This window comes from Syntrophaceae bacterium (assembly GCA_013177795.1).
In the GTDB taxonomy this organism is placed as follows: domain Bacteria; phylum Desulfobacterota; class Syntrophia; order Syntrophales; family UBA2192; genus UBA2192.
This window is the reverse complement of the sequence record JABLXY010000003.1, coordinates 736,852-849,538: the sequence shown is the minus strand read 5'-3', so window position 1 is coordinate 849,538 and position 112,687 is coordinate 736,852. Positions and strand designations below refer to the sequence as shown.

107 protein-coding genes, 2 tRNA genes and 5 pseudogenes (2 of these 114 running past the window's edge) are annotated in these 112,687 nt (G+C 64.7%); 35 read left to right on the top strand and 79 right to left on the bottom strand.

What is annotated here, in order from left to right:
- The 20 genes and pseudogenes from HPY67_13945 to HPY67_13850 all read right to left on the bottom strand — a co-directional run.
- On the bottom strand, window positions 1–97 hold the 5' end (the start) of the coding sequence (locus tag HPY67_13945; GenBank protein ID NPV05822.1) for a hypothetical protein. Its footprint begins 1,403 nt before the window's first position; 97 of the gene's 1,500 nt are visible here — the first part of the coding sequence; its start codon is at window positions 95–97; its stop codon lies off the left edge, out of view.
- Window positions 94–483: a cation:proton antiporter subunit C gene (locus HPY67_13940; GenBank protein NPV05821.1), complete on the bottom strand. Its 390-nt coding sequence runs from the start codon at window positions 481–483 to the stop codon at window positions 94–96. The genes HPY67_13945 and HPY67_13940 overlap by 4 nt, the downstream gene beginning before the upstream one ends.
- 1 nt (window position 484) lies before the next feature.
- A pseudogene (locus HPY67_13935) lies at window positions 485–1,233 on the bottom strand (Na(+)/H(+) antiporter subunit B).
- Complete coding sequence (locus tag HPY67_13930) at window positions 1,230–1,475, bottom strand: DUF4040 domain-containing protein (GenBank protein ID NPV05820.1); 246 nt, start codon at window positions 1,473–1,475, stop codon at window positions 1,230–1,232. The pseudogene HPY67_13935 and the gene HPY67_13930 overlap by 4 nt, the downstream one beginning before the upstream one ends.
- Entirely contained in the window at window positions 1,472–1,795 is a 324-nt protein-coding gene (locus HPY67_13925) for a monovalent cation/H(+) antiporter subunit G (protein NPV05819.1), read from the bottom strand. Before HPY67_13925 ends, HPY67_13930 begins: the two co-directional genes overlap by 4 nt.
- Entirely contained in the window at window positions 1,795–2,103 is a 309-nt protein-coding gene (locus tag HPY67_13920) for a pH regulation protein F (protein NPV05818.1), read from the bottom strand. The genes HPY67_13925 and HPY67_13920 overlap by 1 nt, the downstream gene beginning before the upstream one ends.
- Window positions 2,103–2,582 carry a Na+/H+ antiporter subunit E gene (locus HPY67_13915; GenBank protein NPV05817.1) on the bottom strand — a complete coding sequence of 160 codons (480 nt, stop codon included), beginning with the start codon at window positions 2,580–2,582 and terminating at the stop codon, window positions 2,103–2,105. Before HPY67_13915 ends, HPY67_13920 begins: the two co-directional genes overlap by 1 nt.
- A 330-nt stretch (window positions 2,583–2,912) precedes the next feature.
- Window positions 2,913–3,320 carry a F0F1 ATP synthase subunit epsilon gene (locus HPY67_13910; GenBank protein ID NPV05816.1) on the bottom strand — a complete coding sequence of 136 codons (408 nt, stop codon included), beginning with the start codon at window positions 3,318–3,320 and terminating at the stop codon, window positions 2,913–2,915.
- A 20-nt stretch (window positions 3,321–3,340) separates the two neighbouring features.
- Entirely contained in the window at window positions 3,341–4,747 is a 1,407-nt protein-coding gene (atpD, locus tag HPY67_13905; protein ID NPV05815.1) for a F0F1 ATP synthase subunit beta, read from the bottom strand.
- Between the two features lie 73 nt (window positions 4,748–4,820).
- A complete protein-coding gene (gene atpG, locus HPY67_13900; GenBank protein NPV05814.1) occupies window positions 4,821–5,696 on the bottom strand; it encodes an ATP synthase F1 subunit gamma in 876 nt (291 codons plus the stop codon).
- 76 nt (window positions 5,697–5,772) lie between these two features.
- The gene (locus HPY67_13895) at window positions 5,773–7,290 is read right to left on the bottom strand and encodes a F0F1 ATP synthase subunit alpha (GenBank protein ID NPV05813.1); all 1,518 of its coding nucleotides are present in this window, start codon (window positions 7,288–7,290) and stop codon (window positions 5,773–5,775) included.
- Between the two features lie 4 nt (window positions 7,291–7,294).
- Window positions 7,295–7,840 carry an ATP synthase F1 subunit delta gene (gene atpH / locus HPY67_13890; GenBank protein NPV05812.1) on the bottom strand — a complete coding sequence of 182 codons (546 nt, stop codon included), beginning with the start codon at window positions 7,838–7,840 and terminating at the stop codon, window positions 7,295–7,297.
- Window positions 7,837–8,448: a F0F1 ATP synthase subunit B gene (gene atpF / locus HPY67_13885; GenBank protein ID NPV05811.1), complete on the bottom strand. Its 612-nt coding sequence runs from the start codon at window positions 8,446–8,448 to the stop codon at window positions 7,837–7,839. The genes atpH and atpF overlap by 4 nt, the downstream gene beginning before the upstream one ends.
- Window positions 8,445–8,873, bottom strand: a complete 429-nt coding sequence (locus HPY67_13880; protein NPV05810.1) for an ATP synthase F0 subunit B — start codon at window positions 8,871–8,873, stop codon at window positions 8,445–8,447. The genes atpF and HPY67_13880 overlap by 4 nt, the downstream gene beginning before the upstream one ends.
- A 334-nt stretch (window positions 8,874–9,207) precedes the next feature.
- On the bottom strand, window positions 9,208–9,549 hold the full coding sequence (locus HPY67_13875) for a polymer-forming cytoskeletal protein (protein ID NPV05809.1): 342 nt from the start codon (window positions 9,547–9,549) through the stop codon (window positions 9,208–9,210).
- 125 nt (window positions 9,550–9,674) lie between these two features.
- The gene (gene rodA, locus HPY67_13870; GenBank protein NPV05808.1) at window positions 9,675–10,772 is read right to left on the bottom strand and encodes a rod shape-determining protein RodA; all 1,098 of its coding nucleotides are present in this window, start codon (window positions 10,770–10,772) and stop codon (window positions 9,675–9,677) included.
- Entirely contained in the window at window positions 10,769–12,604 is a 1,836-nt protein-coding gene (gene mrdA, locus HPY67_13865; GenBank protein ID NPV05807.1) for a penicillin-binding protein 2, read from the bottom strand. The genes rodA and mrdA overlap by 4 nt, the downstream gene beginning before the upstream one ends.
- A complete protein-coding gene (gene mreD, locus HPY67_13860) occupies window positions 12,585–13,082 on the bottom strand; it encodes a rod shape-determining protein MreD (protein ID NPV05806.1) in 498 nt (165 codons plus the stop codon). Before mreD ends, mrdA begins: the two co-directional genes overlap by 20 nt.
- An 81-nt stretch (window positions 13,083–13,163) precedes the next feature.
- Window positions 13,164–13,976 (bottom strand): rod shape-determining protein MreC, encoded by an 813-nt coding sequence (gene mreC / locus HPY67_13855; protein ID NPV05805.1) that lies wholly within the window; start codon window positions 13,974–13,976, stop codon window positions 13,164–13,166.
- A gap of 88 nt (window positions 13,977–14,064) precedes the next feature.
- Window positions 14,065–15,087, bottom strand: a complete 1,023-nt coding sequence (locus tag HPY67_13850) for a rod shape-determining protein (protein NPV05804.1) — start codon at window positions 15,085–15,087, stop codon at window positions 14,065–14,067.
- Window positions 15,088–15,282: 195 nt separating this feature from the next.
- Here HPY67_13850 and HPY67_13845 point away from each other — a divergent pair, with 195 nt between their 5' ends.
- Window positions 15,283–16,887: a hypothetical protein gene (locus tag HPY67_13845; GenBank protein NPV05803.1), complete on the top strand. Its 1,605-nt coding sequence runs from the start codon at window positions 15,283–15,285 to the stop codon at window positions 16,885–16,887.
- Window positions 16,888–17,233: 346 nt separating this feature from the next.
- On the opposite strand, the gene HPY67_13840 is transcribed toward HPY67_13845, so the two are convergent.
- From HPY67_13840 to HPY67_13825, 4 genes are all read right to left on the bottom strand, one after another.
- Entirely contained in the window at window positions 17,234–18,121 is an 888-nt protein-coding gene (locus HPY67_13840; GenBank protein ID NPV05802.1) for a cysteine protease, read from the bottom strand.
- Between the two features lie 68 nt (window positions 18,122–18,189).
- Complete coding sequence (locus tag HPY67_13835; GenBank protein NPV05801.1) at window positions 18,190–19,098, bottom strand: hypothetical protein; 909 nt, start codon at window positions 19,096–19,098, stop codon at window positions 18,190–18,192.
- A gap of 169 nt (window positions 19,099–19,267) precedes the next feature.
- The gene (locus HPY67_13830; protein ID NPV05800.1) at window positions 19,268–19,801 is read right to left on the bottom strand and encodes a Slp/YeaY family lipoprotein; all 534 of its coding nucleotides are present in this window, start codon (window positions 19,799–19,801) and stop codon (window positions 19,268–19,270) included.
- Window positions 19,792–20,295, bottom strand: coding sequence for a hypothetical protein (locus HPY67_13825; GenBank protein ID NPV05799.1), 504 nt, complete (start codon window positions 20,293–20,295; stop codon window positions 19,792–19,794). The genes HPY67_13830 and HPY67_13825 overlap by 10 nt, the downstream gene beginning before the upstream one ends.
- Window positions 20,296–20,496: 201 nt before the next feature.
- Here HPY67_13825 and HPY67_13820 point away from each other — a divergent pair, with 201 nt between their 5' ends.
- The gene (locus tag HPY67_13820) at window positions 20,497–21,429 is read left to right on the top strand and encodes a L,D-transpeptidase family protein (protein NPV05798.1); all 933 of its coding nucleotides are present in this window, start codon (window positions 20,497–20,499) and stop codon (window positions 21,427–21,429) included.
- Window positions 21,404–21,814 carry a hypothetical protein gene (locus HPY67_13815; GenBank protein NPV05797.1) on the top strand — a complete coding sequence of 137 codons (411 nt, stop codon included), beginning with the start codon at window positions 21,404–21,406 and terminating at the stop codon, window positions 21,812–21,814. Before HPY67_13820 ends, HPY67_13815 begins: the two co-directional genes overlap by 26 nt.
- Window positions 21,815–22,015: 201 nt before the next feature.
- Here the strand turns inward: HPY67_13815 and HPY67_13810 are convergent, their stop codons facing one another.
- Entirely contained in the window at window positions 22,016–22,579 is a 564-nt protein-coding gene (locus HPY67_13810) for a L,D-transpeptidase family protein (GenBank protein NPV05796.1), read from the bottom strand.
- A gap of 185 nt (window positions 22,580–22,764) precedes the next feature.
- Between HPY67_13810 and HPY67_13805 the strand changes: the two genes are divergently transcribed.
- A complete protein-coding gene (locus HPY67_13805; protein ID NPV05795.1) occupies window positions 22,765–24,417 on the top strand; it encodes a putative manganese-dependent inorganic diphosphatase in 1,653 nt (550 codons plus the stop codon).
- A 494-nt stretch (window positions 24,418–24,911) separates the two neighbouring features.
- On the opposite strand, the gene HPY67_13800 is transcribed toward HPY67_13805, so the two are convergent.
- From HPY67_13800 to HPY67_13790, 3 genes are all read right to left on the bottom strand, one after another.
- Window positions 24,912–25,550 (bottom strand): response regulator transcription factor, encoded by a 639-nt coding sequence (locus HPY67_13800; GenBank protein ID NPV05794.1) that lies wholly within the window; start codon window positions 25,548–25,550, stop codon window positions 24,912–24,914.
- Window positions 25,519–27,783 carry a PAS domain S-box protein gene (locus tag HPY67_13795; GenBank protein ID NPV05793.1) on the bottom strand — a complete coding sequence of 755 codons (2,265 nt, stop codon included), beginning with the start codon at window positions 27,781–27,783 and terminating at the stop codon, window positions 25,519–25,521. Before HPY67_13795 ends, HPY67_13800 begins: the two co-directional genes overlap by 32 nt.
- A gap of 1,416 nt (window positions 27,784–29,199) precedes the next feature.
- Window positions 29,200–29,275 (bottom strand) — tRNA-Ala (locus HPY67_13790).
- A gap of 97 nt (window positions 29,276–29,372) precedes the next feature.
- Here HPY67_13790 and HPY67_13785 point away from each other — a divergent pair.
- From HPY67_13785 to HPY67_13765, 5 genes are all read left to right on the top strand, one after another.
- A tRNA-Leu gene (locus tag HPY67_13785) sits at window positions 29,373–29,460 on the top strand.
- Window positions 29,461–30,956: 1,496 nt separating this feature from the next.
- The gene (locus HPY67_13780; protein ID NPV05792.1) at window positions 30,957–31,112 is read left to right on the top strand and encodes a hypothetical protein; all 156 of its coding nucleotides are present in this window, start codon (window positions 30,957–30,959) and stop codon (window positions 31,110–31,112) included.
- Window positions 31,093–32,040, top strand: coding sequence for an AAA family ATPase (locus HPY67_13775; protein ID NPV05791.1), 948 nt, complete (start codon window positions 31,093–31,095; stop codon window positions 32,038–32,040). The genes HPY67_13780 and HPY67_13775 overlap by 20 nt, the downstream gene beginning before the upstream one ends.
- Before the next feature lie 167 nt (window positions 32,041–32,207).
- Entirely contained in the window at window positions 32,208–32,693 is a 486-nt protein-coding gene (locus HPY67_13770; protein NPV05790.1) for a hypothetical protein, read from the top strand.
- A gap of 98 nt (window positions 32,694–32,791) precedes the next feature.
- Entirely contained in the window at window positions 32,792–33,061 is a 270-nt protein-coding gene (locus tag HPY67_13765; protein NPV05789.1) for a hypothetical protein, read from the top strand.
- 234 nt (window positions 33,062–33,295) lie between these two features.
- Here the strand turns inward: HPY67_13765 and HPY67_13760 are convergent, their stop codons facing one another.
- Complete coding sequence (locus tag HPY67_13760; protein NPV05788.1) at window positions 33,296–33,571, bottom strand: hypothetical protein; 276 nt, start codon at window positions 33,569–33,571, stop codon at window positions 33,296–33,298.
- A gap of 384 nt (window positions 33,572–33,955) precedes the next feature.
- Here HPY67_13760 and HPY67_13755 point away from each other — a divergent pair, with 384 nt between their 5' ends.
- On the top strand, window positions 33,956–35,410 hold the full coding sequence (locus tag HPY67_13755; protein NPV05787.1) for an IS1182 family transposase: 1,455 nt from the start codon (window positions 33,956–33,958) through the stop codon (window positions 35,408–35,410).
- A gap of 256 nt (window positions 35,411–35,666) precedes the next feature.
- On the opposite strand, the gene HPY67_13750 is transcribed toward HPY67_13755, so the two are convergent.
- Together HPY67_13750 and HPY67_13745 are read right to left on the bottom strand one after the other, a co-directional pair.
- The gene (locus HPY67_13750) at window positions 35,667–37,121 is read right to left on the bottom strand and encodes a glutamate--tRNA ligase (GenBank protein NPV05786.1); all 1,455 of its coding nucleotides are present in this window, start codon (window positions 37,119–37,121) and stop codon (window positions 35,667–35,669) included.
- Window positions 37,122–37,306: 185 nt separating this feature from the next.
- Window positions 37,307–38,215: a sigma-70 family RNA polymerase sigma factor gene (locus HPY67_13745; GenBank protein NPV05785.1), complete on the bottom strand. Its 909-nt coding sequence runs from the start codon at window positions 38,213–38,215 to the stop codon at window positions 37,307–37,309.
- A 150-nt stretch (window positions 38,216–38,365) separates the two neighbouring features.
- Here HPY67_13745 and HPY67_13740 point away from each other — a divergent pair, with 150 nt between their 5' ends.
- From HPY67_13740 to HPY67_13720, 5 genes are all read left to right on the top strand, one after another.
- Window positions 38,366–39,658, top strand: a complete 1,293-nt coding sequence (locus HPY67_13740) for a PAS domain S-box protein (GenBank protein ID NPV05784.1) — start codon at window positions 38,366–38,368, stop codon at window positions 39,656–39,658.
- A 454-nt stretch (window positions 39,659–40,112) separates the two neighbouring features.
- Window positions 40,113–40,970 carry a 3-hydroxybutyryl-CoA dehydrogenase gene (locus HPY67_13735; GenBank protein ID NPV05783.1) on the top strand — a complete coding sequence of 286 codons (858 nt, stop codon included), beginning with the start codon at window positions 40,113–40,115 and terminating at the stop codon, window positions 40,968–40,970.
- A 100-nt stretch (window positions 40,971–41,070) separates the two neighbouring features.
- Window positions 41,071–42,321, top strand: coding sequence for a thiolase family protein (locus tag HPY67_13730; protein ID NPV05782.1), 1,251 nt, complete (start codon window positions 41,071–41,073; stop codon window positions 42,319–42,321).
- 114 nt (window positions 42,322–42,435) lie between these two features.
- Window positions 42,436–43,782 (top strand): butyryl-CoA:acetate CoA-transferase, encoded by a 1,347-nt coding sequence (locus HPY67_13725; GenBank protein NPV05781.1) that lies wholly within the window; start codon window positions 42,436–42,438, stop codon window positions 43,780–43,782.
- Window positions 43,783–43,861: 79 nt separating this feature from the next.
- Window positions 43,862–45,004, top strand: a complete 1,143-nt coding sequence (locus HPY67_13720) for an acyl-CoA dehydrogenase (GenBank protein NPV05780.1) — start codon at window positions 43,862–43,864, stop codon at window positions 45,002–45,004.
- Between the two features lie 76 nt (window positions 45,005–45,080).
- On the opposite strand, the gene HPY67_13715 is transcribed toward HPY67_13720, so the two are convergent.
- A complete protein-coding gene (locus tag HPY67_13715) occupies window positions 45,081–45,806 on the bottom strand; it encodes a DUF4197 domain-containing protein (protein ID NPV05779.1) in 726 nt (241 codons plus the stop codon).
- Window positions 45,807–45,938: 132 nt separating this feature from the next.
- Between HPY67_13715 and HPY67_13710 the strand changes: the two genes are divergently transcribed.
- From HPY67_13710 to gpmA, 7 genes are all read left to right on the top strand, one after another.
- Window positions 45,939–46,985 (top strand): dihydrodipicolinate synthase family protein, encoded by a 1,047-nt coding sequence (locus tag HPY67_13710; GenBank protein NPV05778.1) that lies wholly within the window; start codon window positions 45,939–45,941, stop codon window positions 46,983–46,985.
- Window positions 46,986–47,059: 74 nt separating this feature from the next.
- Complete coding sequence (locus HPY67_13705) at window positions 47,060–47,686, top strand: hypothetical protein (GenBank protein NPV05777.1); 627 nt, start codon at window positions 47,060–47,062, stop codon at window positions 47,684–47,686.
- Window positions 47,687–47,894: 208 nt separating this feature from the next.
- The gene (locus HPY67_13700) at window positions 47,895–48,440 is read left to right on the top strand and encodes a thioredoxin (protein ID NPV05776.1); all 546 of its coding nucleotides are present in this window, start codon (window positions 47,895–47,897) and stop codon (window positions 48,438–48,440) included.
- 34 nt (window positions 48,441–48,474) lie between these two features.
- Complete coding sequence (locus HPY67_13695; protein ID NPV05775.1) at window positions 48,475–49,068, top strand: lipocalin family protein; 594 nt, start codon at window positions 48,475–48,477, stop codon at window positions 49,066–49,068.
- 9 nt (window positions 49,069–49,077) lie between these two features.
- Entirely contained in the window at window positions 49,078–49,872 is a 795-nt protein-coding gene (queF, locus tag HPY67_13690) for an NADPH-dependent 7-cyano-7-deazaguanine reductase QueF (GenBank protein NPV05774.1), read from the top strand.
- Between the two features lie 40 nt (window positions 49,873–49,912).
- Complete coding sequence (gene pyk / locus HPY67_13685) at window positions 49,913–51,349, top strand: pyruvate kinase (GenBank protein ID NPV05773.1); 1,437 nt, start codon at window positions 49,913–49,915, stop codon at window positions 51,347–51,349.
- A gap of 81 nt (window positions 51,350–51,430) precedes the next feature.
- Window positions 51,431–52,177, top strand: a complete 747-nt coding sequence (gene gpmA / locus HPY67_13680; protein NPV05772.1) for a 2,3-diphosphoglycerate-dependent phosphoglycerate mutase — start codon at window positions 51,431–51,433, stop codon at window positions 52,175–52,177.
- An 8-nt stretch (window positions 52,178–52,185) separates the two neighbouring features.
- Here gpmA and HPY67_13675 read toward each other — a convergent pair whose 3' ends face one another.
- From HPY67_13675 to HPY67_13665, 3 genes are read right to left on the bottom strand one after another with little or no spacing between them, the layout of a single operon-like run.
- Complete coding sequence (locus HPY67_13675; GenBank protein NPV05771.1) at window positions 52,186–53,328, bottom strand: glycosyltransferase family 4 protein; 1,143 nt, start codon at window positions 53,326–53,328, stop codon at window positions 52,186–52,188.
- Window positions 53,325–54,176: a ChbG/HpnK family deacetylase gene (locus tag HPY67_13670; GenBank protein NPV05770.1), complete on the bottom strand. Its 852-nt coding sequence runs from the start codon at window positions 54,174–54,176 to the stop codon at window positions 53,325–53,327. The genes HPY67_13675 and HPY67_13670 overlap by 4 nt, the downstream gene beginning before the upstream one ends.
- Window positions 54,173–55,819 (bottom strand): methyltransferase, encoded by a 1,647-nt coding sequence (locus HPY67_13665; GenBank protein NPV05769.1) that lies wholly within the window; start codon window positions 55,817–55,819, stop codon window positions 54,173–54,175. The genes HPY67_13670 and HPY67_13665 overlap by 4 nt, the downstream gene beginning before the upstream one ends.
- 333 nt (window positions 55,820–56,152) lie before the next feature.
- Between HPY67_13665 and HPY67_13660 the strand changes: the two genes are divergently transcribed.
- Window positions 56,153–56,668: a cyclic nucleotide-binding domain-containing protein gene (locus HPY67_13660; protein ID NPV05768.1), complete on the top strand. Its 516-nt coding sequence runs from the start codon at window positions 56,153–56,155 to the stop codon at window positions 56,666–56,668.
- 215 nt (window positions 56,669–56,883) lie between these two features.
- On the top strand, window positions 56,884–57,588 hold the full coding sequence (locus HPY67_13655; GenBank protein NPV05767.1) for a TVP38/TMEM64 family protein: 705 nt from the start codon (window positions 56,884–56,886) through the stop codon (window positions 57,586–57,588).
- A gap of 172 nt (window positions 57,589–57,760) precedes the next feature.
- Here HPY67_13655 and HPY67_13650 read toward each other — a convergent pair whose 3' ends face one another.
- Window positions 57,761–58,423: a hypothetical protein gene (locus HPY67_13650; protein ID NPV05766.1), complete on the bottom strand. Its 663-nt coding sequence runs from the start codon at window positions 58,421–58,423 to the stop codon at window positions 57,761–57,763.
- A gap of 179 nt (window positions 58,424–58,602) precedes the next feature.
- Between HPY67_13650 and HPY67_13645 the strand changes: the two genes are divergently transcribed.
- Window positions 58,603–59,787, top strand: coding sequence for an MFS transporter (locus tag HPY67_13645; GenBank protein ID NPV05765.1), 1,185 nt, complete (start codon window positions 58,603–58,605; stop codon window positions 59,785–59,787).
- A 7-nt stretch (window positions 59,788–59,794) separates the two neighbouring features.
- Here HPY67_13645 and HPY67_13640 read toward each other — a convergent pair whose 3' ends face one another.
- From HPY67_13640 to HPY67_13630, 3 genes are all read right to left on the bottom strand, one after another.
- A complete protein-coding gene (locus HPY67_13640) occupies window positions 59,795–60,412 on the bottom strand; it encodes a CPBP family intramembrane metalloprotease (protein NPV05764.1) in 618 nt (205 codons plus the stop codon).
- A complete protein-coding gene (gene menA / locus HPY67_13635; protein ID NPV05763.1) occupies window positions 60,409–61,347 on the bottom strand; it encodes a 1,4-dihydroxy-2-naphthoate octaprenyltransferase in 939 nt (312 codons plus the stop codon). Before menA ends, HPY67_13640 begins: the two co-directional genes overlap by 4 nt.
- A 186-nt stretch (window positions 61,348–61,533) precedes the next feature.
- Window positions 61,534–62,028, bottom strand: coding sequence for a rubrerythrin family protein (locus tag HPY67_13630; protein ID NPV05762.1), 495 nt, complete (start codon window positions 62,026–62,028; stop codon window positions 61,534–61,536).
- A 311-nt stretch (window positions 62,029–62,339) separates the two neighbouring features.
- Between HPY67_13630 and HPY67_13625 the strand changes: the two genes are divergently transcribed.
- Window positions 62,340–63,302 carry a hypothetical protein gene (locus HPY67_13625; protein ID NPV05761.1) on the top strand — a complete coding sequence of 321 codons (963 nt, stop codon included), beginning with the start codon at window positions 62,340–62,342 and terminating at the stop codon, window positions 63,300–63,302.
- 180 nt (window positions 63,303–63,482) lie between these two features.
- Here HPY67_13625 and HPY67_13620 read toward each other — a convergent pair whose 3' ends face one another.
- The 13 genes from HPY67_13620 to HPY67_13560 all read right to left on the bottom strand — a co-directional run bounded on the left by HPY67_13620 (window position 63,483) and on the right by HPY67_13560 (window position 75,125).
- A complete protein-coding gene (locus HPY67_13620; protein NPV05760.1) occupies window positions 63,483–63,956 on the bottom strand; it encodes a chemotaxis protein CheX in 474 nt (157 codons plus the stop codon).
- 21 nt (window positions 63,957–63,977) lie between these two features.
- Window positions 63,978–64,370, bottom strand: coding sequence for a chemotaxis protein CheY (locus tag HPY67_13615; protein NPV05759.1), 393 nt, complete (start codon window positions 64,368–64,370; stop codon window positions 63,978–63,980).
- A 75-nt stretch (window positions 64,371–64,445) separates the two neighbouring features.
- Window positions 64,446–66,644: a chemotaxis protein CheA gene (locus HPY67_13610; protein NPV05758.1), complete on the bottom strand. Its 2,199-nt coding sequence runs from the start codon at window positions 66,642–66,644 to the stop codon at window positions 64,446–64,448.
- Window position 66,645: 1 nt separating this feature from the next.
- Window positions 66,646–67,677 (bottom strand): chemotaxis response regulator protein-glutamate methylesterase, encoded by a 1,032-nt coding sequence (locus HPY67_13605; protein NPV05757.1) that lies wholly within the window; start codon window positions 67,675–67,677, stop codon window positions 66,646–66,648.
- A 135-nt stretch (window positions 67,678–67,812) separates the two neighbouring features.
- Complete coding sequence (locus HPY67_13600) at window positions 67,813–68,235, bottom strand: hypothetical protein (GenBank protein NPV05756.1); 423 nt, start codon at window positions 68,233–68,235, stop codon at window positions 67,813–67,815.
- Window positions 68,204–68,635: a response regulator gene (locus HPY67_13595; GenBank protein ID NPV05755.1), complete on the bottom strand. Its 432-nt coding sequence runs from the start codon at window positions 68,633–68,635 to the stop codon at window positions 68,204–68,206. Before HPY67_13595 ends, HPY67_13600 begins: the two co-directional genes overlap by 32 nt.
- A 12-nt stretch (window positions 68,636–68,647) precedes the next feature.
- Window positions 68,648–69,520, bottom strand: a complete 873-nt coding sequence (locus HPY67_13590; GenBank protein NPV05754.1) for an HDOD domain-containing protein — start codon at window positions 69,518–69,520, stop codon at window positions 68,648–68,650.
- Window positions 69,517–69,999, bottom strand: coding sequence for a chemotaxis protein CheD (locus HPY67_13585; GenBank protein ID NPV05753.1), 483 nt, complete (start codon window positions 69,997–69,999; stop codon window positions 69,517–69,519). Before HPY67_13585 ends, HPY67_13590 begins: the two co-directional genes overlap by 4 nt.
- Window positions 70,000–70,005: 6 nt before the next feature.
- Entirely contained in the window at window positions 70,006–70,827 is an 822-nt protein-coding gene (locus HPY67_13580; protein NPV05752.1) for a protein-glutamate O-methyltransferase, read from the bottom strand.
- A 103-nt stretch (window positions 70,828–70,930) separates the two neighbouring features.
- Complete coding sequence (locus tag HPY67_13575) at window positions 70,931–72,826, bottom strand: hypothetical protein (GenBank protein NPV05751.1); 1,896 nt, start codon at window positions 72,824–72,826, stop codon at window positions 70,931–70,933.
- 30 nt (window positions 72,827–72,856) lie between these two features.
- The gene (locus tag HPY67_13570) at window positions 72,857–73,360 is read right to left on the bottom strand and encodes a purine-binding chemotaxis protein CheW (GenBank protein ID NPV05750.1); all 504 of its coding nucleotides are present in this window, start codon (window positions 73,358–73,360) and stop codon (window positions 72,857–72,859) included.
- Window positions 73,361–73,471: 111 nt separating this feature from the next.
- A complete protein-coding gene (locus tag HPY67_13565) occupies window positions 73,472–74,125 on the bottom strand; it encodes a response regulator (GenBank protein NPV05749.1) in 654 nt (217 codons plus the stop codon).
- Between the two features lie 286 nt (window positions 74,126–74,411).
- The gene (locus HPY67_13560) at window positions 74,412–75,125 is read right to left on the bottom strand and encodes a GGDEF domain-containing protein (protein ID NPV05748.1); all 714 of its coding nucleotides are present in this window, start codon (window positions 75,123–75,125) and stop codon (window positions 74,412–74,414) included.
- Between the two features lie 137 nt (window positions 75,126–75,262).
- On the opposite strand from HPY67_13560, the gene HPY67_13555 reads away from it, so the two are divergent.
- The 3 genes from HPY67_13555 to HPY67_13545 all read left to right on the top strand — a co-directional run bounded on the left by HPY67_13555 (window position 75,263) and on the right by HPY67_13545 (window position 81,001).
- Window positions 75,263–75,988 (top strand): tetratricopeptide repeat protein, encoded by a 726-nt coding sequence (locus HPY67_13555; GenBank protein NPV05747.1) that lies wholly within the window; start codon window positions 75,263–75,265, stop codon window positions 75,986–75,988.
- Between the two features lie 346 nt (window positions 75,989–76,334).
- On the top strand, window positions 76,335–79,871 hold the full coding sequence (locus HPY67_13550) for an FkbM family methyltransferase (GenBank protein NPV05746.1): 3,537 nt from the start codon (window positions 76,335–76,337) through the stop codon (window positions 79,869–79,871).
- A 77-nt stretch (window positions 79,872–79,948) separates the two neighbouring features.
- On the top strand, window positions 79,949–81,001 hold the full coding sequence (locus tag HPY67_13545; protein ID NPV05745.1) for a glycoside hydrolase family 99-like domain-containing protein: 1,053 nt from the start codon (window positions 79,949–79,951) through the stop codon (window positions 80,999–81,001).
- Here the strand turns inward: HPY67_13545 and HPY67_13540 are convergent.
- Window positions 80,985–81,305 carry a hypothetical protein gene (locus HPY67_13540; protein ID NPV05744.1) on the bottom strand — a complete coding sequence of 107 codons (321 nt, stop codon included), beginning with the start codon at window positions 81,303–81,305 and terminating at the stop codon, window positions 80,985–80,987. The two genes, HPY67_13545 and HPY67_13540, sit on opposite strands and share 17 nt — an antisense overlap.
- A 276-nt stretch (window positions 81,306–81,581) precedes the next feature.
- Between HPY67_13540 and HPY67_13535 the strand changes: the two genes are divergently transcribed.
- The 6 genes and pseudogenes from HPY67_13535 to HPY67_13510 all read left to right on the top strand — a co-directional run bounded on the left by HPY67_13535 (window position 81,582) and on the right by HPY67_13510 (window position 90,163).
- Window positions 81,582–85,082 (top strand): methyltransferase domain-containing protein, encoded by a 3,501-nt coding sequence (locus HPY67_13535; protein NPV05743.1) that lies wholly within the window; start codon window positions 81,582–81,584, stop codon window positions 85,080–85,082.
- Window positions 85,079–86,110 (top strand): annotated as a pseudogene (locus tag HPY67_13530) (glycoside hydrolase family 99-like domain-containing protein). The gene HPY67_13535 and the pseudogene HPY67_13530 overlap by 4 nt, the downstream one beginning before the upstream one ends.
- A gap of 627 nt (window positions 86,111–86,737) precedes the next feature.
- Window positions 86,738–87,121 (top strand): annotated as a pseudogene (locus tag HPY67_13525) (tetratricopeptide repeat protein).
- Window positions 87,122–87,535: 414 nt separating this feature from the next.
- Window positions 87,536–87,985: pseudogene (locus tag HPY67_13520) on the top strand (glycosyltransferase family 2 protein).
- 474 nt (window positions 87,986–88,459) lie between these two features.
- Window positions 88,460–89,134 (top strand): annotated as a pseudogene (locus HPY67_13515) (glycosyltransferase).
- A gap of 102 nt (window positions 89,135–89,236) precedes the next feature.
- Window positions 89,237–90,163 (top strand): hypothetical protein, encoded by a 927-nt coding sequence (locus HPY67_13510; GenBank protein NPV05742.1) that lies wholly within the window; start codon window positions 89,237–89,239, stop codon window positions 90,161–90,163.
- A 126-nt stretch (window positions 90,164–90,289) separates the two neighbouring features.
- On the opposite strand, the gene flaF is transcribed toward HPY67_13510, so the two are convergent.
- From flaF to flhB, 26 genes are all read right to left on the bottom strand, one after another.
- Window positions 90,290–90,679: a flagellar biosynthesis regulator FlaF gene (gene flaF / locus HPY67_13505; GenBank protein NPV05741.1), complete on the bottom strand. Its 390-nt coding sequence runs from the start codon at window positions 90,677–90,679 to the stop codon at window positions 90,290–90,292.
- Window positions 90,642–91,058, bottom strand: coding sequence for a flagellar protein FlbT (locus HPY67_13500; protein NPV05740.1), 417 nt, complete (start codon window positions 91,056–91,058; stop codon window positions 90,642–90,644). Before HPY67_13500 ends, flaF begins: the two co-directional genes overlap by 38 nt.
- Window positions 91,059–91,062: 4 nt before the next feature.
- Complete coding sequence (locus HPY67_13495; GenBank protein NPV05739.1) at window positions 91,063–91,935, bottom strand: hypothetical protein; 873 nt, start codon at window positions 91,933–91,935, stop codon at window positions 91,063–91,065.
- A gap of 133 nt (window positions 91,936–92,068) precedes the next feature.
- On the bottom strand, window positions 92,069–92,890 hold the full coding sequence (locus tag HPY67_13490) for a flagellin (protein ID NPV05738.1): 822 nt from the start codon (window positions 92,888–92,890) through the stop codon (window positions 92,069–92,071).
- A gap of 195 nt (window positions 92,891–93,085) precedes the next feature.
- Window positions 93,086–94,591: a hypothetical protein gene (locus tag HPY67_13485; protein ID NPV05737.1), complete on the bottom strand. Its 1,506-nt coding sequence runs from the start codon at window positions 94,589–94,591 to the stop codon at window positions 93,086–93,088.
- A gap of 27 nt (window positions 94,592–94,618) precedes the next feature.
- On the bottom strand, window positions 94,619–95,998 hold the full coding sequence (flgK, locus tag HPY67_13480; GenBank protein NPV05736.1) for a flagellar hook-associated protein FlgK: 1,380 nt from the start codon (window positions 95,996–95,998) through the stop codon (window positions 94,619–94,621).
- A 4-nt stretch (window positions 95,999–96,002) separates the two neighbouring features.
- Window positions 96,003–96,554 (bottom strand): flagellar protein FlgN, encoded by a 552-nt coding sequence (locus HPY67_13475; GenBank protein NPV05735.1) that lies wholly within the window; start codon window positions 96,552–96,554, stop codon window positions 96,003–96,005.
- 170 nt (window positions 96,555–96,724) lie between these two features.
- A complete protein-coding gene (gene flgM / locus HPY67_13470) occupies window positions 96,725–97,042 on the bottom strand; it encodes a flagellar biosynthesis anti-sigma factor FlgM (protein NPV05734.1) in 318 nt (105 codons plus the stop codon).
- Between the two features lie 45 nt (window positions 97,043–97,087).
- Entirely contained in the window at window positions 97,088–97,483 is a 396-nt protein-coding gene (locus HPY67_13465; GenBank protein ID NPV05733.1) for a hypothetical protein, read from the bottom strand.
- Between the two features lie 11 nt (window positions 97,484–97,494).
- Window positions 97,495–98,664, bottom strand: coding sequence for a flagellar basal body P-ring protein FlgI (locus HPY67_13460; protein ID NPV05732.1), 1,170 nt, complete (start codon window positions 98,662–98,664; stop codon window positions 97,495–97,497).
- A gap of 135 nt (window positions 98,665–98,799) precedes the next feature.
- The gene (locus tag HPY67_13455) at window positions 98,800–99,489 is read right to left on the bottom strand and encodes a flagellar basal body L-ring protein FlgH (protein NPV05731.1); all 690 of its coding nucleotides are present in this window, start codon (window positions 99,487–99,489) and stop codon (window positions 98,800–98,802) included.
- A gap of 19 nt (window positions 99,490–99,508) precedes the next feature.
- Window positions 99,509–100,234 (bottom strand): flagellar basal body P-ring formation protein FlgA, encoded by a 726-nt coding sequence (gene flgA, locus HPY67_13450; GenBank protein ID NPV05730.1) that lies wholly within the window; start codon window positions 100,232–100,234, stop codon window positions 99,509–99,511.
- Between the two features lie 6 nt (window positions 100,235–100,240).
- A complete protein-coding gene (flgG, locus tag HPY67_13445) occupies window positions 100,241–101,026 on the bottom strand; it encodes a flagellar basal-body rod protein FlgG (protein NPV05729.1) in 786 nt (261 codons plus the stop codon).
- 55 nt (window positions 101,027–101,081) lie between these two features.
- On the bottom strand, window positions 101,082–101,795 hold the full coding sequence (flgF, locus tag HPY67_13440; protein ID NPV05728.1) for a flagellar basal-body rod protein FlgF: 714 nt from the start codon (window positions 101,793–101,795) through the stop codon (window positions 101,082–101,084).
- A 299-nt stretch (window positions 101,796–102,094) separates the two neighbouring features.
- Window positions 102,095–102,391 (bottom strand): flagellar biosynthesis protein FlhB, encoded by a 297-nt coding sequence (locus tag HPY67_13435; GenBank protein NPV05727.1) that lies wholly within the window; start codon window positions 102,389–102,391, stop codon window positions 102,095–102,097.
- 66 nt (window positions 102,392–102,457) lie between these two features.
- Entirely contained in the window at window positions 102,458–103,597 is a 1,140-nt protein-coding gene (locus HPY67_13430) for a hypothetical protein (GenBank protein NPV05726.1), read from the bottom strand.
- Complete coding sequence (locus tag HPY67_13425) at window positions 103,597–104,085, bottom strand: hypothetical protein (protein ID NPV05725.1); 489 nt, start codon at window positions 104,083–104,085, stop codon at window positions 103,597–103,599. The genes HPY67_13430 and HPY67_13425 overlap by 1 nt, the downstream gene beginning before the upstream one ends.
- Window positions 104,086–104,130: 45 nt before the next feature.
- Window positions 104,131–104,451, bottom strand: a complete 321-nt coding sequence (locus HPY67_13420; protein NPV05724.1) for a hypothetical protein — start codon at window positions 104,449–104,451, stop codon at window positions 104,131–104,133.
- 136 nt (window positions 104,452–104,587) lie between these two features.
- On the bottom strand, window positions 104,588–105,421 hold the full coding sequence (locus HPY67_13415; protein NPV05723.1) for a HAMP domain-containing histidine kinase: 834 nt from the start codon (window positions 105,419–105,421) through the stop codon (window positions 104,588–104,590).
- A 37-nt stretch (window positions 105,422–105,458) separates the two neighbouring features.
- Complete coding sequence (locus tag HPY67_13410; GenBank protein NPV05722.1) at window positions 105,459–105,776, bottom strand: hypothetical protein; 318 nt, start codon at window positions 105,774–105,776, stop codon at window positions 105,459–105,461.
- A gap of 61 nt (window positions 105,777–105,837) precedes the next feature.
- A complete protein-coding gene (locus HPY67_13405; protein ID NPV05721.1) occupies window positions 105,838–106,479 on the bottom strand; it encodes a flagellar basal body-associated FliL family protein in 642 nt (213 codons plus the stop codon).
- A gap of 12 nt (window positions 106,480–106,491) precedes the next feature.
- The gene (locus HPY67_13400) at window positions 106,492–107,244 is read right to left on the bottom strand and encodes a FliA/WhiG family RNA polymerase sigma factor (protein NPV05720.1); all 753 of its coding nucleotides are present in this window, start codon (window positions 107,242–107,244) and stop codon (window positions 106,492–106,494) included.
- Window positions 107,211–108,152 carry a MinD/ParA family protein gene (locus HPY67_13395; GenBank protein ID NPV05719.1) on the bottom strand — a complete coding sequence of 314 codons (942 nt, stop codon included), beginning with the start codon at window positions 108,150–108,152 and terminating at the stop codon, window positions 107,211–107,213. Before HPY67_13395 ends, HPY67_13400 begins: the two co-directional genes overlap by 34 nt.
- A gap of 184 nt (window positions 108,153–108,336) precedes the next feature.
- Window positions 108,337–109,500, bottom strand: coding sequence for a flagellar biosynthesis protein FlhF (gene flhF, locus HPY67_13390; protein ID NPV05718.1), 1,164 nt, complete (start codon window positions 109,498–109,500; stop codon window positions 108,337–108,339).
- A 4-nt stretch (window positions 109,501–109,504) separates the two neighbouring features.
- The gene (flhA, locus tag HPY67_13385; protein ID NPV05717.1) at window positions 109,505–111,574 is read right to left on the bottom strand and encodes a flagellar biosynthesis protein FlhA; all 2,070 of its coding nucleotides are present in this window, start codon (window positions 111,572–111,574) and stop codon (window positions 109,505–109,507) included.
- 88 nt (window positions 111,575–111,662) lie between these two features.
- Window positions 111,663–112,687: the 3' portion of a flagellar biosynthesis protein FlhB gene (gene flhB, locus HPY67_13380; protein NPV05716.1), read on the bottom strand. 46 nt of this gene lie beyond the right edge of the window; only the last 1,025 of its 1,071 coding nucleotides appear in the window; its start codon lies beyond the right edge, outside the window — the gene reads right to left on this strand; it ends in the stop codon at window positions 111,663–111,665.

Sequence of the window (112,687 nt, the reverse complement as noted above, 5' to 3'; positions counted from 1 at the left end):
CCACGGCCCGCCTGGAGTACCTGCCCGCGACCATGAGCACGAAGGCCCCGAGCAGGGGGGCGGCGAGGGCATACATGTGCAGGTTTGTCGGTGTCACCGGTCCGCCTTCTCCAGGATTTCGTTTTCTTCGAGCGTGCCGTAGCGCCGGTGGATCCGCTGTATGAGCGCCAGCGCAACCCCCGTGACGCTCACGGAGACCACGATGGCCGTCAGCATCAGGACGTGGGGCACCGGGTTGTTGATCAGCGCCGCGTTGACGCCGTGCTCCAGGGCCGCCTGCTTGTCGAGGACCGGGATGAGGCCGCCCTTCTTCACGCCCGAGGAGATGAACATGAGGATGATGGCGGTCTGGAAGATGTTCATCCCCAGGAGCTTCTTGACGAGGTTGTTCTTCCCGATCATCGCGTAGAAGCCGATCATCATCAGCACGACGTAGATCCAGTAGTTGTACTTGGCGATGATCTCGTCCAGAATCGCTTCCATCTCAGAGACCCTTTTCCATGTCCCCTCCCGAGGAGAGGTCCCAGTACAGCGACGCCATGATGGCCGTGACCGCCAGCCCCACACCGAGCTCGACGATGAACACCCCCATGGAGCGCCACTCGACGGGCCCGAGCGCAAGCAGGGCGTCCATGGCGCTGTAGTCGAGGAAGAGCCCCCCGAGCAGGGCGCACAGCACGCCCGTGCCGGTGTAGATGAACACGCCGGAGGAGGCCATGACGGCGTTGGCCCGCAGGCTGAAGAACCGCAGGGAGGTCTTCAGATCGAAGGCAATGGCCATCAGGATGAACGACGCCCCCAGCACGACACCGCCCTGGAACCCTCCCCCTGGGCTGTAGTGCCCGTGCGCGATGACGTAGAGGCCGAAGAGTTGGATGAAGGGGATCATGGTCCGCACCGCCACCTCGATGATCAGGCTCGGTCCGATGGGGCGGTCCTGCGGCAGCGAGTAATCCGTTTTCATGCGTCGGGCCTCCTCAAGACGCTGACGACGACGATGCCGGCGCAGAAAATGACGATGGTCTCGAACATCGTGTCGTAGCCCCGGTAGTCGCCCAGGACCGAGGTCACGGCGTTGGGGATGCTCGTGTCCTTCACCGTGCCCTCGATGTACGTCGGCGAGACGTGGAGGGACGCCGGGGCGTTGGGGTCCCCCCAGGGCGGAAAGTCACGCGTGCCCCAGATCAGCAGGGCTCCGGCGAGCAGCGTGGAGACGAGGGCGATCCGTTTCAATCCTTGCTCCTCCTCGCGGTCCGCAGGATCGTGGCGATAAACAGCATCGTGCTGACGCCGGCGCCGACGGTGGCCTCCGTGAACGCCACGTCCACGGCCCCCATCTCGGCCCAGAGCAGACACATCAGGAAACTGTAGACGCCGAAGACGAGCGTGGCGGCCAGCAAATCCTTCAGGACGATGGTGGTGACCCCGCAGATCACCACCAGGGTCAGCAGCAGCAGGTCGGCCTGCCAGATCATGGCTTCTCCTCCTTCCTGCTCCAGGGCTTGACCCCCAGGGCGATGGCGGTCTGCATGATTGCATGCGTGGCGGTGGGGCTCGCGACGAAGATGAACACGGCGATGAACAGGATCTTCACGCTGACCAGGAGGTCCGCCGGGGCGAGGCTCTGCCCGTTGTACAGCGCAAAGCCCAGCACGATGAGCACCGCTCCCAGAGAGTCGGTTTTCCCCGCTGCGTGCATCCGGGTGTAGAAGTCGGGCAGGCGCAGGATGCCGATGACGCCGCAGGCCAGGACGAGAATCCCCGTTGCGATCAGGACCGTGGCGAGGATGTTGATCATGACCGGGCCTCCTCCTTCGCGTCCCCTCCGTCCTGCGGGCCCTCCGCGGGCCGGTGCTGGAAGTACTTCGCCGCCGCCAGGGTCCCGATGAAGTTCAGCAGGGCGTAGGCCAGAGCGATGTCCACGAACATGCTCACGTTTTCGAACAGGACACCGATGAACAGCAGCAGCACCGTCGCCTTGGTGCCGATCATGTTGCCGCCGATGATCCGGTCGAAGACCGACGGCCCGGCGATCATGCGGTACAGCGTCGGGAAGATCAGCAGGATGATGGCCACGGCCCCTGCAAGCATCACCGTCTGCATCACCGAGCCTCCAGGGCCTTGCGGATCCGCTCCTCCATCGCTCCGGGGCAGCCTTCCGCCACGGCCCGGTCCAGCGCATGCACCGTGAACTCGTCACCGCGGATGTCCACGGTGACCGTGCCCGGGGTCAAGGTGATGGATTGGCCGAGGGTCACCTTGGAAATCGGCCTCGTGAGGACCGTGCGGAAACGGATGATCTGCGGGTCGATGATATCCAGCATGCGGGGGTGGAGCACCACGCGGATGACGTGGAGGTTTGCCAGGACGATCTCCCAGAGCAGGCTCGGGACGTAGAGGACCCAGCCCGCAAAACCGCGAATCCAGGATTTCGCATCACCGCCCCAGAACAGCAGGCCGCTGCTGAAGTGCGCGACGAGCCCGCAGCAGAGGACCCCCAGGGTCAGGTGAAAGGGGTCGAACATCCCCGAAAGGACGACCCAGACGACGGCCATGATGAGAAACGTGGCAAGCTTAGCCATGGCAACACTCCTTGGCCCCCCTTCCGGGCGCCCTTCTCCGCCAGGGTCTCACGCGGCATCCGCCGCCGGGGGGAACCCGCCCGCCGTGCTCATCGAAGAGCTTGGATTCAATGGCGATTTCCCTTCGGCGGGGAGCGTCGGCAATGAATAAAAAAAGACCGGAATCATGATCTCCCGGCCCTTCATCACGTGCAGGCATTCGAGCAGGACGGACCCGACTCATCATCCTCTCCCCGCTCGGGCGGCTACGGTACTACAATAAGGTTGCGAAGTCAACAAAATTAGGGGCCGGGATAATTTCCCGGCCCCGATGTTTCACTGCTCCCGGCGCTACGACTGCCCGGCGATCTTGAGCCGCGCCTCCGCCCGCTCGAGGGCGGCCTTGGCCCGCTCGTACTCCGGGTCCTCCTTGGCGAACTTCGCCAGCTTCTGCTCGGCCGCCTCCTTGGCCCGCCGCGCCCGCTCCACGTCGATCTGGTCGGCGCGCTCGGCCGTCTCGACCAGCACCGTCACCTTGCTGCCCGTCACCTCGGCGTAGCCCGTGTTGACGGCGTAGCTGACGCGCTTGCCGTCCTTCAGGTAGCTCAGCTCCCCGAACTTGATGGCCGACAGCAGCGAGGCATGGCCCCTGAGGACGCCGAATTCGCCTTCGCTCCCGGGGCACGTCACCTCATCGACCGTCCCGCTGAATGCAAGCTTCTCCGGGGTCACGATCTCCAGCAAGAGCTCTTCCGCCATGTGCATCCCCTCCGGAACGGTTATTCGGCCAGCCTCCGGGCCTTTTCGACGGCTTCCTCGATGCCGCCCACCATGTAGAAGGCCTGCTCGGGCAGATCATCGTGCTTGCCTTCCAGGATTTCCTTGAACCCGCGCACCGTCTCCTTGACGGGGACGAACTTGCCCTCGGTGCCCGTGAACTGGGCGGCGACGAAGAAGGGCTGCGACAGGAAGCGCTGAATCTTCCGGGCGCGGCTCACCGTGAGCTTGTCCTCCTCGGAGAGCTCGTCCATGCCCAGGATGGCGATGATGTCCTGGAGGTCCTTGTAGCGCTGCAGGATCAGCTGGACGTTGCGGGCCACCTGGTAGTGCTCCTCGCCCAGGACGTTGGGGTCGAGGATGCGCGAGGTCGAGTCCAGCGGGTCCACGGCGGGGTAGATCCCCAGCTCGGCGATGGGCCGGGAGAGAACGACCGTCCCGTCGAGGTGGGCGAACGTCGTGGCCGGGGCCGGGTCCGTCAGGTCGTCGGCAGGCACGTAAACGCACTGCACGGCCGTGATGGAGCCCTTGTCCGTCGAGGTGATCCGCTCCTGCAGGGCGCCCAGGTCCGTGGCCAGCGTGGGCTGGTAACCGACAGCGGACGGCATGCGGCCCAGGAGGGCGGAGACCTCAGAGCCCGCCTGGGTGAACCGGAAGATGTTGTCGACGAAGAGCAGCACGTCCTGCCCTTCGACATCGCGGAAGTACTCGGCGGCGGCCAGGGCCGTGAGGGCCACGCGGGCCCGGGCTCCCGGGGGTTCCGTCATCTGGCCGTAGATCAGGGCGGCCTTGGAGATAACACCCGACTGCTTCATCTCGAGGTAGAGGTCGTTGCCCTCGCGGGTGCGCTCACCCACGCCGGCGAACACGGAGATGCCGCCGTGGTGCATGGCGATGTTGTGGATCATCTCCATCATGACGACGGTCTTGCCGACGCCGGCGCCGCCGAACATGCCCATCTTGCCGCCGCGGGGGAAGGGAACCAGCAGGTCGATGACCTTGACGCCCGTCTCGAGGACGTGGACCGACGTGTCCTGCTCGAGGAACGTGGGGGCCGGACGGTGCACGGGCATCCTCTTGTCGGTCACGATGGGGCCCAGGCCGTCCACGGGCCGCCCGACGACGTTGATGATGCGCCCGAGCCCCGCCTCGCCGACGGGGACCATGATCGGGGCGCCCGTGTCCTTCACCGGCATGCCCCGCACCAGGCCGTCTGTGATGTCCATGGCGATGCAGCGCACCACGTTGTCGCCCAGGTGCTGGGCCACCTCGATGACGAGGTTGTCCTCCGTGTCGTCAATGGCCTTGTTCGTGATGGTGAGGGCCGTGAGGATATTGGGAAGCTTTCCCTCCGGGAACTCCACGTCGACAACAGGCCCGATGACCTGTACCACGGTTCCGATATTCATAACTCTCTCCTGTGCATGGTGTTTTCTTCTCTGGGGTCACGGCCGCTCGGCCCTTCGGGGGGGGCGGCCCGGTTCATCGGCGTGCCTTGAGGGCCTCGGTGCCGCCCACGATGTCCATCAGCTCCATCGTGATGGCCTGCTGCCGGGCCTTGTTGAACTTCAGCGTCAGCGTACGGACCATCTCCTCGCAGTTGCTCGTGGCGTTGTCCATGGCCACCATCCGGGCGCCGTTCTCGCCGGCCGAGGTCTCCAGGAGGGCCCGGTAGATCAGGACGCGCAGGTACATGGGCAGCAGCTGGTCGAGCAGGACCTCGTCGGAGGGCTCGTAGATGTAGTCGATCCGCTTGTCGATCTCCACGTCCTCGCCCCCGATGGACGGCAGGGGCAGCAGCCGGACGATCTTGGGCTTCTGGACGCCCACGTTGAAGAACTCGCTGTAGATCAGGTACAGCTCGTCGTACTCCTCGGCGATGAAGGCCGGGATGGCATCCTCGCCGATGGCGATGGCGAGGCTCATGTCGAACCTCCGGAAGACGTCGGCGTGGGCGTTGACGATCTTCGCCTTCTTGCGGAAGTAGTCGCGGGCCTTGCGGCCGACGGGGATGAGCGACACCTCCTTGCCTTCCTTCTGCTTGGCCGCCATGAACTGCTCGGCGGTCTTGATCAGGTTCGAGTTGAAGCTCCCGCAGAGGCCCCGGTCGGAGGTCATGAGGATGACCCGGATCCTCCGGGGGTCCCTCACGGCCAGCAGGGCGTGGGCCCTCGTGTCCACGCGCAGGGCGAGGCTGCTGAGCACGTCCATGAACTTGATCGCGTAGGGCCGGAAGTTCTCCATCCGGAGCTGGGCGGACTTGAGCTTCGCGGCCGCAACCATGTTCATGGCCCGGGTGATCTGCTTGGTCTTGCCAACCGCGATGATCTGTCGCTTGATGTCTCTCAGTGCGGCCATTCTCTATCTCTCTCTTCCCGTGCGGTGCCTTTATCCGGCCTCGGCCGGGGCGCATGCGTCATGCCAACGGACCCGGTCAGGTCGTCACGAAGATCGCCTCGAACTCCGTCAGGGCATCCTTCATCTTCTTCTCGAGCTCGGGGCTGATGACCTTCTTGTCCTCGATCTCGCTCATGATCTCGGGGTACTTGCTCTTCACGTAGTTGAGGACCTCGGGCTCGTACTCCTTGATCCGCTCCACGGGCAGCTTGTCCAGGAAGCCCTTGGAGCCCGCGAAGAGCACCAGGATCTCCTCGGAGAGGGACATGGGCTTGTACTGGGGCTGCTTGAGCAGCTCCACGAGCCGCACGCCGCGCTCGAGCTGGGCCTGGGTCGCCTTGTCGAGGTCGCTTCCGAACTGGGCGAAGGCGGCCATCTCGCGGTACTGGGCGAGGTCGAGCTTCAGCGTGCCGGCCACCTGCTTCATGGCCTTGACCTGGGCGGCGCCGCCGACGCGGGAGACGGAGAGGCCGACATTGATCGCGGGCCGGATGCCCGAATAGAAGAGGTTGGGCTCCAGGTAGACCTGGCCGTCGGTGATGGAGATGACGTTCGTGGGGATGTAGGCCGACACGTCGCCGGCCTGCGTCTCGATGATCGGCAGGGCCGTGAGCGACCCGCCCTTGCCGTATTCCTCGCTCACGCGGGCGGCGCGCTCGAGGAGCCGGGAGTGGTTGTAGAAGATGTCGCCGGGGTAGGCCTCGCGTCCGGGCGGCCGCCTCAGCAGCAGCGAGATCTGCCGGTAGGCCACGGCCTGCTTGGAGAGGTCGTCGTAGATGATCAGGGCGCTCTGGCCACGGTCGCGCCAGTACTCGCCGATCGAGCAGCCGCTGTAGGCGGCGATGTACTGCAGGGTGGCGGGGTCGCTCGCGCAGGCCGCGACGACGACGGTGTAGTCCATGGCGCCGTTCCGCCGCAGGGCTTCCACGACCTGGGCCACGGTGGATTTCTTCTGGCCGATGGCGACGTAGATGCACTTGACGCCTTCCGTCTTCTGGCGGATGATGGCGTCGACGCCGATGGCGGTCTTGCCGATCTGGCGGTCGCCGATGATCAGCTCGCGCTGGCCCCTGCCGATGGGGGTCATGGCATCAATGGCCTTGAGGCCCGTGTACATGGGCTGATTGACGGGCTGGCGGGCGATGACGCCCGGGGCGACCATCTCGATGCGGCGGAATTCCTTCGTCTCGATGGGCCCCTTGCCGTCGAGCGGGCGGCCCGTGGCGTCGATGACGCGGCCGAGCAGGGCGTCGCCCACGGGCACTTCCGCGATGCGGCCCGTGCGCTTGACCATGTCGCCTTCCTTGATGTGCGTGTCGTCGCCGAGAATGGCCACGCCGACGTTGTCGCGCTCGAGGTTCAGGACCATGCCCAGGATGCCGCCGGGGAACTCGAGAAGCTCCATGGCCATGGCGTTCTGCACGCCGTAGATGCGGGCGATGCCGTCGCCGACGGACAGGACCGTTCCGGTTTCGCTGATATCCAGCTTCTTCTCATACTCCTTGATCTGCTTGGAGATGATCTGACTGATTTCCTCTGCCCTGATCGGTTCCATTCTCCTATCTCTCCTCTCCTAAGAGCTTCCTGATATTGCCCAGTTGTGCCTTGATGCTGCCGTCGTACAGGGTGTCCCCCACCCGGACGACGAGCCCCCCGATGAGCGAGGTGTCGTCCTCGACCGTCATTTCCACTTCCTTGCCCGTCATCTCGGCCACCCGCTGCTTGAGGGCCTGCTCGAGCTCGGCGGTGAGCGGGTAGGCGGTCCGGACGGAGACGCGAACCTTCTTCAGGGTCTTGTCCATGAGTTCCTTGTATGCGTTCTCCACTTCCCCGAGCATCCCGATGCGCTGCTTGTCCACGAGCAGCCGCAGAAAGTTGGCCGTCCGCTCGGATATCTGCACGCGGCCGAGGAGCTCCTCGATGACGGTCTTCTTGGCTTTCAGCTCAAAGATGGGGTTGGCGAGGAAGTCCCGCAGGTCCTTGTTCTGCGAGACCATGGCCGCGAAGGAGGCCAGCTCCTTCCCGTAGACCTCGATCTTCCCCTCCTCGACGGCGATGTCGAAGAAGGCCCGTGCGTAACGCTTTGCCAGATCGCTGCTGATCAATTTTTCTTCACCATCCTGTCGAGATATTCGCGGACCATGGCCTCATGGTCTTCCTTCGTGACCTTCTTCTTGAGAATGTCCTCGGCCATCTGGACGGCCAGCTCGGAGGCCTCGAGCCGCAGCTCGTTCTTCGCCTTCTTGAGCTCCTGATCCATGCGCGCCTTGGCGTCCTCCTTCATCTTGGCGGCGGCCCGCTCGGCCTCGGCGATGATCCGCTTCTTCTCCTCCTCGCCCTGGGCCCGGATCATGTCGGAGATGCCCTGGATCTCCTCCTCGGCCTTCTTGAGCTTCTCGTCGTATTCCCGGAACTTCTTCTCCGCGTCGGCCTTCACCACCTCGGCCTCCTCCAGCGAGGCCTTGATGCCCTCGCGCCGGTTCGCGAAGAAGGTCTTGATCTTCTTCCACATCAGCCAGTAGAGGATCCCCATCAGGATGAGGAAGTTGGCCATTCTCCAGCCGAAGTCGATGAGCTGGGCCCTGGTGTCGCCGTGGTCGTCCCCGCCGCCGGCCGCCCAGGCGACCGTGGCGGCCAGAACGACCCCGAGGACCGTCATCGCGCCGAGCCATCCGGACTTGCCATGAACATGCGTCTTCTCTGCCTGGTTCATTGGATGCTCCTTCCCAGGACCTTTTCGGCGATCTCGGAGGAGATGCGGACGGACTGGTTCCTCAAGATTTCTCTCGCCGATGCCAGCTCTTTCTCCAGTCTCGCCTGAAACTCGCCCATCATCGCGGCGATCTCGGCCTTTGCCTTGTCGGTGATCTCCTTGGCGACCTCGGCGCCCTCCCGGGCGAGATCCCCCTTCTGCCCCATCGCCTGCATCTTGGCGGCCCGGATCTTTTCCTCGTACTCGGCCACGCGCCGGTCGATCGTCTCCTGGACGTTCTTCACCTCTTCCTGGGCCTTGTCCAGGATTTCCTTCCTGCGTTCCATGATGCGCAGGAGCGGTTTGTAGAGCACTTGATTGAGAATCCAGATCAGAAGGAGGAACAGCACCAGCTGGATGAACAAGGTGTAATCGATATCGACCATCTACCTACCCCTCTCTCTCTCCCGGTCGAGCAGGCACAAAAAAACCGAGGGAACTCATCCATTCGCCCGGTTCGTAACGGAAAGCAGCCGTTTTGGTTCCTTGACAGCAACCCGGAGCCAATTTGCTGATAACTCATTGAAATAATTAGCTCTTTTCATGAACTGCCCCTCGGCTCCGTCCTGCTAAAACCGCGGTCTTCTAACCACAAACGCTCAAAATTGTCAAGCTTTTTTTCCCCTGGAATGCAGGGCGCTTCAGCGACCCGGAAAGCCCTCCGAGGGGTTCTCCGCACGGGGGCCGCGGGAAGGGGAAACGCACAAAAAAAACAACCCGTTACTCGGGCTTCGGGGTTGCGCCCCCCTTGGTCATCTGGCAGTTGCCCTCGAAGAGGCCGCCCTCGTGCACGATGAAGATGCCTGTCTTGACGTTGCCGGTGAGCCGGCCCGTCGAGTCGATCTCCATCCGTTCCCGGACCTCCACGGTGCCGCGGACGTCGCCGCCGATCATGAGGCTGTCCACCTGGATGTCGGCCTCGATGCGGCCGCCCTGGCCCACCACGAGGGTCCCCTTGCCGAAAATCTCGCCCTTGAACTTGCCGTCGAGCCTCACGGCACCGGTGAAGATCAGCTTCCCCTCGAACTCGGTCCCTTCCCCCAGAAAGGCTTTGATTTCCACGTCTTTTTTCCCCTTGGTCAGCATCATCAAGCTCCTGCGTTTTAAGTTTTACGTGTTACGTTTTAGGCTGGAAGTCCCCTCTTCTTCCGCGTAAAACCTAAAACTTGAAACTTAAAACGGGTCGATTACGACTGCAGCACATACCTGCGCATGCTCACGTTCATCAGCAGCCCCATGGCGGCCATCGTCTTCACCATCGAGGAGCCCCCGTAGCTGAAAAACGGCAGGGGGATCCCCACGACGGGGAGCATCCCCAGGACCATGGCCACGTTGATGAAGACGCCCCAGAAGATCAGCATCGTCACGCCGAAGGCGATGAGCGTCCCCAGGTAATCCCGGGAGTGCTGGGCGATCTTCAGCCCCCAGAGGATCAGGGCCAGGAACAGGACGAGCACGAGCAGGGCCCCCAGAAACCCCCACTCCTCGGCGAAGACGGAGAAGACGAAGTCCGTCTGCTGCTCGGGCAGGAACTTGAGCTGGCTCTGCGTCCCCTTCATGAACCCCTTGCCGAGAATGCCCCCCGAGCCGACGGCGATGATCGACTGGATGATGTGGTAGCCCGACCCCAGGGGGTCCCGCTGCGGGTCGATGAAGGTCAGGACCCTCTCCTTCTGGTACTCGGCCAGGAAGTTCCACCCGACGGGGATGATGAGGATCCCGAGCGCGGCCAGCCCCAGGAGCGTCCGCCACCGGATGCCGATGAAAAGAACCATGGACCCGAAGAGGATCATGAGCATCAGGGCCGTCCCCAGGTCAGGCTGCCTTAATACCAGAACGAAGGGCACCAGGACAATCAAAAAGGGGGGGAAGAGTTCCCGGATCCCGTAGCTGCCCTCGATCCGGTGGTCGTTGAAATACTTCGCCAGGGCGAGGATCAGGGTGATCTTGACCAGTTCCGAGGGCTGCATCGTGAAGCCCCCCAGGTTGATCCAGCGCTGGGAGCCCTTCGTCACCGCGCCGAAGGCGAACACGGCGACGAGCAGCACGACGGCCAGCGCGTGCAGCACGTAGGCGTACCGCGCGATCCAGCGGTAATCGAAGGCGAAGGCCAGCACCATGACCCCCATCCCGAGAAGCACCCAGCGGAGCTGCCTGACGTGGGGCTCGCTCGAGATGCCGTGGCCCGCGCTGTAGAGGTTCAGCAGGCCCATGCCCACGATGAGCGCGACGAACAGCGCGAGCGTCCAGTCGAAATTGAAGATGAGCCTTCGGTCGATCTTCATTGCCGCGCCTTCCCCGCAAAGTAGGCTTCCAGCACCTTCCGGGCCACCGGCGCCGCCGCGGAGCCCCCGTGACCCGAGTGCTCGGCCACGACGGCCACGACGATCTCCGGGTTGTCCCGCGGGGCGAAGCTGACGAACAGGGCGTGGTCCCGGAACTCGTAGGGGTAGGAGGACCCGTCGTCGCCCTCGGCCATGCCGATCACCTGGGAGGTCCCCGTCTTGCCGCACACGTCCCTGCCGGCGATGCGTGCCTGCCCACCCGTGCCGCCCGGCTCGTTGACGACGCCCCAGAGCGCCCTCTTGAGCAGCTGCAGGTTTTCCCGGCTCACGGGCAGCACGGCCTTCTTCTCCGGGCGGAACTCCTCGATGATCTCCCCGTCGTCGGTCTCGACGCGCTGGACGACCCTCGGGGTGAAGAACTCGCCGCCGTTGGCGATGGCGGCATAGGCGTTGGCCAGCTGCAGCGGCGTTGCCGTGTTGTAGCCCTGGCCGATGGCGATCGAGATCGTCTCGCCGGGCTGCCAAGGCACGCCGAAGCGGGCCAGCTTCCAGTCGCGCGTCGGGATGAGCCCCCGGCGCTCGCCCGCCATGGCGACGCCCGTGCGGGCCCCGAGGCCGAAGGCCTGGGCGTACTGGGCGAGCCGGTCCACGCCCAGCAGCCTGCCGACGTTGTAGAAATAGACGTCGCAGGATTCCACGATGGCACGGTGCAGGCTCACACGGCCGTGGCCGTGCTTGCGCCAGCAGCGGAAGGTGCGGGTGCCCATCTCGAACGTCCCGGGGCAGTTGAAGGACGTCTCGGGGGTGATGATCCCCTCCTCCAGGGCCGCCGCCGCCACGATGAGCTTGTACGTGGAGCCCGGGGGGTACTGGCCCGCGATGGCCCGGTTCTCCATGGGGTGCAGGGGGTTCGAGGAGATCTTTTCCCACACGTCGGCGCTCACGCCGCGATTGAAGAGGTTGGGGTCGAACCCCGGCCGGCTCACCAGCGCGAGGATGGAGCCGTCGCGGGGGTCGAGGGCCACGACGGCCCCCGCCTTGCCCTCCATGGCCGCCCAGGCCGCCTTCTGCACCTGGGCGTCGATCGTCAGGACGACCCGGTACCCCTGGACGGGCTCGACGCGCCCTAGGGTCTTGACCTTGCGGCCCACCACGTTGACCTCGACCTGCTCGCCGCCCGCCCTGCCGCGGATGTAGCGGTCCAGGGCCTTCTCGAGGCCGAACTTCCCGATGAAATCGCCGCTCTTGTACCCGGCGGACCTGTCCTTCTCGAGCTCGTCGCGGCTCACCTCGCCGATGTAGCCGATGACGTGGGCCATGCTCTCCCCGTAGTAGTACTCCCGGACGGGCATGACGTCGATGCCCACGCCGGGCAGCTCCAGGGAGTGGGTCTCGATGAGGGCGAGCTTTTCGCGGCTCACGTTGCGGTCGACCCGCAGCGGCGTGAAGGGCCTGCGGTTCTCGCGGATCGTCTCGTAATCCATGGGGAACGTGAGGCCCACCTTCGCGTACAGGGCCTCGAGCTTCTCCACGAGCCCTTTGAGGTCCTTGACGTCCTCGGGGAAGATGACCACGTCGTAGGAGGGCCGGTTCTCCACGAGCACGACGCCGCGGGCATCGACGATGATCCCCCGCATGGCCTTCACCTCGCGGATGCGGATCCGGTTGTTCTCCGAGCGCTTGAGCAGGTCTTCGCCCTTGATGATCTGGAGGTACCAGAGCCTCAGCACCAGGAGGCAGACGGCCGCCAGGATCACCCAGAAGATCACGGTGAACCGGTCGCGGTATTCGCCCGGGTCGTACCGGACGAGCCTATCGTGCTTCTCCGGCATAGGCGTGGACCCCCAGGCGGCTGAACAGCGTGAAGATCGCTGGGCTCAGGACCCCGGCGACCAGGGCCTGCGGCAAGGTCGTCCGCAGCAGGCTGTGGGAAACATCGGTGCCGTAGATGAACCAGTAGACGGCGACGATGAAGAGCCCCTCGAGCATGGCGCAGAGGAAGACGTAGGCCATGATGAAGAGCATCCGCTCCCCGTAGATCCGCGGCGACAGCAGGCGGGTGAGGACGAACAGGACGGCGTAGACGAAGGTGTAGAGCCCCAGGATCGTGCCCGACAGGCAGTCGAGGACGAAGCCCAGGAGGAAGACGAGCGCGCCGCCCCTTACCATGTCGAGGTGGAACCCGGCCCACACGACGAGGACGAGGGAGACCTCGATCCCGATCCGCCCGCCGAAGACCAGGTCCAGCAGCGTCCGCTGGAGGACGACGAGCAGAACGGCGAAGAAGGGGAGGATGAAATAGTAAGCCATGGGATGGAAGTTCGTTAGTTCGTTAGTTCCTTAGTCCCTTCGTTCGTCGGTTCATGAGCCAACCGAACCAACGAACCGCGTCTAGTCTTTCTCCGTCTGCAGCACCAGGACTTCCTCGATCTTCGAGAAATCCACCGACGGCACCACCTCGATCGTCTGGAAGAGGCCGGGGTCCTTCTTGTCGGCCCGCACCACCGTGCCGAGCATCAGCCCCTTCGGAAACATCCCCCCGAGCCCCGAGGTGACGACGGCTTCGCCCACCTTGACCTCCTCGGTGCGCTGCACGTATTTCAGGCGCGAGAGCCGGTGCCCCCCGCCCTGCAGGATCCCCTGGGCCCGGCTGCCCTGCACGAGGGCGTCGATGTTGCTGTTGTAGTCGGTCACGAGCAGGACCTTGGCGTAGTTCCAGGACGCCTCGATGACCCGGCCCACCACGCCGTCCGGCGCGATCACGGGAAGGCCGTCCTTCACGCCGTCTCGCGTCCCGCGGTTGATCAGGATCGTGCGGAAGGGCGACGAGCCCTCCTTGCCCACGACCCGCGCGGCAACCGTCGGGTAGACGGTGCTGTCCTCCAGGGCGAGCACCTTCCGGAGCCGGCTGCCCTCGAGCGACAGCTCGCGGTAGGTGTTCAGCTCGCTCTGCAGCTCCGCGATCCTGTTGCGCAGCTGCCGGTTCTCCTCCTCGAGCCCGACGAGGAAGAGGTAGCGCCGCCAGGCCCCGCCCACGGCATTCAGGCCCGCGTGGATCCCCTGCTCGACGGGGGCCGTCGCCTCCAGGACGAGTTTCTTCATGATCCCCGGGCTTCCCGGGCGCCTGAGGCTCTGGGACAGGATGACGAGGGAGGCGGCGATCAGGATGAAGGCAACGATGACGGCGAGATACTTCTTGAACAACAACGCTCCTCACCTGCAGTGTCGTTGAGGCGGCTTGCCGTTCCGTCCGGGCGGTCCCGCAGCGCCTGAGGCGATGCCGCAGGCCGGCTCAGAGCTGGATGGCGACCTCGCGGAGCAGTTCGAGCTCGTCCAGGGCGATGCCGGAGCCCCGGGCCACCGTGGACAGGGGGTCGTCGGCCACGCTGACGGGCAGGCCCGTCTCCTCCCGGAGCAGCACATCGAGATTCCGGAGCAGCGCGCCGCCGCCGGTCAGGACGATGCCCCGGTCCACGATGTCGCCTGCCAGCTCCGGCGGCATCTGCTCCAGAGCGTCGCGGATCGTGTCGACGATGATGCTGACGGGCTCCGCGATGGCCTCCCGGGCTTCCTCCGAGTTGATCTCGATGATCTTCGGGATCCCCGAGATGAGGTCCCGTCCCTTGACCTCGACGGTCTTGAGCTCCTCGTCCGGGTAGGCGCAGCCGATCGTCGTCTTGATCATCTCGGCCGTGCGCTCGCCGATGAGAAGGCTGTACTTGCGCTTCAGGTACTGCACGATGGCCTCGTCCATCTTGTCGCCGGCCACGCGCACCGACTTGGCGTAGACGATGCCGGAGAGGCTGATCACGGCCACCTCCGTCGTCCCGCCGCCGATGTCGACCACCATGGAGCTCACGGGCTCCTTGATGGGCATGCCCGCGCCGATGGCGGCCGCCATGGGCTCCTCGATGAGATAGACCTCGCGGGCGCCGGCCGACTCGGCCGTCTCCTTGACGGCCCGGCGCTCCACCTGGGTGACCCCCGAGGGGATGGACACGATGATGCGGGGCCGGATCAGGGTCCGGCGGTTGTGCACGCGCTGGATGAAATGGCGGAGCATGGCCTCCGTGATGTCGAAGTCGGCGATGACGCCGCCCTTCATGGGCCGGATCGCCTCGATGTTGCCGGGCGTCTTGCCGAGCATGTTCTTCGCCTCGGCGCCCACGGCGAGCACCTTCTTGATCCCGCGGGCGTCGCGGTGGACGGCCACGACGGAGGGCTCGCGCAGGACGATGCCCTTCCCCCTGACGTAGACGAGCGTGTTGGCCGTGCCGAGATCGACGGCCAGGTCATTCGAGAATTTTCCAAGAATAAAGTCGAAGAGCAAAACGTTTCCTCCCGATGTAGCCGGGGAAACCGCAGGGTCAGCCGGCTGATTTCCCTCAGGAAAGGTAGCATATACAGCATTTGACCGGGCGAATCAATGCCTTTTTGTCAAAAAACGATTGCATTTTCACCTTAATTATAATAGGGATTTCCCCTTAACGCGACACCCGAGGGACACCCCATGCTTCAGTTCATGCGCAAGCACGCCCAGAGCTGGCTCATCAAGGTGCTGCTGGGCCTCATCATCGTCGTCTTCGTCCTCTACTTCGGCTCCACGCGCTGGCGCGAGCCCGCCGAGACCCTCGTGACGGTGGGCGACAGGGTCATCACCTTCAGCGACTACCGCAAGGAGTACCAGAACCTCCTGGACATGTACCGCCAGCGGCTCGGCGCCAACCTCACGGAAGACCTCATCAAGAGTCTCAACCTCAAGCAGCAGGCTCTGGACAACCTCATCAACCAGACGGTCCTCACGATGAAGGCCGAGGAGATGGGCATCCGGGTGAGCGACGAGGAAGTCCGCGCCGTCATCGCGATGCAGCCCGCCTTCCAGCGCGACGGCGTCTTCGATGCCAAGCGCTACGAGCAGCTGCTGCGCTACCAGCGGATGAGCCCCGAGGACTTCGAGGCGCTGCAGAAGAAGGCCATCCTGACGGCCAAGATCCAGGACGTCTTCCGCCAGGGCGTGAAGGTCTCCGAGCAGGAGATGCAGGACATCCACCGCCTGCAGTCCGAGCGCATCAACGTGGAGCTCTTCAAGCTTCCCGCCCGGGCCTGCCTCGGGAAGGTGAGCGCCTCGCGCGAGGAACTCGAGAAATACTACGCCGACCGCAAGGACGATTTCCGCATCCCGGCCCGGGTGCAGGTGAAGGTGCTCGCCTTCCCCGCCGCGGACTACCTCGGCAAGGTCGAGGTGTCGGCCGAGGAGATCCGCAGCGCCTACGAGTCCAACAAGGGCAAGCTGCCCGCCGTGAAGGGACAGCCCCCGCCGCTGGAGGCCGTCAAGGGGCGGATCGCCGATGAGATCCGGATGATGAAGGCCATGGGCCACGCCGCCGAGCAGGCCAAGAAGGCCCACGACACGATCTACCAGGAGGAGAACTTCGAGGCCTACGCCGCGAAGCACGGGCTGCGCGTCCAGGAGCTGGGCTTCTTCTCGGCGAGGGAGCTGCCGGCGGAGCTCAGGGCGATCCGCGACGCAGAGACCCAGATCTTCAGCACCCGCACGGGAGAGATCACGCCCGTCCTGTCGTCCCCCCGGGCCCACTACGTCATCAAGGTCTCGGCGAGAAAGGATGCCGTGACCCCGCCCTTCGAGGAAGTCCGGAAGGAGGTCGAGGAGCGCTGGGCCGCCGGCGAGGCGCTGCGGATCTGCCGCAAGGAGGCCGAGGCGGCCCTGGAGCGGATGCGCAAGGGCGAGGACTTCCGCGCGGTGGCCCGCGAGAAGGGCGCGGAGGTCGTGGAGACGGGGTTCTTCGCCCCGGGCACCGAGATCCCAAAGGCCGGCGCGTCGCAGGAGCTGATCAACGCCGTCTTCCAGCTCTCCGAGAAGGCGCCGTACCCCTCCGAGGTCTTCGCCACGGGCGACGGGACCCTCGTCATCCCGCGGTTCAAGGAGCGCAAGCGCATCGACGACGGCTCCTGGGAAAAGCAGAAGGACATCCTCAAGGTCATCCTCCTGCGGGCCAAGGAGGCGGAATACTTCCAGGCATGGCTCAAGGAAGTGCGCGAGGGCATGGAGAAGGACGGCAAGATCAAGATGAGCGAGAATGTTCAGAAGCTCTAAAGACAGTTCATCAGTTCATTAGTTCATCAGTTCGTTCGTTCATTAGTTCCCGAACCCGGTGATAAGAAGCTGAAACGCCGTTGGAACGGGTCATTGCGAGCACCCGCAGGGTGCGCGGCAATCTCATGGAAAAGGCGAGATCGCCACGCTGCCCCCGCGCTGCGCTCGGGGCTTCGGCTCACCGCGATGACGTGAGTTATCGCCGGTTTCGGGTAGTTCGTTCGTTCACTGGTTCGCTGGTTCTTGAGTTCTAAAGATGCGTAAAAGGAAGCCCCCGGTGCTGGTTCGCCCGGGGGCCTCTTCTTTTTTGAACAAATAGAACAAACGAACCAATGAACCGACTGAACTATTTCTGCCCGAACTCCCCCGTGTCGATCCATTCCGCTTTCACGAGCGACCACCAGTCCAGGGCCATCTCCCTCAGCACGTATTCGTAGGGAAGCCACCCGTAGCCCTGCTCGCCCCACCTGGCACCCCAGGAGTTGCGGATGAGGATCGCCCCCGTCGTCTCCGGGCCGCCGGGGTTCGCGTTGCGGATTTTCATCCTGTCGTCGTAGCCCACGGCCATCACGGCGTGGCCGCCCAGGAGCTTCTCGCCCTTTGCCGGGTAGGGGATCTTCCCCGTCTTGCCGGCCTGGTCGATGGAGCTGTAGACGCTGAAGCCGAACATCGACGGCAGGCCCGCCGCGAGCTTGGTCTTGATCCCGGCAAGCAGATCCGCGGGCGCGGTGCCGGGCGGGTCGAGGCGGTAGTACTGGATGGCCTGGTAATTCTGGGCAAAGGCGTAGCAGAAGGCCGGGGGCTCCTTGTCGAAATCGTCCGTCCGGTACGGCCAGTACTCCTCGGGCGGCACGCCGAAGAGCACCAGGGCCCCCATGGTCGTTCTCAGAAACGCACCGGTGTCGCCCGTCCAGTGCAGCAGGTTCCGGGTGACCTTGTAGAGGAAGAGCCGCGAGGCCTCGACATGCCTGCCGAAGGCCCTGCGCTCGAAGTACTCGATCATCCCCACGCCGGCGTTGGCCGTGCACGAGCCGATCTTGCCCTGGTCCTCCACGGCCGGGCACCAGGCCCGGAGGTCGCACGCTGCCGGCAATTTCGGCTTCTTCTTCCCGTCTCCGGTCCCCTTGAGCTTCCGCATCAGGGGCAGGATGGTCTTCGTCTGCGCCGTGTAGTCCCTGAAGTCGGGGTAGTCGGGCAGCCACCCCATGGCGGGCCGTTCCATGAATTCGGACATGGGCGTTCCTCCTTTCGGCAGACATGGGCCTCAGGCACGGGCAGCCGGGCGCACCCGCGCGGCCGGGGTCAGTCGACTTTCGACCAGTAGGCATGGCCCCAGTTGATGCGCCGGCCGTCCGGGCTGATGGTCCCGTACTCCTTCCAGTCGATCGCCTCGAGCTGCGTGGCGCTGACGAGCCTGCCGCGCGAGCGTTCCTCGGGCGTCCTGTGAATGATCAGGATGAGGTTCGTTCCCTGCTGCTGGATGCTGCAGTCGGCCACCTTCCGCCCATCCCGGTATACCGCCCACTTGCCGGCAAGGGAGACGGCCGGCGGAGGGGGAGGCGGAGGGGGAGAGTCGACTTTCGCCCAATAGGAATTTCTCCAGGTGATGCGACGGCCGTCCGGGCTGATGGTCCCCTGCTCCTTCCAGTCGGTCGCCTCGAGCTGCGTGGCGCTGACGAGCCTGCCGCTCGAGCGTTCCTCGGGCGTCCTGTGAATGATCAGGGTGAGGTTCGCTCCCTGCTGCTGGATGCTGCAGTCGGCCACCTTCCGACCATCCCGGTATGCGGCCCACTTGCCGGCAAGGGAGACGGCCGGCGGAGGGGGAGAAAGGACCTGCCGCGCGCGGCCGATGCTGGGGCCCCATCCCACATTCGAGTCCTTGTAGGCACCCTTCACGATGCGGCCGCCGTCCTCCAGGATCCAGTCGTAGTCGATCACGTAGCCGTTGGCGTGGGTGACCGAGAACCGCACGCGACTGTCTTTGTTGCAGATGCTGAAGCTCTGCTTCACCAGGGCCTGCGGCGTCCCGACCCCCGCGGGCTCGGAAACGGTGCACGTGGTGAAGTCGATGCGGTAGACGTGACCGAATTTCTGCTGCTGCCAGTAATTCGTCACCTCGTACTCGACCACGTCATTGGCCAGGGCCCGGCTCAACGGGATCATCCCAAGAACGGCGAAAACGAGCACCCACGACAGGCAACGTCTCTTCATCCATCGCTCCTTTCTGACTTCGGGTTGAACAGGGAATCCCCCTTGCGTTCGGCATGGGGCCAAGGGCGCAGGGCCTGCGGCAAAAGAAAGGGATTCGTCACCTCCTCAGGCCTTATGCCTTTTGCCCTTTGCCTTTTGCCCTTTGCCTTTTGCCCTTCGCCCTTTTCGTTCACCACCAGTACGGGTGCCGCCTCCACGGGCCCCAGGGGCACGGGGGCCCCCAGAACCAGGGATCGCAGAAGTGGGGCGGGGATGGGACCCTCTGCTCCCAGAGCTTCAACTCCCTGGCCCGCACCACGGGGTGGACGAAAAGGACCTCCCCGACGGGGTGCGTCTCGCTGCCGGCGATCTCACCGCCCACGGTGAGCTCCCTGCCCTTCTTGAAGATGTCGGGATCGAGGAACCGGTCGACGACGACGATGAAGCGGCCCTCCGAGCGGTCGAGGTCCGTCGGCCGCCCCTGGAAATCGAGGGCCGTCTGCAAGACCCGGATGGCGGTCGAGTCCTGCCGGTTGACCGTCTCGATGATGACGCCGCCCCAGACGACGACGGCGCCCTTGAACTTCTCGGGGTCCTTCCGGATCTCGGCGAAGGGCGCGCTCGCCTGCGCCTCCCGTCGGATCTCCTGCGACATCGGCGCACAGGCCGCGAGGGACGCAACGACGGCAAGGAGGATGACCCCGATGGCTCTTGTCACCGCCATATCCCGAACCCCACGCCGAACCGGACCGCCGGGGGCGACCCGGGCCCGGTGAAATCGTCCCCGGCTCTCCAGAGGTAGGTCTCCCTCTCGATCACAGAGGGGACGGTATAGGGCCTGCCGCCGATCGTGATCACCCGGCCGCCCTCGACGACGCCGCCCACGGTGATTTTCCGTCCCTTCTCGAAGATGAGGGGATCCACGAAGCGCGGGTAGACCACGAGGAAGCGGCCCTGCGAGGGCGCCGTGATGTCGGGGGCGTGCCGCGCCCCCAGGGGAAGCTGGAGGACCTGCACCCAGGACTCCTTCTCCCTCACCGTTGTCTCGATGATCTGGCCGCCCAGGATGACCACGGACCCGCGGAACCGGTCGGGCTTCTGCAGGAGCTCCGGAAAGGGTATCTTCTCGTCTTCCTGCACGATGCGGTTCGACAGGACGGAGGTGCACCCGCAAAGGGCGACAAGAAGGAGAACGGCAAGGACGGCTTTTTTCGTCATGGGCTGACCCCGGCGGGACGTCAATGACCTGCAATGCATTCTAGGACATCCCCCGCCGATGGGCAAACACAAATTTCCGGGCCGCGCGCGGATCGCGCAGAAAAAACCCTTGTGTTGTCTCGTTGAAAAGGTGTAAATTGTTTAGCACGTTGCATCATTTGCCGATTTGCGGCCGGCGCGAAGAGAACAAACCGATCAGCCATGCGGGTCAAGACACTACTCATCGCGGCACTCCTGTTCCTGCTGACCCCTGATCCCTCCCTCGCGCGGACCGAATACCGCTATGCCCCGGCGAAGAAAAGTCCTGCAGGGACCGGCACCGTGATCGGCCGGTTGCTCGTCCACACCGTGAAGCCGGGAGAGACGCTCCTTGACATCGCGAGGCGCTACGGCCTGGGGGTTACGGAACTGCAGGCCGTGCACCCCGACAAGGACCCCTGGCTGCTCGAGGAGGGCAGCGCGTTGCAGATCCCGACCCTCTGGATCGTACCCCCGACCCGGCACAAGGGCATCGTGATCAACGTGCCGGAGATGCGCCTCTACCGATACCACGCCAAGAGGGGGACCGTCAGCACCTACGCCGTCACGGTCGGTGAGGAGGAGACGCAGACGCCGCTGGGGACGTTCCGGGTCGTCGAGAAAGAGGAGGACCCCGAGTGGAACATCCCCCGCAAGCTGCAGCACAAGTACAACACGAAGGTTATGCCCGCCGGGCCCGACAACCCGATCGGCCGTTACTGGCTGGGGCTTTCCGCGCGCGGGTACGGCATCCACGGCACGGACAACCCCTGGAGCGTCGGACGAATCCTCAGCAACGGCTGCATCCGGCTCTACCCGGAGGACATCGAGAGGCTCTACCCGGACGTCCCGAAGGGGACGGTGGTTGAAATTTTGTACGAGCCCGTCAAGTTCGGGTTGCGGGGCAGCACGATCTACGTGGAGGTCCACGGCGACCCCTACGGGTTCATCGGGGACATGGGACAGCACGCCCGGCTGGTCGCGAGGAAGCAGGGGATCGAGGCGTACGCGGACTGGGAAAAGATCGACGAGGCAATCGAAGCGAAAAACGGGGTCCCCGTCCCGGTGGGCACCCTGCCGAAGGGAGGTGATGGCAGGAAACTGTCACGTCGCTGATCAAGAGAGGGGGCCAATCCTTTCAAATCTTATATCAAAGGAGGTATTTGGGATGAAGTCACGTTTTGTCGTTCTCATGGTGCTGGTCTTTGCTGCAGCGCTCTTCACGGGCTGCGCCACGACGGGTGACCTGGACAAGATCAACGCCAGGCTCAACGAGCTCTCCTCGAAAGTGGACCAGGCGCAGATGAAGGCCGACCAGGCCTCCAGGGACGCGGCCGCAGCCAAGGCCGGCGTCGCGGACGCCTCCCGCCAGGCCGCGCAGGCCAACGAGGCGGCCGCCAAGGCCGAAGCGGCGGCAGCCCGCGCGGAAGCGGCGGCCAAGCTGGCCGAGGACAACGCGAAGAAGGCCGAGGCGATCTTCATGAAGTCCATGAAGAAGTAACGAAGCGGCCCACGGGTCCCAACGCCGAAAGGCACAAACGGAAAGGCGGCCCCGGTCTCACCGGCGCCGCCTTTTTCTTTTCTTCGCCCTTTTCTTTTTCCTCGCTTCTTACCTTCGCAGCTTCCTAACTTCGCGTGGAGACCCTTCGTCACACATCGGCAGGCAAGGCGCTCCGCAGAGCATCCGGCCGGCGCCGACTGATTACGGCCTGATCTCCACCGGCGTCCAGACCGAGACGAGGTCCCACAGTTCCTCCATCTCGGGGTTGGTCAGGGCGATGCAGCCGTTGGTCCAGTTGAACAGGTACTGCACGTCGCCCATCCAGAGCTTGTCCTCCTTCATGCCGTGGATCATGATGCTGCCCCCCGGCGGCACGCCCAGCGCCCTGGCCCGCTCCACATCGTCCCGGTTGGGGTAGGAAAGGTGGAGGGCCCGGTGGTATATGCTGTGGCGGATCTTGTAATCCACGAAGTACACGCCTTCGGGCGTCTTGTTGTCGCCCTGCCGGACCTTGGGACCGACGGGGTCGCGGCCCAGGGCGACCTTGTACGTCCTGATCTCCTTGTCCTGCCTGTAGAGCGTGAGCGTCCGCTTCGCCTTCTCGACGACGATGCGGTCCGCAGGGGCTGGTGAGACTTCCGTGAAAGACGCCACGGGCGCCGAGGGCTTGTCCGCGGCGGACGCCGCGGTGAGGGAAAGGAGGGCCGGGACGGCGACGAGGGCCGTGAAAAGTCTCAGCATGAAGGACAGAGGGCGAGCGTTCATCGTCAACGGACCTGGCAGTTCCGTGCCGTGTTTAGCACGATTCCCATCTCCCATCAAGTTGCAAGATGCCTGCCACGCCGCGACCATTTTGGGCGGAACGGGGGAGGAAAAAGGCACTTGATTCTTGCGGGTGCGTCCCCTAGCATGCAGGACATTCACAGGACGATCGCGACGGAAGCACAGACATGGCACGGGAGAAGAAAATCCTCGTCTTCGGCCACCGGAACCCCGACACGGACTCCATCGTCTCGGCCATCGCCTGCGCCGAGCTGAAGCGGGCCCAGGGGCAAGCAAACTGCTTCGCCGCCCGGTGCGGGAGCATGAACCTCCAGACGGAGTATGTTCTCGAGCGCTTCGGCGAGCCCGCCCCCGAGTTCTTCGGCGAGCTGATCCCCAAGGTCCGCAACCACATGAACCGCGGGGCCGTGACGGTGCCCCGCGACATGCCGCTCTGGCAGGCCCTCGAGATCCTCGACAAGGGCGGCTTCAAGATGCTGCCCATCGTCGACGAGGGCGGGCGGCTCGACTCGATCCTGCACTTCAACGCCTTCGCCCGGAACATGCTCCGCAAGATCGACCCGGAGCGCAAGGGCGTCTTCCCCACCTCCGTCTCGCTGCTCGTCAAGACCCTCGGGGCCCAGCCCGTGACCGTCTTCGACGCAGACACGGTCTTTCAGGCCCAGATCGCGGTGGCGGCCTACGAGTACGACGCCTTCCGGGAGCACATCGGGGCCATGCAGCCGGCCAACACGATCGTCCTGGTCGGCAACCGCGAGGACGTGCAGGACTGCGTGATCGAGCGGAAGGTGCGGGTGCTCATCGTCACGGGCGCGAAGCCCATCCGCCGCGAGCTCAAGCAGAGGGCCGAGGCCAACGGGGTCTCCATCCTCATCTCCCCCTACGACACCTCGACCTCGTCGTGGCTCGCCCTCCACTCCTCACCCGTGGGGCACACGGGCGACAGGTCCCTCAAGCCGGTCAGGGAAGAGGATTACATCGGCGCCGTGCGGGAGCGGCTCCTGACGTCCGTCTCCCGCTCCCTGCCCGTCGTCGACGCGGGGGGCTGCGTGGTGGGCGTGCTCTCCCAGAGTGACCTGATGCGGGAGGCTGACATCGAGCTCATCCTGGTGGACCACAACGAGCTCTCCCAGGCCGTGGAAGGCGCGGAGCACTACCGGATCCTCGAGATCATCGATCACCACCGGCTGGGCAACGTGCACACGAACTACCCCATCACGTTCCTCAACAGGCCCGTGGGGGCCACCTCCACGATCATCGCGGGCCTCTACCAGGACTGCCGGGTGCCCATGCGCAAGGAGATCGCCTCGATCCTGCTGGCGGGCATCCTCTCCGACACGGTCATCCTGCGCTCGGCCACGACGACGGAGGCGGACCGGCGCACGGCCGAGTACCTCTCGACCCTCACGGACCTGCCCATCGACGCGTTCGGGCGGGACATCATGGCGGCGGCCTCCATGGTGGCGCGCAGGCCCGTCGACGAGATCCTCGCGCTGGACATGAAGCACTTCGGGGAGGGCAAGGGCGCCTTTACGGTGAGCCAGGTGGAGGTGACGAGCATGGCGGAGATCCTGGACCGCCGGGACGAGATCCTCGAGGGGCTCGCCCGGCAGCAGGCCAGAACGGGCAACCTCTTCAGCGCGCTCATGGTGACGGACATCACGGAGCTCGACAGCACGCTCTTCGTGCAGGGAGACCCGGTCTTCCTGGCCCGGATCCGCTACCCGAAGGTGGACGAGAACGTCTTCCTGCTCAAGGGGGTCCTGTCGCGCAAGAAGCAGCTCGTCCCCTGCCTGATGGAGCTCATCCGCACGGGCTAGGCGGCCGGGGCCGAAACAGAGAAGGCGGGAGCCAAGGCCCCCGCCTTCTCTTTTCGCCGCTCTTCCGGACGGCGCTTTACCGCTTGGTTCCCGTGACGTCCATCGGCCCGCACATGGGGTCCACCCAGTTGCGGCCGTTGAGCAGTTCGCGGGTAATCAGTTCCCGCTTGCGGTCTTTTCGGCTGATCTCTTTTCTCGTCATGGCGCGACTCCTTGGATGTGGCTGTCTTGCATGGACGCCACTCTACGCCGACGGCCCCGCCGCGGCAATCGGCGCTCCTCCGAATCGCGCATAGGACATTTCCCGAAGACGGGATAGGACGAAACCCGCGCCGGGCATCAGAGCGCGTCCGACGGATCGGGGACGTTGGTAACTTATTGGACAAACTTCATTCCCTACCGGATAAATACCCAGCAGCTTGCTGGTAGGACGTTCATTCGTAATTATCGAGTAGTCTGGAGTTTGTCCAATAAGTTACCAACGTCCCCAATTTTTAGCCGAGCAGCTTGTTCTGGATGGCGTACATGGTGATCTCGGCGTTCGTGGTGAACTGCATCTTCTCCAGGATGTGACGGCGGTAGGTGCTGATCGTCTTGACGCTCAGGCACAGCTCCTCGGCGATCTGGGTCACTGTCTTGCCCGAGGCGATGAGCAGCATGACCTGGTACTCCCGGTCGGAGAGCTTCTCGTGGGGCGCCTTGTCCACGTCGCCGTGGAGGAAGTAGGTGAGCTTCTCGGCCAGGGCCTCCGTGACGTAGCGGCCGCCCTGGGAGACCTTGCGGATCGCCGCGATGAGCTCCTTGGGCGTGCTGGCCTTCGTGAGGTAGCCCGAGGCGCCGTCCCGGAAGGCCCGCACGGCGTACTGCTCCTCGGGGTAGATGCTCAGGATCATGACCGGCAGGTGCGGCTTGCGCCCCTTGAGCTCCTTGAGGATCTCGAGGCCGCTGCGCCCGGGCATGGAGATGTCCAGCAGGATGAGATCGAAGTCCCTCTTCTGGATCAGGTCCAGGACCTCCTGCCCGTTGCCGGCCTCGCCGGTGACGTCCATGTCGGGCTGGCTCATCAGGATCTTCTTGTAGCCCTCGCGGACGATGGGGTGATCATCGGCGATCAGGATTCGGATCTTTTTCATTGCCCTCCCCTTTCTCCATGAGTGGGATGCTGACCTTGACCGTCGTCCCCTGGCCCCTGCGCCCGGTGATGAGGGCCTCGCCGCCCCAGTGGTAGGCCCGCTCCCGGATTCCCAGCAGCCCGTAGGAGTTCGGCTTCGCGAGCTGCTCCTGCGTGATCCCCTTGCCGTTGTCCCGGACGACGAGCTCGACGCGCCCGGCGCTCTGCCTGAGGCTGATGGTCACGCGGCTCGCCTCGGCGTGGCGCGAGATGTTCGTCAGCGTCTCCTGGACGATGCGGTAGATGGAGAAGGACAGGTCCGCATCGAGACGCAGGGTCTCGGGATGGATGGACACCGCGCACCGGATGCCCGTCCGCTTCTGGAAGTCCTTGGCCAGCCAGTCGATCGCCACGGCCAGCCCGAGGTGGTCGAGCATCCCGGGCCGCAGGTCCATGTAGATCCGCTTGACGGTCTGCATGGTCATCTCGACGAGGTGCAGCGAGTCCTCGGCCCGCTTCATCAGGTCCGTCTGCCCGGGCGGCACGCTGTTCATCAGCAGCACGAGGTCCGTGTTGAGGGCCGTCAGCAGCTGCCCCAGCTCGTCGTGCAGCTCCCGGGCGATGCGGGTGCGCTCCTTCTCGCGGGCCGACTCGAGGTGGGCCGAGAGGTTGCGCAGGCGCTCCCGCGACTGCTCCACCTCCGTCTTGGCCCGCTTGAGGTCCGTGATGTCCTGGTAGGTGATGACGATGTTGCCCTCCCGGAGGCTCTCGCCGATGCGGGAGGCCGTGATCATGCAGTCCACGTCGGTGCCGTCCTTCCGGCGGCACAGGAACTCCATCTTGAAGGTCCGGTGCTTCTCCAGGGCGCCGTAGAGGACCCGCGCGATCTCCTCGTAATCCTCGTCGGAACGGTAGAAGACGCGGACGCTCTTGCCGATGAGCTCCAGGGCGTCCCAGCCGAAGACGGCCTGGACCCCGTCGTTGGCGAAGATGATCCGCCTGTCCTGCAGGCCGATGACGGCGTGCGGGATGGCCTCCAGGATCGAGGCCTCCAGGGCCTCGAGGGCCTCGAGGCGGTTGCGCGCCTCGATGGTCTCGGTGATGTCCATGGAGTTGCCCAGGACGGCCCGCGATCCCCGGTAGGGGATGAACGTCACCGTCTCCATGATCCACCGGATGCGCCCGTCCTTGGTGACGATGCGGAACTCGTGCGGCGAGGTGCGCCTGCCGCGGAGCATCTCCCGGGACTGCTTGCGGACCTTCACCCGGTCCTCGGGGTGCACGAGGCCCATGGAGCTCATGCCCACCAGCTCCGACGCGTCGTAGCCGGCGTAAGCCGCCGCGTGGTGGTTGACGTACTGGAACTTGCCGTTCTGGACGACGTAGACGCCCGCCTGGGCGCTCGACGCGAAGAGCTTGTAGGACTCCTCGGCGCGCCGCCGGTCGGTGATGTCCTCGTAGACGATGACGATGCGCTTCTCATGCAGGGTCTCCCCGATGCGCGAGGCGCTGATCAGGGCCTCGAAGGGGCTGCCGTCGCGGCGCCGGCAGGTGAACTCGAGGCTGAAGGTGCGGTGGCGCTCCAGGTTCGAGTAGAGCACCTTGGCGATCTCCTTGAACCCCTCCTCGGTGGGGTAGAGCAGGCGGGTGGATCGGCCGATGAGCTCCGAGGCCTTCCTGCCGAAGACGCTCTCGACGCCGTTGTTGGCGAAGATGATCCGCCGGTTGCGCAGGCCGATGACGGCGTGCGGGATCGCATCCAGGATGGAGGCCTCCAGGGCCTCCAGCTCGGCCAGCTTGGTGCGCGCCGCGACCTGGCGGGTGACGTCCATGGAGTTGCCCAGGACGGCCCGCTTGCCCCGGTAGTGGATGGGGGTGACCGTCTCGGCGATCCAGCGGATGTCGCCGTTCTTGCCGATCGTCATGAACTCGTAGGGGTGCGAGCGCCTGCCCTTGAGCATGGCGATGGCGTTCTTCCGGACGCGCTCGCGGTGGTCGGGGTGCACGAGGCTCATGGACTCCTTCCCGATGAGCTCGTCGCGGTTGTAGCCCCAGTAGCGGGCGGCGTGCTCGTTGACGAACCGGAACTTCCCGTCCTGCAGGACGTAGATGCCGGCGCGGGAGGACCGCTCCAGGCTCCGGTAGAGGCCCTCCTCGAAGAGGCAGTCCGTCTCGGAGCGCTTCAGTTCGTCGATCTGCTTGCGCAGGTCCGCCAGCTCGAGGATGAGCTGTTCCCTGGACTTGACACGGGCCATGGTCGACTGTCCGAAAATCCTTCTTCCGTGCCGAACCGTGTAATACGATCGGGCCCCGTTGTCAAATGCTTCGCGAGCCGGGGTCCCGTCCCCGGGCCGCTCCCCGCCGGGTCTCGCGGAGTGTTGGCCGCCGTCTCGAAGGCCGGGAATCCCGCCGGGGAGGCCGTCTCGGGGCCCATCAGACAACCGCCGATGCACCGCTGAGCCGCCGTCTGAACGAATCGGCCACAGTTTTCTGATCCCGATTTCAGACCCCCTCCGATTTTTTTCGAGACCCGAGTCCGCTAGGTTAAGGTCGAACCGAGGGAGAAACGCCGGGTCCCGAAGGAGACGCGAAGACCATGAGAGGCAGGTTGTCGGCAAGAGCCAAGACGGACATGACCCCCCAGGCGCCCCTGACGGGAGGACGCACCGCGCGAATCCCCGGCGATCCGGCAAGCCGCTCCTATTACCCGGACAGGGGGCCGGTCATTTTCCGTTGAGACGGCAGCCGCAAGGAGGTTGTCCGATGAAGGCGAAAGAGGCCAGCAAGGACGTGAAGAAGCAGCCCGGGGCCGGGAAACCGGCCGCGCGCAGGGACTGGTACGACCCGATGAACTTCCCGCTCATCGTGAACCGCTACCTGTAGCGGTCACGGAGAGCCCCGAAAAGGAGCACGCCATGAAGACGAACGATGTCCGCGCGGACAGGCAGCAGAAAGGCAGGGAAAAGGGGAAACTGGACGTCAAGTACTGGATCGACCCCATGAACTACCCCAGCACGATCGGCCGGTATGCCTGACGCCGCCCGGCCGATGCTGCGTGGCCCGAAGAACCCGAAAGGCTGAACAACCGAAGAGAGCCGACGATTCCTCATAGTCAGTCATGTCGTCTTCTGCAACACGTCACTGACTATCTCCTTGACATCCGCTTGCGGGCGGGGCTTGCCCCGCCCGCGGACGGGTGGAGACGCAAGGCGGAAACGGCGGCAGGAAAAATCACCGGGGCTTCGGCCCGCAAGGGAGGAACCGGTGGCTAAGGAAAGGGGAAAACCCGCACAGACCAGGATCCGCGAAGAGGACTGGAATCGGTACGTGGAGGCGCGGCGCCGTGACGCAGAGCGCAAGCGCCGTGAAGATGAACCGAGGAAGCAAAACGAAGAAAAAGGAGCAAGACTATGACGAGAACCCAGGAAGCGACCGGCAAGGCCGGCAAGAAAGCGGAGAAGCGCGATTCCCTGAAACTCATGCAGGAGATCGAAAAGGACATTCTCGAGGGCATCCTCGAAAACCAGGTTCCCTGATCTTCTCTCCCGCTCGGCAACGAGTCCGCAGCAGTCCGAAGAAACCCCCGCCGGCCCCCTCCGCGGGGGTTTCCGGTTTCATGGGGAGATCCCATAGAAAAAGGGCCCTGTCCGAGACACGGCCCTTTCTTTTGCTGGTGGAGCTGAGGGGAGTCGAACCCCTGGCCTCTTGAATGCCATTCAAGCGCTCTCCCAACTGAGCTACAGCCCCGATAAAAAGAGCTATCCGTTTAGCACACGCATCTCGGCGTTGTCAAATACAATTTTCTTGACTTTGAAGGCCCCGAACCTATAATCGAAACCCACACGCCGGAGTGGTGAAACTGGTAGACGCAGGGGACTCAAAATCCCCCGCCCCCTGGGGGCGTGTCGGTTCGATTCCGACCTCCGGCACCAGAAAAAATTCAGGGGTTTACGAGCCTGAGATCGGGAGCGTGACCCCTTCTTTTTCGCTGTTCTGAAGGGGATTGTGCTGGATTTGTGCTATCCGGCACCTTGCCCATGTCCATGACTTCCATTGTCTGCCGCAGGCTCTCCGGACAACGGTTTGCGTAACTCATGAATAGATATGTTTTTTCCTCCCGCCGAGCTTCCGGACCGCGTAGAGATCGACTGAATCGTCAAGTTTGCGGTTGTCTCCTGCGGGGCGATCATCCTGTTCCTGCACTGGCATTTTCGGTTGGTGCAGGTGTCAATCATGGCCCTTGCCGTGTTCTTCAGCGGCTTTGTAATGTATCAACCCTTCCTGCCGGGATCTATCAACATATAAGGATCCCAGGTTGACCGGGCAGGCCATCCCAACAATCCCTATTTTCCTCGGACAATCTCCCTCCAGAATGTTATTATTTTTTGAGAACGGTCTCCGAATCAACCGGGGTCCCTTCTTTTTCCTCAGCGCCGAAACATGCAAACCATCATCACATTTTGGAACCGTTCAACGGAGACCTTTCCGCATACGTCTTCCATTTTCCTGTGTCCATGCTCCGGCATTGCCATGGGTCGTGACTATCTGAAAAGAAAGTAACCCCTACTTCTTCTTTTCCCGATCTTCCTTCTCCCGGCATTCCCGACATGGCCTCATTCCCGAGAACCAAGGCCAGTGTTCCACACAGTTCCTTCGCGGATCGTAAGAGTTGGATACGGGTCTGTGTATCTTGTTCTTCTTACATCTCGGGCATGGGATCCCGTCACAGAGGCAGTTGGCGGTGACAATCCTGTAGGGTTCGTTGGGCGGGGACGCAGACCCGCCCCAGTCGAGGTCACGGGCATAAACAGAACCCCGGTATTCACCACACACCGGACATTGCTTCATGCCCGTCGGTGTTCCCTTGACCAAACTGATTTTGTCCTCACTCCTTTTCATATTCTCGCCTCCTTGATGTATCTCCCCAATAAAAAACCCACGGCTAAACAGATAGACGTGGGTTCATTGGCTGTTTAGCACCTTGTTTAATGGCGGCTGCAAGTTGCCCTAAATCGACCCGCCAGGTACGAATGTAAAGAACATAAAAGCCCGTGCCAAAGGGCCACGGGCTCCAAACAGAGTGAATTCCTATCCGGCCTTTAGCACATTTGTAAAGCGGAGCAAGTAACCTGTAAATCGCCGCTGATTTTCAATAGCACGACTTTAAAATTAGTCAAGGGCTATGATTTCGAAGATCGCACTCCTTGCCGCCGCGCTGGCCATCGGGTATCATGCACGGCACCGGCTGCATGCGGATTGGCAGCAGCAGGCTGTAATGCGCATCTTTTCCCTCAAGGGCGACACCCGGAGGGGACACGCCGGCCCTGCTGCGGGCTTGCCGTTCGTTCCTGCGCACGTGGATGCACCCCGGGTCATCCGGGCGACCCGTTGCGTTTCGACGTTCACCGCCCTTAGAAAGGAGCGCGACATGGCCAAGATCATCCGGTTCCCCCGAAAGCCGCGGAAGAAGAGAGAAATCGGGATCGTGCCGACCGCCGATATTCTGAAGGAAGTCCTCTTCGGAAAGGAAAAGAAAAACACCGGGAAGAGCGCCGAGGAGGATCATGAAAGACAGGACAAATAGCAGCCAGCCGGCGCTGCCCGGCCTGGAATGGGAGGAGCGCAGCGGCCCTGTTGCCCTGCAGGAAGCCGTGAAGGACGCCTTCCGGGACATCGAGCGGATTTACGAAGGCAGGCCCGAACGGCCGGCCCGGTGCCTCCCGCTGGGTTTCGCCGAGCTCGACCGCTGGATCGTGGGGCTGAAGGAATCCGAGCTGACCGTCATCGGTTCACTGCCCGGCACCGGGAAAACCCAGTTTGCGCTTCACGTCGCGCATCATGCAGCAGGGGGGTTTTCCGCGCCCGTCCTCTTTTTCAGCCCCGGCTCGAAGGGGCCGAAGCTGCTCCTGCGCCTGCTGTCCGTGGTCGGCCGCACCCCCGCAAACCGGATCATCACGGGGGACATCGGGGCGGAAGACTGGCCGGACATGACCACAACGGCAGGCAGGCTGTGCGATCTGCCCCTTTTCTTCGACGATTCGCCGGACCCGACGGTGCCGGAGATCAATCGCAAGGCCATGCGCGTCCGGGAGAAGGCGGGCCTGGGGCTCATCATCGTGGACGGCCTTGAATCCGTCAGGCTGTCCCGACTCATCGGGGGCGGCGAAACCGATTCTCTCGAGAGGGCAAGATCGCTGAAGTGCATCGCGCGCTCCCTCGACGTCCCCATGATCGTGACGGCCAGCCTCGACCGGCGGTCGATGGGCGGTGCGGACCGGCGGCCGGCGCTATCCGACCTGCTGGACCGGCACATCGAGATCTTCGCGGACCTGGTTCTCCTGCTCCACAGGGAGACGCTCGCGGTGCATGCCGGCAAAGAGAAGACAGGCCGGTCCCTGATCGACGTGCATGTGGCCAAGAACAGGAGCGGGCCCACCGGGCGGGTGCGTCTGGTCCTGGATCATCAGTATCTCCGCCTGGAAGCGGAGGCCCGCACGGGCAGCCCGGCCTGAAGCCATGCCGTCCCCATGATGGGATAGCCGTACTCGCATCAGGCATACCCCTGACCTTTTAACGTTCGCCCCCTTTTCCCATTTACTATCGACGTGGAAGAAGACGGCGTGCCCCGACGCCGAACCCTGCAGTCCTGTCGAAACCGTTTTCGGAAAGGAGGTGCGACATGGTTCGAAAGCGGCCGATCTACGTCGATTTCGTGAAGAAAGAAAAGGCCTGTGCAGCATTCGATGTCGACCCGGAAAATGACCCGAATGCAGGCACGGGGCGGCAGCCGCCCGTCACGCGATGGGAATCGCAGCGCAGCATCGTCTTCCTCGATTTCAAAAGGAAGCAAAGGATTCCGGGGGGCTTCAAGGTCGAGAAGAAAAATGACGAGAACGTGACGTACAGGAAGAACCGGCGCCTGCTGGATGAAGTGTACCGGGAGGGGACGTACGCACTGCCGCGCGGCACCAGGTGCCCGAGAGAAGGGAAAATCGTTTTTGCCGCCCGCGCGGAATTGCCCTGCGACTCCATCGACGACGCCTTCTACATCCTCTCGGCCAAGAGGCACATGTCGGAGTGCGCAAGATGCCAGGCCATCTACGACAAGGCCCGCCTGGAAAAGCTCTGCCGGATCGAAAGCCATGAGGAGGGCGAGGCCCGATAGTGACCGAACAGGGGGGCGCAAAGGCCGACGGCTCATGGACGGCTACGACGGGGTGGAGACGAATAAACAAACCTGATTCGCCGACCGGGAGACTGAGCATGACAAATTACAGGGGCTTCGATATCTCCTCTTTCGTGGCGCGGCATGTTTACGAATCCTATTTCAACTGCGATTACGACGGCCCAACGTGGACGAACAACCTATCGCTGGACTTGAAGATCATAGCGGCAATGCCGGTCCTGTATCCCGAGCAGCTGAAAGGCGGCGATCGGCAGGAAGACGGCAAAAGGGCAGCCGCGGCTGCGGACGCAAGAGGGCAGGAGGAGATCGCCGATCCAACCCCAGTGATTCGGGCAAGAGCTGCGTGAGGGGGGAAAGCGCGCTGCGGCACCCTCACCCGGCGGCAGCGGAGCCGCCGCCGGGAAAAGCACAGGGCCGGCTCCCACGATCGGCCCATTTCTTTTTGTCCACGGCCCCATGCCCGGACCCGGCGGGCCGAAAAAGAAACCCCCGTTCCGCCGCCCTTGCGGAATGGGGGTTTTTCTCGGAGGACATCGCCGTCTTGCGCGCTTTTTTTCGCGGGTCTTCGAACGCTGTGCCGATCAGCCGATCAGGTTCCTCACGACCTCGGCCACGGGGCTCGTGAACAGGGCCACCAGCATCGTGTACATCGCGAAGCTGCCGACGGCCTCGCTCATGTAGATCTTCTCGTAGCGCTGCTTGAGCGAGAGGATGCAGAGCCCGCCGATCACCACGACGCCCACGTGGAAGTAGGGGAAGTTGTCGGCGCCGGCCGCCATGTACTCGGCGAAGCTGAAGGTTGCCGTGATCAGTACGATGACCGCGCTGAAAATCAGGGTGGAAAGCGTCTTTTTCATTTTCATGTCCTCCTTCATTTTCTTGTTCTCTTGCCCTATCCTATAGAAAGGAGCGTGCCAGGATCGGCAGCGCCGGGCAGTTAAATTGTAACTGCTTGATTTGATTAGGAAATATTGAAAAACGGAATGGGCGGGCGGGGCTCTCCGGCAGGCCGGGAAGGGCCCTTTCTTGAAAGAAATGTTCAACGGGGTTGAACGAAACGATTCGCGGAAGGGGCCCTTTCGTCTTGCACCCCCCTCACCCTTACCCTCTCCCGCCAGAGGCTGTGTCGCAATAGGGAGTAGGGGCTGAGTTCTTTGACAAAAAAATATCCGTAACGCACCTCGAAGGATCGCCAACCCCGGCCCGGTGTGCTAGAGTGCTCCGCGAAAGGAGATGCGCTCATGGCCTATCGAACCGGCGACCGTCTGCAACTGGGGCTGCTGCCCGCCAGCATCGAGGACTACGTGTCCCCCGAGGACCCGGTACGGGCCTACGATGCCTTCGTGGAGGCCTTGGATCTGCCGCAACTGGGCATCGAGGTGGACCCCAACCAGGTCGGCAACGCCGCCTACGATCCGCGCGCGATGCTCAAGCTGCTGGTCTACGGCTACTCCTACGGGGTACGCAGTTCCCGCAAGCTCGAACGGGAGTGCCACCACAACCTGGCCTTTGTGTGGCTGATGGCCGGGCTGAGGCCCGACCACAAGACCATCGCGGAGTTTAGGCGCAACCACAAGGCGGCCCTCAAGCAGGTGCTCCGGCACTGCGCCCGGCTCTGCATCAAGCTCGACCTAATCGCGGGCAACGTGCTGTTTGTCGACGGCACAAAGATCCGGGCCAATGCCTCACGCTACCGCAGCCATGACCGGGCCTGGTACGAGAAGAAGCTGGCCGATCTGGATCGGCGCATCGAGCAGCTGTTGCAGGACTGCGAGGCCATCGACCGCCGGGAGCGGCACATGGACTCGTACGTGGCGATGCGAAAGGACCTTGCCCAGACGAACACGCTCAAGGACCGGGTCCAGGAGGCCCTGCGGGGCTTCGAGGGAGGCAGCCACCGGCACGTCAACCTCACCGACCCGGACTGCGCCCTGATGAAGAGCGTCCAGGGCAGCCACGCGGCCTACAACGTCCAGTTGGTGGTGGATGACAAGCAGGGGCTTCTGCTGCAGGCCGATGCCGTCGAAGAGACCAGTGATGTCAACCAGTTCGCCCGGCAGATCGAGGCCGCCAACGCGCTGCTGGAGAGTCCCTGCGAGACGGCCTGCGCCGATGCCGGCTATGCCGACACGGCGGAGCTCGAGAAGATCGACCGCCAGGGGATCCGAGTGATCGTGCCTTCACAGCGGCAGGCGAGGAAAGAGCCGGAAAAGCCGTTCAGCAAAAGCCATTTTGCGTATGACCCAGAGCAAGATGACTACAGCTGCCCTGAAGGTCACAGGCTCCGGTATGAATCGACGGAAAAACGCACGGGCAAGCGGCACTACGTGATCACCGACGCGGCCATCTGCCACGCGTGCCGGCACTACGGGAGCTGCACCCAGGCGCGCAGGGGGCGCAAGATCATCCGGCTGCCCAACGAAGAGGTTAAGCTCAGGCTGGAGGCCCAGTACGAGGAGGCCGCCTCGCAGGCCGTCTACGAGAGGCGCAAAACCCGGGCCGAGCATCCCTTCGGGCACATCAAGCGCAACCTCAAGGTCGATGCCTTCCTGCTACGGGGGCTCGAGGGGGCGCGAGCCGAGGTCTCGATGCTGGCCAGTTGCTTCAATGTGGCTCGCCTGATCTCGCTCCTCGGGGTCAACGGGCTCATCGAGAGGCTCCGGGCCCTCGGAAGGCCCTGCTTCGCACCGGCATGAGGCTCGACGGCGCTCTTCAAGGGCCCTGAACCATCAAAACCTGCCCGACAGACCGTTCGCGGATAGACGTTACGGATATTTTGTTGTCAAAGAACGGGTAAACAACTCGTCCCTCGTCCCTTCTTGACTGTTGCGACACAGCCTCCCAGGGGAGAGGGACATCCGGGGAGTGCGTTTTACGTAGAGTGAAACGGCGTTTCTTCCGTAAATCACTCGTCCCCGAGACAGGGGCCGTGGATCGCAAAAAAGCGAAGCGTCAGGCGGACTTCTCGAGCAGCTCGATGCCCTTGCGGACGCGCCGCAGGGTCTCCTCGCGGCCGAAGATGTCGGCCAGCTCCACGCCGCCGCCGGGCGTGAACTGCTTGCCCGACAGGGCGGTGCGCAGCGGCCACAGGACGACGCCGCTCTTGACGCCCCTCTTCTCGATGTGGGCGAAGATGGCCCGGTGCAGCGTCTCGTAGTCCCAGGGCGAGACGGTCTCCAGCACCGGCAGCAGGGCCCGCAGGCTCTCGAGCGCGATCCTCTCGTCGGTCTTCATCTTCTTGCTGACGTAGAGCGCAGGCACGTACTCGGGCAGGGCGTCGATGAAATCGAGCTGCGGCGGGATGTCGGAGAGCTTCTCCGTGCGCTCGTGCAGCACCCGGCTCACCTTCAGGAGATCGAGGTCCTCCCGCCGGACGGCCCTGCGGATCCAGGGCAGCGCGACCTCGTGGAACTTCTCCAGGGGCATCTCGCGGATGAACTGGCCGTTGAGCCACGTGAGCTTGTGGACGTCGAAGATGGCGGGAGACTTGCTGATCCCCGAGATGTCGAAGGCCTCGATGAGCTCCGCGAGGGTGAACTTCTCGCGCTCCGTGCCCGGGTTCCACCCCAGCAGGGCGATGTAGTTGATGATGGCCTCCTTAAGGTAGCCCTTCTCGATGAAGTCGGCGTAGGAGGCATCCCCGTCGCGCTTGGAGAGCTTGTGCTGGGCGTCGCGCATCACCTGCGAGCAGTGGACGTAGTGGGGGATCTCCCACCCGAAGGCCTGGTAGAGCAGGTTGTACTTCGGCGTGGAGCTCAGGTACTCGCTGCCCCGGATCACGTGGGTGATCTTCATGAGGTGGTCGTCCACGACGTTGGCGAAGTTGTACGTGGGCATCCCGTCGGACTTGAGGAGCACCTGGTCGTCGAGGGTCGCGTTCTCGACGGTGATCGTGCCGAAGACCTCGTCCTCGAAGGTGGTGGAGCCCATGGAGGGGATGCTCTGCCGCACCACGTACGGCACCCCCGCGTCGAGCTTCCGCCTGATCTCGTCCTTCGAGAGCTTCTTGCAGTGGCCGTCGTAGCGGAAGGGCAGCTTGCGCAGCTGCAGGCTCGTGCGCAGCTGCTCGAGGCGCTCCTTGTCGCAGAAGCAGTAGTAGGCCACGCCCTTCTCGATCAGCTCCTCGGCGTACTTTTTATAGATGGGCTTGCGCTCGTGCTGGATGTAAGGGCCGTAGGGCCCGCCCTTGTCGGGGCCCTCGTCCCAGATGAGCCCCGTCTCCTCCAGGGTCCGGTAGATCAGCTCCACGGCGCCCTCGACGATGCGCTCCTGGTCCGTGTCCTCGATGCGGAGGATGAAGTCCCCGTGGTTCTTCTTCGCCCAGAGGTAGGCGTAAAGCGCCGTCCGGAGGTTGCCCACGTGCATGTAGCCCGTGGGGCTGGGTGCAAACCGTGTCCTGACTCTCATGGTGTTCCTCGTCCCGGGCCCTCGGCGGTCCCGTGCGGTCGTCCTAAAAAAACCGGATGCCGGAGCGTATCCGGCATCCCGTGCGTTCACTCTTCGGCCGGCAAGGCTTCCGCGGGCGGCCGGAAGTGCCCTACCCCATGAAATTGTATAGAATATCCGGCGGGCCGTGTCAATCGGAACCTTCCCTAGAACTCCTCGAGGATCTTGGCCTTCTCGAGCTTGCGGATCTTCTCGAGGGCGCGGTTCTCGATCTGGCGGACCCGCTCGCGGGTGAGGCCGAACCTCTTGCCGATCTCCTCGAGGGTGCGGGGCTCGTCGTCGGTGAGGCCGAAGCGCAGGCTCAGGATCTCCTGCTCCCGGGGGGAGAGCTCGTGGAGGATCTCCGCGAGATGCCCGCTGAGGGCCTTGCGGTCCATGGGCAGCAGCGGCATGAGCCCCCCGTCCTCGTAGGGCTCCTCCTGCACGGGGCTCTCCTCGCTGGCCTCGAGCAGCTCGGCCATCAGCTGGACGTCGTCGATGTCGATGTCGAGCGACTCGGCCACCTCCTCCGGCTCGGGGTCGCGCCCCAGTTCCCGCCGGAGCCGCTCCCGGGCCTGGGTGTACTTCGAGATCACGGGACGGACCTCGGGGGCCTGGTGCCGGATGGCCTGGGTGATGGCCTGCCGGATCCACCAGCGGGCATAGGTGGGGAACCGGACCCCGCGGCGCCAGTTGTAGCGCTCCACGGCCTTGAAGAGCCCCATGTTGCCCTCCTGGATGAGATCCAGCAGCGACAGCCCGTAGCTGCGGCTCGCGTAGTGCTTCGCGATGTAGACGACGAGCCTCAGGTTGGCCTGGATCATCCTCTCCCGGGCCGCGGCGTCGCCCTTCTCGATGCGCCGCGCCAGCTCGATCTCCTCCTTCGGGGTCAGAAGACTCACCTTGCCGATCTCGCGCAGGTAGTGCTGCACCGGGTCGAGGGTGACGTCCTCGTGCCTCGGGACCGGGAGGCTTTCGGCCTCCGGGGGCTCGTCCCCCGCGGGGACACGCACGTGCTCGGCCTCGAGCGTGTCGAAGATCTCCGCGAGCTTGCGGCGGCCTTCCTTCTTCTTCATCGGCTCCCCCTTTCCGTGCCGTGGGGCACGGGGCCATCTTACCCCATTCGTGCTGCCGATGGAATGCCTCATTTTCGCAGACGTTTTCACGCTTTACCGTGCCCCCGCTTTGTAGTAAAAGGTCTCTCGGAGCGTACAAGGAGAGAGCCCGTGCCGCGGTTGAAGCCCCCCCGGATCAGCTTTCGAGCCGCCGCCATGATCGCCGAAGGCCGGCGAGGGCGGAGCCGGGTCGCCGATTCGCTCAAGGAGAGCGAACACCTCTTCCGGACCCTCACGGAGAAGTCCGTTGCCGGCATCTACGTCGTGCAGGACGGCCTGTTCCGCTTCGTCAACGCCAACGCAGCCTCCTATGCGGGCTACTCAACCGAGGAGCTCATCGGCAAGAAATCGGACTTCATGGTGCACCCGGAGGACCGCGAGGCCGTGAAGCGGAACGCCCGGGCCATGCTCCGCGGGGAGCGGGCCTCGCCGCACGAGTTCCGCATCCTGACGAAACAGGGCCGGACCCGCTGGGTCCTCGAAACGGTGGCCTCCATCACGCTCGACGGCAGGCCGGCCATCCTCGGCAACTCCATGGACATCTCCGAGGAGAAGCGCACGCAGGAACAGCTGCGGGAATCGGAGACCTGGTACCGGACCCTCTTCGAGACGACGGGCGCGGCAACGATGATCCTCGAGGAGGACACGACGATTTCGCTCGTCAACCGCGAGTTCGTCAAGCGGTTCGGCTGGACGCGGGAGGAGACGGAGAACCGGAAGAGCTGGACGGAATTCGTCGTGCCCGAGGACGTGGAGCGGATGAAGCAGTACCACCGCCTGCGCCGGATCGACCCCGCGGGGCCGCCCAAGAACTACGAGTTCCGCTTTCTGCACAAGTCCGGCGAGGCCCGGAACGTCTTCCTGACGGTGGACCTCATCCCGGGGACGCGCAAGAGCATCGCCTCGATGGTGGACATCACCGACCTGCGGAAGGCCGACGAGGCGCTCCGGGTCCGGGGCAGCGAGCTCGAGAACAAGACGCGCGAGCTCGAGGAGCTCAACGCGGCGCTGCGGGTGCTGCTGAAACGCCGCGAGGAGGACCGCAACGAGCTGGAGGAGAAGGTCTTGACCAACGTCAAGAAGCTCGTCCTGCCCTACGTCGAGAAGCTCAAGAAGGGCCGCCTCGACCCCGTGGACCGGACGAGCGTCCTCATCCTCGAATCCAACCTCCGGGACATCATCGCCCCCTTTTCGAGCAAGCTGACCGCCCTGCACATGAACCTGACGCCGAGGGAGCTCCAGGTGGCCGGCCTGATCAGGGAAGGCCGAAGCACGAAGGAGATCGCCGAGTTCCTCAACGTCACGCCCAGCGCCGTCAACATCTGCCGCCACCGCATCCGGCACAAGCTCGGCCTCAACAACCGAAAGATCAACCTCCAGACCTATCTCTCCCAGCTCCCGTAGCATCTTACATTTTTTGTAACATTATCGTTGTATTCTTCTAATATTGATTTTTTCGCCGGTTTCACCATAAAGGCCTTAAAGCATCTGTAACTTGCGCCGAATCCAACGCCGGGTTGCCGCGGGGGATCCCATGGCGGAGATGGCAACCCGGCGCCTCACTTTCAGTCTCGCTGCCGGGCACTCGGGGCATGGCAAGGAGGGACGCCCGCGACCCGTCTGCCCGCAGGGTCCGGGCCCGCGCCGCCCGGCCCCGCCTCAGCGGCCGAACCGTCAGCAACGCGCCCGCCGCGTCGATTCGCAGTCCGCACGACAGGGACCGGGGACACACAGGGGTTCCCGGGCACCCGGCTGCGCGGGAATGAAGCGCCCGGCGGTGCCCTTCGGGCTGAAACCAAGAACGATCGAATCGAATCAGCGAGTTGAACGAAAAACCAAAGACAGGAGGGACTGGACGATGGCAATCAAGAAGGTTTGCGTGCTGGGAGCGGGACTGATGGGCAACGGGATCGCGCAGGTGTGCGCCCAGGCGGGCTACGAGGTGACCATGCGCGACATCGAGCAGAGATTCATCGACGGCGGCATGAACACCATCCGCAAGAACCTCGCCCGCGAGGTCGAGAAGGGCAAGCGCACCCAGGCCGACATGGACGCGATCCTCGGCCGGATCAAGCCCACGCTGGACCTCAAGGAGGCCGCGGCCGACGCCGACGTTGTCGTCGAGGTCATCATCGAGCTGCTCGAGGTCAAGAAGAAGGTCTTCCAGGAGCTCGAGGGGATCGTGAAGCCCGAGTGCCTGTTCTTCAGCAACACCTCGGGGGTGAGCATCACGGCCATGGCGGCCGTGACGAAGCGGCCCGACAAGTTCATCGGCACCCACTTCTTCAACCCCGTTCCGGTGATGAAGCTCCTCGAGGTCATCAAGGGCTACGAGACCTCCGACGAGACGCTCAGGATCGCTCTGGAGTGGGGCAAGAGCCTCGGCAAGGAGACGATCATCGTCAACGAGGCGCCGGCCTTCGCCGTGAACCGGATCCTGTGCCCCATGCTCAACGAGGCCTTCTTCGTGCTGGGCGAGGGGGTGGCGAGCGCCGAGGACATCGACAAGGGGATGGTGCTGGGCTGCAACCACCCGATCGGCCCGCTGGCCCTGTCGGACCTCGTCGGCCTGGACACGCTGCTGCACGTGGTCAACAACCTCCATGCGGAGCTGGGGGACAAGTACCGGCCGGCCCCGCTGCTGGTGAAGCTGGTGCGCGCGGGTCGCCTCGGCCGCAAGAGCGGCAAGGGGGTTTTCGATTACACAAAGAAATAGGCACATGGCGAAAGGCAAAAGGCGAGGGGCGGGACAATGCTTCCCCCTCTTCGCCTTTCGCCCTTAGCCGCACGCCCTTAGCCTCTTCAAGGAGTGCATCATGAAAGACATCGTCATCGTATCGGCCTGCCGGACGGCCATCGGGTCCTTCGGCGGCACGCTCAGGGACGTTCACGCCTACAAGATCGCCGCCGCTGCGATGAGGGAGGCGGTCCGGCGGGCGGGCATCGACCCCGCTCTCATCAACGACGTGCGGTTCGGCAACTGCATCGAACCCTACAACGCGCTCAACGTGGCCCGCGTGGCGGCCCTCGAAGCGGGCATCCCCGAGACCTCGACGGCGGTCACCATCAACCGTGTCTGCATCTCCGGCATGGAGGCCGTCATCTCCGGCATGGCCATGATCCAGGCGGGCCTCGTCGATGTGGTCCTCGGCGGCGGCGTCGAGCACATGTCGGGGGTGGCCTACGCGGTGCAGGCCGCGCGCTGGGGCTGCCGCCTCCAGAACACGAGCTTCGACGACATGCTGATCGAGGCCCTCTACTGCGGCTCGCGCCTGCAGCCGGGGCCTGAGAAAGGCCCCGTGAAGGAAGGCCCTGTGATCGAGGCGCTGAAAGGCAAGCCCTACATCATGGGGCAGACGGCGGAACTGCTCGCCCAGAAGTACAACATCTCCCGCGAGGAGATGGACGCCGTGGCCCTGCGCAGCCACAACAACGTGGAGCGGGCCACGAAGGAGGGCGACTTCAAGGAGGAGATCGTCCCCATCGAGATCCCGCAGAAGAAGGGCAAGCCGCCCGTCGTCTTCGACAAGGACGAGCACTTCATGCCCGGTCTGACCATGGAGAGGCTCGCGGCCCTGCCCCCGGCCTTCCTGCCCAAGATCGGCAAGGTCACGGCCGGAAACTCCTCGGGCATCAACGACGGCGCAGCGGCCATGGTCATCATGACGGCCGAGAAGGCCAAGGAGCTCGGCTGCAAGCCCATCGCGAGGATCAAGGCCGTGGGGTACGGCGGCTGCCACCCCTCCATCATGGGAATCGGGCCGGCCCCCGCCGTGCGCGATCTCATGAAGCGCTCGGGCCTGAAGCTCGCCGACTTCGAGCTCATCGAGCTCAACGAGGCCTTCGCCGCGCAGTACGTCGCCGTCGAGAAGGAGCTCGGCCTCAACCGGGAGATCACCAACGTCAACGGCTCGGGCTGCGGGCTCGGGCACCCGGTGGGGGCGACGGGCTGCCGCATCATGGTGACGCTCATCCACGCCATGAAGAAGCGGGGCAAGACGCTCGGCCTCGCGTCCCTGTGCGGCGGGGGAGGCGTGTCCATGGCCACGGCCCTGGAGATGATCTGATCGAAGCCCGGCCCGTCGATGCGGGCGGGACGGCAACGGTGAACCCGGACGGCCCGGCCCCAGGGGGACGGGACCGTGCGGAAGCAGAAAACGGAAAAAAGGGGGAGGAAGTCTATGAGTTTGATGGACCAGTACAAGAAGAAACTCGTCACCGCTGAGCAGGCCGCCCGCGTCGTCAAGTCCGGCGACTGGGTGGAGTACGGGTCCTTCCTGGGGATGGTCCGGGCCTGCGACAAGGCCCTGGCCGCCCGCAAGGGAGAGCTGAAGGACGTCAAGGTCCGCAGCTGCGTCACGGCCTACGCGCCGGAGGTGGTCCTCGCCGACCCCAAGGGCGAGACCTTCACCTGGGTCAGCTGGCACTTCTCGGGTGCCGACCGCAAGTTCGCCGACAAGGGCGTCCCCGTCTACTACACGCCCGTCAAGTACTGCGAGGTCCCGCGGTACTGCCGCGAGGAGATCGACGACCTGGACGTCTTCATGCTCCAGGTCACCCCCATGGACAAGAACGGCTTCTTCAACTTCGGGCCCCAGTGCTCGCACTCCAAGGCCCTGTGCGACCGGGCCAAGACGGTCATCGTGGAGGTCAACAAGAACCAGCCCCGCTGCCTCGGCGGCTACGAGGAGGGCATCCACATCAGCGAGGTGGACTACATCGTCGAGGGCGAGAACCCGCCGCTGACGCAAATCCCCTCACCGCCCCCCTCGGAGGTGGACAAGAAGGTGGCCTGGTACATCCTCGAGGAAATGAGGGACGGCTCCTGCATCCAGCTCGGCATCGGCGGCATGCCCAACGCCGTGGGCATGATGATCGCCGAGTCGGACCTCAAGGACCTGGGCTGCCACACGGAGATGCTCGTCGACGCCTACGTCCACATGTTCAACGCGGGAAAGCTCACGGGCAGAAAGAAGCAGATCGACCCCGGCAAGATGGTCTACACCTTCGCCCTGGGGACGCAGATCCTCTACGATTTCATCAACGACAACCCCTGGTGCGCCACCTACCCGGTGAACTACACCAACAAGCCCTCCATCGTCGCCCTCAACGACAACGTCGTGACGATCAACAACGCCATCGAGGTGGACCTCTACGGGCAGGTCTGCTCCGAGTCCTCGGGCTTCCGGCAGATCACGGGCACGGGCGGCCAGCTGGACTTCGTGCTGGCGGGATACGAGTCCAAGGGCGGCAAGTCCATCGTCTGCCTGCCCTCGAGCTACAAGGACAAGGAGGGCAAGATCCGATCGCGGATCGTCCCCTACCTGCCCCCGGGCGGCATCGTCACCGTCTCGAGGACGATCAACCACATCGTCGTCACCGAGTTCGGCAAGGTCAACATGAAGGGCAAGAACACCTGGCAGCGCGCCGAGGGGCTCATCAACATCGCCCACCCCGACACGCGCGACGAGCTGATCAAGGCCGCCGAGGCCCAGGGCATCTGGCGCAACAGCAACAAGCGCGGCTAACGCCGCCGACCAAACACGGGGCCGGCGGGGAGCAACAAGACGCCCTTCCCGCCCGGTCCCCCACGAAAGGAGAGAAGAGATGGATTTCGAGCTGTCCGATGAACTCAAGATGTTGAGGGAGATGGCCTACAAGTTCGCCGTGGCGGAGTTCACGCCCCTGATCCGGGAGTGCGACGAGCACGAGAAGTACACCCCCGAGATCCGCAAGAAGGCCGCCGAGAACGGCCTCGTCGGGGCCTGGGTCCCCGAGGAGTACGGCGGCCCCGGCGCGGGCTTCCTGGGCAACGCGATCATCACCGAGGAGCTCTCCCGCGTGGACATGGGGATCGGGCTCAACGTGATCGCCGCCGCCTTCGGGTGCGAGGCGATCCTCCAGAACGGCACGGAGGAGCAGAAGCACAAGTACCTGCCGCCGGTCTGCCGGGGCGAGTGGGTCTCCGCGGGCGCCTACACGGAGCCCAACGCGGGCACCGACGTGGCGGGCTACAAGACGCGCGCCGTGCGCGACGGCAGCGACTTCGTCATCAACGGCAACAAGATGTTCATCACCAACGGCACGGTCTGCGACTTCATGGTCGTCCAGGCCATCACGAAGCCCGAGGAGAAGAAGCACAACAGCTTCAGCATGATCATCGTGGATGCCAACACCAAGGGCATCACCCGCAACAAGATCAAGGGCAAGATGGGCATTCGCGCCAGCGACACGGCCGAGATCGCCTTCGAGGACGTGCGGGTGCCGCAGTCGAACCTCCTGGGCAAGGACGGGCGGGGCTTCTACCAGCTCATGCACTTCTTCGACACGACGCGCTCCATGATCGCCGGGCAGGCCCTGGGCCTCTCGATGGCCTGCCTCGAGGCCAGCGTGAAGTACTGCAAGGAGCGCACGGCCTTCGGGGCGCCGCTGGGCTCCTACCAGCTCACCCAGAAGAAGCTCGCCGAGATGGCGATCCAGATCGAGGCCCTGCGGACCCTGACCTACCGGGCGGCCTGGACCTTCGACATCGGCAAGCCCGACTACACCTTGTCGGCGATGGCGAAGTTCCTCGGCGGGCAGGTGGCCGTCTTCTGCGCCAACAACGCCGTCGAGCTCCACGGGGGCTACGGCTACATCGACGAGTACGCCGTCCAGAAGTACTACCGCGATGCCAAGATCCTCGAGCTCTACGAGGGCACGAAGGAAGCGGAGATCATGACGATCGGCCGCGTGCTGCAGTCGAAGTAGGTTTGTTCTGAAAAATCCCCCTTGCTCCCCCTTTGCCAAAGGGGGAAAGAGGGGGATTTTTTTACCCGGTGCGAAGCTACTTCGTGAAGACCTTCCTGAGCAGCTCCGTCGTCCTCGCGGCGGGGTTGGTGCGGATCTTCGTCTCCTCCTGCCCCACCATGGTAAACAGGCCTTCGAGGGACTTGTCCGTCACGTACTTGTCGAGATCGAGGGCGTCCATCTTCACGAAGGGCATCATCGACGCGTACCGGTCGGTCATGGCCTTGTAGGCCTTCGTCACGCCCACCTCGTTCATGCTCTGCGAGATCTCGGGCTTGAAGGCCTCGAAGAGCCGCGGCGAGGTCTTCGACCGGAAGTACTCCGTGGCCGCCGTGTTGCCGCCGCCCAGGATCTTCTGCGCATCGCCGATGGACATCTCGCGGATGGCCCCGGCGAAGATGTCGGCCGCCTTCGGCGCCGCCCTCTCCGCCGCCCGGTTCATGCTGAGGATGAAGGCGTCCACCTCCTTCCGGTAGCCCGCCATGCGCAGGGCGTCGCCCACGCGGCGCAGATTCTCGGGCAGGAGGATCCTCACGGCCTCGTTGCCGAAGTAGCCGTCCTTTTTCGACAGCAGGCCCACGGCATTCTTCGTGCCCACGGAGAGGGCCTCCTTCAGGCCCGAGGCGACGGTGCCGGAGTCCTGCGCCGTGCCCGTCACGGCGGGCACCGGGACGGCCTTGAGCAGATCCGTCATGTCGGCCGCCCGGGCGGCGGACACGGCGGCGAAAAGACACATCGCGACCGCAGCAGCCTGTTTTCTCATCGTTCTCCCTCCTTCCGGATGGTGCGGACCGGGGCCGCCCGCGAAGACGCCCGTCGATCCGCCGTTGCCGGAATCCCCGCTTTAGGGTATCCTGTCAGCGATTCTCCGAATCCACCCGAGGGTCAGACTACCATGGGCAGCGTTGCCGCGAAAAGAAAAAATCTCCAGCAGCTTCTCTTCCCGCGCGGGATCCCGCCGCTGTGGTGCCCGCCGCTGACGCACTTCGACGCCGCGCGCCGGATCGACTTGAAGCGGATGGAGGCCCACCTGGCGTGGATGATGCCCCACGTCAAGGGATACCTCGTCCCCGGCTCGACGGGCGACGGCTGGGACCTCGACGACGCCGAGACGGACACCGTCGTCCGGTTCGCCGTCGAAAGGGCGCGGCAGAAGGGGGTAGCCCTGCTGCTGGGCGCCCTCCGGAAGAAGACGGTGGACGTGGCGGCCCTGATCGACAGCTACCTCGACATCTTGAAGCGGATGACGGGCAAGGCCGATCCCCTGGCGGCCCTGATTGCCGCCGGGGTCAGCGGGTTCACCGTCTGCCCCCCCGCCGGGAAGGACCTCGACCAGGCAACGATCGGCGCGGCCCTCGAAATCATCCTGGACAGGGGACTGCCGGTGGCCCTCTACCAGCTTCCCCAGGTCACGGGCAACGAGACGGCGCCGGAGACCTTCGCCCGGCTTGCCGCCCGCTACCCCAATCTCATCCTCTTCAAGGATTCGAGCGGCGCCGACCGCATCGCCCTCTCCGGCGTCGACGCGGGGGGCGTGTTCCTCGTGCGCGGCGCCGAGGGCGACTATGCCCGCTGGCTGCGCCCGGGCGGCGGGGCGTATGACGGCTTTCTGCTGAGCACCGCCAACAGCTTCCCGGCGGGGTTGCTGGGCGTCGTCAACGGCATCCGGGAGGGGCGCCTCGACGAGGCGGCGCGGATCTCCGCGGCGATCTCCGGCGCCGTGGCCGAGGTCTTCGCCCTCGTCGCGGAGATCCCCTGCGGCAATGCCTTCACCAACGCCAACAAGGCCATCGAGCACTTCATGGCCTTCGGCCCGAAGGCGGCGGGCCGGGAGGGCCCCATGCTGCACGGGGGCATCCGGATCCCGGCCGGCATCATCGCGGCGACGGGCGAGTCGCTGCGGCGCCACGGCCTGATGCCGGAAAGAGGGTACCTGGAGTGACGTGCGGAAAAGAGGGGGGAGCGGACGGGAGTCACCGCGCGGAGGGCCGCTCGATTCATCGAAAGGGGAGGATCATGGGAAAAACGAAGTTCGTACGTCTCGGGGTGCTGCTGTCTGCAGCCCTGCTGGTACTGTCCTGCGCATCGGTGCGCATGAAAGACGAATGGAGGGACAAGGCCTTCCAGGGCCCGGCCTTCAAGAAGATCATGGTCGTCGCCCTGACGAAGCGGCCCGACCTGAGGCAGCCCCTGGAGGATGAGTTCCGCCGCCAGCTCAACGCCAGGGGCGTGGAAGCCGCAGCCTGCTACGAGTGCATCCCCGACGTGGACAGGATCAGCCGGGAAGAGCTCGCGAAGACGGGCCAGGGGATGGGGATCGAGGCCTTCCTCATCGTACGGGTGCTCCGCACGGATGTCCGCATCGAATCCTTCAGTTCGTCGGGCGCGCCCTCGTCGTCGTCGGTCGGCAGGGATTCGATGATGGACATGCACTGGGGGGTCCCCGACCCGCCGCTGACGAGGCGCAGCGAGACCGCCACCCTGGAATCGAGGCTCTTCGACGCCAGGACCGCCGCCCTCGTCTGGCGCGCCACGGCCGAGGCCGTCAACCCGTCGGGGGACGGCGGCGGGATCGCGATCTTCGTCAGGACCGTCCTGGCCGCCCTCGATGACGAGAAGCTGATCGCATCGACCTCCCGGTAGCAAAAGGGCCGTGCCGATGGAGCGAAGGGTTCCGTTACCGGGCGTTCTCCTGCTGGCCGCGCTGCTGCTGACCGCATCGGCCCCGGCGCCCCTCGCGGGGCAGAAGGCCGTGGAGTTCACCGTCCCGGACTGCCAGTGACCGGACACGGCGGACAGGATCCGGGGGATCCTGACGAAGGTGGACGGGGTTCTCGAGGTGGTGACGGACATGGAAAAACACACCGTCGCCGTTGCCTTCGACGGCAGCCGGACAAGCGCGGGCGCGCTGGCCGAGGCACTCGCGAAGGGCGGCTACCCGCCCGAGGGTCCCCCCCGGCCGCTTGCCTCCATGCCGGCTGCACCCGAACGCCCGCTCGTGGGAAAAGTCGCGCAGGGCAGCCTGTTCCGCGACTACCCGTCCTTCTTAAGCCCTTACCGCGACTACACGCCCCGGAAGGACGCCGTAGACAAGATTGCCGCCGTGCGGGGCTCTTACGATCTCCTCGTCTTCTTCGGGACCTGGTCCCCGGATTCGCTGCGCGAGGTCCCCCGGCTGCTGCGCGCTCTCGATGCGGCGGGCAACAAGGACCTCCGGCTCGCCCTCTACGGCGTGGACCGGGACAAGAGGGAAGGCCTGGGGATGTCGGAGAAGTTCGGGGTCCGGAGCGTGCCGACGGTGGTCGTCCTTCGCGACGGCATCGAGCGGGGCCGGATCGTGGAGAGGCCGCGCCGTTCGATGGAAGAGGACCTCCTGGAGATCCTCATGAAAGACTGACCCATCGGCGCCAGGGAGAAAGGATGCGAAGACCATGCAGAGTGGACGACGGGCAGACATCGCGGGACTTCCTGTCCGAAACGGGGCAGCGGTTCTCGCCGCGGCGGTTCTTTGCGCGGCCCTGTGCGCCTGCGCGGGCCCGGCGGCGTTCGACCCGGCGAAGGCCCCCCCGACGGTCGCCCGCGTCGATCCCGCCCGCTACCAGGGGACCTGGTACGAGATCGCCAGGCTCCCGATGTGGTTCCAGCGCAGCTGCCTTCGCTCCCAGGCCACCTACGGGCTCCTCGAGACGGGCGGGCTCTCCGTGCTGAACGAGTGCGAGACCGCCGCCGGGGGCAGGGAATCCATCACCGGCACGGCCCGCGCGGTGGACGGGGGGAAAAACGCCAGGCTGGAGGTCCGTTTCGACAGCTGGTTCGCGCCCCTCATCCCGTCACAGCCCCAGGGGAATTACTGGGTCCTCTATCTCGACGAGGCCTATCAGACGGTGATCGTCGGGACGCCGGACCGCCGCAACCTCTGGATCATGGCCCGGACGCCGTCCCTCGACGAGGCGCGCTATGCCGAGCTTGTCGCGATCGCCCGCGGGCTGGGCTACGACACGGAAAAGCTGATCAGGAGAAAGTGAAGCGGGGATATGACCGTTCCGCCCTACAGGGACACCTACGACCCGGGGCTTCTGCAGCCGGTGCCGCGGACGCCGCACCGCATGGAGCTCGGCATCGGGGACTCCCTGCCCTTTAGCGGCGCGGACATCTGGACGGCCTACGAGCTGTCGTGGCTCGACCCCAAGGGCAAGCCGCAGGTGGCCATGGCGACGTTCGTCGTGCCCGCCGACACGCCGAACCTCGTCGAATCGAAGTCCCTCAAGCTCTACCTCAACTCGTTCAACCAGACGCCCGTCGCGTCCCCGGAGGACCTGCGGGAGACCCTGCGCCGGGACCTGGGGGGCGCCTGCGGCGCGCCCGTCGGCGTGGAGATCCGGCTGCCCGAGGATTTCGGCGACGAGCGGATCGAGGAGCTGGACGGGGAGAGCATCGACGCGATCGACGTGGAGACCCGGGATTACAGCCCGAACCCCGGCCATCTCCGGACGGGGCCGGCGCCCGCCGAGGAGACGCTCGTCTCGAATCTCCTGAAGACCAACTGCCCCCTGACGGGCCAGCCGGACTGGGCCGGCATCCAGATCCGCTACAGCGGGCCCCGGATCGACCGGGCGGGCCTTCTGCGGTACCTCGTCTCCTTCCGGCGGCACGGCGGGTTTCACGAGCATTGCACCGAGCGCATCTTCATGGACATCCTGCGCCGCTGCCGCCCGGCGCGTCTCACGGTCTACGCCCGCTACACGCGGCGCGGCGGCCTCGACATCAACCCCTTCCGGACGAACTGCGGCGAAAAGGTGCCGCGCAACGTGCGGACGGCCAGGCAGTGAAAACAAGGAAGTTGAGAAGTCAGGAGCTCTCAGAGGTATCATGCCCTTTCCCGACCACAAGACGAAGATCATCTGCACGATCGGCCCCGCCTCGGAGTCCCCGGAAACGCTGGAGAGGATGATCCGGGCCGGGATGAACATCGCGAGGCTCAATTTCTCCCACGGGGACTACGAGCGTCACCGCCGGGTCATCGGGAACGTCCGCGCCGCCGCGCGGGCGGCCGGGCGCCGCGTGGCCATCCTCGGGGACCTGCCGGGCCCGAAGATCCGCATCGGTCAGCTGGCCCGCGAGCCCGTCGAGCTCCATGCGGGCGAGCCCTTCACCCTGACGACACGGGAGACGACGGGGGACGGCGCAGGGGCTTCCACCTCCTTCTCCCGCCTGCCCGACGTGGTGAGGCGGGGCGACACCCTCTTTCTCAACGACGGGATCGTCCAGCTGGAGGTGCAGGAGGTGAGCGGGACGGACGTCCGGTGCCGGGTCGCCGTGGGCGGCGAGCTCCGGTCCCGGGTGGGCCTCAACCTGCCGGGCATCGACCTGGGGATCAGCGCCTTCACCGACGAGGACCGCCGGTGGCTGCGCTTCGCGGCCGGCGAGGGGATTGACGCGGTGAGCCAGTCCTTCGTCGAGCGGGCCTCGGACATCGCGGCGGTGCGCGAGGCGGCCCATGCCATGGCCTATCACCCGCTCGTCATCGCCAAGATCGAGCGCGCCCGGGCGCTCGACGGCATCGACGACCTGCTCGAGGCGGCCGACGGCCTCATGATCGCCCGGGGGGACCTGGGCGTCGAGATCCCCATCGAGCAGATCGCCCTGGTCCAGAAGCGGCTCATGGCGAAGGCGAACCTCGCCGGCAAGCCCGTGATCACGGCCACCCAGATGCTCGAGTCCATGACGGCCAGCCGAAGGCCCACGCGGGCCGAGGCCACCGACGTGGCCAACGCCATCCTCGACGGGACGGACTGCGTGATGCTCTCGGGCGAGTCGGCCATCGGGCGCTACCCCGTCGAGGCGACGGCCATGCTGGCGCGGATCGCCGCCGTCACGGAGCCGGCCCTGCCCGGCGTGGCCGCCGAGCTCATCCGGACCCAGCGCCGCGGGGACCGGGTGAGCCTCACCGACCTCATCTCGACGAGCGTCCGGACCACGGTGGACCGCGTGACGCCGGCCGCCGTCTTCGTCCCGACGCGCAGCGGGGCCACGGCGCGGATCATCGCCCGCTACCGGCTGCCCGTGTGGATCGTCGCCGTGAGCGCCGTCGAGGCCACCTGCCAGCGCCTGCAGTTCACCTGGGGCGTTCACGCCGTCTTCGAGCCGGAACACCCCGAGGACTGGAAGGGCTACATCGGGCGGTGGCTTGCCGACAACGGGGTTGCGGGAGAGCTGGCGGTGCTCACCGAAGGCCCCTCCTCGAAGCACCCCGAGGCGAATCACCGGATGGAAATCGTTGACCTGCGGAGCACAAAAGGGGTATAGATGCCGTTCAGAGAGCCGCGGGCGGCAGGGCATCCGCCGAACCCGCCGGTGCGCTCACCCTCCCGTCGAAAGGACCGATCCATGAAGAAGCTCGTTCTGATCCGCCACGGCGAAAGCACCTGGAACCAGGAGAACCGGTTCACGGGGTGGACGGACGTGGGACTCACCGCGAAGGGCATCGAGGAGGCCCACCAGGGCGGGAGAATTCTCGCGAAAGAGGGGTACGTCTTCGACGTCGCCTTCACGTCCGTGCTCAAGCGCGCCATCAAGACCCTCTGGATCGTCCTGGAGGAGATGGACCTCATGTGGATCCCCGTCCACAACAGCTGGCGGCTCAACGAGCGCCACTACGGGGCGCTGCAGGGGCTCAACAAGAAGGAGACGGCCGACAAACACGGCGAGAAGCAGGTCCAGATCTGGCGCCGGAGCTACGACATCCGCCCCCCGGCACTCACCCCCGACGACCCGCGCTGGAACGGAAAGGACCCCCGCTACGCGGGCCTCAGGCCCGAGGAGATCCCTCTCACGGAGTGCCTCAAGGACACGGTGGAACGGTTCCTGCCCTACTGGCACGAGACGATCGCACCCGCCGTCCGCTCGGGCCGGCGCGTCGTCATCGTCGCCCACGGCAACAGCCTGCGGGCCCTCGTCAAGTACCTCGACAACATCCCCGACAACGAGATCGTGGAGCTCAACATCCCCACAGGGATCCCCCTCGTCTATGAGCTCAACGACGATCTGACCCCCATCCGCAGCTATTACCTGGGAGACCCTGAGGCCGTCGCAAAGGCCACCCAGGCCGTGGCCGACCAGCTGAAGAAGGGCTGAAGGCAGGCTCACGATCCCTGACCGCCTGCCCTCTTGACTTCCGTCTTTTCACGGGGCCCGAAGCCCGACACCGCCTGCTTCGGGCTGCGTTCCATCGCCGTCTCGTAGACAGCCACGAGCGCCCGCGCCTCGTCCGAGGGCCCAGGCATGCGCCGCGCGTAGGCGGCGCCGGCCTCGCCGAGGGATCGCCTCAGCGCCGCATCGTCGATGAGGCGAAGCGCCTTGTCGACGAAATCCGCGGGGTCCGACGGGTCGAAGAGCAGCCCCATGGGGGCATCGCCCAAGTCCCCCAGGACGGGCCAGCGGTTTCCGGGGATGTCCGAGGCGAGCAGGGGCTTGCCTGCCGCCCTGCCCTCGATGAGGACGTTGGAGAGCCCTTCCGACAGGGAGCCGTTGACCACCACATCGGCCGATCCGTAGGCCGACCGCATGGCCGCGGGCTCGATGGGCGGGACCCACCGCGCAAAGGCACACAGCCGCTCCGCTTCACGGCGAAAGCGCTCCGCGTAGGCCCGGTCGATGGGGGGCCCGGCAAACACGGCGCGCAGCTGCGGCCGAAGGCCGTGGGCCTTCTCGAGTGCGAGCAGGCATTCCAGGTTCCCCTTCACGGGCCGGATGCCCGCCGGCATAAAGAAAAGGACGCAGCCGGGGGCATCGCCGAAGGGCGCCCGAAGATCGTGGGCCTCCTCGCCGAGCCAGACGAAGGACTTCGGGACGAGGGAAACCCGCTCCATGCCCTCCGGCGCGATGTCCCGGAGGCGTGCCCTGCCCTCTTCGCTCTGGACGACGATCGCGTCCGCCCTGTGCAGGACCCGTCTGACGACCTCCCGCCTCTCCTCCACGAGCGACTCGATGTTCAAGTCAGTACCCGAGGGCGATACCACGAGGGGCAGTGTCCCCCAGGCCCTCTCCAGCGGCGGCTCGAGAAGGAGCCCGCCGGTGCGGTAGGCGTTGTGCACATGGAGCACGTCAGGCCGGAAGCGGCCGACGTCCCCGGCGAGATCCTCTGCCGTGCCCCCCTCGGTCGCAATGACCCGCACGTCGAGCCCCATGCCGACGAGCGAGCGCCGCCAGCGCTCAGCCGTCATGGCGTTGCCCGTCACGGCCGGCAGGGCCGTCGGCGTGAGGATGAGAAGCTTGAAGGGTTTCACGATCCGATCTCCCGGAAGGACACCAATATCACCCCGGCCGCCTGCAGGGCAAGCCGGAAACGGGGGTGCAGGAGGGCCTCGAGCTCCCGCTCGCGGTCCGCGGAGGAAAACGCCGAGAAGGGGTCCGTCTCCGGCACGCGGCCCGGGTGGACCATCAGCTCCGTCGTGCCCTCGGGAAGCGTCTCGATGAGCAGCAGCAGCCCCCGCAGATCGAGCCGGCCCTTCAGCAGCAGGCCCCGGAAATGATCGCTCGACGCGAGCCCCAACCCGCCGAGGGACTCCCGGGCCCCGCGGCCGAGAATCGAGAAGCGCCGGGCCTCCTCCGGGAGATCCGCGGCGGCGCCGTCGCCGCCGGGCGGGATCGTCTCGTCGGGGATGCGCATCCTCCGGATGCCGAGGCCCCTGGCGGTTTCCGCGACAATGTGCAGGGCCGCGGGGAAGACGTGGACGTGCTGGTGGCCGTCGATGTGGGTGACGGCGACCCCGGCATCGAGGAGCCGGGCGATCTGCAGGGCGGTCTCCGCCGCGATGTCCTCTTCGAGGGCCTGATGCCCCGCCTGCATGAGCAGCCGGTGCGCCGCGGCCTTGCCGAGGAAGCCGCCGTCCGGACCCGTGAGAGTTGCAAGCTGTCGCGACAGCGGCCGGCCCTCGCTGAGATTCAGGTGGACCCCGAACGAGACCCGATCGAAGCCGCCCGACCGGATCCCTTCCAGGGCGTGCTCCAGGGCGGGCCCGTTGGGCAGGATGCTCGCGCTCGTCACGACCCCCGCCCGCATCGCCTCGAAGATGCCCTCGTTGCGCCCCTCGTCGGCCCCGAGATCGTCGGCATTGACGATGAGACGTCTCATGGGGCCTTCACCCCCGATGCGCGGATGAAGAGGTTGCGAAAGACGTACTCGCCGCCGAAGACCTCGTGGAACTGCGCAACGCCGCGGCGGCGCAGGGACTCGAGGTAGTCGAAGAGCCCCTCGTCCATCGCGTCGTACTCGCGGGCCGTGAAGGGCCGCTCCGTTTCCCCGGCGACCTCCACCCCCGTGAAGCGCTCCCGGAGCCTTGCCATCACCGCGGGGACGTTCGCGATCGAGATCGCCGCCAGCCAGAGCCGGCCGCACTGCGGGTCGAGCCGGCCGGGGGCGCCGTCGATGACGGCCAGGAGGTGCCGCGCCCCGTCGGCCCCCCCGTAGCGGGGCCCGAAGGGCCTGCGGCCGGGCGTCTGGGGGGGCGTGGCGATGACCGCGTCGAAGCGCTCGCCCCCCGCAAGGGCCTCGTACCAGGAGCCGGCGCGCGTCTCGATGCGATCGGAAAAGCCGTTGAGGCCTGCGTTTTCGGCCGTTGCGCCGAGCGCCCGGGGATCGATGTCGACGGCCACGACCCGCCCCGCGCCCCCTTTCGCCGCCGCGAGGGAAAGGAGACCGCTGCCGCAGCCCAGATCGAGAACCCTCTCCCCGGGCCGGATGTCGAGCAGGCGGGCAAGTTCCACCGTGGAAGGCGGGGGCAGGTGCACGCCCGCCGGGACCCGGAGCCTGACGGGCCCGGCCGGCAGCTCGACCGTCATCTCCCGGATACCCCGGTTTGCTGCGGGGCGGCGCCCGAGCGCCGCGGCCAGGATCCGCCGGAGCAGGGCCGGGAAATCCATGCCCGCCCATCGCGCCGACAGGGCAAGCGCCTCCTCGGGCTCCATGCTCGGCGTGACGTTGGCCTCCATGAAGAAGAGGCTCCCCCCCGGCGAGCGGCGCACGTCGAAGCGGCCGTAGTCCCTGAGCCCCAGCGCCCGGAAGGCGGCCAGGCTGAGTTCGGCCAGCGCACGGGATTCGTCCGGCGCTAGCTCGGCCCTCACCGCATCACGTCGTCCCGGCCGGACGTCCCGGAGCTTGAAGGCCTCCGTCAGGACGCCGGTGTCCCCGCCTTCCGTGATCCATTCCAGGGGGGGCAGCACCTCCCCGTCCACGACGGAGACGGCGAGTTCCCGGCCGGGGACGAACATCTCCACGAGGACGGGCTGGCCGTAACGGGCGAGCAGCTCACCGAGGCTGCCGCGGGCCTCGGCCTCGCTGCGGGCGACGACAAGCCCGCGGCTCATGTGCTCTGCGGACGGCTTCAGGATGTACGGCGGACGGAGCCAGGACGGGATCGGGTCGTCCGCCGAGGCGCAGAGCACGCCCGGCGCAACGGGGATGCCGGCAGCCCCGAGACGGGCCTTCGCCGCGGCCTTGTCGTCGGCAAGGGCACAGGCCCTCGCATCGGAGCCGGCGATCACGATTCCGTGGGACTCGAGAAGGGAGCGCACGAGGGACCGCAGGCGTCCGTGGCCGCGGTAGGTGTCCGTGTGGTCGATGACGATGTCGCAGTGTGCGGCCAGTTCGGCGATGCGGAACTCGACCTGCTCCGAGTCGACGATGAGCGCGTCGTGTCCGAGGGACGCCAGTCCCCGGGAGACGGCCGCTGCGCACCCGCAGGGGGATGAAGCCGTGTGGATGATGCCCACTCGCATGAAGACACCCGGGAAACGGCCCTCACGTTTCCCTTCCCTCGACGGGAGGGGATCACTGTGAGGGTGCCTGATTGCAAGGCCCTCCTCACCCCCTGCCGCGGGCGGGGAGGGGGGAATGAATCTATGGATATCAAAGGTTTTTCCAACGTAGACGATGCGCACGGGGAAGTCAATGAAACAAACAGGTGATGCGGGGTTCGGGTCTTCCTGCCCTTCCGCCGGACCCTGCCCCGGCGTTTGGCACGAATCTTTCATAATGATCATCATGGCAAGGATGAAATCTGTCAGCACGACAGCCCTTGCGTCCACGAGAACTGACGATACGGGAAGACCATGCAGGTCCTCGAGGGAAACGGCGAGATCATCCAGGCGCTCCGGAAGATCCCGAAGCTCCAGGCCTTCGACAAGAAGGACCTTCGCAAGATTCTCAGCTGCAGCCAGATCCTCAAATACGCCCCCGGCGAGACGATCTGCCGGGAGGAGGAGCCGGACCATCGGATCTACTTCATCGTCTCGGGCAAGGTCCGGGTCACCCGCAACGGGGTGGAGATCAAGGTCCTCGCGCGCACGGGCGACGTCTTCGGCGAGATGCGCCTCCTGTCCGTTTCCGCCCGGACCTCGTCGGTGGCGGCCGTCGACGAGACGGTATGCCTCGTCACGGACGTGGCGGCCATGGAAAACCTCAGGAAAGAGGACCGGGTGGCCTTCGCGGCCATCTACTACATGGTCATGGCCGAGGTCCTCGCACGGCGGCTCAAGGAGACGAGCGACGAGCTGACGCGGGTCCGGGGCGAGCTGCAGCGGCTCAAGTCCTCGACGGGCCTCGCCGACACGGTCGGGTCGGCGTGACGCCGTGCGGGCGGGACATCGGACCCGGGACACCCACCCTGCGATTGCCTCTTACTCACCCCCGAATTCCATCACCCCCTGCGCCGGCACTGTGCATCCCCCAGCGGAACGGGACGGCCGGGGGCGATTGCCGTTTGTGTTCTCCGCCGTTCTCTGGTAAGAAGAATCGCTCGCGGGACGGACCACGGCCCCGTCTGCGCGATGCCCTGAAAACCATGAAGCGACACTACCTGCTGAGCGCCCTGGCCCTCGTCGCCTTTTTCGCCGTCGGGGCCTACGTCTTCATCCGCAACGACCTCCACGTGTATTTTTACGACCGCGAGCGCGCCGTGGCCATGATCACGTCGTACGACCCTTACGACGTGTTTGTCTTCATCGCGCTGCAGATCCTCCAGGTGGTCTTCGCGCCGTTTCCCGGCGAGGTGAGCGGGTTCATCGGGGGGTACCTGTACGGCCCCGTCCTGGGAACCGTCTACTCGACGATCGGGCTGACGATCGGCTCCTGGCTCGCCTTCCTGCTCGCCCGCATCTTCGGCCTGCCCCTGGTGGAAAGGGTCGTCAAGCCGGAGACCCTTCGCAAGTACGACTACGTCATCGAACACAAGGGGGTCTTCATCGCCTTCTTTCTCTTCCTGATCCCGGGCTTCCCGAAGGACTACCTGTGCTACATCCTCGGCCTGTCCCACATGCGGACCGCGACCTTTCTCGTCATCTCCACCGTGGGCCGGCTCTTCGGCACCATCATGCTCTCCGTGTTCGGGAGCTTCGCCCGCAACAACCAGTTCTGGCCCATGGCCGGCCTGCTTGCCGTCACGGGCTGCTGCCTGTTCGTCGCCTACCTCTACCGCGAGAAATGGCTGGAGAAGATCCGGGAGCGGGCGGCGAAATACGAAGGGGGGCCCCCGACGGCGGGCGCGTGAGGAACGGGCGTGCACCGCAGAGCGCGCAGGGCAGGGCACGGACGGCGCAAGGAGTGAGGGCAGCGGGGCGTAGTAAACGGATCTGACAGCAAAGAGGGACCGGGGATCTTTTCCCCGGTCCCTCTTTCTTCCTTCTTGCCTCTACCCTCGGTCCTCGACCCTCAACGCTGTATCACCGGTACTGCGTGAAGCTGAAGGGATCGGCGACCCGGCGCAGGCCGTCGTCGATCTCGCCGTAGCTCGCAAGGTAATACTCGACCGACTTCCCGGGGGGAATCGCCTTCTGCAGCTCCTCCTGAATCTGCGTCGAGGGCTCGGCCAGGACGAGCTTAATCGTCTTGGCGCTGTTCTCCAGCACGATGATCTTGCGCTCCATGGCGTAGCGCTCGCCGATGACCTTCTGGAGCTGGGGGTTGGGCTGGTAGTCCTTCAGGGACAGGATGGGCATGTTGAAGTGCTTGGACAGGGCCGTCAGGTAGCCGCGGCTGTTGATGTACCCCAGCTCGATGAGCAGCAGCCCCAGGGGCCTCGTGTGGCCCCACTTTTCCTTGATCTTTTTCTGCTTCGAGAGGGCCTCCTCGAGCTGCTCGGGGGTGATGAGCTTCTGATCCACGAGGATTTCGCCGATCGTCTTGCGCTTGTTGGAGTAGTAGAGGGCCCGGTTGATCTTCTCCTGCGAAACCCCCATCTCGAAGAGGATCTCGCCCAGGTACTTCCCCGGCTGCTCGGCCTTGACCCGCAGGGCGCGCTCCAGCTGCTCCCGGCTGATGATGCCTTTGTCGACAAGGATCTGACCCAGGGTCTTTTCGCTGCCGGGCCTGGTCTTGCTGTCCATTTCATCCTCACGAGGCTGTGTCTTTTATCCCGTCTCGGCACTCCGACGGATCGGCCCCCCACTGCTGTTGAGCAAATTCCATGCCACGTCCTGGATTCCCGCGGCTTGACTTGCGGCGGCCGGTGTGAGAGCATCCCGGCCAGGCATCCCGTTCACCGGGATAAGGGGAACTCATCCGTTTGTCATCGAACAAGTTCAACCTCAAAGTCCTGCTTCTTCTCTCCTCGGGTCACCTCGTGACGGACCTCTACCAGGGGGCGCTGCCCGTCATCCTGCCGTTCCTCAAGGCAAAGCTCCTGCTCTCCTACACGGCCACGGGAACGATCCTACTGGTAGGCACGCTCACGTCCTCGATCATCCAGCCCCTGTTCGGCTACATCTCGGACCGCAAGGAAAAGCCCCTGTTTCTGCCGCTGGGCTGCCTCTGCGCGGGAGCGGGATTCTCGATGCTCGCGCTGCCGTCGAGCTTCGCCCTCGTGCTGCCGCTTGTCGTCCTGAGCGGCATGGGGATCGCCGCATACCACCCCGAGGGGTTCCGGACGGCGCACTTCTTCACGGGCGAAAGGAGAGTCACCGGGATGTCCATCTTCTCCGTCGGGGGCAACCTGGGCTTCGCCATCGGCCCCCTGCTGGCGCTCTTCGTGGTCCGGAGCTGGGGCTTCGAGAGCCTTCCCGTGCTGGCGGCGCCCGCGGTGCTCTTCGCCGTGACGATCCTGCTGTCCTGGCACATGATCGTCATCCCCCGCCCCGGGGCCCCCGCCGCCTCGGCAGCCCGGCAGGCCGGGCCCGGGGCGGCGCAGTGGCTGTCGCTCTGCGTGCTCATCGGTGTCGTCGTGATGCGCTCGTGGATCCAGGTCGGCCTGCTGACCTACATCCCCTTCTACTTCATCGATCACCTCAAAGGCGACATCCTGCAGGCCGGGACCCTCGTCACGACGTTTCTCGCGGGCGGGGCGGTCGGAACGCTGGCCGGGGCGCCGCTTGCCGACCGCTGGGGGCACAAGCGCTACCTCGTGCTCTCCATGCTGCTGTCTTCCCTGCTCATGCCCCTGTTCTTCGTCACGCAGGGGGTTCTGCTCTTCGCGGTCCTCGGCCTTCTGGGCATGGTCCTCATCTCCACGTTTTCGGTGACCATCGTCATGGCCCAGCACCTGATCCCGCAGGGCCTGGGGGTTGCATCGGGTCTCATGGCGGGGTTCGCCATCGGCACGGGGGGCATCTGCGTGACACTGCTGGGCGTCGTCGCGGACCACTTCGGTGTCCCCGCGGCCCTTCAGGCCGTGATGGCCTTGCCCGTGATCGGCCTTCTGCTTGCGCTGAGCCTGCGTTACAGGCAGGAGGGTGAAAGGGCAAGCGGACGGTGACCCCCAATCACTGCACGGGAATCACCACGAAGATCAGCACGTCCCAGACCGCATGCGAGATGAGGCCCGGCCACACCGACCGGTACGTCAGGTACATCGCCCCCCAGAACAGCCCGCAGATCAGCGACGCCATGAAGAGCATGAAGTTGAACCCGAAGACGTGGATGCCCGCGTAGACCAGGGAAGCGACGATGTAGCCGCCCGCACGACCGTACTTCGCGTAGAGCCGCTCCTGCACGAACCCGCGCCAGAAGACCTCCTCGGCGGGCCCCACCCAGAAAAGCAGCAGCAGCCCGATGACGAGCGGGGATGCCTGCGCCCGGGTGCTGTAGATATCCGCGATCTCGGGCCTGGCGAAATGGAAGATTTGCGTCGAGACGAGATTGCCGACCCAGAAGACGGCGTACAGGAGCAGGGCCGACACGATCCCGATGAGGACGTGGGCGGGCCTGAATGCGTAGATCTCGCGGAGGCGCTCTCTCTGCAGCCACAGCCCCGCCGCGGACAGGACGGCCGTCGCCGCGGCCATGACGAGCCAGAAATTGAGCCGCGGCGCCGTCCACGGCGAGAACATGAGGAACCAGAAGAACGCGGCCAGGGCGCAGAGCCGGACAACGGGTGTCATCGCAGGAAGGTTCCGGCGAAAATGGCCAGCCCGAAGAGCGTGCAGAAAGCCAGGTGAAGCTGGGCCGACATGACGTCCCCCGTGGCGATGGAATCGGGCCTGCCCGGGACGCTTGCCGCGACGGCCCTTACGTTCCTCACCGCCAGGGGAAGCGTCAGCGAGACCACCAGCGCCAGCGGGGTGACGAGCCCTGCCAGCACCATCACGGCCACCACGAGGTAGGCCCCCGCAACGAGCCCCGCGTAGACGGCCTTTGCAGCCGGCACACCGAGCACCATGGCCATGGTCCGGATGTTCGCCTCGGCATCGTAGGGGATGTCCCGGAGGTTGTTGGCGTGCAGGATGGCGGCAACGAGGCAGCCCACGGGGAGGGACGCGTAGAACACCGTCAGGCTGAAGCCGCCCGTCAGGGCAAAATAGGAACCGATGACCATCAGGGGGCCCATGAGGATGAACACCAGAATGTCGCCCAGGGCCACGTACTTGTAGCCGACGGGGCCGCCCGTGTAGAACCAGCCCCCGAGAAGCCCGATGACGCCCAGGACGAAGATGGGCCAGCCCCGCACCGCGACGAGCAGCAGGCCGAGGGAAAAGCCGACGGCAAACAGGAGGATGCCCGCCGTGAGAAGCTGCTTCGGGGTGATCTGACCCTCGAAGAGGACCCGGCTGCCGCCGAGCGTCTCATCCCGGTCGACCCCGCGGCGGTAATCGAAATAGTCGCTCACCATGTTCGTCCCGACGTGGAAAAGCAGCGAGCAGGCGACGATCAGGGGAAAGAGGGGCCAGTCGACCGGTCCCTCGGCGGAGGCGGCCAGCACGGCGCCGATGACCACGGGCAGGACGGACGCCGTCAGGGAAAAGGGCCGTGCCGCCTGGAACCACACGGCCAGCAGGGTTCGCTTCTGATCGATGGTGGAGGTGTCTCTGGTGCCCATCCCGTTCTCCTCGAGAGCGGCTGCATAGTTTCGAAGGGCTTTTTTCACAACAGGCCTGCCAAGTCAAGCCCAAAATCAGGCAGCCGATTGGCGATAACATAAGCACGATACGGGGAAAAAGGAAGGGTACGGCAGTGCGCGGCGGAAACGGAAAGGGCGGCCGGGCGGCCGCCCTTTTGCCTGTTTTCAGTCGACCCTCTTGAACATCTGCTTGTTGGCCCCGCACACGGGACACTTGTCAGGCGCTTCACCCTCCACGGTCATCCCGCATACCTGACAGACCCAGTAGTCCGTGTCGGGCGTCTTGCCCAGGTTTTCGAGCATCTTCCTGTAGAGCCCCGCATGGATCTTCTCGACGGCGTTGGCGAACTCGAAGCTCCGCAGGGCACCCGATGCACCCTCGGTCTTCGCATCGGCGATCATTTGGGGGTACATCTTCTGGAACTCGTAGGACTCGCCGTTGATGGCCTCCTCGAGGTTCTCCCTCGTGGAGCGGATCCCGCCCAGTTCGCGCAGATGGGCATGGGCGTGCACCGTTTCCGCCTCGGCGGCGGCTCTGAACAGCTTTGCGGCCTGCTTGAACCCTTCCGCCTCGGCCTTCTTCGCGAAGGCGAGATACTTGCGGTTGGCCTGCGACTCACCCGCGAAGGCGTCTTCCAGGTTTTTCTTCGTCTTCGACATATATTCCTCCTTTTCGAAATTTTTTTTCGGCCTCATTCACGAACGTCGAAGGGGACACGCAGCCGCGCCCCCTCATGTCATTGATATATGTTTAGGATATATCAAGCTTTTTCGGTTTTCACAATTTTTTCATCCCCGGGCCCACCGCCCGTGAGAACGGGAATGCACCCGTCGCAACGCCCGGCATGGCAAATGCACACCGAAAACCCATTGATAATCGCCTCCAATGTCATTATAGTGCATCCATTATAACGATTGTTGCATTGTTTATCTTTCTTGTGGACGGTCTCTGATGGTTTTCTGGAGCCCCTATGTATCGCATTCTCCTTCTTCTGACCTGCGCACTGCTGGTGCCGGGATGTGTTTCTTACAAGAAATTCGAGGACTTGCAGATTGAAAACGACAGGCTCAACAAGGAGCTGCTGCTTACGCGCCAGCAGAACCAAACCCTCGCCGAGGAGCTGAAACAGCTCAAGGACCTCTCGGACTTCTACTACAAGACGGGCATGAGCCTTTACGAGGAGAAGCGATACGGCGATGCCCTGGAGAAATTCCAGACCCTCGTCGACCGCTTCCCGACGAGCCGGCACGCCGCCGCGGCGGGGGAGAAGATCTCCGAGATCCGAAACCTCGCCCTGAACAACTTCCAGAGGATCGTGAAATCCGTCGAATCGACGAGGGACCTTCGGGCCAGGATCGAGCTGATCGACCGGGAAACGAAGGCGGCCTTCCTGACGAAGGATCTCGGCGAAAGGCTCCAGGGGCTGCGCGAGGAGCTGCGGCAGGAACTCGAGGCCGAACTCGAGGCCCAGCGGGAGATCAACCGGCACATCCTCATCGAGGACGACCCGATCAAGTCGTGGAAGGTGTACCGCTCGACCCGGCCGCTCACGCAGAGCGTCGGGGAGGACCGGAAGTTCACCGTGGAGCTCTACTTTGTCCAGCGCTACACGGGCAAGAAGTTCTTCAAGGTGAGGACAAGATACCAGGCCCCGGAGTACCTCTCCTACGAGTCCGTCACCCTGCAGGGCCACAACGGCACGAAGCTGACGATCGACACGATCTACCCGCAGAAGCAGTCCATGATCGATTCGGGCGGGGTCATCGAGTGGTCCGACAACGAGATCGCCGAGGACGACAAGATCGCAAAGCTGGCAAAATCGGGTTCGATCACGGTGACCTTCAAGGGCGGCAACCGTTACACCTTCGAGATGGACGAGCAGCAGCTCGCCGCCTTCCGGGAGATCGTGCGGAAGTACCAGGTCACGCGATAAAGAAGGAAGACAGGAAGAGCAGAAGTCAGGAAAAGACGAAGGGCTTGCCGGACGGCAAGCCCTTTTCCATTTCGGTTTCCGAGCTTCCTGACTTCTCAACTTCTGAACTTCGCACTCAGCAATCGGATGCTGAAGCTACGTTGCCGGCCGCCGCAAGGCTCCGGAGAGACCGACCGGCGTTTACTTCCCCTCGACGCCGTTGATGCAGATGTCGACCACGAAGGGCCCATGCGGGGTCTCGAAGGGGATGATGATGCTCGGCCCCCCGAGCACGTGGCTGATCGAGTGGTCCTTGCCGGCCACGACGGTCGGGATGGCCGCCGTGATGTTGAACCCGAGGGTCTCGAGCTCCTTGCGGGCCGCGCCGGAGACCATGTTGGTGATCTCGCCCACGGCGTCCTTGATGTCGCCGTTGAGGGTCTTGATCTCCTCGCCGAGCATGTTGGAAACGACCTTCAGGATGCAGCCCTCGCTGAAGCTCAGCGCCAGCGAACCCCGGGCCGCGCCGGTCAGGCCGATGATGCCCGAGACGTCGCCGCGGGCGAGGCTGTCCTTCTTGAGGAAGGGCTTGCCCGCCTTGGGCTCCACGAAGGCCATCGTCTTCAGGACCTGCACGGTCCCGTTGAGGAACGGGTTGATGAATCGTACGTCCATGGGGATTGGTCCTTTGCCGGTTTACGCCGCGAGGCTCTTGACGATCTTCTCGATCTTCTCGTTGAGCACCTCGGCGGTGAAGGGCTTCACGATGTAGTTGCTCACCCCCGCCTTGACGGCCGCCACCACGTTGTCCTTCAGGGCCTCTGCCGTCACCATCAGGAACGGCAGCGCCTTGAGCTCGTCGTCCGCCCGCACGGCCTTGAGCAGATCGAGCCCGCTCATGTTCGGCATGTTCCAGTCGGAGATGATGAAGTCGACCGGCTGGGACTTCAGGACCCTGAGGGCCGCCGCCCCGTCCTCGGCTTCCACGATGTTCTCGAAGCCGCCCTGCTTGAGCAGGTTCCGGATGACCTTCCGCATGGTGGCGAAGTCATCGACGATGAGGATCTTGAGATTCTTGTCCACGCTCATAGTTTCCCCCGCAATCAGGTTTGTTTTCTCCGAATCCGCGCATCCCTGCCGCGCTGCGTACCGGGCCCGCGGGCGTCAGTTCGCTTCGGCCATCTCGAAAAGGCCCTCGGGGTCGAGGATCAGGCCCACGTTGCCGTCGCCGAGGATGGCGCCGCCGGAGACCCCCTTGATGCGCTTGAGGCTCTCGCCCAGGTTCTTGATCACGACCTCCTCCTTGCCGAGGATCTCGTCGACGAGCAGGCACTTCGCGCGCTTCTCGCCCTCCATCACGACCAGAGTGGCCTCCCAGGGGTTCCGGTGCACGGGCTCGATGTCGAAGAGCCGGTGCAGGCGAACCAGCGGCAGCAGGCGCCCCATGACGTTGATCGTCTCCGCCTCGCCGACGATGCAGTTGTAGGCCGCCCGGTCGGGGCGGATGAGCTGCCGGATGGCCACCGTGGGCAGGATGTAGCGCTCGCTGCCGACCTTGACGATCATGCCGTCGATGATGGCCATGGTGAGCGGGAAGGCCGTGACGAAGGTCGTCCCCTTCCCCTCGGCGCTCTGGATGTCCATCTTGCCGCGGAGCTTCTCCACGGCCTGCTTGACGACGTCCATCCCGACGCCCCGGCCCGAGATGTCGGTGATCTTCTCGGCCGTCGAGAAGCCGGGCAGCAAAATGAGCCGGTGGATCTCCTGGTCCGTCAGGGCATCCGAGGGGCCGATGAGCCCGTTCTTGAGGGCCTTCTCGCGGATCTTCTCCCGGTTGAGGCCCCGGCCGTCGTCGGAGATCTCGATGACGATGTTGCCGCCGCGGTGGAAGGCCTTGAGCTTGATCGTGCCGCGCTCGGGCTTGCCCGCCCGGATGCGGTCCTCGGGCATCTCCATCCCGTGGTCCACGGCATTGCGGATCATGTGGACGAGCGGGTTGTAGATCTCGTCGACCATGTTGCGGTCGATCTCCGTGTCCTCGCCCACCGTGACGACGTTGATGAGCTTGCCCGAGTTCTTCGAGAGGTCCCGCACGAGCCTCGCCATGCGCTGGAAGGTCTGCTTGATGGGCACCATGCGCAGGACCGTGGAGGAGCGCTGCAGCTCGGAGGTGATGCTCGCGAGCTGCGAGATGTCCCGCACGAGCTTCCGGTCGCCGAGGGTCAGGAGGGTTTCGCTCTGCCGGATCATGGACTGCGTGATGACGAGCTCGCCCACCATGTCGATGAGGTCGTCGAGCTTCTTGATGTCCACGCGGATCGTGTTGGAGTCCGTCACCTGCTGGGCCTGCTTGCGCAGCGCGCGGGAGACGTCCTTCGGCGAGGCGATCCCCTCGGCGATGAGCGTCTGGCCGAGCTTGCGGGGCGGAGGGATCTGGGAGCGCTCCAGGGCCGCCTGCAGCTCTTCCTCGTTGATGACCCCCTCCTCGACGAGGATGGCCCCGAGCTTCTTGGGCTGCTTCGGCTGGTCGGCGCCCTGCTCGGCGAGCTTGATGCGCCGGACGAGGTCGGAAGTGTCGATCACCTCCGTGGCCTCCCGGCCCTCGAGCGCGTCGCGCAGCTGGCCGATCATGGCCTTCAGGGTGTCCGAGCCGTCGAGGATGAGGTCGATGAGTTCCGGCGTGACGGGCAGGGCCTCGTTTCTCGCCTTGTCCAGGAGCGTCTCGAGGTCATGGGCCAGCGTGCGGATGTCGACGAGGTTCAGGAAGCTGGCCACGCCCTTGATGGAGTGGAACGGCCGGAAGATGGCGTTGATGTAGTCCTTGTTTTCGGGTTCCTGCTCGAGGTTGAGGATGTTCACCTCGATCTCGCCGATGTACTCGAGCCCCTCGGTGATGAAATCGCGCAGCAGTGCCTCGTCCTGGACCCGGTCCTTTCCGGCCGCCGGTGGGCTCTCGGGGGCCGTCTCCGCGGAGGCCGGCGCCGCCGTCTCGGCGGCTGCGGCCTCCGGGGGCATGCCCAGGCCAGCGGCGAGCTCCGCCATGAACCCCTCGATGCTCCCGTCGTAGCGCCCCGCGTTGCAGTAGCCGTCGGCCACGGACTGCAGCAGCACGATGCCGCGCTCGAACAGCCCGAACCCCGCGGCGGCGTCGACGGACTCGAGGACCACCTTCTCGAGGAGCTGACTCAGGCCGCCCGCCAGCCGCCGGGCCTCGGGCACCCCGAGGCTCTCCGCATGCCCCATGACCGCTTCGAGCTGGTTCAGGAACTGTCCCGCCGTCGGGATGTCGATCTCCCTCTTCTCCAGGAAGAGGAAGTTCGACGCCATGTCGTCGATCTCGCGTCTCAGTTCAGCATGATCCATGTCACATCATCCTCACCAGTTCCCCGGCGATCTGCTCCAGGGGCAGGACCCGGTCCACACCGCCGAGCTTGATGGCTTCCTTCGGCATGCCGAAGACCACGCAGGTGTTCTCGTCCTGGGCGATGGTTCTCGCCCCGGCCTTCTTCATCTCCAGCATCCCCGCCGCCCCGTCGGCTCCCATCCCCGTGAGGATCACCCCGATCGCGTTGGCGCCGGCGACCTGGGCCGCGGACTTGAACAGGACGTCCACGGCGGGCCGCTGGTGGTGCACCATGGGCCCGTCCTTGACCTCCACGTAGTAGCGGGCCCCGCTGCGCCGCAGGAGCATGTGATAGTTCCCCGGGGCGATGAGCACCGTCCCCTGGGTCACGGAATCGTTGTTCTTCGCCTCCTTCACCGTCATCTGGCACAGGCCGTTGAGACGCTCGGCAAAGGCCGTCGTGAAATTGGCCGGCATGTGCTGCACGACGACGATGCCGGGGGCGTTCACGGGCATTTTCGTGAGCACGGCCTTGAGGGCCTCCGTGCCCCCCGTGGAGGCGCCGATGGCGATGACCTGGTTCGTCGTCTGGGCCAGGGCCCGGACCGGCTCCGCCGGGCCCCCGTTTCCGGGGCCGTCCCCCTGCTGTTTCACGATCCGTGCCCGCGAGGCCGCCCGGATCTTCTCGGCCAGCTGGGCGCTCATATCCCCCACGGTGTAGGCCGCCCCGGGCTTCGCGACGACCTCGACGGCGCCGATGTCGAGGGCCTCGAGCGTCAGTTTTCCACCCTTCGGCGTCAATGAACTTACGATGATGACGGGCAGGGGGTAGTACTTCATGAGCTTCCGCAGGAACGTGATCCCGTCCATGCGGGGCATCTCGATGTCGAGGGTGACCACGTCGGGCTTGAGGGCGACGATCTTGTCCCGGGCCACGTAGGGGTCCGGCGCCGTGCCCACGATCTCGATGTCGGGGAACTTCGAGAGCTCCTCCGAGAAGATCTTGCGGACGATGGCCGAATCGTCGACGATGAGTACTTTGATCTTGTTCACGGCTCGATGAGTCTCCGCTCCCGCTGCGTTTCCTTCTTTTGTGTTTTGCGCTGCTGCCGATCTCACGGCACAAGGCTTAGGGCCGAGGGCAAGCGGCAACAAAAGAGGCCTTTCGCCTTTCGCCTTTTGCCCGCCCTACGCCTCCATCTCGAGCACCACCCTCATCTTCCCCGCCTCGCAGTCAAAATCGAAGGACACGGCGTCATCGGGGATCGGCGCCTGACCCGGCCGCGCCGAGAACTCCGGCAGCGACATCGTGAATTTCTTCGAGGCGTCCCAGTGGACGAGGAAATTCCCGCAGACCATGTTTGCGGCCTCCCTGACGCAATCCGCCACGTGCGGCTCCGTCACGTCCCCGTTGTCGAGGCCGAGCATGTTGCGGACCATGAGCCGGGCCACAGGGCGGGTCATCAGGATGCGCATCGCCCCCCGCCGCGGCCCGTCGAAGCGGATCGCGGCCTCGCAGTCATGGACCGGGGCGGCGCCCCCGGGCTCGAGAAAGATGAAGAACATCCTCTCGAAGACCTCAAAAATCGACTCCGCCAAGATCTCTTTCACGCTCTCCATAGTCCCCCTTTTCGTCAAACCCGAGCACCCCGAGGAGCATCCTCCTGACGTCCTCGGGCAGGAAGGGTTTCCGGATGAATCCCCTGGCCCCCAGCTCGAGGGCGGTTTTCACGTGGGCGTCGCTGGCCTCCGTGCTCATCATGACCACGGGGATGTTCTTCAGGAGGTCGTCCTCGCTCATCTTCCGGAGAAGCTCGAGGCCGTTCATCTCCGGCATGTTGATGTCGAGCATGACGGCATCCACCCAGTTGTCCCCGAGGATCTCGAGGGCCCTGCGCCCGTTTTCCGCCTCGAGAAGCCGGTTGACCCCGATGCCCGACAGGCCGACGATCTTCTTCACGACGGACCGCATCGAGCTCGAATCATCGACGATGAGCAGATTGAACGACATCGCTCCCTCCGTTCAGGCATCCCCGTTTCGGCCGGGCCCCGGCACGATGCTGACCAGTTCGCGGGCTTCCCGCATGCTGTGGTGCAGCCGGGCCATCATGTCCTCGAGATCCCGCTGCTTGATGCCAAACCGCCCGGCCACGTCCCCCACGGCACGGTAGGCCAGCGCATCGGTGCCCACGCCGATCCCCATGACGTGGCAGGCCTGGTTCGACAGGTAGACGACCCAGGGCACGGTGTCCCCGCTGGCCAGCTGGTCCGGCCTGTGGTGGAAGGCGATGGCCTTGAGGATCTCGTCGGGGAACTTCCACATCAGAGCGATCTCGCCTCCCAGCGCCGCGTGGTTGACGCCGAGGACTTCCTCCTCGGCCTCCAGGAAGGAGTACCCCTGCCCCTCCCTCAGAGCCCGGATCCTCTGCCACGCCTCGTGCACGAACTCGCCCATCACCATCTTCCCGATGTCGTGCAGCACACCCGCCGTGAAGAGCCGCGGGTCGTCGGGGATCGAGATTCTCGCGGCGCAGATCTGGGACATGAGCGCCACCGCGACGGCGTGCTCCCAGAGGTCGCGCCCCCCGACGTCGTAGCCCCGGGCGGTCCGGAAATAGCGCGACAGCCCCGCGGCCATGACGGCGCGCAGGACGTTCTTCTTGCCCATGTGCAGGATGGCGTCGCCCACGTTGTCCACGGGGCGGCGCAGGCCGAAGAAGGCGGAGTTGCAGATCCGCAGGACGTTCGCCGTTATGGCCTGGTCGAGGCGGATCACGGCGGCCAGCTCCGTGTGCGACGAATCGGGGTCGCCCGCCAGGGCCATGACCTTCCGGACCGTCGCCGGGAAGGGCGGCAGCGCCCGGATGGACTGCAGGATGCGCTTGTCGAGCTTCATAGCTCCTCCGGCGGGCCGCCCGCCCGCTTGACCCAGACCTTGCCCGTGCCCACGTCGAGCCGCACCGTGCGGTTGACGTTCTTGCCCGTGTCCTCCGCGTCGATCAGGACGTTGTTGTTCCAGAAGAGCTTCCGCATGGCCATGATGTTCTTCTGCCCGATCCGGAAGAAGTTCGAGTCGTCGAGGATGCTGGCCCCCCCCGCCACCTTGACGATCATCCGTTTCTTGTCCGCCCCGAGCTTGTAGCAGGACTTGAACAGCAGCGGGATGCCCGTGTCGGCGAACATGCCGGGCGTCTCCCGGGCCTTTTCGGCATCCAGGCTCGAGTCGGGGAGCATGAAGTGCAGCAGCCCCCCCACCTTTACCGCCGGGTCGTAGACGGCCACGGCGATGCAGGACCCCAGGGCATAGGTGACCATGGAGTCCGCGGGGTTGTTGGTGACCTTGAGGTCCGATATGCCGACGACGAGTTCCGCCATGCCCGCCTATTTCCGGTACACGCTGGGTTCCAGGTACTGGAACGCATGGTTGAGCCCCGTGAGGCTCTCGGAGTGGCCGATGAAGAGGTAGCCGCCCTTGGCCAGACGGCCGTGGAAGCGGTTCACCAGGCCCTCCTGGGTTTTCTTGTCGAAGTAGATCATCACGTTGCGGCAGAAGATCACGTCGAAGGGGTCTCCCGCGGGCAACGGCTCCATGAGGTTGAAGCGCTCGAAGCGCACGAGGTCCCGCACGTCCCTCTTCACGCGGTAATGGCCCGCCCAGTTGCCCTGGCCCACCTGGAAATACTTCCGCAGCAGGTCGGGCGGGACGGTCTTGACCCGGTCCGCCGGGTAGATGCCCTGCTCGGCCTTCCTGAGGACCCGCGTGGAGATGTCGGTGGCCAGGATGCGGATGTCGGCCCCTGCGCCCTGGGAGGCCTCGAGGGCCGTGATGGCCATCGTGTAGGGCTCCTCCCCGGAGGAGCAGCCGGCGCTCCAGAGGCGGATGCAAGGCCGGCCCCGACGGGCCCGCTCGCGAACAAGTTCCGGGATGATCCGCGCCAGGGCCCGGAAATGGCCGTCCTCCCGGAAGAAGCTCGTCAGGTTCGTCGAGAGGGAGTCGATCATGGCGATGAACTCGTCGGTCCCCTCGCCGGTCCTGACGTACTCGTAGTAGTCCGCGAAGGACTTGAAGTTCCCCTCCCGGATCCTCTTGCTGAGCCTTGCCTTGACGAGTTCCTTCTTTCCGTCGTGCAGGTGGATCCCGCAGTGGCTGTATACGAGGCGGCTGATCTTTTCGAATTCCGTGTCGCGCAGTTCGAGCGTCATGCGGTTCTGTTCTCTATCGTCCGTCCGCCGGCTCGAGGCCGGGCGCGTTCGACTCGTTCGGGGCGGGCCCCGGCGAACCGGACAGGCGATCTGCATTCCTCACTCAGAAATCCTTGAAGTCGCCCTTGCCGAAGGGGATCACCTCTTCGGGCTTCGGGGTCTTGCGGCAAGCGGCCGCGGCGGGTGCCTTCTCCCGGGGTGCCTTCAGGCGCGCCAGGAGCGGGGCCTTCCAGCCGGATGCCGGTTTGTTTGCCGCCTCGCCCGGACGGCTGCCTGATTCCTTCGAGCTTCCGCTGCCGATGACGCGTACGAGCTCCGCGGCGATTTCCTTCACCTGCTCGGCCTGGGCGTTCATCTCCTCCGAGGCCGAGGCCGACTCTTCGGCGTTGGCCGCCGTGCGCTGCGTCACCTTGTCCATCTCCGCCACGGCCTTGTTGATCTGGTCGATCCCCTGGGCCTGCTCGTGGGAAGCCGCCGCGATCTCCGCCACCAGGCCCGCCACTTTCTCCGCGCTCTTCGAGACCTCCGCGAAGGCCGCGTTGGTCCGCTCCACCAGCTCCGAGCCCTCCCTGACCTTCTTGACCGTCCCCTCGATGAGCACCGAGGTGCTCTTGGCCGCCTCGGCCGCCCGCATCGCCAGGTTGCGGACCTCGTTGGCCACCACGGCAAACCCCGCGCCCGCCTCGCCCGCCCGGGCCGCCTCCACCGCCGCGTTGAGCGCCAGCAGGTTGGTCTGGAACGCAATCTCGTCGATCGTCTTGATGATCTTCGAGGTCTCGTCGCTGGCCCTCGAGATGTCCTCCATCGACTGGGTGAGCTCCGTCATCGAGCCGTTGGCCCGCTCGACCATCCCCTTGGCCTCCTTCATGAGCTTGTCGGCCGTCGAGGCGTTGTCGGCGTTCTGCTTGGTCATCGACGACATCTCCTCGAGCGACGAGGAGGTCTCCTCGATCGAGGCGGCCTGCTCCGAGGCGCCCTCCGCCAGCGACTGGCTCGCCGAGGCCACCTGCCCCGAGGCCGAGACGACCTGCTCGGCCGCCTCGGTCAGCCCGGCCATCGCGCGGTTGACGGGCCGGGTGATCGACCGCGCAACGAGGATGCCGGCGAACACCATCAGGCCCCCGACGACTGCGAGGATCGCCAGGACCGAAAGTTCCGTGTTCCGCACCGTGGAGGCCACGATGGAGCGGTCCTTGCCGATGAAGAGCATGCCGATGACCTTCCCCGAGGCGTCCCTCAGGGGCCAGTATGCCGTGTTGTACTCCTTCCCGAGGATCCGGTTGACGTCCAGGTAGCGCTGGCCCCTGGCGAGGACCGCGTCAAGGACCTTCGGGTTGTCCATCTTCGTGCCGATGACCCGCTGGCCGTCCTTCATGATCGTCGTCGTCACGCGCGTGTCGCCCTGAAAGAGGGTGCACTCGACGTCGAACATTTTCTTGATATCTTCGACGAAGGCATGGTTAGCCGGGGTGAGGTCGATGCCCGCGGTGACGGAACCCACGACCTTGCCGCCGAGCTTCACCGGGGCGCCCGCCCGGAGGGAGAACTTCACCACCGTGCCTTCCTCGATCCCGGTGGTGGCCTCGCCGGCGAGGGCCTTCTTCACGTTGGGCTGGTTCAGGACGCTGTCGCCCGCCTTGTCGGAGTGGCCGCGGCCCACCACGTTGCCGTCCTTGTCGGCGATCGTGATGACCCCGGCCTTCGAGTCGCGCATGACGTCCCTGCCCAGGCTCTGTACGAAGGCCGTGTCGCCCCTCACGATCGCCTCGGCCAGGTCCTTTCGGGCCGCCGTCAGCTGCGCCACGGCGGCCATCTTCGCCGCCATGTCGTCGACGCGGATCTGCACGGCGTCGGCCAGCTTGCCGATGTCCTGCTGCGTCTGGTCGTTGAAACCCTGGTTGACGAAATAATAGGAACTCGCGAACACGCAGAGGCCGACGGTGAACACGGCGGCGACAACGAGACCGATGATTTTGGTGGAAAGAGACAGGTTTCTCACAGGTTTACTCCTTGACGTCGAATGAACCCCTCAGGCCGCGCGGCGGACCGCCACGAGATCCTCGCTGCTGAGGACCTTGTCGATGTCGAGCAGGATCTTGATGCCGCCTGCCGCCTTGGCCATCCCGAGGATGAAATCCGTGTTGAGCCGCACCCCGAAGGCGGGCGTGTTCTCGATGTCGGCCCCCCGGATGTTGAGCACCTCCGAGACGGCGTCGACGACGATTCCCATCATGACCGAGCCGCCGGCCCCCGCCACCTCCACGACGATGATGCAGGTGCGCTCCGTGTAGGCCGCGGCCTCCAGGCCGAACCGGAGGCGCAGGTCCACGACGGGGATGACTTTCCCACGGAGGTTGATGACCCCCTTGACGAACTCCGGGGTCTGGGGAACCGGGGTGATGTTCATCATCCCGATGATCTCCTTGACCTTCAAAATCCCGATCCCGTACTCCTCGCCCGCCAGCGAGAAGGTGAGGTATTTCCCTTCCTTTGCCGGTATGCCGGCCTCGGTGTGTTCCTGCCGTTCGGTCATCTCCGTCTGCATGTCCTCAGTGCCTCCCTGTGCTTCCTGAATCATAAGCCCGATGCCAAACCCGTTCCGGCCGGGCCGCCGTTTGCCCGTTCCATTCACCCCCGCAGGGCGTCAGGAGCGCGCCTGGGCGCCGTTGGCCCTGTCCGCGGGGATGTCGAGGGCCTTGACGATCGTCTCGTAGAGCTTTCTCAGATCGACGGGCTTCGTCATGTAGTCGAGGAACTTGCCCCGCTCGTCCTCCGTGAGATACTCGGGATAGCCCGTCAGGATGATGATCTTGATGTCCCGGTGCATCTTGCGGATCTTCTCGGCGAGCTCGAGACCGTTGAGGTTGGGCATGACGATGTCCAGCAGGATGAGGTCCGGCTTCTCCTCCCCGATGTGCAGAACCGCCTCGAGCCCGTTGGCGTAGGTCTTGAGGTTGCAGTGCCGGTTGAGGCCGAGTCCCTCGAAGGCGTTCTGGATGAAGGTGAGGATGTTCTCGTCGTCGTCGATGACCATGACGAGCTTCTTGAGGGAAGGGCCCCGGGCCGCGGTTTTTCCGGCCCCTGCCGCCTCGGTCTCGCCCCCCTGGAGCGTCTCCAGCGACACGTCGCCGAAGCCGAACTCCCGCTTGAGCCGCTCGACCTCCGCCAGCGGGATCTTGAGGTGCTTGCCCACCTTGTATCCCTTCACCATCCCCTCTTTGACCCAGCGGTAGATGGTCACCCGGTTGACGTTGAAGAGATCCGCCACCTCGGACGTGGAAAAAAACATCTTCGCCATGAAGCACCTCTCGGTTCGGCCTTGTCTCGCTATCCTACAGCAACATATAAATCACGTGCAACTTCTGCACCTGTTTTATCGTCAGAAGGCCGGGAAACTTTAGGGCGAAGTCAGGGGACTGGAAGGGGGAAAGGGGGTTCCTTGGTTCGTTAATTCGTTAGTTCTTGAGTTCCTTGGTTCGTCAGTTCGTTGGTTCATCGTTCAGGAAAAAGAGAGAAAAGTGTTCTGGCCCGATTGTCCGATTCATTTTATTTTCCAAACATTTTCAACACGTAAGATCCTCTCCTCACGATACCGCGCGTTCGCCGCATTCGGCCTTTTCCCGCTTGCCGCGGCAGTTTAACCAGTGGATCCGGCCCGGGCCTTTCTGTCTCGCCAGGTGCATGGCCCCGTCAGCCGTCCAGACGAGTTCCCAGGGGTCCCCGGACGAGGCGACGTGCTGCTTCTCGAGGGTGCTCACCCCGATCGACGCCGAAAGAGCGAGCGGCGTGCCCTCGCCGACAAACGCGTGCGCCCGGATGCGCCCCCGGATGCGCTCGGCGGCCGCCCTGGCCGCCCTCTGCCCCGACGAGCTGAGAAGCAGGACGAACTCGTCGCCCCCGAAGCGGATCAGCACGTCCTCCTTGCGGCAGTGCCCCCGGAGCAGCAGGGCCATGTCCCGGAGGATCCTGTCGCCGATGAAGTGACCGTAGCGGTCGTTGACAGTCTTGAAGTCGTCGATATCGATGAAAAGGCAGGACAGGGGGAATTCCCTGCGCCTTGCCCTGGAGAATTCCTCCACGAGGCGGGGCTGCAGGTACCACCGGTTGTAGAGGCCCGTCGTCGGGTCGATGAAGCTGATCTTCTCGAGTTCCTCCAGCCGGGATCGGAGCTTCAGGTTTTCGACGAGCAGTTCCTTGTTCTTCCGCGTCAGGGTCTTGTTGTTTTCCACGAGCCACTCGAAGAGAAAGTTCTTCTCGTCGAAGTCCAGCGCTCTTCGGCCGCCTTCGCCCTCGTCCATGATCGGTTCGCACCTCCCCCCGCGGTTCAAGACCGGATTCGGTTTTGCCGATATAGGAGTAGCACGTTCCGTGCCATGGAGAGGCGCCCGGGCCGGTCACACGCCCGGCCGGGCCATGGATGACGAGTCAACAGGGAATGAACGACCCCAAACACCCGTCCGGGGCGGACATGGACGAGGCCATCGTCAGAGAGCGCGCCGCGGAAATCTCCAGGACCCTGGGGAACTGCAAGAAGTTCATCCACCAGGGCAACGTCTACGCCTGCCTCAGCGGCTTCAGGGACGTCCTGGAGAAGATGCTCGTCACCCGGATGCTGCCCCAGGACCAGAAGGACCTGCAGGAGGGCATCAACGAGTTCCAGCGGCAGCTCATGACGAGCGCCGCGTTCCGCAACGCCTTCGGCCCCGTCACGTTCCAGGACGACGACAACGAGACGTCGCTTGCCTTCATCCGGCAGCTGGTCAGCGTCTCCGAGGAGGAGATAACCCGGAGCCTCTCCGGCGGGGACGAGAGCCCGGAAAACCGGGCCGTCATGATCACGCGGCTCATCGACAAGGGGGAGCACGAAAAGGCCCGTGCCCTGATCGGCACAAACGAGGACCTCCTCACCTTCATCCTCCAGACCTACAACGCCCGGGGCATCCAGGCCCGCAAGGAAGGCAACTACGACAAGGCCGTCGCGGAGTTCCGCAAGGCCCTCTCCCTCGCCCCCGACGACGAGGGCCTGCTCTACAACCTCGCCCGCGCCTATGCGGCGAAGAAAGACACGAAACCCGCCGTCGACTCCATCCGCAAGGCCCTCCAGATCAACCCCGCCTTCGCCGAGGCGCAGGCCCTGCTGAACTATCTGCAGGCAGGGTGAGTGCCGGCGTCCTGATTCACCCTTGCTTTTTCGGACTTTCTCCCTCTTGACGCCTGAGCCATTCCCTTTCTTGCCATCAGTATTTTCGCCCTGACGTTTGCGCATTCGTGATGCCTCTGGCACCATACGCACAGAGTTGCAGGTCATATTTGACCGGTTGGGAATTCATCATTCGGGTCTCTTTCCGCTATTCCCCTTGCCAGGAAACCTAACAAAATTCTCACCATATTGGCATGTAATGTGCAATTTTGCCTTCTGCTGCAGCGCCGTGCTGCATTGCGGCTTGATTTCGATTCTGCCGCAGGCCGCTTGAACGCTGAGTTTTAAACCCACCTTGAGGGCAGAAATGACCGCTCCCTTTGCACATGATTACAACTTGAGAAGCCTGCGGAAGATCCGAGTGAAGGGCCATGATTTCAACCTGTACGTCACGCCCCGATTCGTCTCCCCCTACGCCGACCAGGAGTATGAAGCCGTCACGGCCCTCATCATTCGCCGGCGGGCGAAAACAGCCCGCACGTTCATCGATGTGGGCGCCCATTACGGGTTCTTCTCCGTCCTGGTCGGTCACGCGAATCCCGATTGCGCAATTTTTGCCTTCGAGCCGATTCCAGTGAATTACGAAATTCTGGAAAAGAACATTGCGCTGAACGGCATCAGGAATGTCCGCTTGTTTCAATCGGCGGTCTCGAACCGTGACGGCAACGCGGCATTCCAAGTTTCAGCGGCCTCCGACAATTCAGGATTCCTCGCCAACCCGGCGGCAGACATATTACAGGACATGACCGTGAGCGTAATCTCCCTCGATCACCTGATTGAGGAAATCCCGAACAAACCCACGCTGATCAAAATCGACACGGAAGGAAGCGAGCGTCAGGTCCTCCAGGGCATGAAAAAACTCGTCAAAAAAGTTGACGAGCTGGAGATGATCCTTGAATTCAATCAAAGGTGCCTGCGGCATAACGGCCTGATGCCTGAAGCTTTGCTCCGGCACATCCACGAATTGGGGTTCTCGATCTTATTCGTCCATGACGAGAGGGGCTTCTGTGAACGATACGAGGACGGGGCTGACTGGCATGCCCTCATGGGCGGGAAAAACTACAAGAACCTCTACTGCGTAAAGAAGGGCGTTCTGAAGCAGAAGGGACTTGACCCCGGGATTCCCATGCTCCGGTGCAAAGACGATATCGGTCGTACCGGCAAAGCAAGCCTGGAAGGGAATAGCTCACACGGAAAATACCGGAACGAGAACGAGCGGAAGGTACGGCGCGTACTTTTCGTGAATCACAGTCTTGCCCCCTATGAACTCACCGGGACCCCTCTCACGACACTCAACCATGCGCGGGGCATGAAGGCGAAGGGGCTCGAGGTCGGAGTTTTGATTCCGGACCCATCGGTCCGGCAAGACTCAGGAAAATGTGAAATCGACGGCATCACTCTCTACAGAATACCGAAAACGGATCAGGAGGATTCGTTTTTTCCGAACGCTTCGGCAGAAGATTCTCTTCGGCATCAACAGATTGTCCGCCACGTTCTGCAGGATTTCCGCCCCGACATCGTTCACATCAACGACTACCTGTTCATGCCCCTGGAGACGATTCGATGCTTCGCACGCAGCGGCGTCCCCGTCGTACGGAATATCTGCAATACGGAGGAAATCTGCTATCGAATGGAACCCATACTCTCCTCCGGCCGACGTGTGAAGACCTGCACCGGTCCCGGCGACATGGGCCGATGCGCCGAATGCTACTGCCGATTCCGGAGAATCGATCTTGCCGATGCCCTGGGAAGCATAAAGAAGAGATTCGCCGAGAGGTCCGAATACCTGAAGGGCATCTACGATCGCGAGGTCTCTGCCGTCGTTTTCACAACCCCCGAATTCAAGCGCTACTTTACATCTTTCGTCCCCATTCCCGAGGAACGGATCCGCGTCATCCCGCGCGGGTTCTCATTCCCTCATGCAAGACCGTCCCATCCGATCCGGGTCGAAGGAGGAGTTGTCAAGTTCGGTTTCATCGGTACGGGCATCCCCCGAAAAGGGATCGACGTCATCCTGAGGGCTCTCGAACTGCTGCCCGGATCGAAAGATTTCGAATTTCATTTTTTCGGCGAGATCGGACATGAGCCTTTCGTCAACTGGATCGCCGAGTTGAGCAAAGCGCACGGCAACAGAATTTTCTGCCACGGCGGCTTCAAACCGGAGAACCTCCCCCGAATCGTTTCGCAAATCCATTGCGCCGTCATCCCTTCGTATTTCGAAACGTACAACCGTGTCGTTCGTGAGGTGCTCTGGTCCGGCGTACCCGTCATCGCGACCGATTTTTTCGGTTCCTCCATCATCGAAAACGGCCGCAACGGTTACCGCATCGCCTGCGGGGACAGCGATGCGCTTGCAGAGCGAATGACCGAGATCATCGCGTTCCCTGACGCGATCGAAGCCCTGTCACGCGGGGCGCTTCAGACCCCTGTCCCGTCACTGGACGGCGAAATCGAGGGTCTCCTGCACGTCTATCAGGAGCTTCTTTCGAACCGGCGGGAGACATCGCTTTCCGACCGGCCGCAGCAAGACGAAATCTCCGGCGGCATGATCAACGAATGTCCGGATATTGACGATGTCCGTCCGTTCCAGTTCGCTACGCTCTATATCGATACGGGGCAAGGATTCAATGAAGAAGAATCTCTGAAACGCCTCCTTCCGGGCCGCTTCGACAAGGGTCCCGTGACCGTTGAATTCAATCTGAACGGCTTCGGAAGGATCCGCGCACTCCGGCTGGACCCGATCGACAATGCTCCGGCGGGCGTCGAGGTGATCCGCATTGCGCTGACGAGAAAAGACGGAGAACGTGTCGAGATTCCGCTCAAGGGCTCCAACGCCGCAGACGTGCGCGACAATCGACACCTCTTCACGACTCGCGACCCCGCCTTTTACCTCTCGCTGCCCGATCATTGGGACACCGTCAGAAGCATTCAGGCAGTTCTAAAATATTCCGTCGGACCGGAATACGTCGGCATGCTGGAACAATCGGTTGAAGCCTTGAAGCAGCACGCGTCCTCTCCGCCCCCTCATGCGAAACTGTACATCGATCGGGGTGACGGGTTCTCGGAGAGCAGCGCATTGATCATGCCGTTGCCTCCCGGTTCCGATTCCGGCTCCGTTGCGCTGACCTTCCCTCTGCGGGGCGTCGCTCCCATCAGAGCCCTCCGGTTCGATCCGGTCGAAAACGCGGCCGCAATCATCGAGATCGGCCGCATCGAGTTGCAAGCCGGCAGCCTCGTGAAGCCCGTGCGGATCAAGAAATCCAATGCGGAATACGTCAACGGCAACCGCTACATTTTCCTGACAGACGACCCCTCTTTTCATCTGGATGTGCCCTCGGGAATGGCGCATGCCGATTCGCTTGTCCTTGAACTGGCGTACCGCATCCGTGACGCCTACGCAAAGGCAATCGGCGATGTCGTAGCCAAGAATGGCGCAGCCGGCTTCATGAAGGACCCATCGGGCCGGCGGTATGTGGGAAAGATCTACGTGGATAACGGCGCCGGGTTCATCGAGGGTGACGCTCTGGTGTATGAACTGCCGACGGATCCGCAGACGGGCCGCATCGGGATCGACATTGATTTGAGGCCGTTCGGGAAAATACGGGCACTGCGATGGGATCCGATCGAACATGCCGCACCCATCGTGGAGCTGAATCAGCTTCAGGTTTATCGGGAGGGCGAGCCCGTCCGCGCGACCCTGTCCGGGACGAATGCCAAATCCGTGTGCGACAATATCCTGATTTTCGCATCCGACGACCCGCACCTGGAAATTGCTCTGCCGACAGACCTGCCGTCGGCTGACAGGCTCCAGATCGAATACAGGGTCCTGGTGAGAAACAACTAGGGAGATCCGCCGGATGCCCCGTCGATCCACCCCATGACAGGAAGAGATACCGAGTGAAAACATACCGGAAAGCAAGACTGATTGCATTTTATCTGCCGCAGTTCCACGCCATCCCGGAGAACGACGCGTGGTGGGGGAAAGGATTCACCGAATGGACGAATGTCGCGAAGGCCCGCCCCCTGTACCCCGGCCACGATCAGCCCCGCGTCCCGGAAGAGCTCGGTTTTTACGATCTGCGGCTGCCCGAGACGAGAGCTGCGCAGGCCCGGCTCGCGCAGGAGCACGGCATCGAGGGGTTTTGTTACTGGCACTACTGGTTTTCCGGAAAGCGCCTGCTCGAAAAGCCCTTCACCGAGGTCCTGAAATCCGGGGAGCCCTCGCTGCCCTTCTGCCTGGGGTGGGCAAACGACACGTGGTCCGGGATCTGGCACGGATGCCCCGATCGAATCCTGATCGAGCAGACATACCCGGGAAGAAAGGACGAGGAGGCGCATTTCCGCGCGATTGCGGAGGCCTTTTTCGACAAGCGCTACATCACCGTCTACAACAAGCCGGTCTTCCTGGTCTACAAGCCCTATCAGCTGCCGGAGCCGAAGAGGTTCATCGAGCACTGGCAGGAGCTGGCCATCAAGGCGGGCTTGCCGGGTATCTACTTCATCGGGAACGCGAACACGATGGACTGGAAACCGGAGGAAAACGGGTTTGACGCAATGGTTCCCCACCAGCCCGGACTGAGCACGTGGCACATCTTCAATCCGCCGCCGAACGCAGACACCCGAAACCTTGTGACGCACAGGAAACCGGACGTCATGCCCTATGAAGTCTACATCAAGCGTGCCCTGCCGCCGCTGCGGGGGGACGTCGACGCGTTCCCCTGCGTCGTCCCAAACTGGGACAATACGGCGCGATGCGGCGCCCAGGGATATGTCCTGCACGATTCCACTCCTGCTCTGTTCAGAATCCACCTGCGGGAGGCGATCGGGCAGGTGATCCACAGGCATCCTGACAAGCGGATCATCTTCCTGAAATCATGGAATGAATGGGCGGAAGGGAACTACGTCGAGCCGGACCGGAAACACGGCAGACGATACCTGGAAGCCTGCAGGGACGAGATCACCGTAACGCACTAACCGAATCGAACCCGAGAGAGAACCCATGACGCCGAATGCTCACGACCAGAGACCCGCGGTGATCCTGATCACCCATGTCGTGCCCTACCCGCCCGCCGCGGGCAACGAGATCAAGATTCTGAAGCTTCTCCGGTGGCTCTGTGACCATGGGTACAAAACCATCCTGCTGCTCAATCAGCCCGCCCTGCCGGATCCGGTCCGGAAAGAACTGGAAAGGATCGTCGATGCCGTTCACTTGACGGACATCCCCGATGATCAGGTCGACATGCGCATCGTCCGTCCCATCATGCAGTCGTTGGCGCATTCGAATCCCGTGAAGAGGAATCTCTGCCCCCCAAAGCTGATTTCGGAGACGCGACGGTTGTGCAGAATGTACAAACCCGCAGCCGTGATCGCGGAGTACGTCTTCACGGCCCCCTGCCTGGCCGCTGTCCCGGCCGGCTGCCTCAAACTCATTGACACCCATGACATGTTCTCGCGGAGGGACAGGGGCGAGGACCTCTATTGCACCCCGGAGGAGGAACGGGCATACCTGCTCAACGGCGACGTCATCATGGCGATACAACACGAAGAAGCGAGGATGTTCAGCGCGCTGGTGCCCGAGCGCAGGGTCATCACCGTGGGAATCGATTACGACGTGATCGAGCCCTGCGATCCCGGGAACATGATCCCCGGGACCGTGTTCGTCGTCGGCTCGGACAACGGGCCGAACGTTCAGGGCTTGAACGATTTCTACACCCATGCCTGGCCGCTCATCAAGAACGGCCATCCCGCGGCGACGCTGCGCATCGTGGGAAAACTCGGCAGGGCATTCCGGGGGCTTGCCGATGTCGAATGGGTTGGCTGGACAGAGCGGATAGAGGATGAATATGCGAAGGCAGCCGTCGTCATCAACCCGACGCGCATCGGGACCGGCCTGAAGATCAAGACCGTTGAGGCGCTGTGCAACGGCAAGGCGTTCGTCGGCACCCCCAACAGCGTAGAGGGTCTCCCGGAAACGGAGCACCCCCCGTTCATCGTCGCCGGGGACTGGCCGGCCTTCGCATACGCCGTCCTGTCGCTGCTTCAATCCGAGGAAAAGAGGCGGGCTCTCGAACAGAAAGCCGTTTCCTACGCCCGTCTTCACTTCAGCCGCGAAGCGACGTACGCACCGCTGGCGGCCGCACTCGCTGAGCATCCGGGCGAAGCGAGCCGTCGTGTCCGCTTTTGCCCCCTCTGTCACGCAGCGGATTTGAAGCCCTACGGGACGATGCGGTGGACGGTCTGGGACGTTGAGTATCGGCTCGTCCAGTGCGGCGGTTGCAGGTCTGCGTTCACCGACCCCATGCCGGACGACGCGACCCTCAAGCGGCTCTATGAAACAGCGTTCGATTACCGCTGGTACCAGGATCACTACGGCGCCAAGCTCCTGGATTGTCAGCAGCGGATCGAGGAATACCGTCCCCTGATGGGCCGTCGTGTCCTCGATTTCGGCGGCGGCCTCGGGTATTTTTCCCAGATTGCGCGGAAAGAGGGATACGACAGCGTCACCTACGACCCGTACACGTCCCACGCTGCCCCGCCGGGGAACGACTGGGACACCGTGGTTGCGCTTCACGCCCTTGAGCACTCCAATGATCCGGACAAAACGATCCGCCTGATCAAGCGTCATTTGCTGCCGGGGGGGAAGCTGATTCTCGCCGTCCCCAACTTCGACAGCGAGGGGTACCGGAAGCTCGGGACGAATTGGGTCTGGGCACAGCCCCCTCTGCTCCATGTGTTCCATTTCACCGCGGAGGGCCTGCAATGCCTGCTTGAGCGCCACGGCTTCACCGACGTGACGGTTTCCTACCACGAGCGCTGGGATGCCAACCTGCACGCCGACCTCGAGGAAAGAGATCGATTCGCCGCACTCGATGCGGAGTGGGGTGCACCGGACGTGAACTCCAGCCCCGTGAAGAGAGCGCTGGTCGCCTGGAGAAACTCGCTTCTCCGGGTCGAGGCGCTGGAACGGGCTGTCGAACAGTGCGACCCCGGCAACCGGGACTATGCCGAACTGCAGGTCACGGCCACGTACGGCACTCCCGTGATTGTCAAGATCGGGGTCATCAACCAGGACCCGTCCACGCGCTACCGTCCCGACATCGCGCAATTCGAAATATCCAAGAAAGAGCTGTCATTCTCAAAATTGTTCCACTCCGCTTTCGCAACGCCCGGCCGCTATATCATGGAGCTGTTTTGCAGACTCTCTTCAATCGGAAACACCGAACCCATTCTGATTTTCAATCCCTTCTTCAAGCTCCCACCCGCAATCATCGAACGGGTGCTCGAGGAAACGAAACGGGTTGCTCTGGATCCGTACGTGACCGTCTTTGCCGACAGGCACGAGGCGCCCCTGGCATACTTCCTTCCCAAGGGAGTATCGATCGCCGAAGCCCGTTTCCTCAGCCTCCTTTCCGCCATGCACGCCGAGGTGGATTCGGCATACCTGCGCAATGCCCTGCTGGAGCCGTCCCGATGCGTCTACCTGAACAGTGTCGTGCTGAACAAGTCGGCCGCACACAATGAATTTCATTACAACGAGAATTACGATCGTATCTACACGTGGGTCACCGACTCGGCTCTTCTGGCATTGAGCAAGCACTACGGCAATCCGGTGACGAACGACACCCTGCAGCGCATGCAGCCGCGGGAAAAGGCCGAGTTGCGGCGCAGGCGCAACGCCATCCCGTTCGTGGCGATCATGCCGCATCACGCCGGCGATGTGTTGTTCCTGTCCATCGCGCTTCGCAACAGCATGTCGAACTTCCGGAAAGTGGTCGTCAGCGAGTGGTACCGTGACATCCTCGCGGAATGTGCTCCCGCGACCGAGGTCCTTTCCTACCCCTTTACCCCGACGTTGCGCAACGGCGTCACCACTCCCGACGAGGAATATTTCTTTACCATCCTTCACCATTTCAAACTGGAGGACATCCAGAACCACTTTTACTACTATTGCCGGCCCTCCCGGGAATACCGAATCTCCGATTTTCACCTGATCGACCACTACTATTTCGCTCTCGGCGCGAGCCTTCAATCGAAAGGCGATCTGCTGTGCAGCCGACCCATCGCAAGCCGGTATCTCCCGGACAGGACGGGAAGCGCCTTTCGCATCCTGCTGCACACGGAGGGTGGCTGGCCGCTGAAGACCTACCCGGAGACCCACCTGAAGGTGCTGATCGAGAAATTCCGCCGTAAAGGGTATCAGATCACGCTTCTGAGCTCCCGACCGCACGGCGGCAAGAACGTAAAGACCGTGCCGTACAGCAACCTGAAGCACTTCCGGGAACTGCTTTCCTCGCATCACCTGCTGATCGGGATGGACTCGTTCCCCGTCCACTATGCGGCGCACATCATGGGATCGCCTGCGATCTGCCTCTTTGGAAACACCAAGCCGGTTAACTCGGACGCGCCCGTGTCGGACCATTACCGCTATCTCATCGAGGACATGGACTGTCCCGGCTGTTTCGGATTCAATCGTTGCCCGAAGAACGGAAAGCCTTCCTGCGACAATTTCCCGAAGCCGGAGACGATTTTCGATTCCGCCGTGGCGATGCTGGACGAGCTTTACAATCGACGCGGACGGGTGGGTGGTTTCGAGCAGGCGTACGCGCAAGCGCGAAACATGATCGGGCATGAACCCCCCGAAAAGGCGATCGCCCGATACGAGAAACTGCTCGAAGCACATCCTGAGAAAGCGGTTCTCTATGGGGATCTGGGGGTCCTGCACCACAGCCTCCAGGACAAGGAAAAAGCCGGTCTGTGTTACGAGCGCGCAGTAAGCCTTCAACCGGAAAACGACGCATTCCGGAAAAATCTGGCGGGATTCTACTTTTCGGAGATGGGCCGGGCGGATGATGCAATCCAGATCTATCTCGATCTTCTCAAGGCACGGCCCCATGATGTCGAATCGCTCCTGATTCTCGGCAACATCTGCGCGTTGGCCGGCCGCTCCGCCGAGGCACAGATCTTCTACCACAAAGTTCTCGCTGTTGCGCCGGGCAACCGGAACGCCTGGGAGAACCTTGAAATTCTGCGAAATACGGAGGACAGTTCACGGTGAGCCATCCGGACGTGCGCCTGATTGCGCTTTATCTTCCGCAATACCATCCCATCCCGGAGAACGACCGCTGGTGGGGCAAAGGGTTCACGGAGTGGACGAACGTCGTGCAGGCCAATCCGCTGTTCCCCGGACACTATCAGCCGCACATCCCCGCAGACCTGGGGTTCTGCGATCTCCGCGTCGGGGAAACGCGACAAGCGCAGGCGGATCTGGCCAGAGAGTACGGCATTGACGGGTTCTGCTACTACCACTACTGGTTCAACGGCAGGCGCCTGCTGAACCGCCCCCTGGACGAGGTGCTCGCATCCCGCAAGCCTGATTTCCCGTTCTGCCTGTGCTGGGCGAATGAGCACTGGACGCGCGCGTGGGACGGCCGCCAGGGGGAAATCCTCATGGAGCAGACGTTCAGCGAGGAGGATGACCGGCGACACATCCGTTGGCTCCTGCGCGTGTTTCGGGACAGGAGGTATATCCGGATTCGGAACAAGCCCTTGATGATCGTGTACCTCTCGACGAGATTGCCCAACGCGGCCCGGACGGCGGAAGTATGGCGAGAGGAGGCCAGGCGGCAGGGCGAGGAACTCTATCTCTGCAAGGTTGAAAGCGCCCCGTACGAGTACGGCGATCCGCGCTTGATCGGTTTCGATGCCAGTATCGAATTCCAGCCGGACTGGGGGAACCTCGGTCCGCCTGTGAAGCGGTTGCCGAAGGATCACCTCGTCTTCGATTACCCTGCGGTCGTCGAGCGGATGCTGAAGAAACCCATCCCACCCTACAAGCGCTTCCCCTGTGTGACACCCAGCTGGGATAACTCGCCGCGCAGGGCAACGGCATCCGTGATCCTCGACCAGTCCTCTCCGGAGCACTATCGACATTGGCTTGCTTCCGTGATCAGGAAGATCGACCGGTACGACTTGGACGAGAACATCGTCTTCATCAATGCCTGGAACGAATGGGGGGAAGGGAATCATCTCGAACCCGACCTCCGATTCGGCAGGGCCTATCTGGAGGCCACAAAGCAGGCCTTGTCGGATGCATCGGCGGCAAAGCGGGGGGCCTCAGCCGGCCTCGTCTCAATCGTCATCCTCACCTTCAACGAACTCGAGTACACGAGGCGCTGCGTCGAGAGCGTCCGCAGGCACACGCCGGAGCCGCATGAGATCATCTTCGTCGACAACGGCTCCACGGACGGGACGGTCCAGTGGCTGCGGAAGCTCGTCGGGGAGAACGGGCACTATCGGCTGATCGAAAACGGCTCGAACCTCGGCTTCGCGAAGGGCTGCAACCAGGGGATCGAGGCCGCCGCGGGCGAGTTCATCCTCCTTCTCAACAACGACACCGTCGTGACCGAAGGGTGGCTCTCCGGGATGCTTGACTGCCTGAAAGGCGCGCCCGGCGCGGGCATCGTGGGCCCCCTGACGAACGCAATCAGCGGCCGGCAGAAGATGGAGTCCGTCGGGTATGCGTCGCTGGAGGGCCTGGACGGGTTCGCCCGGCTGTTCCGCGACAGACACCGGCATCGCCGCATCGAGTCGGGGCGGGTCGTCGGCTTCTGCATGCTCTTCCGGAAGGCGCTTGTGGACAGGATCGGTCTTCTCGACGAGAGCTTCGGGACCGGCAATTTCGAGGATGACGATTTCTGCCTGCGCGCGCTCATGGCAGGATACCGGAATTACATCGCCGGGGATGTCTTCGTCCATCACTTCGGGAGCCGCAGCTTCATCGGGAACCGGATCGACTGCGGGTCTTCCCTGGCAGGCAACCGAAAAATCTTTCGGCGCAAATGGAACGCCGCCGGCCGCGAGAGCGCCGAGGGAAGATTTCTGCAATCGCGAAACATCCGTGAAAAAGCCCGGGAACGTTATCAGCGGGGTGACCTGCGGGCTGCGGTCGCCGGATACGTCGAGGCCATGAGGGAAGCGCCGGGTGCGTGGGAGATCTACGGCGAACTGGCAGAGACCCTCATCGAGGCGAAGCACCACCGGGAAGCCCTCGACATTCTCGAAGCGGTCCCGGACAAGGCAAACCGCAGGATGCACCTTGTCCTTACGGGATACTGCCGCGAGGGTCTCAACGAGGACGCCGAGGCGGAAAGACTCGCCGACGAGGCGCTTGCCCTCGATGAGGGCAACGCCCGTGCGGTCAACCTCAAGGGCGTGCTCGCCTACAAGAGGGGAGACCGCCAGGGGGCGGAAACGCACTTCCGCAGGGCGGCCGCCTGCGACCCCGCATGGGGCGAGCCGCTCACGAACCTCGGGGTGCTGCAATGGGCATCCGGAAACCAGGAAGACGCCTATGGACTCCTGGAGAGGGGCTTTATCCTCTCGCCCCACGTGCCGGACTGTGCGGAACGCTACCACGCCGCGGCGGCGTCCCTCGGAAGGCAGGAGAGCGCAGCGGACCTCTTCCGCGAGGCGAGGGCCCTTTATCCCGACTGCCGCCACCTGCGGCTCATGCTCATCGACCTGCTCATCGGCCTCGGCAGGCACGAGGAGGCGATGGGGGAGATCGAGCACGCCTTGACGCTCTTCGACATCGACGACGCGTTCCTCGCGTCGGCGTTGCACGTGAGGGACCGGGTCGGCCCGCACGCCGGGATGAGGGATGCTTCGAAGAAAAAGGCACGGGTGTCGCTGTGCATGATCGTGAAGAACGAGGAGAAGCACATCGCCCGCTGTCTCCTGAGCGCCAAGCCCGTGGTGGACGAGATCATCGTCGTCGACACGGGCTCGACGGACCGCACGCGGGAGCTCAGCCGGGCTCTCGGCGCACAGGTGTACGATTTTGCCTGGACCGAGGACTTCGCCGAGGCGAGGAACTTCTCGCTTTCGAAGGCGACGGGGGACTGGGTCCTCGTTCTCGACGCCGACGAGGTCCTCTCGCCGCGCGATTACCCGGTCTTCAGGAAATTTACGGCCAAGGCGCCTGGGAAGCCCCGCGCCTTCACGATGGTGACCCGAAACTACCTCGACATCCCCCAGCAGAGAGGCTGGCAGGCCAACGACGGGCAGTATGCCGAAGAGGCCGGAAGCGGCTGGTTCCCGAGCGGCAAGGTGAGGCTCTTCAGCCGGGACAAGCGGATCCGCTTCGAAAACCGCGTCCACGAGATCGTGGAACCCTCGCTAAAGAGAATCGGGCTGAAGCCCGAGGCGCTCGCCGTCCCCGTGCATCACTACGGGAAGCTCGACCCCGGGAAGACCCTTGAAAAAGGGAAAAATTACTTCGACCTGGGCAAGAAGAAACTCGAGGACAACGGATCCGACGCCCGGAGTGTCCGCGAGCTGGCCATACAGGCGATGGAACTCGGAGACCGCGAGGAGGCCTTCGCACTCTGGTCCCGTGTCGTTTCCCTCGAGCCGGACAGCGCCCAGGCACACATGAACCTTGCTCACCTCCATCTGGAGGCCGGCAGGTATCGCGAGGCGCTCGACAGCGCAAGAAAGGCCGTGGCTCTCGACCCGGGCATGAAGGAGGCCTGTCTCAACTGCGCCATGGCGGAGTTCTACGCCGGCGACGTGACACAGACGATCTCGATCCTGGAGAGGCTGCTCGAGCGGGTCGAGAACTATCCCCCCGCCAGCGCCTTGCTGGCCGCTGCCTACCTTGTCCGAGGGGAGAGGGAAAAGGCAAGCGTTCCTCTGGCCGCACTGCGCCAAGCCGGTTTCACGGACACATCCTTCCTGCAGTCGTATGCGACGAAACTGAGACAGGCGGGACGCCCCGAGGCTGCGGCATCTCTTGCGCGCGGCGGGGCCTCACACCCGGCGGCTGACCCGCCGAGCGAGGGTTTCGCGGAGCGCCCGGCCATCAGCCTCTGCATGATCGCCCGCGACGAGGAGGCATCGATCGGCCGGGCCCTTTCGAGCGTCCGGGCGGCCGTCTCCGAGATGATCGTCGTGGACACGGGGTCGAAAGACCGGACCCGGGAGATCGCCCTTGCTTCGGGCGCAAACGTATTCGATTTCCCCTGGTGCGACGACTTCGCGGCGGCGAGGAACTTCTCGCTCTCCAGGGCGACGGGGGACTGGATCTTCATCCTCGATGCCGATGAGGCCCTCGCACCGGCGGATGCGGAGCGGCTGGTCCGGCTCGCCGCGACGGCACCCGAGGACGCAGCCGGGTTTGTCCTCCCCACAAGGAACTATTCGACCGAGATGAATGCCGAGGGATGGACGGGCAACGACGGCCTGTATCCTTCCGAGGAGGCAGGGCCCGGGTGGTTCCCGAGCAGGAAGGTCCGGCTCTTCCGCAACGACCCCCGCATCCGCTACGAGGGGGCCGTCCACGAGATGGTCGAGCCTGCCATGGAACGCCACGGCCTTCGCTGGGCCGCCTGCGACGTCCCGGTCCATCACTACGGGCCGCTTGCCGGCAGGAGCAAGGGCGAGTTCTACTACCGGCTGGGACGGCAGAAACTCGAGGCGACAGACGGGAATCCCCGGGCGGTCTACGAGCTGGCCGTCCAGGCAGGGAGGCTTCGGCGGTTTGCGGAGGCCATCGAGTTGTGGCAGCGGTATCTTTCGCTCGGCTGCCGGGATGACCTGCCCCTGGCATTCCTGAACCTTGGGCACGCCTACCTCGAAACCGGGCAGTACGGCAGGGCGATCGACGCCTCCCGCAAGGCGCTGGCCATTGACCCCGGGCTGAAGGAGGCTGCCCTGAACCTGGCCATGGCCGAATTTTACCAAGGATGCCCGGAAAAGGCAGCCGAGAGACTCGAAAGCCTCCTTTCCACAACGGGCGACTACCCGCCCGCAGCGGCTCTCCTCTGCGCCGCCTGCCTGCTCGCGGGCCGGCGCGCCGAGGCCGAGGAGGGGATCCGTGCGCTGTCGGGCCGGGAACTCAACCCTGCCGCCTTTTTCCAGGTCTACGCCGCACGCCTGCGGGAGGCCGGCCGCGGCCATGACGCCGAAGCGCTTCTTGCGGAAGCCCGCAGGCTGTGGGCGGACGCGCTGAAATGCCGCGGGCTCGAAGGCTCGCCGGAAGAGGTCGGTCAGATCATGTCGGCCCTGGGGGCCGACATCCCGCCGCTGCAGACGGCATCGGCCTCCGACAGACGGGGCGAGCCGCTCCGGCCGTGACGGGCATCCCCCGCGCACGGGAGTCACGGCGGATCCGTCTCAGGCAAATCACGGTCAAACGAAGGGGGCGGTCCGATATGTCCATCGGCCCGCCCCCCTTTGGTTCCGTCTTTCCGCCCGCGGCGGTCAGTCCTCCAGATCCCCTTCGGGAGACCCTCTCAGCCCGGCGGCGAGGTTGAGGTTGATGTTGATGATGGCGTCGAGCTTGCCCGCATTCGGGTAGGCCATGACCTCGAAGATGCGCCGGTCGATGAAGCGGCTGAGTGTCAGGATCTTCTGCCGCAGGTCCACGGGCATCGGGTGGTCCTTCCGGGTGATCTCCGCCTGGAAGATGCTCCAGACGAGCTGGTTGTAGCGCAGCGCCTCGTCGAGCATGCCGTTGCTGCCGCCGCGGGTCCAGTTCTCCTGGCAGTCGCGGAGCATGAGGGCCGCCTTCGTGAGGACCGCTGCCTCCACTTCCCGGTCCGACATGACCATCTTATGGGTGTTCCGGTAGGCCTGTACCTGCGTTTGCATGTTGAATCAACCTCTCCTCTTCGGTGATGAGTTTCCGCGTCAGCTTGAGGGCCTCGTAGTATCGGCCCCCCACGATGTGTTCGTTGATGGCGTCGACGAGATCGAGCAGGCTGGGCGCCGCCCGGACGATGTCGCGGACCAGGGTCCAGTATGTTTCCTGGTGCCCCTCGAGATTGCCCCCCTCCACGTACATGAGCTGGATCAGGAAGTAGACCCGCTTGCACGGGGTGTCGGCCTTCTCGAGGCTCATGATGTTTTTCCCGCGGAGAATCGGGACGTTGTTCTCCAGGATCCACTCCGAGCGGCTATCGCCGTTCTGGATGACGGCTCCCCCCAGGATGAACCGCTCGCGCGGTTTCAGCTCGATTCTCAGGGCCATGGGATCACTTCAGCAGCGCGACCAGCTCCGAGCGCATGGACGTGATGCTTCCCAGCGACTCGAGGGCCAGGGACTGCTTGAGTTGGATGCTCGTTACCTGCGCGGCCGTCTCGTTGATGTCGGCGCTCTCCAGCTTTTCCGCGTAGGCCTTGTGGAAGTTCGCAGCCTCCGCGTTGGACGTCTTCGCCCGGGCGATGGCGGCCGCGTCGCTGCCGAGGGCGGCCCTGCGCTGCCGCAGGATCGCCTTGGCGTTTTCGAGATTGGCCGCGATGCCGTCGAGCTTCTGCCGGCTCAGGGGTCCGCCTGCCCGCCCGTCTTCGGTCAGGTCCGCCTCGGTGAGCTCGGGGATGTTGAGACCCGTGGGCCCCGTGTGGACCTCCTGCCTCCGAATCGTCTTGACGTCGCCCTGCTCGTTGACGATGACCGGCCAGGAGTCGGGCACGTCGTTCGCGGCGGGGTCGGACATGATCGCCTGCCCCAGGTCGTCCCTCGGCGGGACCGTCAGCTGGTCGATGAGCCTCCGGATCCCGTTGAAGCTCCGCAGCATCCGGATCCGCTCCTCCGCGTTGTCCCCCTCCGGGTATGGCGGAAAGAGCTTGACCATCTCGATCATCTGGTCGAGGTGCTCCTCGATGGCGGCCATGGCCTGGTCGGCGCCGCGGATGCCGATTGCGACGGTCTCGAGGCCGGCGTTGACGGCCTGCAGGTGCCCGTCGACCGACCGCGCCTTCTGCGTCGACGCCCACCGGGCCGGGTCGTCCGCGGCGGCGTTGATCTTCCGGCCCGTCGCGATCCGCTTCGTCGCCGCGTCCATCGACGATCTCGCATGCTCGGCGGCGATCAGCGCCCGGTCTGTGGCTGCTTTGATTCCGTCCATAACACGACCTCCTGCACGGCAGGCACGGGGAGGGGCGCGGGGCCCCTCCTCGTGCCGGGCCTATGCGAGAGTCTGGTCTTGCATGGGGGCCTGATCCGAGGGGAGATAGGCGCTCCCGCTCAGGTCCCCGTTGCTAAAACAACCTCAGGACCGACTGCGCCGCCTGGGCCGAGAGGCTGAGGGCCGTCGTGCCCAGGGACTGCCGGACCTGGAGCATGAGCATGTTGGCTCCCTCCTCGTTCGTGTCGGCCGCCGTGAGGTTGGTGGCGCCCTCCGTGAGGACGTTGATCATCCCCTGCGTGAACGAGCTTCGCGTCGTGATGATGTTGAGGTTCGACGACAGGTTCTTGGCCTGTGCCCGCAGCGTGTTGAGCGCCGCGTCGAGATCCGCGATGGCGCCGCCCGTGCCGCTGATGTCGTTGACGTCCGCCCAGTTGCCGACGGCGGCATCGATCCCGAGGCTGGCCGTCGAGGCGTCGAAGCCGGAGATGGTCAGCGAGTTGGTGCCGTCCTCGTTGAACTGGACCGTGAGATCGCCCGAATCCAGGAGGTTCGTGCCCTTGTAGCCGGAGTCCTCGGCAAGCTGGTCGATCTGTGTCCGGATCTGGTCGTACTGGGCCGCCAGAACGGAGCGCTCCGCCGTCCCCGCCGAGAGGGCCGACTGGGCGATACCCTTGGCGCTCGCGATCAGGTCCGTGATGGCCTGGATGCCCGCGTTGGCCGCCTTGACCGTCTGGATGGCCTCGCTCATGCCGTCCTTGCGGACGCTGAGGTCCGTGGCGCGGTCCATGTGGGACTTGGCCACGAAGTAGTTGGTCGCGTTGTCCAGGGGGCTGTTCACCCGCTTGCCGGTGGCGAGACGTTCCTGGGTGCGGTTGAGAAGCTCGACGGTGCCCTGCAGGCTGACGAGGTTGTTCCGCATTCCGGAGGTCAAAGAGATGTCATTGATAGCCATGAATCAAGTCTCCTTTTCTGGATGTTGTGGCCGGCATTCTTGCCGGCGGGTCCGAAAGAGCGTCGGGTTCCGTGATTTGGGCTGCATGCCCGGCATGCGGCTCTCGCCGCGCTGTCGCTTAACCTCCTTTCCGGATTTCAAAGCCCTTTCACCGGTACCTATCGGACCCTTTCCCGGAAAACTTGAGCGCTATCCCTACAGATACTGCAGGATCGACATCCTGCCGATCTGGACCGACATCGCGTAGGAGGCCTGCAGGGCGGTCTCCTTCATCTTGAACTCGACGATGAGCCGTTCGAGGTCGACACCCTCCGTCGCGGACACGAGTCCCGCGATCTTGTCGTCGAGGACCTGGTAATTCTGCTTGGAAATCTGGAGGCTGCTGCGCCGGGCCCCGCTCTCGGCGACGTACTGCCGGATCGTGTCCTGGGCCGTGGTGAGGCGGTCGACCTGGGCGATGACGCCCGCGCGGTCCCCCTGCTCGAGAGCCGTCTTCAGGGACTCCAGCGCGGCGAAGAGGTCCACGGTGCCCCGGCCCCGGTCCGTGAAGGCCTCCTCCCCGGTGACGTTGTAGACCATGCGGCTGCCGCGGCCCGTGGCGACGGAGAGGTCCTCTCCGTTGCCGCTGTAGACGCCCGGGGCGTAGACGTTGACGTAGAACAGGTCGTTTTCCGCAAACCCGTCGGCCGGCCCCGCGGCCGTGAACCGCAGCACCTGCTCGTGCCCCGCCGAATCGTCCACGGTGATCGTGTCGCCCCAGGGGGCCGTCTGCACAGCGCCCCAGGTCTTCCCGCCGTCCGTGGAGATGCGGTAATCGGCCTCCCCGACGGCGCCGCCGCCGTTGACGAACTGCACGACGTAGGTGCGGTTGCTCTGCCCGCCGTAGGTGCCGCTCGACGCGTCGAGCGCCACGGTGCCCGCGAAGGCGTTGTTCGCCGCTGCTTGCGGCGCTTCCACGCGGGCGTCCGTGGTCCGGCCGCCCGCGTAGGCGTTCACGGTGAAGAGGTCGCCCGCCGTGAGGTCCGTCGTGCCGTCGTCGCCGAACCGGACCGTCAGGCCGCCGCCGAGGCTCACGATCCCCGATGCAGGCACGGCGGCCGCGGCGCCCCACGTTGCCCCGCCGTCCTCGGACACCTCGTAGGTCGCCGTGCCCGGCGCCCCGCCGGAGGCGATCCGCACGGTGTAGGTCTTGTCCGCCGTCCCCGTGTAGGTCCCGCCGGAGAAGACGGAGCCGTCGAAGCCGTTGGCCGAGTGGGCCACGGGCAGGATGATCCGCTCGAAGGGGGCCCGGTCCGTCCGCGACCCCGCGAAGAGCCAGCGGTCTCCGAACTTCGAATTGGCCAGCGAGAGGATCTCCTCGATGAGCGACCCCACGTTCTGGGCGAGGACCTGGCGGGTCTGCGAAGACTGGTCGTTGATGCCCGCCTCGCGGGCCTTGCCGATGAGGTCGCTGATGTTCTCGAGCTTCGTCTCGCTCAGCTGCAGCCACGCGTCGGCGTTTTCGATGTTGCGCCCGTACTGGGCAATGGCGTCGCGCACGCCCCGGAAATCGAGCACGCGCGTCGCCCCCACGGGGTCGTCCGAGGGCCGGTTGATCTTCTTCTGCGACGCCATCTGCTCCATGAGGGAGCTGTAGTTGCCCTGTGCCCGCCCCAGGCTGGCGATGAGCGACTCGTAACGCAGGGTCTCCGTGATTCGCATACCCAAACCTCTCTGCCCCGCCGCCCCTTACGTCATCTCCAGGAGCGACTGGAGGATCTCGTCCGCGGCCTTGGCAAGACGGGCCGCCGCCTGATAGCTCATTTGATACTTGATGAGGCTCATCATCTCCTCGTCGATGGAAACGCCCGAGGTCTGCTCCCAGGCGTTCTCCATCTGGGTCATCACGCCCGTCTCGTGCGCCTCCCGCCGGGCGGCTTCTGTCGCGTCGCGGCCGATCTGCCCCACCAGCGAGGCGTAGAATTCCCCCAGGGTGGCCACGCCGCCCATGAGGATGGAGTCCCGGATGCCGGCGATCGCCCGGGCGTTGTCCCCATCGGCTTGCACGGTCGCCGACGCGGCGATCCGGTTCGGGTCGCCCAGGACGGCGGCCGACACCCGCATGTCGCGCGCCCCCGTGGCGCCGAGGGGATCGAAGAAGGTCCCCCCCGCGTTGCGGTAACCGTCGAAGCCGGAGGCGTGCAGGGTGTTGACGGCGTCGACCATCGCACCGGCCAGGCTGTCGAGCGCGTCCTGGTAACCCTTCGCGGCCGTGTCCCGCATGCCGATGAGCCCCGCCAGCTTCCCGCCGCCGATGGTGCCGTTGATGGGGGCCGCCGGGTTGTCGGCATAGACGACGTCGTAGTAGCCGTCGCTCCGGACCTGGACGCCCAGCTGCCACGAGGCGATCCCCTGGACGAGGGACCGGCCGTCGGAGGTCAGGACGTTGACGGCCCCGCCCGCCTCCTCCACGTACTGGATATCGATGAGCCCGGCCGCTTTCTTGAGCAGCGCCGAGCGCTGGTCCAGGAGGTTGTTGACGTTCACGCCGCCGCTCAGGCCCTCGATGATCTTCCCGTTCAGGGAGGCGATGTCGGCGAGGTACCCGTTGAGCTCGCCGACCGCCGCGGCCACCTGCGTGTTGCAGTCGGCCCGGATACTGTACAATTCGCCGGCGTACTCCCGGAACATCCCGGCCAGGCTGTCCGCGGCGTTGGCCAGGGCCGTCCGCTCCACCTGCCCCGCGGGGTTGGCCGAGAGGTCTTCCCAGGCGCTCCAGAACCGGTTCATCAGCTCGTTGAGGCCCCCGCCGTCGGTCTCGTTGAAGATCGTCTCGATGCGGTCCAGGGTCTCCTTGCGGATCGAGGCCTCTCCGACCTGGGAGGACTGCTCGACCATCTGGAGCTCGATGAAGCGGTTGTAGAGCCGCTCGATCGTCGTGACCTCCACGCCGGTCTGGATGTCGCTGCCGGCCGCTGCGCCGGGGCTGGTCGCCGCCATGACGGCCCGCTGCCGGACGTAACCGGGCGTGTGGGCGTTGGTGACGTTGGCGCCCGTCACCGCCATGCCGACCTGGGCCGCCAGGAGGCCTTCCTTCGCCGTGTTGAGGATCTGGTAGATGCCGGACATGGGGTCACCCTCTCTCCGAGCAGATGCGGCCGCTCAGGCCGCTTTGTTTCAAGGCACCCGAGTCGAGGTACGTCGCGCCCCCGCCGAGGAGGCTGCCGAGGAACTCGGTGCCGGCGCGGACCCCCTCGAGCGACGCATCCAGCAGGCGCCCGTTGCGGCGGTTCGCTTCCCGGATCCGGGCGGCCAGTGCGCGCAGTTCCCGGTGGCAGTCCCGGAGGTCCCGCCCCAGGCCGCCCTGCGCGTGGGGCAGGATCGCCTGGAGCGTCAGCCCCTCTTCGTCGAGCCCCAGGGCCGACGCGATCCGGCCGACCGTTTTCAACCGGACCTCCTCCAGGAGCCGGGACTTGAGGATGCAGGTCTCCTTGCGGGCATTGCTCTCGTGGAGGCTCTCCAGGGAGGGCCTCCGGAGGATGTCCGCCTCGAGGGCGACGGCCTCGGCGAGTTCGCCGTAGACCTCGACCTCCTTGCGGAGAACGGACAGCAGGGAGCCCAGGAGGGTCTCCAGGTCGGCCCTCCCCTCCGGTTCGTGGGTCATCTGCAGATTCGGGTTCAGCATGGCGCACCTGTCCTGCGTGGCATGGCCGGCCGTCGGGCGGGCCGGCTTTGCGGGAATCCGGCGGGGGCCGTTTCCGGCGCCCCGCCCTTCCTTACGTTCTGCGGACGGTTTCGGGATACGGACGGGTCTGGAGCCCTTGAGTTGTAACGGGGGGAATCAGTCCGATTCGCTCAGGAAAGGACATCGAGCAGCGACTCTCCCACCATCTTCTCGGCAACCTTCTCCGCGTCGACCTTGTAGGTGCCCTTCTCGATCTGCTCCCGCAGGTTCTGGACCCTGTCCTCCCTGACGTCGGGCAGGCTCGAGACGGCATTCTTCAGGCTCTGCACGTCCTTTGCCGTGGTGGAAAGATTCACCTTTTCCTCGGGTACGAGATTGGCGGCGCCGGCCTTCTCCGGTTTCTCCTGCGCACGGTCCTCGACCTTGTCGGCCTTCTGGTAGTGCTGGATCATCTGGAGGGTGGCGTCGTCGACTTTGGAAATCTTCATTTCGTACACCTCTGCGGGAATCTTAACACACTGATCGGCAAAACCCTAGTCCGTCTTTAGCGTTTTTTTCACGGCCGATTCCGGCGGTTCCGCCCCGGCGGCCTCCCCCGGTTTCACGACCCCCCGGGGCTGCCTCAGCTGCTCGTAGAGAATCTTCTGCAGCCCGATCCCGCCCCGGCGGGCCAGGTCCTCGGAGAGCTTGTGGTCCATGATCATCGTGTAGGTGTCTTTTCCGGGCATCCGGGTCGTGGCAGTGCTCTCGGGGATGGTCTTTCGCATCGTCTGAAAGATGTAACTGATGAACAACGCTTCGAAATCGGCGCAGGACTTCCTCAGTTTCCGGTCCTTTTCCTCGTCCTCGGGGGAAGCGGCGTCGGCCCGGGCCGACATCCGGGCCAGGTTCTGCGTCGCCAGGGGCGGAATATGCCGGATTTCTTCCATGTTCAGCGCTCCTACATCACCTTCAGGTCGGCCTGCAGGGAGCCCGCGGCCTTGATGGTCTGAAGAATCTGGATGAGGTCCCTCGGGGTGACGCCCATGGCGTTGAGGGCGCGCACCACCTCCTGGATGGTGACCCCCCGGGGCACCACGGTGAGGGATCTCTTCTCCTCGGACACGTTGACCTGGCTGCTCGGGGTCACGACGGTCTGGCCGCCGGGGCCCATCGTCACGCCCCGGCCTGCGTCGACGGCGCCTCCCGTGCCCCGCGGGGCAAAGGGCAGGGGCTGGGAGACGTTGAACTCCTCCCGGATCTGGAAGCTGAGGTTCCCGTGCGCCACGGCGATCGTCGAGATCCGGACGTTTTCCCCCATGACGACGGTGCCCGTCTTCTCGTTGAGCACGACCACGGCCGGCGTGTCGACGGAGACGTCGAGGTTCTCGATGGCGGACAGCAGACTCACGATGCTCCCCTTGTAGGAGCTCTTCACGGTGATCACGGCGGAGCCCGAGTCGACGAGCTGCACGTCCACGTCCCCGACCCGGGAATGGATCGTCGAGGCCAGCCGGGTGAGCGTCGTGAAGTCGGGCTGGTAGAGGTTCACCGTGAGCTGGCGCGTCTTCGTGAAGTCGTACTGGAGCTCCTTCTCGATGAGGGCCCCGTTGGTGATGTAGCCCACGGTCGTGTGGTTCTTCGCCACGGCGCTGCCCGAGCCCGAATTGGCGCCCGCCACGAAGCCCCCGATCACCACGGCGCCCTGCGCCACGGCGTAGATCTCGCCGTCGGCGCCCCGGAGCGGCGTCATGAGAAGCGTGCCCCCCAGGAGGCTCTTGGCGTCGCCGACGGAGGAGACCATGACGTCGAGCTTGGAGCCCGCCTTGGCGAAGGGCGGCAGAACGGCGGTGACCATCACGGCGGCGATGTTGTTGGACTTGAGGTCCTTGTCCCGCATGGCAAGGCCCTGCCGGGCGAGCATGTTCGAGAGGGTTTCTTTCGTGAAGCCGTTCTTGATGCTGTCGCCCGTGTTCATGAGGCCCACCACGAGGCCGTAGCCGACGAGCTGGTTGTCCCGGATCCCGCCGATCGAGGCGATGTCCTTGATCCGCGCCGCCCCGGCCGGGACGGGCATCAGCAGGCAGGCCGCCAAGGCGAGCACAACCCCTGTGAGAATTCCCCTGTTCATGCGATTCCGGCTCATCTTCATCCCCACCGTCAGGTATCCATTCTTGCAATTTTGTTGCCCATATGGCCGTTTCGATTGACCTTTTTCAATATTCGACCGGTCGTTGCCCAAAGCCTGTTGCCTGATGCCTGAAGCCTAAAACGGCCACACCCAGTCCACGACCCGCGTCAGCCAGCCCGGCCGCATCTTGTCGTCCACAACCCCCTTGCCCGCGTAGACGATCCGGGCATCGGCGATGTACTGCGAGTAGACGAGGTTGTCCGTCGTGACGTCATCGGGCCGGATGATCCCGGTGATCACCATGAACTGGTCCTCGGCGTTGACCGTGAGCATGCGGCGGCCCTCGATGACGAGGTTGCCGTTGGGCAGCACCCGCACGACGCGGGCGCTGATGCGGCCCTTGAGGCTGCCGTCGCGGTTGGTCTTGCCCTCGCCCTTCAGGGAGCTGTCCGCAGCGCCGCCCAGGGAGTAGCCGGCGACGAACCGCTTGTCGGGGTTGGTCTGGACGAACCCGGTGATCCCCGCCGTGGTCGACGTCTGGCGCTTGGTGTCCGTGTTGGCGTTGTTCTCGCCCTCGGCCTTCTCGTCGACGACGATCGTCACGATGTCGCCGATGTTGCGGGCCTTGCGGTCGGTGAAGAGCAGGTTGTTGGACGTCGCCCCCGGCCAGATGGAGCCCGGGGACGGCGTCTGCCTGATCTCCTGCGGCGCCGGGGGAGGAAGCACGACGGGCTCGCGGTTCATGGCGGCGTCGTAGCTCGTGGCCAGGCAGCCCGTGAGCAGCAGAAGCAGGGTCATCGACAGAGCGGTGCGGAAGACTTTCATGCGCTTGCGCCTCCCTTTCTCAGAAGTCCACGCGGACGAGGGCGGTGCCCATCACCCGGGCGAAGATGATCTTTTTCGACGACACGTTCTGGACCCGGATGAGGTCCCCCTGGCCGCCGTCCTCCTGGCACAGGCCGACGGCGGAAATCGTCATGGGGCCGCTCTCGAGGACGATGCGGACGACCTCGCCCTTCTTCACGACGGGCACCGAGCGCAGCATCTGCCGCGTGATCTCCGTGCCGGGGTTGAGCCGGGCCGTCGCCCTCTTGCCCACCGCCTCGCCGGCGTCCGCCAGGGTCCCCGTGGTGGCCGTGTCCATCCACTTGCTCGTCACGGTCACGTCGTCGGGCCTGATGACGGCGTCGCGCAGGATGCCCCGGGTGCTGACGACGACGTCGGTGAGGACCTCGATCCGCACGCGCACCGTCTCCTCGCGGACGACGGTGTCGCCCTTCGAGAAGCGCACGGTGAAGGACGTGCGCCCGATGTACTGCTCGCCCGCGCGGCTGCGGACCTGGATGTCGGTGGGCCCGCCGGCGACGGACACCTCGGGCATCGCGCCGAAGAACTCGACGCGCACCCGGTCCCTCGGCCAGGGCGCGTTGTCCTCGACGTGCTTTTTCACGGCTTCCTTGATCGCCTTCTCCCCGACGGGCGCCGCCCCGCAGTCGGCCGCGACGCCGCACGCGCAGGCAAGGGCGATCAGGAGGACGGCAAGGGCGGACAGGGCGTGGGGGCGTTTCATCGCGTCTTACCTCTTGAGGTTGTTGACCATGGCCAACATGTTGTCGGCCGTCTGGATGGCCTTGGAGTTGATCTCGTAGGCCCGCTGGCCGACGATCATCTGGACCATCTCGTCGACGACGTTGACGTTGGACATCTCCAGGAAGGTCTGGGAGATGGTCCCGAAGCCTTCCGTGTCGGGGTTTCCCGTGACAGGCTCGCCGGAGCCGTCGGTCTTGGCGTAGAGGTTGCGGCCCAGGTTCGTCAGCCCCGCGGGGTTGGCGAACTTGGCCAGCTCGAGGCGGCCCGAGGCGAGGGTCGCACCGCCCTTGTCCTTGGCCGTCCAGGTGCCGCCGGCATCGACGGTGAAGGTGACCGTCCCCGTGGGCACGGTGACCTCGGGGATCAGCTTGAGGCCCTCGGAATTCACGAGGTAGAGGTCCTTGCTGATCTTCCAGCTTCCGGCCCGGGTGTAGAGGGTCTTGCCGTTGCCGTCGTCGACCTGGAAGAAGCCGTCGCCCTCGATGGCCCAGTCGAAGCGGTTGCCCGTCTGCTGGTAGTCGCCCTGGGTGAAGGTCTTCTGGATCGACGTGAGCTTCGAGCCCAGGCCCACCTCCATGCCCAGGGGCAGCGCCGTGCCGGACGTGGTGCCCACGCCCGCCTGCCGGCTCACCTGGTACATGAGGTCCTGGAACTCGGCCCTGGAGCTCTTGAAGCCGGGGGTCTGGACGTTCGCCAGGTTGTTGGCGACGACGTCCTGGTTGATCTGCTGGGCCAGCATGCCCGTGGCCGCCGTGTACAGAGATCGGATCATATCGAATCCTCCCAAAAGGGCTTTCGCCTTTAGCCTTTTTCCTAAATGCCTGTTTTTACGTCAGCTTGCCGATCCGGCCCGTCGCCAGTCGGTCCTGCTCGCTCATCGTCTGCATGATCTTGAGGTAGGCCTCGAAGGAGCGCTGGATGTCGATCATCTCGATCATCTCCTTGACGGCCTGGACGTTGGAGGTCTCGAGGTAGCCCGAGCGGACCTCCGGGTTTTCCAGCGCGGCCTGCTCGGCCTTGTCGGAAGCCTCGAAAAGACCGGCTCCCCGCTTCACGAGCGCGTCCTTCTTCTTGAAATCGACGATCTTCAGCTTCCCCACCTCGCTGCCGTCGACGCTGACGGCCCCCGCATTCGAGATCTGGATCTTCTTGCCGGAAATCGTGATCCTGCCGCCCTCGCCCAGCACGGCGTCGCCGGACTGGGTCACGAGCTCCCGGTTCTGGTTGAGGGTGAAGCTGCCGTTGCGCGTGTAGCGCTCGCCGTCCTTCGTCTCGATGACGAAGTACCCCTCCCCCTGGATGGCCACGTCGAGAGGGTTTCCGCTCTTCTGCAGCGTCCCCGGCGAGTGGTCGACCAGGACGACGGGGTCGTGGCTGAAGCCGTCCTCGGCCATGGGGTCCGTCCCGGGCCTCCGCACGAAAATCAGCCGCTCGGCCTTGAAGCCCGGCGTGTTGGCATTGGCCAGGTTGTGGGTCACGTAGTCGTGCTGGGAGAGCTTCTTGACGGCCGCGCTGACCGCCGTGTTCACACCGTACATCATGGCAATCGTTTCCGCTCCGGGTGGTGTCGACCCCATAGGAGGCAACGGGCGTGCCATCGAAGACAGGCAGAAGGCACAAGGCTCAAGGCACGAGGAGGGAAAAGAGAGGAGAAGGCCAACTAGTTGAATTTCAAGGATTTATCATCGGAAGGGACTTTGGTCGGTCGACGGGCCGAAGGGGTGCAGACCCTGGGCCTGTGAAAAGAGGCGGGTAATTCTGGGCGGGGCGGGAAAATATTGCCTGCGGGGTCTCCATCGGGCGGTGCGCTTCTCTGTCCCTGCCCTGTTCCCCCGATCCTCTACTCTTGCCCCCTGTCTTCCCGGTACCTCTCGTTGGCGGAGTAGACGAAGGCGAGGATCTCCGCCACGGCCCGGTAGAGTTCCGGGGGGATCTGCCGGTCGATCTCGAGCCGGCTCAGGATCTCGACGAGGGCCCTGTCCTCGCGCACGGGGATGTCGTGGCGCCGGGCAAGCTCGATGATCTTTTCGGCCACGGCCCCCCTGCCCTTCGCCGTGAGCCTCGGGGCGTCTCCCGTGGCCGCATCGTAGCGGAGCGCCGCCGCGATCTTCTGTCTCTGCTGCCTCGTCTCGCCGATCGGGGGTGCCTTTCTTCTCACGAGCCTCTTCCCTTATGCCTTATGCCTTTTGCCTTGCGCCTCTTCCTACGCAAATACGCTCAGCACGGCGCCATCGCCGCAGATTGCCTCCCGGAGGCGATCCTGCATCGTCTCTCGGACCCGGCGGTCGACGAGCACCTCGAGGCCCGCCACGCGGTACCCCGCCCGGACCAGTTGATCGTTGAGTGCAGGGAGCAGGCCCGCGACGAACGACGCCGCGTCCGCGCCTGCGCAGTGCACGCTGCACGTCACCGTGTTTGCGCTGAAGTGCGCCTGCGCCATCACGTCGCCCAGGGCGTCCATCTCGAGGGCGAAGAGCACCCGGAACGCCCCGCCCCGCCCGCCCGGGAGGGCGCGCTGCCCGTCGCGCTCGATGAGGATGCTCGCGTTTCCCACATGACCGGCCATGAGGAGGGGCACCTGGAACAGCAGCTTCCCCTCGCCCTGCTGGAGGTGGACGTCGAGGAGCTGCCGGCCCTCGATCGCCCGCAGGGCCTTCTCCAGGGCCGGGATGAGCGGGCGGGCCGTGCCGGTCTCTACGGGGGCGGGTTCGCCCGTCCCGGGGACCGCCTGGAGTTCGCGGAGGCCCCGCATCAGGCTTGTCTTCAGGTTGGCCGGCAGGGATGTCTGGCGGTCTCCGGGCTTTTCCAGGATCCTTCTCAGGTCGCTCTCCGTGAGCAGGCCAAGCGTCCGGGCGAAGTCGGTGAGCGAGAAGCCCTCCCCGATCCGCTCCCGGCCCGGCAGGACCGCCCTGAGCGCATCGAGGATCGCGGCCAGGAAATCGGGGCCCGCCTGCGGGGCGGCGCCGCCCGTCCTGCCGCCGAGAACCGCGGCCAGCTCCGCGAGGCTCTGGGTGAGCGCGGCGGGGTTGGACCGGAAGGCCCGGAGCTGCTCCGCGATCAGGCGCTCCTCGGCCGAGGGCACAACCGACAGCACGACCCGGGGAAGGAGGCTCTCCACCCGCGCGGTCAGCGTCTGGCCGGGACGCAGCGCCGGGGCCGCCTCGGCCGTCAGGTGCGTTTCGCCCGCGCGGATGAGAAGCCGCCCGTCGGCCAGCCGCTCCAGTACGCGGACCTCGACGGTCTGGCCCGGGGACATGCCCGGCGGCGGCTGCCCGGTCCGGATCTGCAGGACCGGTTCGTCAGCGGGCCGGAGATGGGTGGGGAATTGGACGCCGGGGGTCATCAGCGGACGTCAGCGCTGCGGCGGGCCAGGTCCAGGATGAGGCGGATCTCGCCTTCCGTGAGCCCGAGGCTCCCCGCGATCTCCGCCGGGGTGAAACCCTGGCCGGCGAGCCGGAGGACCTCGTCGCGGTCCCGCTCCGGACGGCTCCCGGCGGCGCCGTCACCGGCCTCGTCGAGCCTGTCGATCTGCGCGGAAGCCGCCTCCATGCAGTCCCGCAGGCGGGCCTCCTTCTCGTCGATGGCGCGCGAGATGTCCCGGAGGGCCCTCTTGCTCTCCTCCATGGCCCCGATCAGCGCCGTCGTCGCCTTCTGGGAATCCTCGATGACCCGCTTGAGCTCGGCCAGGCTCGCGGGGTCGACGCCGGAAGGCCTGCGCCTCAATTCGCGGTTGACCCTGCCGAGGATGAAGACGACGGCCACGCACAGAACCACGTCGGCCAGCACCTGGATGGCGAAAAAGGTTTTCGGGTCGATGTCCATGATGCCCATGGGTTGGTTGCCGCCGCGGATGCCTTGCGATGACGGGATGACGAATCAGACCCGGATGCTGATCCGGCTGCCCTGGCCCTCCGCGGGGCTGTCTTCCTGACCGGCCGCCGGGCGGGGCTTCTCGTCGGACTGCCGGGGCTCCCGGGCCGGTCTGCGCCTCCGCTCCCTTTCCTCCTCGCGCTGGACCCGGGCCTTCTCGGTCTCGTCCGATTCCTTCACCTTCTCCTTGAGCAGCTTCTTCTCCTCGGTCGTGTGCGCGGCCACGTAGCGCTGCTGCAGGTCGGACTGCTGCTGCTGCGTCTGCTGGATTCTCTCCACCGACGTCGTCTGCAGCAGGATCTGCTGTACATCGACCGCCCTCAGCATGACCGGATCTCCCCTTCCCGGCGGGTGCGTCCCCGGGAAGCCGTCCCCTCGAACCTCGCGGGGGGCCGGGAACCGTCCTGACGTCCCTGTTCATGCAATCGACGGATCGGGCCGGAATCTTTAATCCCGCCGCGCCTTACCTCCTGGCCGCTTTCTTTCTCATCCCGGCGGGCTGGCAGGGGATTTCCATGGCGAAGATGTTGATCCCCGCCTCGTGGCCGACCTCGAACCGGACGTCGTACTTGCGCAGCAGGGAGACGGCCAGCAGGAGCCCCGCGGCCCGCTCGTCCCTGCATTCCTGTCCCTGGCGCCCCTGCAGGATCGCGTCCCTCAGCTCGGGCGGCATGGGGCGTCCCGTGTCCTGGAACTTGAGCACGACCCGGCCGTTGCGGCGGGCCGTGGACACGAAGAATTCCTTCACGGGGCTGTCCTTCATGGCCTCCATGGCGTAACGGACCCAGGTGGAGATGAAGATGGAGTAGTCGGCGGGGGAGCCGGCGACGTCGTGCAGATCCGCGTCGAGGTCCATGATCTTCTTCACGTTGTGCTTGAAATCCAGGTAGAAATCGAAGAACCGGATCTCGTTCTCCACGAGCTCCGAGAGATTCACCTGCTGGATGTTGCGGTCGCCGATGGCGTAGAACTTCCCCGAGACGTGCTTGAAGAGGTCGAAGAGCCGGTCCGACTCGCGGGTGATGAGCTCGATGTCCTTGAGGAGCTTCGCGTGGTCCTCCCCGAGGGTGCGCTCCGCGTCCGGGTAGGCCTCACGGGTCTTGCGGATGGCTTCCTCGAGACGCCGCTGCAGCAGCCGCGTGCGCCCGATGATCCCGTTGAGAGGATTGGCGAAGTTGTGCAGGATCCCCGGGATGAGCTCCTCGATGAAGGTGCCTTCGAACTCCCGCTCCAGGAGGCGGAACACCTCGGCTTCCCTCGTTTCCCTCGTTTCCCTCACTTCCTTGGGCTTGATCATATCCCCCTTCTCCGCTTTCTCCCCGGCTCTTCCCGGCCTAACGCCGGCGGTCGATGATCACGTTTTGATTTTGAAGCATTTTCCATGCCCTGTCGACCTTTTCCTGCTCCGACAGGTTCTGCCCGGCCGCCGTGGGGGCGCCCGTCGAATGGATGACCGAAGTATTGCCCGCGTCGTCCCTGACCTCCCGGGTGCCGATCCGGTCGGACGGGTTCGGCCTGCCGGCCTGCTCCTGCTCGATCATGAGCCGGATGGTCTCTTCGCTGACCCCGGCCTTTTTGAGCCGGATGACCTCGTCGGCCGTGAGGGCCGAGGCCCAGCCTGAATAAAGCAGCACGATGAAAAAAGCAATCACAAATCTCGCCGGACGCGGCATCTCCCGATCCCCCTTCCGCCCGTTCCCCGGGCCCCGTTCCCTATAACCACACGAACCGGGTCAGGTACACGTTTTTCAGCGTCCCCTCGCCCAGGACGCTCTGCAGCTCCTCCCGCACGTCCCTCTTGAACCGGCTGCCGGAATCGGGCTTCCCGATCCACTCGGGCCCCCTCTTCTTCGCCGCGTGGTAGATCGCCCTGCGGATCTCCACCTTCCGGTCCTCCGTGAGCTCCACCGCCCCGTGAAACTCGACCGTGACGTCGCACTGCAGGAAGCGGTAGCGGCCTTTGGCATCCTTGACGTCGATGCTGAAATCGGGGAATACGGCCTCGTGGACCGCCGGGGCGGCCGGGACGGCCGCCGTCTGCTGCCCGGCGGTGATCCGCTCCTCCCCCTGATGGCGGAAATAGACGAGGGACCCGGCGGCGGCCGAGAGGAGAAGGAGCCCAGTGACGCCCGCCGCGAGGACTTTCCAGTTCAGCAGAGCCCTCCACCCGAGCGAGGGGCCCGGCCGCCCGAACACGCCGAGGGCCCTCTGCAGGCATGCGCGGAGCCGCAGCAGCAGCGACATGCGCTTCGGCGGGGCAGGACCCGCCTCGGCGGCGATCCCCGCCGGTGCCGTGCCCGGGGCTTCCGCCGGCCCGTCGATTTCCAGCAGATCGAGTTCTACGCGCCGCGCCATGGCCTTGCCCGCCTACCGGAGCTCTTTCACCCTGCCCCGGAGCCGCAGCACCGCCTGCGAGTGGAGCTGGCAGACCCGGGATTCGGTGAGATTCATCACGCAGCCGATCTCCTTCATGGTGAGTTCCTCGTAGTAGTAGAGCGACAGCACCAGCTTCTCCTTGTCGGGCAGCGCCTCGATGGCATCCTTGAGGATCTTCCGCACCTCGCCCCGGGCCAGGATCGACAGGGGGCTGCCCTGGTCCATCTTTTCCAGCACGTCGTAGGCGGCGTACTTCTCGCAGTAGTCGGGCGGCAGGTCCTCGCTCGACAGCAGCGACACGCCCGAGGCCTCGTCGAGGAGCTGGTGGTAGTCCTCGAGCGACAGCTCCATGAACTCGGCGATTTCCGCCTCGTCGGGGGGCCGGCCGAGCTGCTTCTGGAGGGCGAGCATTGCCTTCTCGATCCGGGCGTCCTTGTTGCGCGCCGAGCGCGGCTGCCAGTCCCTCGCCCGCAGCTCGTCGAGGACGGCGCCGCGGATGCGGAAGCGCGCGTACGTCTCGAACTGGACGTTTCGCCCCTTGTCGAACTTCTCCAGGGCGGAGATCAGGCCGATGACCCCCACGTTGATGAGGTCATCGCGCTCGGCCACGTGCGCGGGCACCTTGCAGGCGATCCGGTCGACGATGCTCTTGACGAGAGGGGCGTATTTCAGAATCAGCTTGTCCCGTTCCTTCTTGTTCACGTCCGCCCCTACCCGCGCGGTTTCTCGACGATGGACTTCCAGAAGAACTTCAGGCTGCCCGACTCGACGGGGCCGGGCTGGATCCTGCAGAGCTTCCGGGCGATGGACTGCAGGCACTTGTTCGCCTTGGATTCGGGAAAGGCCTCCGCCAGGGCCTTCTGCTGCCGCACCGCTTCGGTCACCCGGGTGTCGTCCAGGACGTACCCGAGGGACTCGATGGAGAGATTCAGGAAATGCGAGGTGGCGTTGCTCACCTTCAGGAACACCTCCCGGGCCTCGCTGGAGTTCTTCACCATGTTCGCCAGGAGCATGAAGCGCTTCTCGCCGTGCTGGCTGTAGAGGATCTTGATCAGGGCGTAGGCGTCGGTGATGGAGGTGGGCTCCGGCGAGGCGACGACGATGATCTCCCGGGCGGCCACGTTGAAGTAGATCACGTTGCCCGCGATGCCCGCGGCCGTGTCGATGAGCATGAAGTCCAGCTCGCTGCCCAGCCCGTCGAGCTCATCGAGCAGGGCGAGCTTCTCGCCCCGGGACAGGTCCGCCATCTCGGGGATGCCCGAGGTGGCAGGCAGGATCTGCATGCCGCCGGGCCCCTCGACGATCACCTCGGCAAGCGCCTTCTCGCCCCGCAGGACGTGATAGAGATTGTACTTCGGCGCGAGCCCCAGGATCACGTCGATGTTCGCGAGGCCCATGTCCGCGTCCAGGACGAGGGTCCTCTTCTTCATCCGGGAGAGATGATAGGCCAGGTTCGCCGCGATGTTGGTCTTGCCGACGCCGCCCTTGCCGCTCGTGATCGCAATCACGCGGGTCGCCCGCCGGGGCGCCCGCTCCGCAGAGACCCCCCCGGGGCAGGGGTCGATCGATCCTTCCTTGAGTTCCGAGGCCTTTTTCATCCGCCTGAGCAAGGTTGCCTGATCCAACTGAAAAGCACCTCCGTTTGATGACATACCCGATTCCGCTGCCGCCGCTGTCGGCCCTTCGGCCGCCTGCATAAGAAGGTAAGAAAGTGAGAGGATCAGAAGGTTGGATGCGTCTGTGTTACATCGCGCATCATCCGCTTCTTCGATCTCTATCCCTTCATTTCTTCTTAACGTCCCTTCTTACCTTCTTACCCTCTTACCCTCTGTCTTCTCACTGCATCGTGCTGGTCATGATCATCCGGGCCAGCCGCCCCGGGTCGATCCTCTCGATGTCCTGCGGGACGTTCTGCCCGTTGGTCACCCAGGAGACGGGCTTGCGCTCCTGGTCGATGATGTTGTAGATCCTGCCGAAATGCCGGTCCTCGTCGAGCTTGGTGAAGATGATCGAGCGGTAGCCCACGGGTTTGAACCGCGCGACGTTCTCGGCCAGGTTGTCCTGGCTCGACGTCAGGGGCAGCAGGAGGCTGGCCTCCACGGGGGCGTCGAGCTCGAAGAGATCCCGCAGCCTGTCGATGTAGCCGGGCTCCGCCGTGTTCTTGCCGGGCGTGTCCACCAGGACGAGGTCCCGGTCCGCGAGTTTCGCCAGGGCCATCCGGAAGGCCGCCTTGTCGGGGACCACCTCGATGGGGATCTGCATGATCCGTGCGTAGGTCTTGAGCTGCTCCGCGGCGGCGATGCGGTAGGTGTCCGTCGTGATGAGGCCGACCTTCTTCTTCTCCTCGAGGGCCGCCCGGGCCGCGATCTTCGCCAGGGTCGTCGTCTTCCCCGCGCCGGTGGGCCCCACGAAGGCGCAGATGCGCCTCCTCTCCTCGCCCCGGTAGGAGAGGCCGATGGACATGGCCAGCAGCTTCTCGGCGGTGCGGCCCACGGCCTCCTCGTCCTGCAGCTTCCCCGGCGGCAGGTTGCGGTTCAGCGTGCTCACGAGCAGGAAGGCCTTCGGGCGCGACACGCCGGACGAGACGAGCCGGTGGTAGATCTTCAGCAGTGCCCCGGGGAACTTCTCCTTGCGCTGGAACCCCATGGTGTCGAAGAACGTGTCGAGCATCTCCCGCATCTCGAGGAACTCCCCGTAGGGGAAGGAGCGAAGGGCGGACTCGGCCAAAAGCCCCTTGATCTCCTCCAGGTCGCGCCGCAGCGCGCGGGCCACGGCCTCCCCTTCGCCGTCGGGCGCAACCGGAGCGGGCGGGCCCGCGGGCCGCGCGCCTTCGCGGCGGCCTTCCGGGCGCTCGTCCACGGCAGCGGTGACCTCGACGAGCGGGTCCCTCCCCCCGCGGAGCTTCCTCGTCGAGAGCACCACGGCATCCGGCCCGAGCTCGCTCTTGATCTTCAACAAGGCTTCCTGCGTGCTGGCGGCTTCGAAACGCTTGATCTGCACGGCCCTACTCCACGATCCCGAGGGATTTGATGTTCACGTCGTGCGTGATCTCGTTGTGCGAGAGCACGATGATGTTCGGGATGAATTTTTCCAGGACCTTCCGGAAGTGGATCCGGGCCCCCGGCGAACACAGCACGATGGGCTGCAGCCCCCTCGAGGCAAAGGTCCCGATGAACTTCTGCACGCCGCGGACGACTTTCTGCACCCAGTTCGGGTCCACGGCGAGGAACGACTCGAATTCCGTGTGCTGGACGGACTGGCTGATCTTGTCCTCGATCTCCGGCGAGAGCATGACCACGGTGATGCCCCCCTCGCTGTCGCGGTACTGCCGGGTGATGGTCCGGGCCAGAGCCTGGCGCACGTAGCCGGTGAGGATGTCGATGTTCTTCGTCATCGGCGCGTAGTCGGCCAGCGTCTCGAGCACCGTCAGCAGGTCCCGGATGGAGATCCTCTCGCGCAGCAGCCGCTGCAGCACGCGGTGGATCGTCCCCACGGAGACCACCTTCGGGACGAGCTCCTCGACCACCTTCGGATAGGTCTTCGCGAGGTTGTCGAGCAGCGCCTGGACCTCCTGCCGGCCGAGCAGCTCGTCTGCGTGGGCCTTGATGATCTCGGTCAGGTGCGTCGTCACCACCGTGGCGGGGTCCACGACGACCACGCCGCGCGCCTGGACGCTCTCCTTCTCCCGCTCCGTGATCCAGACGGCGGGAAGCCCGAAGGCGGGCTCCTTCGTCTCGATCCCCTTGACGCGGGGTGTCTTGTCCGACGTGAGCGCCAGCCAGTGGCCGGGCATCAGCTCGCCGCGGGCGATCTCGACGCCCTTGAGGATGACGGTGTACTGGTTGGGCTTGAGCTGGAGGTTGTCCCGGATGTGGATGGCCGGGATGACGAACCCCATCTCCGCGGCCAGCTGCCGCCGCAGCGACTTGATGCGCTGCAGGAGCTCCCCGCCCTGTGCCGCGTCGACAAACCCGATGAGCCCGTAGCCCACCTCGATCTCCAGCAGGTCGAGCGGCAGCAGCAGGTCCACGGTCTCGATCGGCGTGGGCGGCGGCGCCTGCTCCTCGGCGGCCTCCGTTGCCGGCGGGGCGCTGCGGATCAGGTGCCAGGCCAGAAACCCCGCACCCGCCGCCACGAGGAGGAAGGAGAGCTTCGGCATGCCGGGGATCAGGGCAAACACGAGGAGGATCGCGGCGGCCGTGCCGATCGCCTTGGGCTGCAGGAAGAGCTGGTCCGAGATCTCCTGCCCGAGATTGGACGACGAGGTGGAGCGCGTCACGAGCATGCCGGCGGCCGTGGAGATGATCAGGGCCGGCACCTGCGTCACGAGCCCGTCGCCGATCGTGAGCAGCGTGTAGTTGCGGGCCGCATCGGTGATGTCCATGCCCTGCTGCAGCACGCCGACGATGAGACCCCCCACGATGTTGATGAAGATGATCACGACCCCGGCGATGGCGTCGCCGCGCACGAACTTGCTGGCGCCGTCCATGGCGCCGTAGAAGTCGGCCTCCCGCTCGATCTCGCTGCGCCGGCGCCTCGCCTCGGCCTCCGAGATGAGCCCGGCGTTGAGATCGGCGTCGATGCTCATCTGCTTGCCCGGCATGGCGTCCAGGGTGAACCGGGCCGCCACCTCCGCGATGCGGGTGGCGCCCTTGGTGATCACGACGAAGTTGATCAGGGTGAGCACGGTGAAGACGATGAGGCCCACCACGTAGTTGCCCCCCACGACGAAGGTCCCGAAGGCCTTGATGACCTGCCCGGCGGCCCCGGTGCCCTCGTTGCCGTGCAGCAGGATGAGCCGCGACGAGGCCACGTTGAGCGACAGGCGGAACAGGGTCACCGTCAGCAGCACGGAGGGGAAGACGGAGAAGTCGAGGGGCTTGAGGACGAACATCGACATCAGCAGAATCACGATCGCCGTCGTGATGCTGAGCGACAGCAGCAGGTCGATGATGATCGGCGGCAGGGGGATCACCATGACCATGAGGATGGCGATCACGCCGACGCCCATCAGCGTCGCCGGGTTTTTCGCCCAGTGGGGGACGGCCCCCGCTTTTTCAACCGCTTCTGCCATCGCTTATTCCGCCATCCGTGCAGGGATGCGCCCCGCAGGAATATCCTTGCGGGTCGTCGGCAAAACACTCGCAGACGTAACCAGAGCCCTAGACAGCCCGCTCCTTGAGGCCGTACACGTAAGCCAGGATCTCGGCGACCGCGCGGTACAGGTCCTCCGGGATCGCACGGTCCACATCGACCGTTTTATACAATAGTTGTGCCACGGGTTTGTTCTCGACGACGGGCACGCCGTGGGCCGCGGCGATCTCCCGGATCTTCTCGGCGATGTGGCCCGCCCCCTTGGCCACGACGGTGGGCGCGTGCATCTTCTCGGGGTCGTAGCGGACGGCCACGGCCAGGTGCGTCGGGTTGGTGATGACCACGTCGGCCTTGGGCACGGCGGCCATCATCCGCCTGCGCGCCGCCTCGCGCTGGATGCGCCGGATCCTCGCCTTGACAGCAGGGTTGCCCTCGGTCTGCTTGTATTCGTCCTTGACCTCCTGCTTGGACATCCGGAGCCCCTTCTCGTACTCCCAGCGCTGGTAGATGTAGTCCACGATGGCCAGCACGACGAGGATCCAGCAGGTCGTGATCAGGATCTTGAAGGAGACCCGCCCCGTGTACAGGAGGATCCCCCAGACGGACTCCTCCATGAGCGGCACCACGTTCGGCAGTTCCTCTCTCAGGGTGAACCAGACGACATAGGCGACGACGCCCATCTTCACGAGGCTCTTGGCCAGCTCAACCACGGAACGCAGCGAGAAGAGGCGCTGGAAGCCCTTGACGGGGTTGATCTTGTCGAACTTCGGGGCGAGCGCCTCCGTGGAGAAGATGAACCCGATCTGCAGGTAGTTGGCCAGCACCCCGGCCGCAAGCACGGTGAGCAGCAGCGGGCCCAGGATGAGCAGGAGCTTCCAGGACCATCCCCAGAGAAGCGAGTGGATGTTCGTGAGGGTGACGGCCGTCGTGCCGCATTCGCGCAGCGTCCAGCGCGTCAGGTCCATCAGGCGCTCGACCATGGCCCCGGAGCCGAAATAGAACAGGATCGTGCAGGACAGCAGGATCGCCGCCGATACCGCCTCGCGGCTCTGGGCGACCTGGCCCTTGCTCCGGGCTTCCTCGCGTCGCTTGG

What these genes read in the sequence shown, in the direction of transcription:
- HPY67_13940 (NPV05821.1), bottom strand. Translation starts at nt 483, where the DNA reads ATGGAAGCGATTCTGGACGAGATCATCGCCAAGTACAACTACTGGATC.
- HPY67_13930 (NPV05820.1), bottom strand. Translation starts at nt 1,475, where the DNA reads ATGATCTGGCAGGCCGACCTGCTGCTGCTGACCCTGGTGGTGATCTGC.
- HPY67_13920 (NPV05818.1), bottom strand. Translation starts at nt 2,103, where the DNA reads ATGCAGACGGTGATGCTTGCAGGGGCCGTGGCCATCATCCTGCTGATC.
- HPY67_13915 (NPV05817.1), bottom strand. Translation starts at nt 2,582, where the DNA reads ATGGCTAAGCTTGCCACGTTTCTCATCATGGCCGTCGTCTGGGTCGTC.
- HPY67_13910 (NPV05816.1), bottom strand. Translation starts at nt 3,320, where the DNA reads ATGGCGGAAGAGCTCTTGCTGGAGATCGTGACCCCGGAGAAGCTTGCA.
- atpD (NPV05815.1), bottom strand. Translation starts at nt 4,747, where the DNA reads ATGAATATCGGAACCGTGGTACAGGTCATCGGGCCTGTTGTCGACGTG.
- atpG (NPV05814.1), bottom strand. Translation starts at nt 5,696, where the DNA reads ATGGCCGCACTGAGAGACATCAAGCGACAGATCATCGCGGTTGGCAAG.
- HPY67_13895 (NPV05813.1), bottom strand. Translation starts at nt 7,290, where the DNA reads ATGGAACCGATCAGGGCAGAGGAAATCAGTCAGATCATCTCCAAGCAG.
- atpF (NPV05811.1), bottom strand. Translation starts at nt 8,448, where the DNA reads ATGAACCAGGCAGAGAAGACGCATGTTCATGGCAAGTCCGGATGGCTC.
- HPY67_13880 (NPV05810.1), bottom strand. Translation starts at nt 8,873, where the DNA reads ATGGTCGATATCGATTACACCTTGTTCATCCAGCTGGTGCTGTTCCTC.
- rodA (NPV05808.1), bottom strand. Translation starts at nt 10,772, where the DNA reads ATGAAGATCGACCGAAGGCTCATCTTCAATTTCGACTGGACGCTCGCG.
- mrdA (NPV05807.1), bottom strand. Translation starts at nt 12,604, where the DNA reads ATGCCGGAGAAGCACGATAGGCTCGTCCGGTACGACCCGGGCGAATAC.
- mreD (NPV05806.1), bottom strand. Translation starts at nt 13,082, where the DNA reads ATGGCTTACTATTTCATCCTCCCCTTCTTCGCCGTTCTGCTCGTCGTC.
- HPY67_13845 (NPV05803.1), top strand. Translation starts at nt 15,283, where the DNA reads ATGCTTCAGTTCATGCGCAAGCACGCCCAGAGCTGGCTCATCAAGGTG.
- HPY67_13840 (NPV05802.1), bottom strand. Translation starts at nt 18,121, where the DNA reads ATGTCCGAATTCATGGAACGGCCCGCCATGGGGTGGCTGCCCGACTAC.
- HPY67_13835 (NPV05801.1), bottom strand. Translation starts at nt 19,098, where the DNA reads ATGAAGAGACGTTGCCTGTCGTGGGTGCTCGTTTTCGCCGTTCTTGGG.
- HPY67_13830 (NPV05800.1), bottom strand. Translation starts at nt 19,801, where the DNA reads ATGGCGGTGACAAGAGCCATCGGGGTCATCCTCCTTGCCGTCGTTGCG.
- HPY67_13825 (NPV05799.1), bottom strand. Translation starts at nt 20,295, where the DNA reads ATGACGAAAAAAGCCGTCCTTGCCGTTCTCCTTCTTGTCGCCCTTTGC.
- HPY67_13820 (NPV05798.1), top strand. Translation starts at nt 20,497, where the DNA reads ATGCGGGTCAAGACACTACTCATCGCGGCACTCCTGTTCCTGCTGACC.
- HPY67_13815 (NPV05797.1), top strand. Translation starts at nt 21,404, where the DNA reads ATGGCAGGAAACTGTCACGTCGCTGATCAAGAGAGGGGGCCAATCCTT.
- HPY67_13810 (NPV05796.1), bottom strand. Translation starts at nt 22,579, where the DNA reads ATGAACGCTCGCCCTCTGTCCTTCATGCTGAGACTTTTCACGGCCCTC.
- HPY67_13805 (NPV05795.1), top strand. Translation starts at nt 22,765, where the DNA reads ATGGCACGGGAGAAGAAAATCCTCGTCTTCGGCCACCGGAACCCCGAC.
- HPY67_13800 (NPV05794.1), bottom strand. Translation starts at nt 25,550, where the DNA reads ATGAAAAAGATCCGAATCCTGATCGCCGATGATCACCCCATCGTCCGC.
- HPY67_13795 (NPV05793.1), bottom strand. Translation starts at nt 27,783, where the DNA reads ATGGCCCGTGTCAAGTCCAGGGAACAGCTCATCCTCGAGCTGGCGGAC.
- HPY67_13780 (NPV05792.1), top strand. Translation starts at nt 30,957, where the DNA reads ATGGCCAAGATCATCCGGTTCCCCCGAAAGCCGCGGAAGAAGAGAGAA.
- HPY67_13775 (NPV05791.1), top strand. Translation starts at nt 31,093, where the DNA reads ATGAAAGACAGGACAAATAGCAGCCAGCCGGCGCTGCCCGGCCTGGAA.
- HPY67_13770 (NPV05790.1), top strand. Translation starts at nt 32,208, where the DNA reads ATGGTTCGAAAGCGGCCGATCTACGTCGATTTCGTGAAGAAAGAAAAG.
- HPY67_13765 (NPV05789.1), top strand. Translation starts at nt 32,792, where the DNA reads ATGACAAATTACAGGGGCTTCGATATCTCCTCTTTCGTGGCGCGGCAT.
- HPY67_13760 (NPV05788.1), bottom strand. Translation starts at nt 33,571, where the DNA reads ATGAAAAAGACGCTTTCCACCCTGATTTTCAGCGCGGTCATCGTACTG.
- HPY67_13755 (NPV05787.1), top strand. Translation starts at nt 33,956, where the DNA reads ATGGCCTATCGAACCGGCGACCGTCTGCAACTGGGGCTGCTGCCCGCC.
- HPY67_13750 (NPV05786.1), bottom strand. Translation starts at nt 37,121, where the DNA reads ATGAGAGTCAGGACACGGTTTGCACCCAGCCCCACGGGCTACATGCAC.
- HPY67_13745 (NPV05785.1), bottom strand. Translation starts at nt 38,215, where the DNA reads ATGAAGAAGAAGGAAGGCCGCCGCAAGCTCGCGGAGATCTTCGACACG.
- HPY67_13735 (NPV05783.1), top strand. Translation starts at nt 40,113, where the DNA reads ATGGCAATCAAGAAGGTTTGCGTGCTGGGAGCGGGACTGATGGGCAAC.
- HPY67_13730 (NPV05782.1), top strand. Translation starts at nt 41,071, where the DNA reads ATGAAAGACATCGTCATCGTATCGGCCTGCCGGACGGCCATCGGGTCC.
- HPY67_13725 (NPV05781.1), top strand. Translation starts at nt 42,436, where the DNA reads ATGAGTTTGATGGACCAGTACAAGAAGAAACTCGTCACCGCTGAGCAG.
- HPY67_13720 (NPV05780.1), top strand. Translation starts at nt 43,862, where the DNA reads ATGGATTTCGAGCTGTCCGATGAACTCAAGATGTTGAGGGAGATGGCC.
- HPY67_13715 (NPV05779.1), bottom strand. Translation starts at nt 45,806, where the DNA reads ATGAGAAAACAGGCTGCTGCGGTCGCGATGTGTCTTTTCGCCGCCGTG.
- HPY67_13710 (NPV05778.1), top strand. Translation starts at nt 45,939, where the DNA reads ATGGGCAGCGTTGCCGCGAAAAGAAAAAATCTCCAGCAGCTTCTCTTC.
- HPY67_13705 (NPV05777.1), top strand. Translation starts at nt 47,060, where the DNA reads ATGGGAAAAACGAAGTTCGTACGTCTCGGGGTGCTGCTGTCTGCAGCC.
- HPY67_13700 (NPV05776.1), top strand. Translation starts at nt 47,895, where the DNA reads ATGGAAAAACACACCGTCGCCGTTGCCTTCGACGGCAGCCGGACAAGC.
- HPY67_13695 (NPV05775.1), top strand. Translation starts at nt 48,475, where the DNA reads ATGCAGAGTGGACGACGGGCAGACATCGCGGGACTTCCTGTCCGAAAC.
- queF (NPV05774.1), top strand. Translation starts at nt 49,078, where the DNA reads ATGACCGTTCCGCCCTACAGGGACACCTACGACCCGGGGCTTCTGCAG.
- pyk (NPV05773.1), top strand. Translation starts at nt 49,913, where the DNA reads ATGCCCTTTCCCGACCACAAGACGAAGATCATCTGCACGATCGGCCCC.
- gpmA (NPV05772.1), top strand. Translation starts at nt 51,431, where the DNA reads ATGAAGAAGCTCGTTCTGATCCGCCACGGCGAAAGCACCTGGAACCAG.
- HPY67_13670 (NPV05770.1), bottom strand. Translation starts at nt 54,176, where the DNA reads ATGAGACGTCTCATCGTCAATGCCGACGATCTCGGGGCCGACGAGGGG.
- HPY67_13665 (NPV05769.1), bottom strand. Translation starts at nt 55,819, where the DNA reads ATGCGAGTGGGCATCATCCACACGGCTTCATCCCCCTGCGGGTGCGCA.
- HPY67_13660 (NPV05768.1), top strand. Translation starts at nt 56,153, where the DNA reads ATGCAGGTCCTCGAGGGAAACGGCGAGATCATCCAGGCGCTCCGGAAG.
- HPY67_13655 (NPV05767.1), top strand. Translation starts at nt 56,884, where the DNA reads ATGAAGCGACACTACCTGCTGAGCGCCCTGGCCCTCGTCGCCTTTTTC.
- HPY67_13650 (NPV05766.1), bottom strand. Translation starts at nt 58,423, where the DNA reads ATGGACAGCAAGACCAGGCCCGGCAGCGAAAAGACCCTGGGTCAGATC.
- HPY67_13640 (NPV05764.1), bottom strand. Translation starts at nt 60,412, where the DNA reads ATGACACCCGTTGTCCGGCTCTGCGCCCTGGCCGCGTTCTTCTGGTTC.
- menA (NPV05763.1), bottom strand. Translation starts at nt 61,347, where the DNA reads ATGGGCACCAGAGACACCTCCACCATCGATCAGAAGCGAACCCTGCTG.
- HPY67_13630 (NPV05762.1), bottom strand. Translation starts at nt 62,028, where the DNA reads ATGTCGAAGACGAAGAAAAACCTGGAAGACGCCTTCGCGGGTGAGTCG.
- HPY67_13625 (NPV05761.1), top strand. Translation starts at nt 62,340, where the DNA reads ATGTATCGCATTCTCCTTCTTCTGACCTGCGCACTGCTGGTGCCGGGA.
- HPY67_13620 (NPV05760.1), bottom strand. Translation starts at nt 63,956, where the DNA reads ATGGACGTACGATTCATCAACCCGTTCCTCAACGGGACCGTGCAGGTC.
- HPY67_13615 (NPV05759.1), bottom strand. Translation starts at nt 64,370, where the DNA reads ATGAGCGTGGACAAGAATCTCAAGATCCTCATCGTCGATGACTTCGCC.
- HPY67_13610 (NPV05758.1), bottom strand. Translation starts at nt 66,644, where the DNA reads ATGGATCATGCTGAACTGAGACGCGAGATCGACGACATGGCGTCGAAC.
- HPY67_13595 (NPV05755.1), bottom strand. Translation starts at nt 68,635, where the DNA reads ATGTCGTTCAATCTGCTCATCGTCGATGATTCGAGCTCGATGCGGTCC.
- HPY67_13590 (NPV05754.1), bottom strand. Translation starts at nt 69,520, where the DNA reads ATGAAGCTCGACAAGCGCATCCTGCAGTCCATCCGGGCGCTGCCGCCC.
- HPY67_13585 (NPV05753.1), bottom strand. Translation starts at nt 69,999, where the DNA reads ATGGCGGAACTCGTCGTCGGCATATCGGACCTCAAGGTCACCAACAAC.
- HPY67_13580 (NPV05752.1), bottom strand. Translation starts at nt 70,827, where the DNA reads ATGACGCTCGAACTGCGCGACACGGAATTCGAAAAGATCAGCCGCCTC.
- HPY67_13570 (NPV05750.1), bottom strand. Translation starts at nt 73,360, where the DNA reads ATGACCGAACGGCAGGAACACACCGAGGCCGGCATACCGGCAAAGGAA.
- HPY67_13565 (NPV05749.1), bottom strand. Translation starts at nt 74,125, where the DNA reads ATGGCGAAGATGTTTTTTTCCACGTCCGAGGTGGCGGATCTCTTCAAC.
- HPY67_13560 (NPV05748.1), bottom strand. Translation starts at nt 75,125, where the DNA reads ATGGACGAGGGCGAAGGCGGCCGAAGAGCGCTGGACTTCGACGAGAAG.
- HPY67_13555 (NPV05747.1), top strand. Translation starts at nt 75,263, where the DNA reads ATGAACGACCCCAAACACCCGTCCGGGGCGGACATGGACGAGGCCATC.
- HPY67_13550 (NPV05746.1), top strand. Translation starts at nt 76,335, where the DNA reads ATGACCGCTCCCTTTGCACATGATTACAACTTGAGAAGCCTGCGGAAG.
- HPY67_13540 (NPV05744.1), bottom strand. Translation starts at nt 81,305, where the DNA reads ATGCGCCAACGACTGCATGATGGGACGGACGATGCGCATGTCGACCTG.
- HPY67_13535 (NPV05743.1), top strand. Translation starts at nt 81,582, where the DNA reads ATGTTCAGCGCGCTGGTGCCCGAGCGCAGGGTCATCACCGTGGGAATC.
- HPY67_13510 (NPV05742.1), top strand. Translation starts at nt 89,237, where the DNA reads ATGAATGCCGAGGGATGGACGGGCAACGACGGCCTGTATCCTTCCGAG.
- flaF (NPV05741.1), bottom strand. Translation starts at nt 90,679, where the DNA reads ATGCAAACGCAGGTACAGGCCTACCGGAACACCCATAAGATGGTCATG.
- HPY67_13500 (NPV05740.1), bottom strand. Translation starts at nt 91,058, where the DNA reads ATGGCCCTGAGAATCGAGCTGAAACCGCGCGAGCGGTTCATCCTGGGG.
- HPY67_13495 (NPV05739.1), bottom strand. Translation starts at nt 91,935, where the DNA reads ATGGACGGAATCAAAGCAGCCACAGACCGGGCGCTGATCGCCGCCGAG.
- HPY67_13490 (NPV05738.1), bottom strand. Translation starts at nt 92,890, where the DNA reads ATGGCTATCAATGACATCTCTTTGACCTCCGGAATGCGGAACAACCTC.
- HPY67_13485 (NPV05737.1), bottom strand. Translation starts at nt 94,591, where the DNA reads ATGCGAATCACGGAGACCCTGCGTTACGAGTCGCTCATCGCCAGCCTG.
- flgK (NPV05736.1), bottom strand. Translation starts at nt 95,998, where the DNA reads ATGTCCGGCATCTACCAGATCCTCAACACGGCGAAGGAAGGCCTCCTG.
- HPY67_13475 (NPV05735.1), bottom strand. Translation starts at nt 96,554, where the DNA reads ATGCTGAACCCGAATCTGCAGATGACCCACGAACCGGAGGGGAGGGCC.
- flgM (NPV05734.1), bottom strand. Translation starts at nt 97,042, where the DNA reads ATGAAGATTTCCAAAGTCGACGACGCCACCCTCCAGATGATCCAGCAC.
- HPY67_13465 (NPV05733.1), bottom strand. Translation starts at nt 97,483, where the DNA reads ATGGAAGAAATCCGGCATATTCCGCCCCTGGCGACGCAGAACCTGGCC.
- HPY67_13460 (NPV05732.1), bottom strand. Translation starts at nt 98,664, where the DNA reads ATGAACAGGGGAATTCTCACAGGGGTTGTGCTCGCCTTGGCGGCCTGC.
- HPY67_13455 (NPV05731.1), bottom strand. Translation starts at nt 99,489, where the DNA reads ATGAAAGTCTTCCGCACCGCTCTGTCGATGACCCTGCTTCTGCTGCTC.
- flgA (NPV05730.1), bottom strand. Translation starts at nt 100,234, where the DNA reads ATGAAACGCCCCCACGCCCTGTCCGCCCTTGCCGTCCTCCTGATCGCC.
- flgG (NPV05729.1), bottom strand. Translation starts at nt 101,026, where the DNA reads ATGATCCGATCTCTGTACACGGCGGCCACGGGCATGCTGGCCCAGCAG.
- flgF (NPV05728.1), bottom strand. Translation starts at nt 101,795, where the DNA reads ATGATGTACGGTGTGAACACGGCGGTCAGCGCGGCCGTCAAGAAGCTC.
- HPY67_13430 (NPV05726.1), bottom strand. Translation starts at nt 103,597, where the DNA reads ATGACCCCCGGCGTCCAATTCCCCACCCATCTCCGGCCCGCTGACGAA.
- HPY67_13425 (NPV05725.1), bottom strand. Translation starts at nt 104,085, where the DNA reads ATGGGCATCATGGACATCGACCCGAAAACCTTTTTCGCCATCCAGGTG.
- HPY67_13420 (NPV05724.1), bottom strand. Translation starts at nt 104,451, where the DNA reads ATGCTGAGGGCGGTCGATGTACAGCAGATCCTGCTGCAGACGACGTCG.
- HPY67_13415 (NPV05723.1), bottom strand. Translation starts at nt 105,421, where the DNA reads ATGATCAAGCCCAAGGAAGTGAGGGAAACGAGGGAAACGAGGGAAGCC.
- HPY67_13405 (NPV05721.1), bottom strand. Translation starts at nt 106,479, where the DNA reads ATGGCGCGGCGCGTAGAACTCGATCTGCTGGAAATCGACGGGCCGGCG.
- HPY67_13395 (NPV05719.1), bottom strand. Translation starts at nt 108,152, where the DNA reads ATGTCATCAAACGGAGGTGCTTTTCAGTTGGATCAGGCAACCTTGCTC.
- flhA (NPV05717.1), bottom strand. Translation starts at nt 111,574, where the DNA reads ATGGCAGAAGCGGTTGAAAAAGCGGGGGCCGTCCCCCACTGGGCGAAA.